The following is a 115,343-nucleotide window of genomic DNA, read 5'->3' as shown; positions in this document are numbered from 1 at the left end:
TCCTCGCCGCGAAGTCCAAAGACATTGCACTGCAGGGCAAAACCGTCGCCGAACTCGCCGACCACGTACTGCCCGCCCTCACCGACGCCATGAACCTGCTCACCACCCAAGACCCCACCGAAGCCGACAACTTCCGCAGCACGGTCCTGCTCGCCATCGACGCCTCCCGGTCCCATCGCAGCACGCCCGACCCCGTCGTGGCCGCCATGGCCGACAAGATCACCTCAGCCCTCGACGCCGCGTGACAGCACGAGAATCCGGCCGGAACCCTCGGCCGGATTTCCCGTGCGCAATCGCGTCCCGCGTTCGGTCGCCACGTTCGACGCCGGATTCGACATGCCGGTTGCCCGGTGCGGGTCGAATCGGTATGTCAGCCCACGTCTTCGGTGGTGACAGGTTCGGAGGCCAGGGGGAACAGGATCGGGCTGAGCAGGTATGGCCGGCGGTCCGTGGTCGCCGACTGGGCTACGCGGGGTGCGATCACGGCGCGGAGGTCGGTGATGAACGCGGCGAGTTCGTCGCGGTCGAGCCAGATCGCGTGCTGGCGATAGCCGACCAGATCATCGGCCGGATCGGCCTTGTCACTGTCGAGGTAGGTCTGGAATTCGGCGAGCAGGGTCGCCATCGCCACGGCGAAGATACGACGATGATCGTCGACGGACGCGGCGGCGTCGATCACCGCGCGTTCGCGGCGCAGCCGATAGCTGCGTTCCACCGCACCGCGGACACGGTGTTCGCCGGCGAGATCGAGGATGTCGTGCTCGACGAGCAGGTCGACGTGGCGGTACACGGTGGCCTTCGAAACATCGGGCATCCGCCCGCACAGTTGCGAGGTGGTCATGACACTGCCCCCGGACAGGGCGTGCACGATTCGCAGCCGAACCGGGTGCGCGAGCAACTCCATAGGGTTCACATCCCAATATTCTCAATTCTGCTACTGTTTGCAAAGTTGAGAACGTTAGCGGGCCGACACCCCCCCGATCGGGAATGACGCAGTCGGCGGGTTCGAGGAGGTTCCGTTCGGATGACGATGACGACTGCGGAAGAGACAGGGATCGAGGTCGTCGAACTGTTGCGGGCCAATGGTTTTACGCATGTGCACGAGAAGTTCGCAGCACATCTGCGGGCTTTGGTCTCGGCTGAGAATCTGCGCGACGCATGGGACTCGGTTCAGCGACGGCACGGACGGGTCACCGAGGTCGGTGAAGCTGTCGGTGAAGCGGGCCCCGCGGATGTGACGACGGTGCGAATCCCCATCGATCTCGAGCGCGGGAAGCTGCTGATCGAGCTGGTCATCGATGATTCGGGCCGGTTGACCGGGCTCCAGCTGACACCGCCCACCGAACCATGGCGGCCGCCCGACCATGTCGACGAGACGGCGTTCGACGAACAGGACGTGACACTCGGCACCGATCCGTACACGGTGTCCGGCACCCTCACTACGCCAAGACAATCGACCGGATGCCCAGCCGTGGTCCTGTTGGCCGGGGGCGGCCCGTTCGACCGTGACGGAACCGCCGGCTCGAACAAGCCACTGAAGGATCTCGCCTGGGGCTTGGCCGGCCGTGGCATCGCGGTGCTGCGGTTCGACAAGATCACCCACACCCACCGCAACGCGGTTTCCCATGTGGACGGGTTCACGATGACCGACGAATACGTCCCCCAGACGGTGGCGGCCGTGGGCGTATTGCGCGCACACCCGGCGGTGGATGCCGAGCGGGTGTTCCTACTCGGGCACAGCATGGGTGGAAAGGTCGCACCCCGCGTCGCCGCGGCTGAACCCGCAATCGCCGGGATGATCCTGATGGCCGCCGACGCCGAGCCGATGCACCGGGCGGCGGTTCGCGTCACCCGCTACCTGGCCGCCCTGAGCCCCGGTGGCGAGGCAGCTGCCCGGAGCGCGATCGAAACCCTCACTCGTCAGGCCGAATTGGTCGATGCACCCGAGTTGTCACCGGCAACACCGGCCGGTGACCTGCCGCTCGGACTGTCCGCCGCGTACTGGCTGGATTTGCGGGACTACGACCCGGTGGCGACGGCCGCGGCCGTCGGGAAGCCGATGTTGATCCTGCAGGGCGGTCGTGACTACCAGGTCACCGTGGACGATGACCTGGCCCGCTGGCGGGCCGGGCTGGAGGGTTGTCGCGGGGTGACCATCCGCGTCTACGACGCCGACAACCACCTGTTCTTCCCCGGCACCGGTCCGTCCACTCCGGCCGAATACGCTGCACCCCAGCATGTCGACCCGCAGGTCGTCACCGACATCGCCACGTGGCTCACCACCAATTCACCGGGCCGCCCGACGCGCACATGTTCCGACGCAGATCTCCTCGCGCGATCAGGCGGACCCGGCAGCACTGCGCTCGACCCGACAGCGGAGCGGCCCGAGGCATGACCGGTCCACCACCGGCCCGTCGTGGTACCACAACCTCCGCGCCCACCCGGCTACGAGCGCGCGAAGTGCACGGCGAGAACCGATGGTGGGCGGTCGCCGACGCCGCGTGGCCGCACTTCGCGCAGTTCCGCGCCGATGCGGGCGACCGCGAAATCCCCGTCAGCGCGCTGGATCCCGTCCACTGAACTCGACGACCGACGATCAACGCTCGTTGTGCGTGGCCACTGCGCGCTGCTCGCGGAGCTCGTCGGAGATCGCCTGTACCGTCCGGGGGCCGCTGTAGTGGTAGCCCTGCGCCAGCGAGAAGCCGAGATCGGCGAGCGCTGCCGCTTGGTGCGCGTCCTCCACCCCTTCGGCGACGACCTCCATGTCGAGCGCCTTGCTGAGCGCCTTGAACACTCCGAGCAACGGCGGCGCGGGTGAGTCCGCGGTGATCGTCGCGACGAAGGACCGGTCCACCTTGAGGATGTCCGATGGAATCGCCGCCAGCCTGCTCAACGACGAGTAGCCGGTGCCGAAATCGTCGATGGCGATGCGAATGCCGGTGCTGCGCAAGGCGTTCAGGTTGTCGATCGCGTTCTTCGACTCGGCCTCCAGCTGTGTCTCGGTGACCTCGAGTACGAGTTGGCGGGCGGGCCAGCCGGTCGCGCACAGCGTGCTCCGTACCCGATCGGCGTAGTCGCTGTCGGCCAGTTCCAGACCGCTGACATTGACGTTCAGGGTGAAGTCGTCGTCGCCGACAGTTCCCCGCAACCCGACCGCGTCCTCGCAGGCCCGGCGTAGTACCACCCGGCCCAGGTCGGCGATCAAGTTGTACTCCTCGGCGGTGCGGATCACCCCGATCGCGCCGAGGCCGGGCTCGGTGGCCGAGGACCAGCGCAACAGCGCCTCGACGCCGACGACCTTGCCACCCGAGGACAGGTTGACGATCGGCTGGTACCGGACTTCCAGGTCGTCTGCCGCGATGGCCCGCCGCAGTTCCTCGGCCAGGGCGCAACGCTGCCCGGATTCCAGCATGGTCAGGCTGCGGCCTGCCTGCTTGGCCCGATAACGGCCCACATCGGCCCGGCTGACCAGGATCGACGCCGGTTCGCCCGGTCGCCATGACGTGACGCCCGCGGAGCAGCCGGAGGGTGTCGCCGCGCGCATCCGGTCGGTGAGCCCGACCGCGGCCTTTTCGGTCGTATCCGGGAGCAGCACCGCGAAGAGGTCGCCACCCAGCCGGGTCAGCGTCTGTTCCGGCGTCAGCAGATTGCTCCAGGTATCGGCGACCCGCTGCAGTACGGCATCGCCCGTGGGCTGGTCGTGGTGGTCGTCGAGCATCTGGACGCGGTCCAGGTCGGCCAGCACCAGCGCGGGACGTTGGCCGAGCCGGCCGGCCTTGGCGATCTCGGCGTTCAGCAAGCGATCGAAGCCACGCCGGTTGAGCAGTCCGGTGAGCACATCGATATCGGCTTCCGCGGCCCTGCGGGCCAGGATCATGACCACGACGCCGACGACGACGGCCACCCCGGCCGGGACCACACCGATCCACCAGGGCATTTGCGCGCGAGTACCCAGCACCACCATGCAGCACACCACGACGAACGCGATCTCCAGGCCGGTGACGCGCGTGCTGAAGAAGAACGCGGCGTCGCAGGCGACGAAGACGTAGATCGACGACAGCGTGACCGCGGCGGTATTGCCGGGGAGCCAATGAATGGCGACGGTGATCAGCACGGTCCCGAGCAGGACCAGGATCGGGTGCAGGCGTACCGGCATCCGCTCGCCCAGCAGATTCACCACGATGCCGGTCACGACCGCGACCAGGGCCACCCCGAACACGATGGCGCGGCTGCCCGACCCGTCGCCCGTCAGTGCGCTCACCACGGCAGCGAGCAGTCCGCCGACAAAAAAGAAAGCCCCTGTGGTCCAGGACATGAGGCTCGCTGTTGCGACCGCCGATGCTGCCCGCGCCCGAGGGCGGGAACCACCGCGGGTTCCGACTCCTCGCATCTCTCCAGATTAGCCACCCTGCCCGGATCGGATTACCCAGTTCGGCGCCCCAGCGCGGAGTCGGCGGGGCAGTGGGGCGCAGGTGTTCGGACATTGCACAGTTACGGACTCCCCACCCGGGAGATTATGGCGTGGATCACAGCGGTTCGACTAGTTTCGACATGGGTGGCCGGACCCGTAGGTCCCGGTCCGGTGTGCGGAGGACCGCCGATGACGGTGTCGCCGCCGAGCCACACCGGATCGAGATGCGGGAGCTGTCCATCGACTCGATCGGGCGCGGCCGGAAAGGGACGGTCAGGGATGGGTATCGGTGACATCGACGGCCGCCTGATCGTCCGGCCCGAGATCGCGCTGTCCTGGAAGCGGTCCGCACTGAGCGGAGTCGACCCGGATGCCGGTTTCGACGCATCCCCCGATACGAATCTGGACCTGTCCAGCCGGTTGTTGCGGGCCGCGCGTCCGATCCTGGACGAGATCGCGCGGCAGATCACGGGGACCGGGATCTGTGTGCTGCTCGCCGACCGGGATTGCCGCATCGTGGCCCGGGTGTTCGACGACCACGTGATCGAGCGGAAGATGGAGCGGCTCGGCGTGGTGCTCGGGTCCCACTTCGGCGAGGACACCGCCGGGACGAACGCGCTGGGCACGCCGCTGGAGGTGCGCCGGGGAATCGTGATCAACGGCGAGGAACACTTCCTCGAACAGTTCAAGGGACTGAGCTGTTACGGACACCCGATCATCCATCCCGTCACCCATCGGGTGGAGGGCATTCTGGATATGACCCGCGCTGCGCCGCAGGCGAGTTCGCTGTTCGGACCTTTCCTGCAGCGGGCTGCCGCCGATATCGAGCGGCACCTGCTGGAGGGATCGAAGGTATCGGAGCAGCGCCTCATCGATGCCTTCCACCGGGTCTCACCGCAGCAGCATCTCGCCGTGGCGGCGATCGGCGAGGACATCCTGCTCAGCAACCGGACCGCCGTCGACCTGCTCGACGTGGCAGATCACGCGATGCTGCGCGGTCTGGCCGCGGACCTGCTCCCGGACCAGTCCCGCACGGTCCGCATCGAGTTGGCCTCCGGCGAGCCTGCCACCGTCCAGGCCGATCGGATCGCCGGAACCAACGGCGGCACACTGTTTCTGGTGCGACCGGCACACCGGAGGTCGGCACCGATCCCGCGAAACGCGACCGCTGACAGGTCGGGCGCGCAGCGAACCCGACGCGAACTCGAGCGGGTGCGCCGCAATCGGGACGCCGTCGCGGTCATCGGTGAGCCGGGCTCGGGCCGCACCACGGCGGCGCGCGACCTCGCCGGAACCGAGGCCGGGCACTGGATGGACGCCACCCGGATCCCGCTCGTCGGCCTCGATCGCTGGCTGCGCACCCTCGCCGAGCATGCGGCGACATCGGATGGTGTGCTGGTCGTCGAGCACGCGCAACTGCTGCCGCTCGCCGCACTACCCCTGGTGACCGAGCTCGCCACAGCGGACGGGTACCCACGAATCATAGTGACCTGCAGTCCATTCGATGATCTGCCCGCAGCCGTCGCCGCGCTCGTGGCCCGCTGTCCGCAGCGGATCGTGATGCCGCCGCTGCGGCAGCGCGGCGCCGAACTGCCCGAGATCGCGCAGGCGATTCTCGACGAGGTGGCGCCCGGCGCGAGTCTGACCGCTGCCGCACTCGAGGCACTGGCATCAGGGGAATGGCCGGGCAATCTCGGGGAGCTGCGAGTCGTGCTGACCAACTCGGCGGCCGCGGCACGCAGTAGCAGGATCGGACTTCCGGACCTGCCGGAGTCCTACCGGACGAGTGCGAAAGTCTCCCGTCTCGCCGGACGCGAACGGGCCGAGCGGCAGGCGATCATCGATGCGCTGCAGCAGTGCGGCGGCAACAAGGTGCACGCGTCGGAGCGACTCGGAATCAGCCGCAGCACACTGTATTCGCGGATTCGGGCGCTGGACATCTCCGTCTAGGCACTGTCCGAACCTTGCACAGTTAGCGATGTCGAATCCCACGCAGTATGGCCTACGTCACATTCGAACGATGACGTTCAGCACCGCAGGAGGATCCGATGACGGCGATCGCCGAATTCCCGCTGATGACCGAGGTTCAGACCTTTCTGGCCGGCGGGCCGAAAAAACTGCTGATCGGTGGCGAGTGGGTACCGGCGGCGTCCGGCCGCACCTTCGCGACCCACGACCCGGCGACCGGCGCCGTGATCGCCGAGGTCGCTCACGGGCAGGCCGAGGACGTCGACCGCGCGGTGCGCGCGGCACGCAAGGCCTTCGACGAGGGGCCGTGGGTGGCGATGAAGCCGAACGAGCGCGAGCGACTGCTCTGGCGGATCGGCGACATCCTGTCCGAGCGCGCCGAGCAGTTCGGCCAGCTGGAGGCGCTCGACAACGGCAAGTCGGCCGGGATCGCCACCGCGGTCGACGTCGCCTGGGCCGCGGACGTTTTCCGCTACTACGCGGGCTGGGCGACGAAGATCGAGGGCAGCACGGTCAACGTCTCGATGCCGTTCGCGCCGGGCGCGCAGTTCCACGCGTACACGCTGCGCGAGCCGGTCGGGGTGTGCGGGCTGATCGTGCCGTGGAACTTCCCGCTGCTGATGGCCGCCTGGAAGCTCGCCCCGGCGCTGGCCGCGGGCAACACCGTGATCCTCAAGCCGGCCGAACAGACTCCGCTCACCGCGCTGCTGCTCGGAGAGGTGTTCCAGGAAGCCGGTTTTCCGCCCGGGGTGGTCAACATCGTCAGCGGGTTCGGTGACGCGGGCGCAGCGCTGTCCGGGCACGACGACGTCGACAAGGTCGCGTTCACCGGCTCCACCGAGGTGGGCAAGAAGATCGTCGACGCCGCGAAGGGCAACCTGAAGAAGGTCTCGCTCGAGCTGGGCGGCAAGAGTCCGAACATCGTCTTCGCCGACGCGGATTTCGATGCCGCCGTGGAGGGGTCGCTCAATGCCTGGCTGTTCAATCATGGTCAGTGCTGCGTGGCCGGCACCCGGCTGTTCGTCGAGGACCGGATCTTCGACGAGTTCACCCAGGCCGTGGCGCACGCCGCGAGTCAGGTCACGATCGGACCCGGCCTCGACCCCGCGACGCAACTGGGACCGCTGATCTCGCAGGAGCAGTTCGACAAGGTCACCGGCTACCTGCGCGAGGGTCTCGCCGACGGTGCCCGTGCGCTGACCGGCGGCAAACGCTGGGGCGAGATCGGATTCTTCGTCGAGCCGACCGTCTTCGTCGACGTCGACCCGGAGTTCAGCATCGTCCGTGACGAGATCTTCGGCCCGGTCGTGGCCGCGCTGCCGTTCAACGCCGACCAGGGTGTCGCCGCGGCGGCCAACGACTCGATCTACGGTCTCGCAGCGGGCATCTGGACCCGGGACATCTCCAAGGCGCACCGTACCGCGCGCCAGATCAAGGCCGGCTCGGTGTGGATCAACCAGTACAACGGCTTCGACACGGCCATGCCGTTCGGCGGCTACAAGCAGTCCGGCTGGGGCCGCGAGCTGGGTGCGGCGGGTCTCGACGCGTACACCATCACCAAGTCCGTCAACATCGCACTCTGAACGCCCGTTCCGAAGAGGAGAATCACGTGAAGACCACCGCCGCAGTCCTTCTCGAGGCCGGTAAGCCGTTCGAACTCATGGAACTCGAGCTCGACGGCCCGGGACCGGGCGAAGTCCTGATCAAGTACACCGCCGCGGGGCTGTGTCATTCGGATCTGCACCTGACCGACGGGGACCTGCCGCCCCGCTATCCCATCGTCGGCGGTCACGAGGGGGCCGGGATCATCGAGGAGGTCGGCCCCGGCGTGACCAAGGTCGCGCCCGGCGACCATGTCGTCTGCAGTTTCATCCCGAACTGCGGCGCCTGCCGCTACTGCTCGACCGGGCGGCAGAGCCTGTGCGACATGGGCGCCACGATCCTCGAGGGATCGATGCCCGACGGCAGCTTCCGCTTCCACGGCAAGGGCCTGGACTTCGGGGCCATGTGCATGCTCGGCACGTTCGCCGAGCGGGCCACGATCTCACAGCAGTCGGTGGTCAAGGTCGACGACTGGCTCCCGCTCGAGACCGCGGTCCTGGTCGGCTGCGGTGTGCCGTCCGGCTGGGGCACCGCCGTGAACGCCGGCAACCTGCGGGCCGGCGACACCGCCGTCATCTACGGCATCGGCGGGCTCGGTATCAACGCCGTGCAGGGCGCGGTGAGCGCCGGCTGCAAGTACGTGGTCGTGGTCGACCCGATCCCGATGAAGCGGGAGCAGGCACTGAAATTCGGTGCCACACATGCCTTTTCCGATGCGGCCACCGCCGCGGAAAAGGTCGACGAACTGACCTGGGGACAGGGCGCGGACGCGGCGCTGATCCTGGTCGGCACCGTCGACGAGGAAGTGGTCTCGGCCGCCACCGCGGTGATCGGCAAGGGCGGAACCGTGGTGATCACCGGACTCGCCGATCCGGAGAAACTGACCGTGCACGTCTCGGGTGCCGACCTGACACTGAACCAGAAGACCATCAAGGGCTCGCTGTTCGGGTCGATGAACCCGCAGTACGACATCGTGCGGCTGTTGCGGCTCTACGATGCCGGCCGGCTGCAGCTCGACGAGCTGATCACCAACCGGTACAGCCTCGAGGACGTCAATCAGGGCTATCAGGACCTGCGGGACGGCAAGAACATTCGAGGGGTGATCGTGCACCGATAGGGCGCGTACTCGTGGTGCCCGCTTTCCCGTGGTGGAGGGCGGGCACCGAGCCGAATATCTCGAAAGGCGTGCCCGATCGGGTATCGACCGAGTTTGATGGTGTGGTGGATGGCACCACGATGCCGAATCCGGTGAACCTGGTGGTCGGAGCGGCCGCGAGGGCCGGTGGAACCGCTGGGCGCATGCTGGGGTTCGGCCTCGGCATCGCCCGGCGCGTGCCCGGCGTCCAGCCGGCGCTCACGGAACTCCGACAGCGCGGCGCCGAGACACTGGGTGCCGTCGACGCCCTCACCGAGCAGATGTTGCATGCGGGGATTCGCCGGGTGGTACGGACCGCGCTCGACGCTGTCGACCTCACCGCGATCGTCGTCGACAACGTCGATCTCGACGCGGTGGCCGAACGGATCGACGTCGACAAGATCATCGGGCGGGTCGACCTGGTCGTGCTGGCCGACACCGTGATCGAGGGCGTCGACCTGCCGCGAATCATCCGGGAGTCCACCGACTCGATGTCCGCGGAGGCAGTTCTGGGCATCCGGAGCCAGGGGATGCACGCGGACGACGCCGTCGCGGGTTTCGTCGGGAGGCTGATCCGGCGCGCACCTCCCGAATCGGGCGCGAAGTGAGGACCCCTGCCCACCGTCCGGCCGGCATCGTGACCCGCTCGATCGCATCAGGGGTCGATGTCGCCGTCGTCCTGATGATCATGGCCGCGATCTACGTGAGCCTCGCGTTCGCCCGGCTGATGTTCTCGCCACAGGATTTCACCTGGCCCGACGCCGGTGCGGTCATGTCGACCAGCATATTTCTGGTGGTGTCGGTGCTGTACCTGACCGCGTGCTGGGCGGTCAGTGGTCGCACCGTCGGCGCCGTGATGATGGGACTGCGCTTGGTGACCCGCGACGGCGAACTCGTCGGATGGCCGCGCGCCCTGCTGCGAGCGGTGCTCTGCGTGATGTTCGCGGTCGGATTGTTCTGGGTGGTGATCGACGCCAACCGGTACTCGCTGCAAGACATCGTCCTGCGCACCACGGTCGTCTACGACTGGCAGCCGGAGCCCCATCCACAGCCGTAGGGCGGGCCCGTCGGCCATCGCGACCGCGACGGCACATCAGTCGCAGAAAGAACAGCTCGCGATCTCCGACCAGCCGAAGCACAGCGGCCCAGTCCGCCATCCGCCCGATATGTACACGCCACGAATGCGGTCGCCGTCCGCCGACCCGCCGCCGTCAAGGCTGCTGTTCGTTCGCGTGCCGGCTCGGCGGCTCGTCGGCGCTGTATTCGTCGACCTGGGTCCAATATCCGGGTGCGTAGAACCGGGTGACACCGGCGGCGCTGACCGCGAGGACTCCACTCGGGCCGAAGGTGTAGCTGTAGCCGACTCCGTACTCCACGACGGTCGAATCGGCGAGATATACCACGAAGGCCATGGATCAAGGCTATCGCCGATGGGTTGCCGGGCGGGACCGCGCGCGATACCGGATCGCGCGCGGTCCGCACCGATTGCGATCCGCCGGTCTGCGGACGTGCGCTCATCTCGCGGCCGTCACCTTCGGCGAAGCGGTCGGTGGATGCGCGATCGACGGGGTCGACGGGCGGGCCGCCGCGGTCGGTAGCGCCGTCGGACGGGTCGATCTCGCCGGTAGCGGGAGCTCGGTCGCTCTCGGTGCCGCGGTCGTCGTGGACCGTGTCGATGTGGTCGTCGGTGATGCGGGGCTCGTGGCCACCTCCGAGGATGGGGATGCCGTGGCCGAACCGGCCGGCGTCGTGCTCGCGGGCACCGTGGTGGTACGGGTCGGCACCGGTGTCGTGGTGGTCGGCACCGTGGTGGTCACCGTGTCGGAGGTGACGGTGACGCTCGACGGATCAGCCGAGACCGTCACCGTGCTCGGATCGGCCGGCACCGTGACCGGCGGCGGTTCCACAGGTGTCGTGGTGACGGTCACCGTGGGCAGCGAGGTCGGGGCGGCCGCGCCCGGTTCCGGTACTCCCAGGGTGGCCTGGATCGAAAAGCTCGCCGTCATGGAGAAACTCGCGCTCATCGACGCAGCCGTCGAGGCATCGGTCGTCGGGACGGTCGTCGATTCCGGCGCAGTGGGCGTGGCGGGGTCGGTGGAATCGGCAGGCGGCGGGGCGGTTCCGGTATCGGCAGTGGCATCGGTGCCGGTGTCGGTTTCGGTGCCGGTGTCGGTGTCGGTTTCGGTGCCGGTGTCGGTGCCGGCTACCGGTCCGGAAACCTCGCTCGGTGCGTCCGCGGTCGCGCTCGACATGACAGCCTGGCTTCGGACGGCGTCGGCCTCGAAGGCCCGCACAGTGGGTCCGGCCGTGAACGCCGCCGCATTGCCCGCCCGAACCAGCGGGATCGAGTCCGCCCGCACCATGAGCGTGATCCCGATCGCCGTGGTCGCCACCGCGGCGATCGCCCCCGCACGCGATATCCGCCGCCGGAAGGTCTCGGCAGATGTCGCGGCGGCCGGTCGGCGCCATCGCGGTATCGGCGGCGGCGGCGGTGCCGCATCGATATCGGGCTCGGCCACTGGGTCTTCGCTGTGATCGTCGGCAGGCATTCGAGTACTTCTTTCTCCCAGCACCGCGGCACCTCACCGAACAACTCCAGGAGGTATCCGCGATTGATATTTTCACCGAGAGTGCACAGCAAATTCTGGGCGCCGGAAATCGAAGCGCCGAGAATTTATCTCAACTCATGCCAGGCTTCGTGATCGAACGTTTCACGGCCTGGAGTAGGGAGTGACATCACGCAGCCGTTGTCGGTGAATTCGTTGTAGTTCACCCGCGCGGGTGAGAAAGTCGGCGATTGTTTCGAGTTCGGCGGAGTCGTACCAACTCAATAACATCTTGTAGCTCTCGACGATCATGGGCACGACGATTTCCTGAACGCGATGGGCCGCGAGTTCGGTAGCCATGACGATCACGCGACGACGATCGGTCGGGTGCAGCGAGCGGGCGATGTAGCCCTGCTTCTCCAGCCGGTTGAGCATGATCGTGACACCGGCGGCGGTGAGGCCGAGCCGTTCGGCCAGCAGTCCCGGAGTCGTCGACTTCTCATCGTGGAGCAGCACGATCTCCAGCGCGCGCCGATCGGTCTCGTTCACACCCAGCACTCTGATCAATTCGCGGACCAGATCCTCGGCGGTTCCGTGGTAGAACTCCAGGGCCCGTTTGAGCTCGTCCGAGATCCGGTCGGGTTCGGTTGCTCTCGGGCACACAGGCTTTCCCCTCGATCACTTGAAACATGAAACCGCTCAGCAGAAGTCACCGATCAAGACATGCTCGGATTCCGAGCACCCGAGTCCGTCGGGAGGTCAGGGAGATCGGTGGATTCGCCGGATACCGCCGACCGCGGTAATGCTGCGCGGATCGAGGGCGGCACGGCAATCACAGCTGTGCGCAATCGTTTTCCCCGCGTGCGGCAGGGATCGCCGCCGGGCGTCGGAAGCGAGCATGTGGGCTCCTGTCAATCGATTGGCCGACAGCCCGGACCGCGGCTGACAGGCATCACGAAAGCGGGCACCGCTCGGTCGTCGAAGCGACCGTGGATGTGCCGAAATGCACTGTACGACACAGCGGCCGATGCGATACTGTGCATCGCATTATTCGGTCGAAGTGGCTGTCGTTACATCAAACCCGAAGCGGGGCAACCACTGTCGAGGGAAGCGGTCACCCGGTTCGATTCGGGCGGGACTGGACCGGGCTGCTGGCACAACCCGGTCCAGACATGATCACCACAGGCTGCCGCCGCGGACACCGGTCATCACGCCTCGGCACCTGTCCGCGCACTCAGCTGACGGTCGTGGTGGTGAGGGTCGGAGACGGGTTCGGGTAGCACGAGGTCGCGACATTGCCGACCAGTGCGACGTTCGTCGTCATGGTCATGCCGGGACTGGCGTAACTGGTCCCCGCGTATTTACTGGTGATCGACGTTCCGGCGGCACCGGCGGTGACGTTGATGGTCACCGCCGGCGGAGTGAAGCTGGTGCCGCCCGCGATCGGACCCGGCACGGTCAGAACGACATTCCCACCCGATGTGGCGACGGTGCCGGCCACGGTACCCCCGGAGGCGGTAGCCGAGACCAAAGTCGAATTCGCCGGAGTGGGAAAGGTCATCTTCAGGTTGCTGATGTTGTTCACCGTGAAGCCGGACGCCGAACTGGGAACCGACGAGGCGCCCGGCGTGAGAGTGATGGCCACCGCGGAGCCCGACGCCGCCGAACCCGGCGCCGTGCCGGTGACCGAGGTGGACATGCTCGAGGTTTGACCGATACCGAGGATCGTGCCCTGACAACTCCAGTTCACGCTGACCGGGGCGGCATTCGCCGGTGCCGCCAAACAAAAGACGGCAGCGGCGGCCGTCGGAACGAGAACACCGGCACGAAGTACGGACGAGATGGATCGCATGACTATCTCCAGAAAATGCTGAGCAAAAGTGGGCGTTTAAAATATAACCTCTTCTCATCTTTTCGTGGTTGAAATCGACAATTTCAAACGACCGAAAGAATCATTATCGACTATTAATAGTTAGCTCCGGAAAGTTAATTCCCAGCAAGATTATTTCCCCTGGTCCGAGTTTATTCATGTCACATATCCGCGGGTCCATCAGGGGTGGGCAAGGACGTAATTCACCGAATACCGGACCGAGTCTCCGAGCCGGGCGCCGGCACCGTCATGCGATCTGCCTATTGAACAGACGCTCCGGCAGGACTTCACTGGATGTGAGCCTGACATGCCCTGACCTGGTGTTCGGCCTGGCCTCGACCATCCACGAACACCGCCGACGAAGGTAAGGAATCATGGATGAAACTGCCCGAGACCAGCGATTGCCCCGTCGAATCGACCATCTGTACACGACCGACCCGCAGTTCCGGGCCGCGGCACCACTGCCGGAAGTGATCGACGCCGCGCAGCGGCCCGGATTGCGGCTGTGGGAAGTGGTGGCGGAGTACCTGAACGGCTACGCCGACCGTCCGGCGCTGGCACAGCGTGCGCGTGAGGTCACGCGGGACGAGACCACGGGACGACGGACGACGACGTTGCTGCCGAGCTTCGACACGATCACCTACGGCCAGTTGCACGACCGGGTCACCGAGTTGGCCGGCGCATGGTGGTCGAGCGGCTTTCGGGCCGGTGACGTCGTCGCCGTCCTGGGCTTCACCAGTATCGATTACGCACTGATCGACCTGGCGTGTATCCGCCTGGGCGCCGTGTTCGTACCGTTGCAGACCAGCTCCACGGTTTCCCGGCTGGCGCCCATCGTCGCCGAGACCGAGCCGCGGATCTTCGCCAGCAGCATCGAATCGGTGGATGTCGCGGTCGACGTCGTACTCGGTGCTCCCTCGGTCGAGCGGTTGGTGGTCTTCGACTACCGCAGCGACGATGACGAGCAGCACGAGCGGTTCCAGTCGGCGACCATGCGGTTGGCCGAAGCCGGCCGCTCCGTGGATGCGATTCCGCTGCGACAGGAGTTGGATGTCGGGCGCGGCCGGCCCCGGGCACCGGCGTTCGTCCCACCGGCGGGCCAGGACCCACTGTCCACTCTGATCTACACCTCCGGCAGCACCGGCACGCCCAAGGGGGCGATGTACACCACCGACCTGGTGGCGCGACTGTGGCTGCGTCCGCACGGCCTGATGCCCGACAGCGGTGTGCGGATCCCGGCGATCCATCTGCAGTACATGCCGCTGAGCCACATATACGGGCTGGCCTGGCTGATCGGCACGCTGTCGGCCGGCGGTATCGGATATTTTGCCGCCAAGAGTGACATGTCCACTCTGTTCGAGGATATCGAGCTGGTTCGGCCCACCGCGCTGAATCTCGTTCCGCGCGTGTGCGACACCATCTTTCGACGCTACCGCCGAGAGCTGGATCAGGTGGCGGGCGATTCGCAGCACCCCGACGTCCTGGACGACATGGTGAAATCCACACTGCGCCAAGACTTTCTCGGTGGTCGCGTGGTGTCGGCCATGTGCGGCAGCGCGCCGTTGTCGGCGCAGATGCGCGCTTTCATGGAGTCGCTGCTCGACTGCCCCGTCGACGACGGCTACGGCTCGACCGAGAACGGTGGCGGAATCCTGCGCAACGGGCAGATCATGCGCCCGCCGGTCACCGACTACAAACTCGTCGACGTTCCCGAACTCGGGTACTTCACCACCGACCGGCCGTATCCGCGCGGCGAGCTCTGCCTGAAGACGACCAGCCTGATTCCCGGCTATTACCGGAACCCCGAGCTGACGGCCGAGATATTCGACGAGGACGGCTTCTACAAGACCGGCGACATCATGGCCGAGACCGCGCCCGATCACCTGGTCTATCTCGACCGCAGCAACAACGTCATCAAGCTGTCACAGGGTGAGTTCGTCGCGGTCTCCCAGCTCGAGGCCGATTATGCCGCGAGCCCGTACATCCGGCAGATTTTCGTCTACGGCAACAGCGAACAATCGTTCCTGCTGGCGGTGATCGTGCCGAACCGCGATGCGATCGGCGACGGGGACGCCCGCGTCGTCATCTCGGAGTCGTTGCAGCAGAAGGCAACCGAGAATCGGCTCAACGGCTACGAGATCCCGCGCGCCTTCCTGTTGGAGCCCGAACCGTTCACCCTCGAGAACGGTCTGCTGTCGGGGATCGGCAAACTGCTGCGCCCGGCGCTGAAGGCCCGATACGGCGAGCGACTGGATGCGATGTACGCCGAAATCGCAGCGGGACAGGAGAATCGGATCGATCGGATGCGTGCCGATGCCCGGGATCTCCCCACGATCGACACCGTTCGACGGGCCGCCGCGGCGACCCTCGGTTCGGAGGCCGACGGATCGGGTCTGCCGGCCGACGCCGCATTCATCGACCTGGGCGGCGATTCGCTCTCGGCGTTCTCCTTCGGCTCGCTGCTGGAGCAGATCTATCACATCGATGTTCCGGTGCAGACGATCATCGGTCCGACAGCGACCCTGGCCACCATCGCCGATCACGTCGACGGCGAACGTACCTCGACCTCGACACGCCCCACCTTCGCCTCGGTGCACGGCCGTGATGCCACCGTCGTGCACGCGTCCGACCTGACGCTGGACAAATTCATCGACGCGCAGACGCTGGCTGCCGCACCCACGCTCGTGGCGCCGAGCGGGACGGTGCGCACCGTCCTGCTCACCGGCGCCAACGGATATCTCGGCCGATTCCTCTGCCTGGAGTGGCTGGAACGGCTGGCGAAGGTCGACGGCACACTGATCTGCCTGGCCCGCGGCGCCGACCCGATCGCGGCGCGCCAACGCATCGAGGCCGCGATCGACAGCGGTGACGCCGAGTTGTCCGCCCGCTTCCGCGCCTTGGCGGACGAACATCTCGAGGTACTCGTCGGTGACGTCGGTGCGGCCGAACTCGGCGTCGACACCCCTACCTGGCACCGTCTCGCGCAGTCGGTGGATCTGATCGTGCACGCGGCCGCGATGGTCAATCATGTACTGCCCTACAGCCAGCTGTTCGGCCCGAACGTGGTGGGTACCGCCGAGATCGTCGAGTTGGCGATCACCGGGCGGCTCAAGCCGATCGACTACATCTCGACCGTGGCGGTGACCGCACTACCCGACGGCAGTTTCATCGGCGAGGACGTGGACGTGCGCGGCGCCAGTCCGTCCCGTTCCCTGGACACGTCCTATGCCAGTGGCTATGCGACGAGCAAGTGGGCCGGCGAGGTGCTGCTACGCCGGGCACACGATCTGTGCGGGCTGCCGGTGGCGGTGTTCAGGTCGGACATGATCCTGGCGCACAGCCGCTACGCCGGCCAGGTCAACGTGACCGACATGTTCACCCGCCTGGTGCTGAGTCTGGTGACGACCCACATCGCGCCCCGATCCTTCTATCAGCTCGACCCCGCGGGCAACCCGCAACGCGCCCATTACGACGGTCTTCCAGCGGATTTCACCGCCGCGGCGATCACCTCCCTCGGCGACGACAGCACCGGCGACTACCGCACGTACAACGTGCTCAACACCTACGACGACGGTATTTCCCTGGACACATTCGTCGATTGGCTCAGTGCGGCCGGAAACAGAATCGACCGGATCGACAACTACGACGAATGGCTGAGCCGGTTCGAGGCGGCGCTGCGGGCGCTGCCCGAGAACCAGCGGAAGAACTCCGTACTGCCGCTGCTGAGCGCGTATGCCCGGCCGGCGGCACCGATGCCGGTGACCCCGATGCCCGCGGAGAATTTCCGTTCGGCGGTGAAATCCGTTGCGATCGACCACACCCGGGATGTACCGCACCTGACCGAACCGCTGATCGACAAATACGTCACCGATCTACGGCAGTTGGGCCTGCTCGAGCCGGTATGACCCAACTGGTCTGACCACTTGACCTCTGACCACTGGGTGCCTACTGTTCGACTGTGGCATTGCGACGGATCGATCGAAGGACCGCGCCGGATTCGGTGTACGACCAGCTCGTGGGCGAGGTGCTCGACGGCGAGCTCCAACCCGGGGCCGCACTGCCGGCCGAGCGGCAACTGGCCGAGGTGCTGGGCGTGTCGCGGCCGACGGTGCGGGAGGCCATGCAGCGGCTGGCACACAGCGGCCTGGTGGAGGTGCGCCAGGGCGGCGCGACCATCGTGCGCGACTTCCGCCGCGCCGCGGGACTCGACCTGCTGCCCCGCCTGATCCTGCGGGCGGGCCACCTCGATCACGATGTGCTGCGCAGCATCCTGGACGCACGGCTGACCATGGGCCGCGAGGTCGCCGGGCTGGCCGCCGAACGCGGCGCCCCCGATCTGGCCGAGATGCTCGGCGATGCCGTGGAATCGCTTGCCGCGCAATCCGACCCGCTCGCACAGCAGTTGGAGGCCCTCGGCTTCTGGGACCACGTGGTCGATGCCGCGGATTCGATCGTGTACCGGCTGCTGTTCAACGATCTGCGGGCGGTCTACGAACCCGCCATGGTGGCCCTGGCACAGGTGATGTCGGCCGAGGTCGGCCAGATCGACCGGTACCGCGCCCTGGCCGAAGCGATCGGTGCCGGTGACGCGGCGGCCGCCCGGCAGGCGGCCGAGCGGCTGTTGACCACGGCGACAACGGAGTTCGACACGCTGATGCGGCACCTCGAGGAGAACACACCATGAACGTCACCGCGCGAATCCACAACGCGAAGACCGAAACCCACAGCCGCCGAAGAGATCTCACCCTGAGCGCGGCCGCGCGCGAATTCGTGCGTCATCCGTCACCGTGGATCATCGCGGGACTGCTGGCCGCCGCCGCGACGGCCCGCATCGTCGTCGGCGACTGGCAGTACACCGACGCGGTCGTACCCGCCGTCATGCTCGCACTGTTCCCGTTCACCGAGTGGGTGATCCACGTGTGCGTGCTGCACTGGCGGCCACGCCGGATCGGCAGACTCACCGTGGATTCGCTGCTGGCCCGCAAACACCGTGCGCACCACGCCGATCCGCGCGACGTGGATCTGATCTTCATTCCGTGGCAGACCTTTCTGTGGTTGCTGCCCGCGCTGCTCACCATCGCCCTGCTGGCCTTTCCGCGGCCGGGTCTGGGCCTGATCTACCTGACCACGCTCGGGGTGCTCGGCGTGAACTACGAGTGGACCCACTACCTGATCCACACCGACTATCAGCCGCGAACCCGAATGTTCAAGGCGGTCAGGAAGAATCACCGCCTGCACCATTTCAGGAACGAGCACTACTGGTTCACCGTCACCACCTCGGGCACCGCCGACCGCGCGCTGGGCACCCACCCCGATCCCACGGCGGTCCCCAACTCCCCCACCGCGAAATCCCTGCACGCGCAGCACGCCGGTTGAGAGCCGGGCCGGGGCCTACCGGCCACATCGGCCGTGCGCCCGTACCGTGCCGAGCGATTCGCGGTCAGGCCGCCGCGTCGAGGCGAGTGCGGAGGAGGTCGCGGCCGGTTCCGATCAGCGCCACCACCTCGTCGGCGTCGTAGTAACCGGCGAAGCGGTGATCCGCGGCCGCGAGCTCGGCGAGCAACAGCAGACCGATCAGCGTCCGAGACAACCGATGACAGGCCCGTTTCACCGAGGACTCGGCCGCCGCGGCGGCCATCTTCGCCGGCGCGCTCACCACCTGGTCGCTGATGAAATCCGGATTGTCGGCCAAGCCCGGATCATCGGATATCCGGGCGGAGGGGACCCGGGCCGCGACGTCACCACGAGCGCGCAACAACCAGGCCTCGAGCGCATCGGCGGCCACCACCGGACACCACACGTTGTAGTCGACCGTGCCGTCCCGGGTGCGGGGCGGCTCGGTGATCACACCTGTCACCGAACGCAGGATCGCGAGTGCCTCATCGTCACGGTCCATCGCCCACAGGTGGACCGACAGGTCGACGATCTCGTACAACTCCTTCATGCGGGTGTGGGACCAGCGTTCGACCAGCGACGATTTGAACTTCCGGAGGTACCGATTCACCTCGTCATCGGGATTCGCGGCGGCCGGCGGGGCTACGTTCGCGGCGGTCCGGGGCATCGAGCGATCCTATCGATCGCGGGTGAGACTCTGCGCAGAGATCGTCGCACGCCAGGACCGACGGCAACCTCGTCACCGGGAAGAACCCCTGGATCGGCGCGGCGGCTCTACGCCACGCTTCCGCCGAGAACACCGCTCACGTACCGCAGGTCGCCCAGACGCATGGTGTCGTCCTGCAACGACTGAAGTCCTCTGGCAGTGAACAGGTCTCGAATGGTGGCGCCGTCCAGTTCCCAGCCCAGCCGCCTCAGGTAGGGCCCCGCCTCGTTGCGCTCGCCGAAGTGACGCAGCTTCTCCATGTCGGTGTCGAACCCCTGAGTGCGCCAGCGGTCGGAGATGCGGCGCAGGCCTTGTCTCGTCTCGGCTTCGTCGCCGGGCCGTGGGTTGGGCCGGCTTTCGGTGGCCACTCGGCTGCCGGGTGCGCTGAGTGCGGTGACAGTGTCCAGGAGGTGATCCTGTGCCTCGGGCGGGAGGTAGCTCAGTAGACCTTCGGCCGACCACGCGGTCGGGCGGGCGGGGTCGAATCCCGCGATTCGCAGGGCGGCGGGCCAATCGTCGCGGAGGTCGGCCCCGGCTGTTCGGCGATCGGCAGTGGGGGTGGCACCCAGCTCGACCAGGGTTCGGGTCTTGAATCCGATCACCTGGGGCTGGTCCACCTCGTAGACGACGGTGCCGGGCGGCCAAGGCAGTCGGTAGGCGCGGGAATCCAGGCCGGCGGCCAGGATCACGGCCTGCGTGATGCCCGCACTCGTCGAGTCGAGGAAGAATCCGTCGTAGAAGTCGGCCCGCACCTCGGCCATGTCGATCCAGATGCGGTCGACCGAATCATCGTGGGACACTTCGCCGGTCGCCAATCGGGTCAGGTGGTCGATGCCGACCGCGCGGACGAGCGGTTCAGCGAACGGGTCGTCGATGAGATCGGCCCGGGTCGCTATCGCACGGACGGCCGCGGACATGGTGGCGGTCGCGCCGACACCCGAGGCCGCATCCCAGGAATCTCCGCCATATTCACCGAAAGTCATGTGCTGCCTGTCTTTTCGCGTCGATCGCCACTGCGGCCGCACTCGGCCTGGTGGTTCGGGACCTTCGTCACCACCCGAGGAATGCTGCCAGGTCGGCGTTCTCGTCGTCGGCGTCACCATAGGTGAAGGCGGCGGTCGCGAAGCCCGGACCGAACGACGCCGAAGCGACTTCCGAGACATGGTCGTCCGCCCAGCCCCATTTGCTCCCGATCACGGCCGGTATGCGCGCGGTTCCCCAATTCTGCACCGTGCCGTCGGCGGCGATCGGGCTCGCGCCGGCCATCCAGGCGAGCAGCGGCGAGAAAGGCGTGCCGCGTTCCACGGCGGCGAGGAAGTCTGCGACATCGCTTGCGCTGGTGACGGACTCGCCCCAGAAGGCACCGCGCCGGGTGTCGGTGAGCCCGAACTCGGCCGCGATGGCGGCGATGGCGGCGGGGTACTTGTCGTCCAGGGTGGTCGCGGCATCGTTGTCGGACAATCGGATCGCACGCTGCGCCAGTTCACGATCCGCTACGGACCCGTCGCCGTGGCGCAGGACGTAGTCGGCCAGAAACAGCTTGGCCATCGACAACGCGGGACGCGGTTCGCTCGAATTGCTTGTGCCGGTGCTCATTCCGGGGATCAGCGACACGATCACGAACGATGTGCGCGGATTCGGCACCGCCGGGTCGCCGGTCGGACTCGCCGTCGCGCCGGCGGTACCCGTCATCAGCAATGCCACGACGGACGCCACAAGAATTGTTCGCACGAGCGTTCTCCCTCTTCCACTCCGCGGCATCCCACCGGGTGCGGGATGTCTGCGCCGGTGTTCGTCGAGCAAGATCACGTTCGGGACGAGCTGGATCGCTTGTGCATCGATTCCACTACAGCGATCGACACGCCACGCGACACGCCACGCCGAACACCGGGCGACGATTCGGGAACGAGACCTGATCACCCCTGCCCAGGCGGCGGCGCGACCGGAAACACCTCGAGCTCGGCCGGTGGCAATCCCGGCGCCACGAGCCCTGTCCGTCGCCGGGCACGCGCAAGCCCGGTCAGCGCGCGCGAACCACCGCACTGCTCCGATCTACTCGAACTGCGGAGCGGGGTCTTCGGTCACTTCACCGACCGGACCGGCCGCCTGATCCAGCGTCTCCAAGCCGGCGAATACCGCAGGGCCGACGACGATCGGATCCGACGTCCGGGCCCGGCACGGCGACCGGCGCGCCTGCGGTGAATCTCCACGCTCGCACCGCAGAATCCCTGCGCATGGCAATGGGACGCAGATCCGCACTCGCCTTGCTGGCGGGGCTACCGCTGCTCGCGGCGGGGACCGCGGGTGCGCAGCCGGTGGGAGGCGCGCCGCGAATTCCCGGGCGGTACACGATGACCGCTTTCCGGGCCGACAGTGACACCACATTGGCGGTGTACGAATCGGCGGATGGCACACGGTTCACACCGGTGGCCACCCACGCCTACACACCGCCGACGGGGTTGGTCCGCGATCCGAGCGTGCTGCTGCACACCGACGGCTGGTACTACCTCGCCTACACCATGGCCGCCGACGCGACCTCGATCGGCTTGGCGCGCAGCCGGGACCGGATCAGCTGGACGCCGATGGCACCGATACCCATGCTGGTGCTCGGGCGGCTGGAGGGGACATGGGCACCGGAATGGTTCGTCGATGCGACCGGACGCGTCGGGATCATCGTGTCGCTGACCTGGGGGCACGGCTTCTCAGCACACCTGGTGACACCACTCGGGCCGCAGTTCTCCGCGTGGACGCCGCCGATCCCGCTCCTCGGCCTGTGCCCCGGCCGCCCGGGCTCGCTGGGCTACATCGATACCGAGCTGGTGCGGTTCGACGGACGGGTGTACGCGTTCGTGAAGAACGAGGACACGAAACTGATCGAGCTGGCGGTCGCCGACCACCCGCTGGGCCCGTACAGCTTCGTGGCCGTGGGGGATTGGGCCGGCTGGGGCGGTCCGCGCGAAGGCCCCTCGGTGGTACCACTGCCGGGCGGCGGGCATCGCATCTATCTCGACGCCTATACCGAAGGCCGCTATCTCTACAGCGACAGCTTCGACGGTTTCCGGACCTGGTCGGCGCCGGCCGAGTTGCCCGGACTCTCCGGCATCGTCCGGCACGGCACGGTCCTCGCCGAATTCGGTCCGACGGCGGCATCGTGACGGCGAGGCCCTCGCCGGGGCCGTGAAACGCTGCAGCGGCAAACATGCCGAACCCTGCGGCGGGCCATCTCGTACTCAGAACAGACATCCCGAAATTTCGATCCGAGCCGAGGTCGCCATGACCGAGTTGTCACCGTTCTACGCGGACGTCCAGGCGCACTACGACCTGTCCGACGAATTCTTCGCACTGTTCCTCGACCCCACCCGCACCTACAGCTGTGCCTATTTCCGCGAACCGGACCTCACCCTCGAACAAGCTCAACTCGCCAAGATCGATCTGTCACTCGGAAAATGCGATCTGCGTTCCGGCATGACCCTGCTCGACATCGGCTGCGGCTGGGGCTCGACCATGCTGCGCGCCATCGAGAAATACGACGTGCGGGTCATCGGCCTGACGCTGAGCCGAAACCAGTACGAGCACGTGCGCACGCTGCTGGCCGCCCTGCCCCGGCACGCCGGTGAGGTGCGACTGTGCGGCTGGGAGGAATTCGACCGGCCGGTGGACCGGATCGTCTCGATCGGTGCCTTCGAGCATTTCCGGCGCGAACGTTACGACGCGTTCTTCGACAGCTGTCATCGGCTGCTACCACCGGACGGCCGGATGATGCTGCACTCGATCATCGGATTCCACCGTCACCAACTCCGCGATCTGGGTATCCCCGTCACCCACGAATACCTGGCCTTCTGCAAATTCCTCATCGACGAGATCTTCCCGGGCGGCCAGTTGCCGCAACCGCAGTGGATTCCCGAATACGCCGAGCACGCGGGTTTCACCGTGCAGGACGTCCAATCCCTGCGGCCGCACTACGCTCGCACCCTCGACCTGTGGGCCCAGGGGCTGCGCGAGCACCGCGCCGAGGCGATCGACCGCACATCGGTGGCCGTCTACGACCGCTACCTGCGCTACCTCATCGGCTGTGCCGATCTGTTCCGCGACGGCTACATCGACGTCCGCCAGCACGTCCTGCTCAACTGACCCACGCCCGGCCGGACTCCGGCGGGCGGCCCCATCGTGTCTTCACATGCTCACTTCGTGCCGGTGAGCCGTTCGATTCGTGCCAGAGTGCGGGTGCCGCCGTCCACTTCGAGCTGCACCCGCACCGCGTTCGAGTCTCGCCAGGCACGGATGGACACCTCGTCGCCGCCCAGCACCGGCCCGGCATGCTCCAGAATCACCCGGTACGGGGACGCGGCCGCCTCGGGGAACCACGCGATCGCCTCCTCGACGGCCTCCCAGTGCACCGCGTTGTTCACATGCCCGTAGCGGTCGACATCGGTGACGCGCAGCGGGAAGGGCCGCAACTCGGCATCGGCGGCGGTGTGCTCGCGCAGTGCCGGCCGCCACCGCAGCCGGTGCTCGGTGGTCGCGGCGAGCATCGGCGCCATGAAGCGCTCGCTCATCCGAGCGGGACGCCCGGCCTCGATGTCGACGTGAATGAGGAACATCTCGGCCTCGATCAGCCCGCCGAGTTCACTGCGCACCTGGATGCGCATATTGCACCACCGGTTCGACAGCGCCGACGGCCAGCGCCGCAGGTGCACCTGATCACCGAACTCGATGGGCCGCAGCACATCGATCACGGTGCGGCGCACGATCCAGCCCTGATGCAGATCCCCCTCGTCGACGACCCCGAGATGGTCGTAGCCGATGTCCTGCAGATACCGGGCCACCGCATCCAGGCGTAGCCGCTCGCGACGGTCGGTGTCCCCGAGCCGCACCGGCCACTGCTCATGGAATGCCCGGCTCTCATCGGGGCAGGGTGTCAGCGGAAATGCGATGTCGGCCAACCGATCGACAGCGGCTGTGCTCATGAAACACGCTCCTTCCCCAGGTCCCGAGCCAGCGTAGCGGTCGTGCGTGCCACCGGGGGCCGACCTTCTCACCCGATTCGGATGAAGCGGTACCCGCCGGCGCATCGGAACAATTCCGCACATGGTCGCCGACAATCTGGGCCCCGTGGAACTGGCGGTGCTGTCCTTTCCCACACTACGAGTCCCCTATGCGGTGGTGCAGGGTCTGCGCGAGGTGGTGGATCAACGATTCGTCACCATCGTCGACCTGGTGTACCTGGCGAAGAACGCCGAGGGCGAGATGATCCAGGTCGAAGTCGACCAACCGCTGGGCGACATCGGGCTGGACGAACTGACGGTGGAACCGAGCGGACTGGTCAGCGACGAGGACCTCGACATCGTCCGGGATCTGCTCGAACCGGGCAGCTCGGCCGTGGTCGTCGTCTACGAGGAGACCTGGGCACGCAAGCTCGCCGGGACCGTTCACGACAGCGGCGGCGAGCTCGCATTGCAGGTGCAAGTCCCCCGCGACGCCGTCGAGTCGGCGCTCGCCGCATCCCAGGAGGTCCGGTAATGGTGTTTCGAGCAGGGCGGATCGGCCGGCCGGGGCTGCTGGGCACGGTGGCACGCACCGCGGTCGTCGCCGGCACCGCGAGCGCCACCGCCAATGCGGTCAATCGTCGCGCCGTACGCCGCGAGCAGGAGCAGCAGGCCTACACCGATCAACAGGCCTACGCACCGCAGCAGGCCTACGCACCGCAACAAGCGCAATACACTCCGCCGCCGGCGCCCGCGCCCGAGGCAGGCGATGATCTGGTCGCCAAACTGCAGCAACTGGGCGAACTGCATCGCTCGGGTGTGCTCTCGGATCAGGAGTTCGCCGCGGCCAAGGCACAGCTATTGGCTTGATCGCACCCGAGTCCGGCTGCGCGGCAATCTCTCTGGCGTGACGTCTGCGCCCCGCAACCGGCCATCGCCGTGCGCAGCGAATCCGGATCGGAGATGTCACCGACGACGTGGTCGAGATCGAGGTCTTCCAGCGCCCGGCGCGAACTCGTCGGCCGCACCAGTACCGGACCCGCTCGCCCCGATCACCGCCGTGGAGATGCTCACCGCAAAAGATGGACACGTGTTCAAGCACGCGTCGATATTCGAGTAGGCGAGGTCGGCGGTTACAGCCGCAACCGGGCGGCCGCGACACCCCAGAAGACACGACGGTCGAGGAAGTCGAAATCCCAGCTCTCGGCGATCCGATACAGGGTCGCCACGATCGCCGAGACGTCGAAGTCCTCACTTCGCGCGGCGCCGGTCGATTCCAGTTCTGTCACAACGTATTTGGTAGCGGTCTCCGATGTAAACACCAATTCCCCTTCCGTCCGTGCGCACACACTCGGCTGTGGAACTGCTGCCGGCCCCGATGCACCCCGTCCACCGCATCGGCCTCTTCCGGCCACCGACCTCCGAGTCGGCTACAGCCGCGATATCAGAGGACTTATTTCATATCTGTATATAGCACAAAACCGGCAGAATCGCGCAGCGAAGAGCCGGTCGCCGGAGGGTTGCGAAACAGCCCGACAGAGTTCGATACCTGGGATGACGGCATGTGCGCGGCGGCCGGTTCGAACCGATACTCCTCGGCGAGCCCCCGCGGCCCGCACCCGGCGGACGCCACCACGTGTCCAGTGGCATTGACGAGCACGCGGGAGGCCGCGGCATCCGGTCCGCTCAGCGTGTTCGGACCCGCTCGGCTTCGGGCTGTGCGGCCGATTCGAGTACCCAGCGTCCCGGCCACCAGATCCGCCGGCCGATCAAGGCGAACAGGGCCGGAATGACCACCGTGCGCACCACGAAGGTGTCGAGCAGAATTCCGATGCCAACCACGATGCCGAGCTGGGTCAGGGTGATCAGCGGCAGCACACCGAGTACCGCGAAGACCGCGGCCAGAACGATCCCCGCGCTGGTGATGACACCACCGGTGGATGCCACCGCACGCACGATCCCGTCGGTGACGCCATGCCCCGGCGTCTCTTCGCGGGCACGGGTGACCAGGAAGATCGTGTAGTCGACACCCAGCGCGACCAGGAAGAGGAAGGCGAACAGCGGGACGTTGGTGTCCAGGGCCGGGAAACCGAAAAGGTGCGCGCTGACCAGACTCCCGATCCCCAGCGCGGCCAGTGCGCTCAGGACCGTCACACCCACCAGCAACAGGGCCGCCGGAACCGCGCGCAACAGCACCAGCAGGACCACCAGGACCACGGCCAGAATGAGCGGAATGATCAGGAGTTGATCGCGGCGGGCCGCATCGCGGGTGTCCAGTGCGGCCGCGTCGGACCCGCCCACCAATGCCTGGGCCCCCGGCTCGGCGGCCAGTCCCGTGCGCAGACGCTCCACCGCGGCGAAGGCCGCATCCGATGCGGGCGGCGCGTCCAGCACCACCGACCAGCGCGTGAGTCCGTTCCCGGAGACGCCGGCCGGGGTGGCGCGGACGACGCCGGGCGTCTGCTCCAGCACGGCCGTGACCGCGGCGGCGGCATCGGTTCTCGCGAGCACGATCGCGGGATCGCTCGAGCCGGAGGAGAAATGGGCGCTCAGGGTGTCCAGGCCGTCGATCGACTCGGCTCGCACACGGAACTGTTCGGACTGCGCGAGGCCGATATGGGCGAACGGCAACGCGCACGCACAGGCCGCCAGGGCGATCAGGGATACCGCCGCCACGACCACCGGCCGCCGGACGACTTTCTCCGCGACGGCGTGCCAGGCGCCGGATCGGGTCGTGTCGCGCCCGTCGTCACGAGGAATGAAGGGCCAGAACACCTTTCGACCGCACAGCGCCAGAGCCGGTGGCAGCGCGGTGAGTACGAAGACCATCGCGACGAGCAGCCCCACCGCCCCGAAGGCGCCGAGGGCCCGGGTGTTCGGCAGCAGGCCGAGCAGCAGTGTGAGCAGAGCGAGCACCACGGTCAGATTGCTGGCGAGCACCGCGGGTCCGGCCCGGCGCACCGCGATCCGCAGGGCCGCACGATGATCGGCCGTGCGGTGCAATTCGTCGCGATACCGGGAGACCAGCAGGAGCGCGTAATTCGTACCGGCGCCGAATACCAGCACGCTGGTGATACCCGAGGTCGATCCGTCGAAGGTGAGGCCGGTCGCCTGCGCCAGAAAGGTTCCCATCGCCGCGGCGACCCGATCGGCGAGCCCCACCACCGTCAACGGCAGCAACCACAGCACCGGAGACCGGTAGGTGCCGATGAGCAGCACCATCACGACGAGGGCCGTCACCGAGAGCAGCAGCGCGTTCGCGCCGGAGAAGGAGTTGGCGATATCGGCTCCGAAGGCCGGGCCGCCGGTGACCTGCAGCCGCAGCCCCGGCGAAGCACCGTCGCGGGCGGCCGCGCGCAACTCGTCGACGCGATCGGTGAGGGCGAATCCGTTCAGCTCCGACGAGACCGGCACCTGCCCGAGGACGGCACGATGATCGGGCGCCTCGACGATTCCGGAACCCGTTGCACCGCCGCGCATTCGAGCCAGAGCGGCCTCGGCCTGCGCACGATCCGCGACGGTCAGCTCGGCACCGTCGGCACGAGTGACGATCAGCACCGCGGCGGCCGTGTCACCGCCGGGAAATTCGGGGAGCAATTGCTGCACCCGTGCGGCTTCGGCGTTGTCCGGCAGAGATTTCGGCGCCGACCCACTCGATTCGTTCCCGCCCGCGAGCCCCAGCACCGCGATGGCGGCCACCACTACGGCCAGAAGTATCCGCCAACCTTTGCGATCGGCCACGACGCGCGCGTATCGGCTCCACAGGTCCACGCGCCGACTATTTCAGATACTTAAATAATATGCAAAGGCGGGTGCGCACGCCGACTACGCTGGACACACGCGATCAACCGCGACCGCACGGCGTCGCGAAGGCACCGGAGAAGGGAGGCGGTCGTGACCGAGCGCCCGAACGACACGGCGGAGTCCCGTCGCGAGCGCGGGGAGCTCGAAACGACGATCGCTCGCGACATCCGGGCGCTGAGTGCCGTATCGGACCAGATCTCACATCTGTTCGCACACGCGAACAGTCTGCGCCCCAATGATTTCCGGGCGCTGACCCATATCGCCACCGCCGATGCGGAGGGGAGACCGCTCACCGCCGGGCGGCTGCGGACCCTGCTCGGGGTCTCGCCAGCGGCCATCACCTATCTCGTGGAACGCATGATCGAATCGGGCCACATCGTCCGCGAGGCCGACGAGACCGACAAGCGCCGGGTCCTGCTGCGCTACAGCGACCACGGCATGGCGGTGGCGGCGGGTTTCTTCCTGCCGGTCAGCGATCGGACCCGGGACGCGCTGGCCGACATCCCCGATGCCGATCTCGCGGCCACACACCGCGTTTTGACCGCCATCGTGAGCGCACTGCGCGAACACAGCACGTCGATCACGCCACCGGATCGGTCCTGACCGGCGCTAGCGGATGCCGGCGGCGGACGCGGCGGCGGTCAGCTCGTCGAGGCCGAAGGCCTCGACCGGACCGAGTGCGCCGGTGGCACGCACCCCACCGGCCAGTGCGGTCCGCGCACCCCAGGCCAGAATGGCCGCGGTGAATTCGTAGGGATCGACACCGCTGAGAGTGGCCGAGGACCGTACGCGCCCGGCATCGTCGCGAGCCTCGGCGACCGCCCAGGTCCGGGTGTGGGCCCGGGTCGCGGCGTCGGGGCCACCGGTCGATCCCTTCACGACGCCGCCGATCGCCTCCTCGGCCAGCCGCCGCACCGGCGCCACCCGGGCGGCGGCATCGAAGACCAGTGAGGTGAGCTGCAGTCCACGAGCGGCCGGTGACGGCAGGCCCAGGAAGACACCGGTCTCCCGCAGTCCCGGATGAGCACGGTGCAGGATCAGATGTTCCGATCCCGGAATCGACACTCCGGTGCGCGAACGACCGGCCACATCGAACCCACGAATCCGCGCGCCACTGCGTTCGGGCACGATCTGCCCACCGCGCAGCGCGAAGCCGCGCTCGAACAACATGCCCGCCATCGACGCTCGCGTCCCGCCGCTGGTCCCGGGACTGGCGATGAAGTACCCGATATCGACGCCGGTGGCCCGCGGTGCCTCGCGCAAGGCGATGGCGGCCGCCAGATTGCCCGGCACATAATCGAATCCGAAGGCACTCAGCAACGCCACCCCGGCCCGGCGCGCCTGTTCGTCCCGCTCGAAGACGTCGCGGATGAACGGGCCCTCACCGGTCGAGTCGAAGTAGTGCGCACCCGCGTCCAACGCCGCGGCCAGCGCGGGGCCGCCGTATCGCAGAAATGGCCCCACCGTCGTGATCAGTACGTCACCGCGGCCGAGCAGCGCCCGGACCGAATCCGGATCGGCGACATCGGCCACCGCGGTGTCGGCCCCACCGAGCTCGCCGGCCAGTGCACCGAGCGCGGCGGCATTGCGCCCGGCGAGCACCGGCGCGGCACCCGCCGCGGTCAGGGCTGCGGCGGTCAGACGCCCGGTATACCCGGTCGCACCGAACAATACGATTTTCGCCAACACCATCACCCGCATTCGCTCGACTGCACTCCGCACCGTATCCGACCGTTCAGCACCGTCGCATCCGGTCACCGCCAGGCTCGAATGTCCACCAATTCTTTACCCTGGGGGACACCCGGCCGAGCAGTTCGAGACATCGAGGGAGCAGCTATGAAGCCCCTGGCGAGATACGCGGCACTGAACGACTATGTCGATCTCGCGCAGTCTCTCGGCCTCGAACCTGCTCGGCTGGTTCGCGAGGCCGGACTCGATCCCGCCGGCCTGAGCATGCAGGACCGCTGGGTGCCCGCCTCGGCCGTGACGGAACTGCTGGAGCGCTCGGCCGCCGAATCAGGCCGGGAGGATTTCGGGCTACTGCTGGCGGAACGCCGGCGGCTGTCCAATCTCGGCCCGCTCGGTCTCGTGATGCGCGAGGAACCGGATGTGCGCAGCGCACTCGTGCTGATGGTGCGCCACCAGCACGCCTACAACGAATCACTGCACATCCGGCTCACCGAGCGCAATGGAATCGCCAGTATGCGACTGCACCTGGACACCGGTGAGCGGGGCGGCACCCGCCAGGCCACCGAACTGGCGCTGGGGGCGGTGCAGGGAATTCTGCACGGCTTCCTGGGCCCTCACTGGCAACCGGCCGAAACCACCTTCACCCATCCCGCACCCCACGATCGCGCCACTCATCTACGACTGTTCGGACCGCAGCTGAAATTCGATCACGAATTCACCGGGATGACCTTGTACACAACGGATCTCGACACCCCGAATCCGATGTCGGATCCCCTGCTGCGGCCCTACACCCAGCAGTTGCTCGACTCCGTGGACACCATGCACGAGACGTCGATACGGGATCGGGTACAGGAACTGGTGGAATTGCTGCTGCCGACCGGGCGCTGCTCGGCCGATCAGGTCGCCCGCAGCCTGGGCGTCGACCGCCGCACGGTGCACCGGCGCCTGGCTGACGAAGGGCACACCTATTCGGAGATTCTCGACTCCACCCGGGTGGATCTGGCCCGCCGCGTGGTGGGGAATCGGGGTCGATCGCTCACCGAGATCGCCGGCATGCTGGGCTTCTCCAGCCCGGCCGGCTTCACCCGGTGGTTCCGCAGCCATCATGGCTGCAGCCCGAGCCAATGGCGTCGGGCCGAAGCGGCGGACCAGGACCGGCGTCGCGGCGGGACTCCGCGCTCGGGAACACGTTCGGGCAGCGGCGAGACGAATCCTCCAGCGGCGCCCGCCGGAGAACCGCAACGCCGACTCAGGCGTGGTGGGTGAAGCCGACCTGGCCGGGCGTGCGGGTGGGGGCGTAACCGAGCTTGGCGAGGGTTTCCTCGGCACCGGTATAGCTGGTGCCGATCTTGTAGATATCGCGAGCTTCCTTACCGGTGGCGACCGCGCGGCCCAGCTCACCCGCGATCCGGACCAGCTGCCGGATCTGCCGCACCGACGTCATCTTCTCGCCCTTGCGACCCCAGATGGTGTCCTCGTTACCGCAGCGGGTGTGCAGGCCCATCGCGATGGCCATCGTGTTCACCGGCAGCACCGAGCGCATCAGGGTTTCCAGAGTCAGGCACGCGCCGTCGGGAACCCGATTGATGAACTGCATGATGTTGTACGGATTGGGCCCGTCGAATCCACCACCGATCCCGACCCAGGTCAGATTCAGCGGACCGGCGTACACGCCGCGCCGGATCAGCCGCTCGACCGTTTCGAGCTGCGGAATCGACGAGAGCTGGAAATGTGGCTGAATCCCGGCGGCCCGCAGGCGGCGCAGGTGTTCGGCCACCCACGCCGGCCCCGCCGGCACCGTCATCTCACGGTAGGCCTCGGCCAGCTCCGGGCGCTGCATCGAGGTGGCGGCGATATCGTCGGCGGTCATCAATTCCATGATGTTCATCTGGCTGGTGTTGATCGCGATGGTCACCTGATCCGGTTTCGGATCCAGCTCGGCGAGCATGTGCCGGGTGTCGTCGGACAGCCACTTCGCCTCGGCCCCTTCACCTTCGGGCGCGAACGAGATCGAACCGCCGACCTGGAGAATCATCTCGGGAACGGCCTCGCGCAGCCCGGCGAGCAGCTCGTCGAACTTCGACAGCCGCTTGGAACCCTTGCCGTCGAGTTCGCGCACGTGGATGTGCAGGACCGTCGCGCCGGCCTCGTAGCAGTCCACTGCCTGCTGGACGTGTTCGTCCACGGTCAGCGGCAGATCGTCGCGGAAGTCGCCGGGCTCCCATTCCGGACCGTAGGGGGCGCAGGTGATGACCAGCTTGTCCTGGTTCTCGGGAAACAGCGCGTCGTCGTGAAAGAACATGGTGATACTCCGATCGAACTCTCTTGTGGTGAAGGAAGTTTCAGAACGGCTTGTCGCCGATGATGCCCGCCCGCTCCATCTTGCGGACGTCGGGGAAATAGTCCTGGACCGCATAGTGCTGGGTACAGCGGTTGTCCCAGATGGCGAAGCTGTTCTCGGTCCAACGCCAGCGGACCTGATATTCGGGCACACTCGCCTGCCGGACCAGGTAGTTCAGCAGTTCCGAGGCACCCGGCGCGTAATCGCTACCGAACCGCACATTCTCCGGAGTGTGGTAGTTGACGAAGTGCGTGGTGAAGGCATTGACGAACAGCACCTTCTCACCGGTTTCGGGATGAGTTCGCACCACCGGATGTTCGGCGTCGGGGAACTGCTCGTGCAGGCGCCGTCGTTCGGCATCCGGGCGCATCGCACCGAAACTCGCCTCGATCGAATGGCGTGCCCGCAATCCGTCGATCCGGATCCGCACCGGCTCCGGCAGGCGGCGATACGCCTGCGCCATATTCACCCAGATGGTGTCACCCCCGACCGCCGGTGTTCGCACGCAGCGCAGCACACATCCCATCGGCGGCGCTTCCCGCCAGGTCGCATCGCAGTGAAAAGCGTTCTCGTAGTGCTCGGGCGCGCTGTCGAGATCCTTGTAGATCCGCACCAGACCGGGGTGGCCGGGATCACTGCCGAGTACCGGATGATCCTCCAGCGGGCCGAAACGTCGTGCGAGAGCGACATGTTCGTCCCGGCTGATGTTCTGGTCGCGGAAGAACAGCACCTTGTACTCGAGCAGCATGTCCTTCAGCGCCGCGAACAGGGTGTCGCTACGGGACACCTCGCCCAGATCCACATCCACCAGTTCGGCGCCGATCGTGCAGGTCAGCGGTCGCACACCGAAGATTCCGGAGCTGGTCGAGATGTCGGTGGGTGCAATGCTCGTCATGACCGATCCTTTCTTTCGAAGCGCGGCCCGACGGTGAGAACCGATGAGCCGACACTGATGCCCTTCTCCAAATCACGATGTGCGGCAACCGCATCCGCGAGTTCGTAGCGCTGATTGACGACGATCCGGATACGCCCGGCGCCGACATGGGAGAACAACTCCCCCGCCAGCTCGGCTCGCTCGGCCGGATCGGCGATGTAATCGGCCAGCGCGGGACGCGTGACGAACACCGAACCCTTGATCGCCAATTGCATGGCGTCGATCGGCGGCACCGGCCCGGACGCCGTGCCGAAGCACACCAGCAATCCGCGCCGCGCCAGCGAATCCAGCGAGGACTGGAAGGTCGTCTTGCCGATGCTGTCGTAGACGACCCGCACCCCGGCGCCTTCGGTGAGCTCACGAACGCGCTCGGCGACCGGCTCGCGGGTGTAGACGATGGTGTGATCGCAGCCGTGTGCCCGGGCGATCTCGGCCTTCGCATCGGTGGAGACGGTGCCGATCACGGTGATCCCCAGGAGCTTCGCCCACTGGGTGAAGATCAGGCCGACACCACCGGCCGCCGCGTGCAGCAGCACCGTGTCACCGGGGTGCAGCGGGTGGATGCGGCGCAGCAGATAGGCCGCCGTCAGGCCGCGCATCGTCATCGCCGCCGCGGTGTCGAACGGAATCCCACCGGGCAACCGAATCAGGTGTTGGGCCGGCATGACCCGCTCCGTGCTGTAGGCACCCAGCGGGCTGCCGGTATAGGTGACCCGATCACCGGCGGCGAAGCCGGTCACACCGGGCCCGGCCGACTCGATCACCCCGGCCGCCTCCACACCCATCCCCGCGGGCAGCCCAGCGGGGTACAGGCCGGTCCGGAAGTAGGTGTCGGCGAAGTTCAGGCCCACCGCCTCGTGGCGGATCCGCACCTCCCCCGGACCCGGATCGCCGACCTCGACCTCCTCCCAGCGCAGCACTTCGGGTGCACCGGTCTCGTAGAATCGAAAGGCATGTGGCACAGCGCATCTCCTCCTGTGGCGGGGTCGTCACCGGCCCGGCAACGGCCGGTGGGCACAGTGCGTGACCGCTTCGGTCATCGGATGCGGCGGTGCAACGCCGGGCGCCTGCCGCTGCACTGTGTATTGCCATCAACGGTAGGCAGCAGACCAAGGTCTTGCTTACCCATAGGGGACGGCATTTTTGGCATTCTGGGACACATAACAGGCGGCGGTGCGGATCGAGCGCGCACGGAAGCGACGGACGACAGCGAACGCACGCACGGTGACCGGCACCAGCCACGGCCGCGAGTCGCAACACCCGAAACGGCCCCTGGAATCACCCGATGATCCGACTTCCGAAATCCCTCGCGCACAGCAAGATTGCGGCAAGCGGGGTCACCGGCCGGGAATGGATCGCCGGGCTACCCGAACTGCTCGACGGACTGGTCCGGCAATGGTCCTGCGTACCGGATGGGCCGGTCGCGCACGGGCAGGTCGGCATCGTCGTTCCGGTGCGCCGCCGGTCACGGGCAGCGGTGATCAAGGTGTCGTTTCCGCGGTGGGCGGATATGTGCGAGGCAGATGCGTACGAGGTGTGGGACGGCGCCGGTGCGGTGCGCTTGTACGAACGGGCCGACGACCGGTTCGCGATGATGCTGGAACGTGGCGGCGGCGCCCTGGCCAGCGCCGGGGATGAGGAAGCTCTCACGATCCAGGGGCGGCTCACTCGCAGACTGGCTGTGGACGCACCCGCCCACCTGCCGCAACTGTCCCACCAGATGAGTCGCTGGGAGCGCGAAATCCGCACGGCTACCGAGACTCTCGATCATCACCTGCCGCGTGCGGCAATCGACGCCGCTCTCACCACATTGCGCGAATGGGGCCCGCACCAGCCGAACACTCTGGTGCACGGCGATCTGCACGATGCGAACATCCTGGCTTCGGGGCGCGAACCATGGCTCGCGATCGATCCCCGGGGTCAGGTCGGAGATCCGGCGTACGACGCCTTCAACGTGATCCGAAGCCCCCGGTTCGCACCGCTGCTCGCCACCGCCGATCCCCGGCCGGGTGTGCTGCGCCTACTCGATATCTATTGCGCCGCAGCCGATATCGATGTCGAGTGGGCCCGCCGCTGGACCCAGGCGGGCGCGGTCCACGAGGCACTGTGGGGCCGGGCGCACGGCGATCCCGGCTGGCTGGTTCACGCCACCGACCGGCTCGCACTGGCACTGACCTGACAGTTGCGCACCGGAGCGCGTGGATCGGTGGCGCCGATGCTCCGGGCGGCGAGCCGTCACCGGCTCGCCGCCGCGATATCAGAGCTGCGCCCAGACCGATTTGGTCTGCATGTACGCCTCGACGCCCTCCCGGCCGAACTCGTGTCCCCAGCCGGACTGCTTGTAACCGCCGAACGGAACGCCGTGGTCGAAGACCAGCTGGCAGTTCAGCGTGACCGTGCCCGCCTGCAATCGCTTCGCGAGACGGTGCGCGCGACCGAGATTGGTGGTCCAGACCGTGGCCGCCAGACCGTAGGTGGTGTCGTTGGCCAGCGCCACCGCCTCGTCGTCGTCATCGAACGGCAGGATCGGCACCACCGGGCCGAAGATCTCCTCCTGATAGAGGCGCAGATTCCTATCGACATCGGTCAGCACCGTCGGGTGTACGAAGTAGCCCTTCCGGTCCAGGCGATGCCCGCCGGTGACGACCTCGACCCCGGCCTTCTTACCCTCATCGATGTAGCCCAGCACGCGGGTGAGCTGCTTCTGGCTGATCAGCGGCCCACTCCCGGCGCCCTCGGAAGGCCCGCCCAGTTTGAACGAATTGGCAATCGCGGCAATACCTTCCACGACCTGCTCGTATACGCTTCGCTGCACGAAGATGCGGGAGCCACAGACACACCCCTGCCCGGAATGGACGAAGATGCCCATCGCGGCCATCATGATCGCCATGTTCAGATCGGCGTCGTCGTAGATCAGCACCGGCGATTTGCCACCGAGTTCGAGCATGACCTTCTTGAGATTGCCCGACGACGCCTCGACGATCTTCTTGCCGACCTCGGTCGACCCGGTGAAGGCGATCTTCTCCACATCCGGATGTGCCGTCAGTTGCGCACCCGCGGTGTGACCGTAGCCGGTGATCAGGTTGACCACGCCCTCGGGCACACCGGCCTCGGCGATCAGGCGATCCAGCAGCAGCGCCGACAGCGGCGTCTCCTCAGCGGGTTTGACGATACTGCTGCAACCCGCGGCCAGCGCCGGAGCGACCTTGGCACACGCGTTGAAGATCGGCCCGTTCCACGGGAAGATCAGTCCCACAACGCCGTACGGCTCCTTGAGCGTGTAGGCGTGCATCTCGGCGAATGAGCCGGAGACACCGCCTTCCATCTGCACCTCGTGCGCGGTGCCGTTGATCTTGGTACACCAGCCCGCGTAGTAGCGGAAGAATTCGGCGCAGGTGGGGACGATCATCCGGGCCTGCTCGATGGGCATACCGGTGTTCAGCGAGTCGAGCTGCGCGAACTCCTCGGCGTGCTCGTCCATCAGATCGGCGATGCGCCACATGACCTTGGCCCGCTGCCGATCCGGCAGACCGTGCCAGACCCCCGCATCGAACGAGGTCCGCGCCCGGGCCACCGCATCGTTGACGGCATCCTCGCCGGCATCGGTGAATTCGGTGATCTGTTCCTCGGTCACGGGATCGATGACCGGGATCACGTCGCCCTTACCGGGCCGCTGACGTAGTTCGTCCAGTACCGACTGCAATGCCATCGCGGATCCTTCCTTCCGGCCGGGTGGGCATCCGAGCCCGTCCGGCCGCGCGGCACCACCGTCGGCGGCGGCGCCGATGAAATTTAGCTCTGCAAATTTGAGTGAGTCATTCTCTAGCGCGAGAATATCATTTCCACAGAGGCGGCGGCAGGGCACGGTACGTTCGTTTCCGCGCGGGCGACGCCCGTGGATCGACCCGGTTTGCCGCGACCTCGGCACAGGCGAGCTCTCGGCATACGGCTGAACTCGATGGATCAACCGATCGGAGCCGGATCAATGTTCATTCGTCATATCGCGGCCGGTGCCGCGCTCATCGCCGCCGCACTCTGCGCGGTGCCCACCGTGGCCTCCGCCGACGACCCCGAATTCCCCCGCAACGGAGTGATTCCGGGCGGCACCTACCACATCACCCGGCACCCGGCCAATGTGCTGGGATCGCCGCTGGAGAACTGCGATCTGCAGGTCTTCGTCGACGGCGTGGTCGTGGTTCTGGTGTGCCCGACCTGGTCGAGGACAGGACGGCAGATCCCGGTCGGGCCGGACGAAGTGTATGTGGCATACGATCCGCAGCCCTTCCCCACGCCCTTCGGGATGGACCTGCGCGATATCGATCCACGCCAAGGGCATTGGATCGGCACACTGAACATCGCCCGCACCCCCACGAGCGCGCCTTATCCGATCGCGGGCATCACGTTGCAGCGCCGCTGAGTCCGGTCGGGCGCCGGGATGTCACATTCCGGCGCCCAGCGTCGTCACCCTGATGAGCACCCACAGGGTGAACGAAAGGACCACGCCATGGATATCGCGTCCCACATCGTCGGCGCCGCCGCCGCGATCGGCCTGATCCTGCACTTCCTCGGCGCGGTCGCCACCACCCTCCGGGCCCACTCGTACTCGACCACGATCTACCCGGCCCTGTACCGGATCCCGGCCGCGGCCACCCTGGGACCGCAACCGGCCCGCTGACAAGTCGAGCGCCGGTCGGCGCCTGATCGGGAAAGGGTGGACCGGGCTCGTAACCTGGACTCATGGTTCAACTCACGACCGCACCGGCCGGCACCGTGCCGGAGCGCGCGGTCGAGGTCCTTGCCGATCGGCGGATCGTGGTGCTGACCGGGGCCGGAGTATCCACCGACAGCGGTATCCCCGACTACCGGGGCCCGGATTCCCCGCCTCGCACGCCGATGACCTATCAGCAGTTCGTGGGTGATCCGGTCTTCCGGCAGCGCTATTGGGCGCGCAATCACGTCGGCTGGCGGCGGATGGATGCGGCTCGGCCGAATCCGGGACACCGGATGCTGGCGCGGCTGGAACGTGGCGGTGTGGTCAGCGGACTGATCACCCAGAACGTCGACCTGCTGCACACCAAGGCCGGCCATCGCGCGGTCATCGATCTGCACGGGAGTTATGCGCAGGTGCGATGCCTGTCCTGTCAGGGCCTGATCTCACGGATGACGCTCGCCGAGCGACTCGAGGACGCCAATCCCGGATTCGCCGAACTGGTGACCGCGACCGGAATCGAGGTGGCGCCCGATGCCGACGCGGTGGTCGCCGATACCGCCGGGTTCCGGATGGTCGACTGCGACGGGTGCGGCGGGATGCTGAAACCCGATATCGTCTACTTCGGCGAGAACGTCCCGAAAGATCGTGTGGGCGAGGCATTCTCGATGATCGACGCGGCCGACGCGGTGCTGGTCGCGGGTTCCTCGCTGACGGTGATGTCGGGCCTGCGCTTCGTGCGACGGGCGGCGAAGTCCGGTAAGCCGATCGTGATCGTCAACCGCGGGCGGACCCGTGGGGACGAGTTGGCGACCGTACGGGTCGATGCGGGCTGTTCGCCGACTCTCGCCGCGCTGGCCGACGCACTGGTCCCGGAAACCGTTCGAGGGTGAACGAATGAGGTGCCGATGGACCGTGGTCCATCGGCACCTCGGTGAAAGATGCTCAGTTCCAGCCGGGTTGCGCTTGGCGTTTGATCGGCGGGGACGAGTTGGCGAGAATCTCCAGGTCCTCGAGGAACCGTTCGATGCTCTCCGATTTCGCCTCGGGGGTGTCGACCTGGTCGCGCACCTTCTCCTCGGTGATCGACAGCATCGCCGCCGCCAGATCCGTTTCCAGATCGCGCACCATCTGGCGACGCAGCTGTGCGACTTGATCGCGTCCCTGTCGCCGCACCCGCTCGACCTCCGCCGCGGCCGCCTCGCGCATCTGCGCCACGATGAAATCGGCATCGGCACGCGCATCGGCGCGGATCTGCTCGAGTTCGGCATGCGCCTCGGTCAGGGCGTTGGCATAGGACTGCTTGGCCTGCTCCAGCTGTGTGGCGGCGTGGTCGCTGTCCTCGAGCTGTTTGGCGATCGCGCCCTGGCTCTTGGCCATGAGCCGCTTCACCGGCGGCACAATCCATTTCACGGTCACGAAGATGATGACCGCGAAGCCGAACAGCTGACTGAAGAAGACCGGCCAATCGAAGGTGATCTCGTATCCGCCGGCGGCAAGAACACCGCCGTTGGTGTGAATCATTACGACTCCCGTCCCCTCCTGCGACCGGCGGTACCGGCGTGCCGACTGTCCCCGACCACCTGGTCGGCGAGCGATTGTGCCAGCGGCTCGACCTCGAGTCGCAGTTCGGCTTTCACACGGTCGGCCTCCGCCCGCAGATGGCCGGCGGATTCGGCGACGATACCGTCGACCTCCGCCTGCGCCTGCGTGCGCAGATCGTCCATGATCTCCCGGCCCTGCGCCCGTGCCTCGTTGCGGATATCCGCCGCCTCGGTACGGGCCTGTTCCAGGGCCGTCTGATATTTCGCCTCGGCCTCGGCGAACACCTGTTTCGCCTCTTTGGCGTCGGCGGTGGTCGCCTCGACCCGCTCCTCGCGTTCGGTCAGCACCTTGCGGATCGGCGGAACAACGAAGAACCAGATGACTCCGAGCACGATCAAGAAGATGATCAGCTCGACGAAGAAGGTGCCGTTGGGAATGAGGAAGTTCCCGTCGGCCACCACATCGGTTCGCGCGGACATCTCGCCGATTACTTACCGGGAGTGGCGAATACGAACAGGGCCATGAATGCCAGGTTGATGAAGTACGCCGCCTCGACCAGACCCACGGTCAGGAAGAAGTTACCGCGCAACCGGCCTTCGGCCTCGGGCTGGCGAGTGACACCGTTGATCAGTGCCGAACCGGCGAGACCGTCGCCGATACCCGCGCCGATGGCGCCACCGGCCATGATGAGACCGCCGCCGATGAGGGCGCCCTGGACGATTGCTGGATCTGCTGCCATTGTTCTCTTCCTGTTCTCCAACGTTGACCGATCGACGAGACCGATCGGGACTGCCGTTCAGTGGTTTTCGTGCTCCAGCGTCATGGACTGACTGAAGTAGAGGACGGTCAAAAGCGAGAAGATGAACGCCTGGATGGCGCCGACGAACAAGTCGAACATCTTCCAGATGGCGTTCGGCCCCCAGGCGATCCAGTACGGGAACAACGCGATCACCGCGACCATAACGCCGCCGGCGAACATATTGCCGAACAATCGCAGCGACAACGACAGCGGTTTCGCGATCTCTTCGATGATGTTGATGAGCACCATCGGTCCCCAGCCCGTATGTCCCTTGAGCAACTGCTTCACGTGGGTCAGCGGACCACGCCGCTTGATACCCGCCGCGTGATAGAAGACGAAGACGAACAGCGCCAGGGCGTAGACGAAATTGACATCGGAAGCCGGCGGGAAGATGAATTCACCGCGTCCGTACTGCATCGGCAGAACCGATATCCAGTTCGACAGCAGAATGAACGTGAAAAGCGTTACCGCCAGCGGCAATACGAACGGCGCGATCCGCATTCCGATCGCGGATTCCACCTGCCCTCGCATCTGCACGGTGACGGTCTCGAAGAACAACTGCACGCCGTTCGGAACGCCGGAGGTGATCTTCATACGGAGGAATATCGCCAGGGCGAGAACGATCACGGCGGCGACCGCGGTCGAGATGATGGTGTCGACGTTGAACGTCAATCCCCACAACTCGGCGGTGGCGTGGTGACCCACTTCGATCTTCGGCTCTTCTTCGGCCAGGATCATCGTCGCGATAGTGCTGCTCATGACTGCTGACGGAGCCCTCTCCACTCGGGCACAACGGTATGCAAGACGAGGATGACCTGGAACAACGCCAAGCCGAAGAAGATGCCGACGCCATCGGGACGGGTCAGGAACGCGACGATGATCGCCAGCACGGTGAGAACGATCAGCCGACTGGCCGTCGTCAGTGCCAGCAGTTGCTTATTCGGCGCTTCCGAACGAGTAATTCTCGTGACCGACCGGAGGGTCAGCTGCGCATTGAGCCATCCCAAACCCAGTCCGATACAAATGAATACACCGAGCAGCAACCGATCCAGTGGACCCGTTACCACCAAAGCCAGAACGCCGAATGCGGCTACCATAATGCCCGCACGACGTAACCGCAGTTTGTCGATACTCACTGCGACACCACCATCGCCGCCATCCCACCTCGTAGTAGGTCGTGATCGAGGTCAGCTTACACATACCAACCTCCTTGCGTAGCAACATTTTTGATCTTCGTATACTTGATCTTGAATTTTGCGCAGGACACACCGGGAGAATCGTTCCAGTGACCGCGAGGCTACCCATTCGGACACTTTCCGACCTGCAGCAAACTCTCTAATTACGGACATTTCGGACCGCTCTCGCAAGAGCGCGGCAATGGTAAATTCGCGGTCAAATTGCCATACAGTGCGAGTAATATCTGAGCGGGAACCCTGAACGAAAGCCCTATTTGCCCGAATTGTCCATCTTAATGACAATTCTCGATAGTCCGCGCCGACGCCTTATATATAGGCGTCATATCCGGCCGCCGTCGCGAGCCGGACGGGCCCGTCCGGTCAGCTGCCGGACCGGACCATCCCCGCCGCCCCCGGCAATCCGCCCACGACACCCTGTCTCGATTGCACAAATTTTGCCTTCTACCAGGCATACCCGGACATTTTACTGGCGAAGGGTTACCGTGTCTGCTGCTGGGTAACACACCCAGCGGGGCCCTCCCGGCCCTCCGATGAGGGGAACCGAAGTTCCCGAGAGAGGCCTTCGATCTCCGGTCGCTCTCCATGCTTGGTCGCAGCTTCACACGTTGAGGAGGCAGTACCATGAGCAGTAACCCGTCAGGCTCGGATTCCTCGGGCCCGTCCGGCTCCAGTCCCAGCGAGTACCCCGGATCCCTGCACGCAGACGCCCTGCGAGCACCGGAATCGGAGTACTCGGTCACCCTGGACGATGCCGCACTGAACCCGGAATCCTTGATCTACAACCTCCACGGATCCGGTGCACCATTACATATCGTGATGGTCGCGCCACCGTATTTCGAAGTTCCGCCCGCGGGTTACGGCGGAGTCGAAGCCGTGGTGGCTCAACTGGCGGACGCATTGGTCGCACGCGGGCACCGGGTCACTCTGCTCGGCGCCGGCCGCCCCGGGACCACTGCACGGTTCATCCCCGTCTGGGACGACATCCTCGCCGAACGCCTCGGCGATCCGTTCCCGGAGGTTCTCAATGCGCTCAAGGTCCGGCGCATCATCACCGAACTGGCACGCACCGAACGCATCGATGTCGTGCACGATCACACCTTCGCGGGGCCGTTGAACGCTCCGATGTATTCGGCCCTGGGCATTCCGACCGTGGTCACCGTGCACGGCCCGGTCGACGGCGAGGCTCAGGAGTACTACAGCTCACTCACCGATACCGCCCAATTCGTCGCCATCAGCGATCGGCAACGGTCGCTGGCGGAGAATCTCAACTGGGTGGGGCGGGTCTACAACACCGTGCGGCCGGCGGAATGGCCGTTCCAGACACGCAAACAGGACTTCGCCCTCTTCCTCGGGCGCTATGCCCCGTACAAGGGTCCCGACCTGGCACTGCACGCGGCGCACGAGTCGGGGATCCCACTGGTGCTGGCGGCGAAGATGAACGAGCCGCCGGAAAAGGCCTACTTCGAGTCCGCGGTGCGGCCACTGCTGCGGGACACCGATTTCGTCTTCGGTGAGGCCGATCAGATCGCGAAGCGGCTGCTGCTGGCATCCGCGCGCTGTCTGCTGTTCCCGATTCGCTGGGAGGAACCGTTCGGCATCGTCATGATCGAGGCGATGGCCTGCGGCACGCCCGTGGTGGCGCTGCGCGGTGGTGCGGTAGAGGAAGTGGTCGACCACGGTGTCACCGGCATCATCTGCGACGATCCCGCCGAACTGCCGGCGGCCATCGCCGCGGCCGACGACATCGATCCCGCCGCCTGCCGGCGCCGGGTGGTGGAGCGGTTCTCGGTCGACCAGTTGGGCGCCGGTTACGAGGCGGCCTATTACACCGCGATCGGCAAGACCGCCGCGGGGCGGATCACGGCAGAGGGTGTTCCGCTGAGCCTGCCGCTGTCGGCCATCGGAAACGGCTGATTCGCAGATCCACGAACCCGTATCCGGTCGCGCTCTCCGCGCGGCCGGATACGGCTCTTCAGCGGGGTAGCCCGCCGAAGCGCCCCTCCCAGCGCACCAGCACCTCGGCCAGGATCCGGGCCAGCTCGGCCCGGTCGTCGTCCGGTAGTCCGGACAGCAGCCCGGCCTCGTAGGCCAATTGACGCGGCATCAGCCGATCGATCACGGCCCGCCCCTCGGCACTGAGCGCGATATGTGAGACCCGGCGATCCCGGGTATCCGCCCGGCGCCCCACCAGACCCCGCTGTTCGAGTCCACGCAATCGTTTGGTGACCGCCGCCGGGGAGGCGAAGGTCTCGCGAGCCAAGCGGCCCGGTGTCAGCTCACCGCCGACCCGGCGCAGGGCGAGCAGCAGATCGAACTCCGGTCGCGTCAGTTCCTCGTCACCCAGCGGAGCATCGCTGACCTGCTGCAACAGCGCCGAGCATCGGTTGATGCGGCCGATCACCGCGATCGGGCTCAGATCCAGATCGGGTACGGCCCGGGCCCACTGCCGCATGACCTCGGCAACGGCGTCATCGGCTCCGGCCTCGGTGGCCCTGTCGGCGCTCATGCGGCCACCGTAGCCAGCGATCGGACCGGAAGCCGATCCAGCAGCTGATGCCCGGTCCGCTCCGCGGCGATGATGCGCTCGTCGGGAAGCGGCGCGCTCCACCATTCCCCCGCCGCGGCGTCTGCACTGGTGCGAACCTCGATCAGCGCGGCGGCCAGGCGAGCCCGGTCCGAACCGTGGCCACTGCCGGATTCGACGGCACGGCGAGCGCCCCCGATGGCGGTGTCCAGATCACGCAGCGCCTTGACCACCCGATCGGCGACCCGGCGGTTCGGAATCACGAAACAGATCACCACCGCGATCACCGCACCGACGCAGGTATCGAGCCAGCGGTCCAGTCCGAGTTCGGCGGCCGGGCGCGGATTCACGAACTCGACCATCGCCAATGCCATCGGCGTGATGAAAACCGAAGCGACCCAGTAGTTCCGGGAGACGGTCGCCTCGACGATCACCTGACAGGTCAGCGCCAGCGCGACGAGGGTCACGGGGCTGTGCATCCACGGCGCGACCGCGGCGAACAGACCGACCCCGACCAGATTGCCGAGGACACGTTGCACGGTCCGTTGCCATGACAGCGCGGTGTTCGCGACGATCAGCACCGCGGCGGTCATCACCGCCCAGTAAGGCTTGTCGACGCCCAGCGCCAGCGAAATCCAGCCCGCCGCAGCCGATCCGATGGTGACACGGGCCGCCAGCGGCAGTCCGGAAGCGCCCGGCCGGAAGGACCGCAGGACGCGGCGCACAGCGGTGCCGCGCGGCATACTCGGCCGCCCGAGCGCGATACCGCGGATTTCGGATTGCTCGGCCGCGGCGCATTCGATACGCGGGACGGGGTGCCCACGCCGCAACGCCCGGCCGTACTCCGCCAAGGTTTCGGCTCCGGCCGATGCAGCCGCCGGATCCGGTGCCACGGCGCGATCCGCCACGGTCCCGTCCGCGATGGTGCCCGGCTGCGCGTCCGAGGGGTAGAGCCGGTAACCGGGACCGCTGGGTCGCGTTGCGGCAGCGAGGGTTTCGGCCCGGGCCAGCAGTCCCGCCAGTGCGGTGAGCTGCGGTACGGTCCGGGCGGTCGAGGGGACCCGGGCCAGCGCGTTCCATCCGGCCTGCACCGCCACCGCGGCATCGTGACGGGCCCGCGGGAATCCGGGATCGCCGAAGGGCATCCGCAGCAGTCGTGCCGTCGCCTCGACGCCGCGCGCCACCGCCATCCGCTGCGGGCCGTGCGGGCGTACCAGCGCCGGAGCCATGCACACACACCACGCCAGCGCCCCGCCCAGCAGGATCAGGCCGATGTGCCCGGGAAGTTGCCCGGCACTCTGCGGCACGAAGGCCGCGCTGGACACCACGAAGGTGAAGATGATGTTGCCCGGCGGTCCCATCCGGGAGGCGTCGCAGATGAGTTTGTAGAGCCCGGCGAGGACCGCGATCACGGCGACGCGGACGGCCGCGGACTCGATCAGCGCCGATGCGGTCAAGGCGACGGCGGTGCCGGCGACCATGCCGAAAACGACCCAGGCCAGGGTCCGGGCGCGGGCGGCATAGGGCATACCGTGCGCGTACACCGCGCACAGCCCTCCGGCGCTGGTGTAGAAGGCCAGCTCGACCCGGCCGGTGGCCAGCAGCACGATCTCCGGCACACCGATGGCGATCACCGCGCACAGTGCCGACTGGTACCAGGTGTCGGCGACCGGGCGCATCCGGAAGACCCCGCGCAACGACAGCATCCGCAACGTGTGACGAATACCTGCGATGGACGAGGGCGAGGTCGGATGCGGCATCCGTAAACCTTAACAGGTATTTTACTAGGAAACTATACGAGTGACCAATGCCACCGTCGGCTCCTCGGAGCGCCCGAATACCGGTGTGCAATTCATCGGCATTCGATCGCCATATTGCGAACGCAGAATATGTCCACTGCAGTTCTCGCGCGACAATCCGAAAATGCCATGACGCACATTGTCTCCGGCATCGGGAAGACAACGGAAATCACGCTTTCGGTGAAATCCCGAAAGCGTCCTGGAGCACCATCCGCTATCGCTCGCGGCTCTGCGACTGCCGGTATGCCCGCGGTGACATACCCATCCACCGACTGAAGGCATGTGTGAAATTCGCCGTCTCCGCATAGCCCAGCCGCCGGGCCACGTCCTCGACCGTCGAACCCGCCCGCAGCAGCTCCGCCGCGGTGTTCTCCCGCACCGTGTTGAGCAGGCCGCGGAAGCTGGCCCCTTCCGCGGTCAGCTGGCGGCGCAGGGTTCGCACATTGATGTGCAGTTCGGCGGCGACCTCGGCCATCGACGGCACCGTCCCCGGGTCACGCAGCAGACGCTCACGGACCAGCGTCGACAGCTTCCATCCCCCCTCGAGCAGCACCGCCAGCGCCTCGCGGCACTGCCGTTCGATCAGGCTGGCGGTATGTGAATCCGCGTGCGGCATGGTCAGTTCCAGGAATGAACGGGGCAGGACCAGGGCCGTGCGCGGGCTGCCCGGCACGATGCGCTCGACCGTCGCGACCTCGGCCAGGGCAGCGGCGTAATCGGCATCCAGTTCCAGTTCCAGCCGGAGCCCAGGGATCTCGACATCCAGTGCGCGACCGGCCACGAAAATCAGTGCCACCTCCCGTTCCAGGAAGTATGCGCGCAGGTCGTCGGGTATCACCGAACCGTCGGCGACCAGGGCGACCTCATCGCCACCGTCGTCCACCAGGTCGTAGCGTGCCGCCACCGACACCAGATCCTGGTAGCGGATCGCGATCGCGAGGACATCGGCCATTGTCGCGCTGGCCAGGGCCGCCAGGCCGACCAGCCCGGCCTTGCCCAGAGTGGCCTGCGCGGCGGTCTCCACACCGAGGCCGGGCCGGTCGCCGAGGGCACGAAGAAGATTGCGCGCGACCGCGAATTCCTGCTCCGGCCAAATTCGCAGGTCTTCATCCGACAGATCACCGGGGGCGATTCCCGTGTCCGCCAATAACAGTGAATCGTCCAATCCGTGCGCCGAACCCACTGCGACCATCATGCGCACACTGACGCTGCCGTGCGGTAACACATCCGACGGCGTACCGAACCCAAGCACAAGTCCGAAATTACCAATATTCGGTCCGTTCGGCACATTCCGTCTCCCAAAACTGGGGGCATAGCCTCGACAGACCGTCATCGGCAAGGGATGGCCGAGCGGGCAGGCAGGGATCTAGGAGGGCGAGCGGACGTGGATATGTTCAGTACGTGTTGGATGGAGCCGCTGGATCTCACGGCCCACAAAGCCCATCAGATCATGCAGATGCACCGCAGCTGCCGCACCGACGAATGCCCGCGCCGACGGGCAGCACTCCGGGTTCTGGTCGAGGCAGGCCGGCTGATACCGGATTCGTCGCGGGTGCACTGAGCAGGACACGGGCGGTGGTCGGGCCGCGTCACTCACGGCCCGATCGAGAACGATCGAACCGCTCATCCACGACCCGAGGGACACCCCGCGCGGTAACACCGCGCTGCCGTCTGCGCCTCAGGGCCCATCAGTCCGTCCAGCGATCGGTCCACGCGTGCGCGATTCGGCGGGCGCGGGCGGACGGCATCCGATCGGGTTCGGTGAGTACCGAGATGGTCAGGCCGTCGAGCAATCCCAGTAGTTCCGCCCCGGCATCGTCGGATTCGTCCGTGCGTGCCGGATTCGCCGCAGCCAGGACCCGCGCAATCAATCCCTCCATCTGCTCCCATTGCCGGCGGTGCAGCCGCGCGATCTCCTCGTCGTGCGCCGCACGGGCCGCGAGTGCGAGCCACACCCGCGCCAGCCGATCGTCCGGACCTGGCGCCACCAGCAGATCGACCAGGCGCGACAGCAGCTGCCGCGGCGGCATCCGCGTCATCGCCTCGGGATCGAATCGCCGCTGGACCTCGTCGCTGACGTATTCCCAAACCCGCTGCAGCAGATCGCTCTTCGTCGCGAAATAGTACTGGACGGTTCCGATGGACACCCCGGCTCGGCTGGCCAGCGTGCGAATGCTGACTCCCTCGATACCGTCCTCGGCGATCACATCGGCCAGCCGGTCCAGGAGTTGACGACGGCGGTCCGAGACACCCGCTCCAGCCGCGGGTGCCCCGCCACCGTTCACCTCAGCGCTCATCGGCCTCAGCGCCCAATGCCCCGGCTCCTCTCCCGCTGATCACGGGCCCGATAGTAGCGCCAGGCCTGATCACCCACCTGCCGCGCCAATGCCATCGGCTCCCGGCGACCGTCGCCACGCCCGGCACGATCGACCACCGCCGCGAAGAAGAGCAACAGCACGCCGAGCCCGCCGAGCCCGAAATAGAGATTGTCACCGGTGAGATCGACGAGCAGGCGAGCGGTTTCGTTGTCCGGTCCGGCCAGTGCGGGACGAATGACCTCGAGCTGGAGCAGTCGCACACCCTCGGCGACCAGCCACACCACCCCCGCACCCGCCAGCGACAACCCGGCCAGGCGACGTTCGCGGGCCAGGCGCAGCCCGATCACCAGCGAAACCGCCGCCAGCGCGATCACCGCCGCCTCACCAGCGCCGAACACCAGCTGCGCGCCGCTCATCGCGCCTGCGCCCTCCGTGCGGGCCGGCGCACGATCACCAGCAACAACAGCGCCCACGCGAGGACCAGCAGCAGATTGCGTATCCCGGCGCCGAGTTCCATGCGGTGCGTGATGCCCTCGGCGCCGCCGGACCCGAACCACATCACCTTGCCGGTGACCACGCCGACGATCGATGCGATCGACGCGATGACCGCGGCCACGAGAGCGATACCGAAGGCACCGCCCAACCTGCGCCGGTAGTACACCGCGATCGCCGCGCCGACCAGCGGCGCGCACAGACCCAGCAGTTCGACGATACGAAACATGTGCGAACACCCCTCTCATACGTTCGTATGGATGACCATACGGATGTATGAGAGGATCGTCAATACGATCGTATGAACCTCATCGGTCCGTGGTGAAGCTCCATTCGTCGCCGTCGGGCCAGATGACGCGGGTCCCGTCGGTGCGGCGCAGAGTTCCGGCGGAATCGGAGGTCCATTCCGCCGGATCGAAGCGCTCTCGCTCCCGATCGGGATAGATCGCGGCGGTGCGATCGGCGCGGACGTAGGCGCCGTCCTCGCGAGGCGTCCAGGCGGCCGGATCGAAGGTCTGCAACAGATCGTCCGGGGTGAGCACCGCCATCGGGCCGTAGCGGTGCAGGCGGGTGCCGTCGGGCCGCGAAATCCAGGCAGCACCGGTGGTCGGTTCGGGTTCGGTGGCGCCCGCCCAGACGATCTCGGCGGTATCGGGTGCGTACAGATCACCGCGCTCGCCGTGCCGCCACCCGCCCGGCGCGCGCCGCAGCCACGGCTTGTCGTCCAAGAGCTCGCGCACGCCGTCCAGATCGGCGGGCTCACCGAAATGCGCTGTGCGGATGCCTTTTTCCGCGCGGCGCAACATGGCGGTCAGGCGCGCACCGGGCCCCACCTCGATGGCATATCGCACGCCCCGGGCGGACAGCCCGGCCATCACCGCATCCCACCGCACCGGTGCGCAGATCTGCGCCGACAACGATCGGGCTGGATCGGCGGCCGTGCGGGACCACTCGCCGGAAGCACCGTCCACCACCGGAATCCGCGGCGCAGCGAACTCGACGGCGGCCAATTCGGCGCGCAAGCCGCTGGCGGCCGGTTTCATCAGGGGGCAGTGGAAGGGCGCGCTGACCTCGAGCTCGCGGACGATCGCGCCGCGTTCGCACGCCAGTTCCCGAGCGCGAGCAACCGCTCCGCGATGTCCGGAGATGACCACCTGACCGGCGCCGTTGTAGTTGGCCACCGCGACGATCTCCGAATGTGCTGCCGCATCGCAGATCTGTTCGACCACCTCGGCGTCGAGACCGAGGACCGCGAGCATCGCCCCCGCCCCGGGTCCGGCCGCCTCCTGCATGAGCGCACCGCGCCGGCGCACCAGCCGCACGGCGGTGGCGAAGTCGAGGGTGCCCGCGCAGACGTGTGCGGTGAATTCGCCCAGGCTGTGCCCGGCGACGACGAGGGGATGGCATCCGGTCTCGGCCACCAGAACTCGATGGGCAGCCACACTGGTGGCCAGGATGGCGGGCTGGGCGAATTCGGTCCGGGCCAGCTCCGCGGCCGTACCGCCGAAGCACAACTCACTCAGGCCGAATTCCATTGCGGCATCGGCGGCCTCGAAGGTCGCGCGCGCGATCGGCCAGGCGTCGGCCAGCGCCTTGCCCATACCGGGGAACTGCGCGCCCTGACCGGGGAATACGAATGCGAGCATGTCAGCCGATCCTCAGCAGTGCGACACCCCAGGTTCCGAACCCGTGGCTGATGGTCATGACGATCTCGCCCGGCGCGACGCCGTCGTCGAGGTAGGTCCGCAGATTGATCAGATTGTCGGCGGAGTGCACATGGGCGTAGTCGGCGATGTTGTCCAGGTAGGACAGTTCATGGTCGAGCCCCGCCGATTCGGCCATGAACCGCACCGCATCGTCGTTGACGTTGTTGGCGATGATCCGGCGCACATCGCAACGGTCGAGTCCGGCGCGGTCGAGCATGTCCGCGACCGCGCGCGAGAGTCCGCGTCTGGTCAGGCCCGCCAGGGCGGGCATGGTGGCGATCCGGATCAGCTGGTTGGTGCCCTGATTGGCGCCCAGCACCTCGACCCGCGACGGTTCGGCGGAGGTGATCAGGCAGCTGGCGGCGCCATCGCTGAGCACCGACAGGGCATCGCGCAGAATGCGGGCTCGCGGATCGGGACAGGTATCGGCCGTGACCACCAGGACGTTGCGCGCCGAGCCCGCCGCGACCAGGCTGTGCGCGATGCGCAGTGCGCTACCGAAATTCGCGCATTCGGCGAGGCTCACCCCGATCGGGGTGGCTCGGGTCAGACCGAAACGCTCACAGAAACGCAGGAATTCACCACCCGCCAGTGTTCCGGTCTCCGGACTCGACGAGGCGTAGACGAGCAGATCGATCTCGGTGGCGTCCACCGGGACACTGCCGAGGGTCGCCGAGACCACCTCGCCGGCCAGCTCCAGCGGTGATCGATCGGTCCGGCAGTAGTGGTGCAGGCCGAGGCCGGTCATGTTGTCCAGCAACATCGCATCCGCGCGCAGTGGTTCCAGGGTCGCGATCGGCGCGCGCTCGCCGACGGTGTAGGCGATCCCGTGCAGGTAGACTCTCATCGGGACACCTCTTCCCGCAGGCGGACGGCCAGATAGGTGTGCATCGCACGCACGGTCGGATGCTCCCAGTGCACCGCGGCGGGCAGATCGATGCCGAGTGCCGCGGCCAGGCCGTTCTTGTATTCGAGCAGCGCCAGCGAACTCATACCGAGGTCGGGAAACGGTGTACCCGGGTCTATTTCGTCGATGTCGAGGCGAAGTACCGCGGCCGTGCGCGCCAGCAGCAGATCCCACAGCGCGCGATCGCGGTCCTGATCCGGCAGTGCCCGCAACTCCCCCGCCGGTGCCGCCGGCCGGGATCGGCTGCCGCGCAGCGACTCGTACAGCGGCACCGAGTCCGTGAACGGATGCGCGCCGAGCCAGACGTCGGGATCGAGATCGATGACGGCGGCGCGTGGCCGGCCGTCGTCGAGCAGGTTCTCCAGCAAGGTGTGCGCGGCAGCCGGTGCCAGCGCGCGAATTCCGCGGCCCGCCAGATATTCCTCGGTGGCATCGCCGCGAGCGGCCAGTCCGGCGTCCCGGAACGGTCCCCAGGACACCGCGGTCGCGGCCAGGCCCTGGCTGCGGCGGTAGTGCGCCAGACCGTCGAGAAAGGCATTGGCGGCGGCGTAGTTCAGCTGACCACCCGAGGGCAGCACGGTGGCGGTCGAGGAGTACATCACGAAGTACTCGACCGGATCGCCCGCGACCGCGCGGTGAACATTCCAGGCGCCCAGGGCCTTCGGCCGCAACACCGGATCGAATGTCGCCCAGGTCTGGTCGGTCAGCAACGCGTCGCGCAGCACCGCGGCAAGGTGGAAGACTCCGCGCACCGGACCGCTCCGGTCGCGCACCCGCGCGACCGCGCCTCGAACCTGTTCGAGGTCGCCGACATCGGCCCGCTCCACCGAGACCCGGGGCCCGGCCGCGTTGAGTTCGTCGAGCACGGCCTGCTCGGCGGGGTTCGGTTCGCGGCGGGCCAGCAGGGCGACCCGTGCGACGCCGCCCGCGGTCAGGGCGCGAGCCAGCTCCAACCCGAGCCCACCCAGACCGCCGGTGACGATGTGGCAGCCTGGTTCGCCCAGTCCCTGGGCCGCCCCGCGGACGATGTCCGCCCCCGCGGCCTCGTCGGTCACGAGCACCACTTTGCCGAGGTGCGCGCCGGTACTCATGGTCCGGAAGACCTCTGCCGCCCGCGCGATCGGATGGCACTGCACCGGAGGCGGTTTCAGCTCCCCGGCGATGATCCGGTCGAGGGTGCGGTGGAACAGTTCGGCGAAGATCTCCGGCCGTTCGCGGTGCAGTCCGGCCATATCCACGGCGGTATAGGTGAGCCGCCGGGTGAAGTACTCCAGTGGCAACCGGCCGGAGCCGTGGATATCGCGTTTGCCCAGTTCCAGGAGGATGCCGTCGGCCGCCAAGGTGCGCATGCTCGCTTCCGCGGCCGCACCGGCGAGTGAGTTGAGCACGATGTCCACGCCCGCGCCCCCGGTCACCTCGCGCACCCGATGCTCGAATTCGGTACTGCGCGAATCGAAGACGTGCTCGATGCCCAGCTCGCGCAGATACCGGCGCTTGTCCTCGGTACCCGCGGTGGCGATGATCTCGAGGTTGTGCCGGCGCGCCACCTCGATGGCCGCCGATCCGGTTCCACCGGAAGCGGAATGGATCAGCACCCGCATTCCGGGACGCACCCGCGCGAGCTGTTCGAGGGCATAGCAGGCGGTGGTGTAGGCGGTCGGGAGTGCGGCGGCCACGGTCAGATCGAAGTCGTCCGGTAACCGGTACACCAGCGCGGCATCGGCGACGGCGTGGGTGGCCAGACAGTTCAACGCCACCGCGACGACGCGGTCACCGGCCCGCACCGCATCCACCCCGGCGCCCACGGCCACCACCGTGCCCGCACATTCCGAACCCGATGCCACCCGCGCGTCCGGGGCGGTGAAGAAGCCCATCGCACCCATGACATCGGCGAAATTCATCCCGGCGGCGGCGACCGCGATCACGACCTGCCCGGGTTCCGGAACCGGCTGGGCCCGTGCGCGCAGGGTGACCGAATCCAGCTGTCCCGGGTCGTCGACATCGACGCCGAATCCGCGCGCTCCGGCCGCGACGATCGTCGGTCCGGATTCCAGCCGCACCCGATCCAGCCGGGCCACGTACCGGATGCCCGAGCGCACGGCGATATGCCGCTCGGCACCGTCGGCGAGTTCGGCGACGAGTGCGGCCGCATCGTCGTCCTCGACTCCGGCATCCGCGGCCAGATCGATGAGTGTGGTGCGCAATTCGGGATGTTCGGCGGTGAGCGCGGTGCCGAAACCCCACAGCGTGGCCTGCCAGGGATCCACACATTCACCCGACACGGCCTGGCCGCCGCGGGTGACCACCCACAGTCGCGGGGCCGGCGCGCAACGCACCAGCGCACCGGTGAGGGTCAGCAGTGCGGACAGATCATCGAAGGTGGTTGTGCCGCCGTCGGTTCCGGCCAGGTACACGATGTGCCCGGGTAACTCACCGCCCGCGGCCGCGATGAGCGTGTCCGGGTCGGCCGCACCGGGCGCCAGGACGGCCGCGACACCACCCACCGCGGCGATCTGCCCCGCCACCCGGTTCACCGAGATCGAGGATCCGGGCTCCTCGATGGCGCCGGTGACCAGCCACCGCCCCGGCACCGGTGGACCGGTCGGCGCCGGACGCTGCTGCCAGTCGATCGCCAGAATCGCCGCACCCGAGTCTGATTCACTCTCGTCGACGCGGGTGGCGGTCAATGTGCGCACGGTGGCGACGAGCGTGCCGTCCGGCGCGTAGACATCGATGTCGGCGTATTGCCGGCGCCCCACGCGGGCACAGTCACGCACATGGGCGTACACCCGGGGCGGAATACGGTCGGTGATGTGGATGGCGCCGATCGCGGACGGCAGGAACAGTTCATCCCCGGCCAGCGCGCCGACGACCTGAAAACAGCCGTCGAGTACCGCCGCGGCCACCACGCCGTCCTCCGGATCACGGGCGCCGGACGCCGCGTCCACCAGACCCAGTGCCTGGCCGTCGCCGGTGAAGAGCTCCGTCACGGAGCGGAACGCCGGACCGTAATGGGTTCCGGTGCGCGCGTAGTGCGCATACAGCTCGCCCGGATCCGAGGGCGTCGAGCAGACCGCCCGCGCCGCCGCGAGTCCTGGTGCGGTGAGCGGTGATTCGGCGGCGACGATCCGGCCGCGCGCGTACTCGGTCCACACCGTCGCCACCTCGCCCGAGGGCGCGCACAGACGGAATTCGTCCTCACGCAATACGACCTGCACCTCGCGCGGACTCTCGGCGGACAGATACAGCGCCTTGACGAACTCGACATCCGCGAAATGGCAACCCGGCCCGAAACCGTGGCGCAGCCGGGCGGCCGCCGCGAGATTCACCGACCAGGCCCCGGCCGCGACCGGGTGGCCCGCGACCGCGTGATCGGCCAGCCAGGGGGTGCGGGCGAGGTCGACCGTGCGCCGCAGGATCCGCTCACCGGAATAGGGAGATTCCACGGCCGCCGACATCGTGGCAGCGCCACCGGTCCGGTCCCAGTCCGAGCGGGCCCAGAAGCGCCGGTGCTGCCAGGGGTAGGACGGCAGTTCGGCGATCTGCCCGGTGATGCCGGCATCGGCCCACCGCACGGGCATCCCGTGCACGTACAGCCGCGCGATCAACTCGACGATGTCGCGGCGCGCGTAGCCGTTGCGCTCGAGCGATCCGACCACCCGGCCCGGTGTCGCGGACATGTCGATTCGAGTGCGAACGGCGTCGACCAGCACCGGGTGCGGGCCGATCTCGACGAGAACGGCGGGCCCGTCGGCGAGGACCCGCCGCACGGTGGCATCGAGCTGGACGGTCTCGCGCAGATTGCGTACCCAGTAGCCGGCATCGAGTTCCGCACTCGGCAGATGATCGGCCGTCACGGTCGACAGGAACGCGGCCCGGGCCTCGGCCACCGGCCGCACTCCCTCGATACGCTCGGCGAACTCCGCGAGGTGCGGATCGAGCTGGCGACTGTGCGCGGCGGCATCGATCTTCATTCGGCGCGGATCGTATCCCGCTGCGGCCAGCGCCTTTTCGAGGCGATCCAGATCCACGACGGGACCGGAGACCACCACCTGGGCCGGGCCGTTCACCGCGGCCAGATCGAATTCGCCCTCGACCTGTTCGAGCCACGACGCGAGTTCGTCGGTGCCGATCGGGACCGACAGCATCCCTCCGCCGCCCTCGACGGCGCGCAGCACCCGATTGCGGTGGTGGATGATCGCCGCCGCATCGCCCAGGGTCAGCGCGCCGGCCACGTGGGCGGCGGCGATCTCACCCACGCTGTGACCGAGTACCGCGTCGGGCCGCACTCCCTGCTGCGCCAGCAGTTCCGACAGACCCACCTGCACCGCGAACGACATCGGCTGAGCGAGATCGATACGGCCGCCGTCGGATTCGCCCATGGCCAGCAGTTCGGCCACGTCCGCGTCCAGATACGGCTCGAACGCGGCCGCACAGCGGCGCACCGCGGCGGCGAAGACCGGACTGTCGGCCATGAGCTGCGCGCCCATCCCCGCCCAGTGCCCGCCGAATCCGGCGAAGACGAACACCAGTGCGCCCGGATCACCCTCGCGGCGGCCCCGGATCACCGCGGCGCGATCGCGGTCCTCCGCGATGGCGGTGAGGCCACGGTGCAGTGCGGCGGGGGCCTCCCCGATCACCACGGCACGATGGTCCAGCGCGGCACGCCGCGAGGCTGTGAAACACAGGTCCCGGCATCGGCTCGCGGCGCTGTCGGCCACCCGGTCCCGCCAGCTCAGCGCGGTATCGCGCAGGGCCTGTCCGGTGGCGGCCGACAACGGCAGGACCAGCAGTTCCCGGCCCTGTCCGGGCTCGTCCGCGGTGACCGGATCGGACACCGGCGGGCCGGTGACGACGACATGGGCATTGGTCCCGCTGAACCCGAATGCGCTGACCCCCGCGTACACCGGCCCCGCTCCGGGCAGTTCGCAGATCTCGACCGGCACGGTGATCGCCATCCGATCCCAGTCGACCAGCGGATTGGGCGCGTCGAAATGCAGTGTGGGCGGCACGATGCGATCACGGACCACCGTGATCGCCTTGAGCAGGCCCGCGATTCCCGCGGCCGGTTCCAGATGCCCCAGATTGCCCTTGGCCGACCCCACCAGCAGGGGCCGCTTTCTTCCGGTGCCGAATACGGCTCCCAGAGCGCGTAATTCGATCGGATCGCCCAGCGGTGTTCCGGTCCCGTGCGCCTCCACGTAGTCGATGGCGTCGGCGTCGAGCCGGGCCGCATGCAGCGCCTCGCGCAGGACCTGTTCCTGCGCACGGCCGTTCGGTGCGGTCAGGCCGTTGCTGCGACCGTCCTGATCGACCGCGGTGCCCACGATCGATGCCAGGATCCGGTCCCGCGCCGCCCGCGCGGCCGACTCCCGCTTCAACACGACCACACCGCAGCCCTCGCCGCGGACCAGGCCGTCGGCGGCAGCGGCGAAGGGAGCACAGCGATTGCTCGGCGACGGCGCCCGCAACTTCGACATCGAGATCATCGACTGCGGTGAGACGATCAGATTCACCCCCGCCACCAGCGCCAGATCACATTCCCCCGCACGCAGACTCGCCACGGCGAGATGCAGGGCCACCAGCGCCGAGGAGCATGCGGTGTCGACCACCAGGGCGGGCCCCCGCAGTCCGAGGTGATAGGCGAGACGCCCGGCCGCCACCGAGGGGGCCGACCCGGTCGCCGAGTAGATGTCGACCACCGCGGGATCGGTGGCCGCGGCGCCGTAGTCGTTGGGGCACATGCCGACGAATACGCCGGTTCGGCTCTCCCGCAATCCTTCCGGCGGGACAGCCGCGTGCTCGAGCGCCTCCCACGCGACCTCGAGCAGCAGCCGCTGCTGCGGATCCATGGCCTCGGCCTCACGAGGCGAGATGCCGAAGAAGGCCGCGTCGAAATCGGCGATATCGGTGAGGGCGCCCATCTTCGCGATGTAGGAGCGGCCGGGTGCGTCGGGGTCGGGATCGAAGTAGCGCTCGACATCCCAGCGATCCGCGGGCACCTCGACCACACCGTCGCCGCCGGAGCGCAGGAACTCGGCGAAACCGTCGAGCGAGTCGACACCGCCCGGCAACCGGGCACCGGCACCGATCACGGCCACCGGTTCGCTGCGCTGGGCCAGGGCCGCACGGGCGGTGCGCAATGCGGTGATCGCTCCGCGCAGCGCCGCGCCGCTCTCGCCGGATTCGATCGGGGGTGTCGGGGTCAAGGCAGTACCTCTTCCAGGGCGGCCACCTCGGCGCGCGCCAGCGCGATGAGGTCGGCTTCGCTCAAACCGTCCAGCGGCGTATCGGGATCGGCGGCGGCCGCGACATCGGGACGCACCGGCACGACCGGTTCGGCGGCGGCCGGTTTTTCGGCGGCCGACAGGCGCGCGGTGATCTCCGCGATCTGCGCGGTCACCGTGGGGAATTCGAAGGCAAACGCCGCCTCCACCGGTAGCGCCAGCGCGCGGCTCAAGACATTGCGCAGTTCGACGGCCATCAATGAGTCGAAGCCGAGTTCCTGCAGCGGGATACCCGGTTCGAGCTGATCGGCGTCGGTCAGCTGGAAGACCTGGCGGACGCTCTCGGTCACCACGGCGCTCACCCGGCGGCGCAACAGGAACAGATCCGCCTCCGACACCGCGGGCGGTTCCGGAGGGTGTGTGTCCGTGTCCGGACCGCCGGTCGTGCTATCCGATGCCGCCGTGGCGGTCGAGCTCGCCTCGAGCCAGAACCTCCGGCGTTGAAAGGGATAGGTGGGCAGCGTGATTCGGGTGTAGCGCTCGTCGTGCAGATCCCGCAGATCCTCGATCGCGCCGGCGGCGAACAGTCCGGCCACGCCGCGTATCTGCTCACTGCGCGCCGTCCCGGTACTCAGCAGCCGCCGCTGCTCGGCACCGGGACGAGACCGGGCCAGATCCAGTACGGCGGCGCCGGCGACCTCGACGAGTACCGTGCACCCCAGTTCCGTGACGGTGTCGAGGGCTCGGTCCACGGCGACGGGCCACAGCGGGCGCTCCGACCAATAGTCGGCGCTCGTCGCCCCGAGCCGCGTTCCGGTATGCGGGGACAGGACGGTGAGCTCGGGCTCCGCGGCCGGTACCGGCACACCGCTGCCGACCCGATCACGCAGTTCGGCGTGGGTGGTCGCCGCGATCCCGGCGGCCCGCAGGTGTTCGGACAGCGCCTCGCCACCGGCCGGACCGGCCGCGAGCAGGTACCGATCGCCGAACCGGCCGCGGAATCGGGCACCGATATCGGTCACGAGGGCCTCGAGCAGTTCCGGAGCATCGGTGCGGGCGACCACCCGCTCGTCGTGCAGCGCCGCCGGAGAGACCGAGGCGCGCAGTGCCGCAGCGGGTTCGAGAATTCCGGCGATCGCGGCGGCCACATATTCGCCCACCCCGACCCCGAGCACGGCGGCCGGTCGCAATCCGAGCGACTGCAATTGCCGCACCATGGCGTAGCGGTGCACGAAGGCCAGTGCATCGGCCAGTCCGGGCACCCGTTGCGCCTGATTCGGGGCCAGTCCGGCGAACAGTGCGGCCCGGAAACCGTCCCGGGATTCGGTCGCGGCCAGACATTCGTCCACCGCGGCCCGCAGCGCCGCCGAACCCGTATAACTCGCCCGATCCAGCGGTTCCACCCCTGGCCCGCGATGGCCGATCAGCAGTGCGGTGCATACGGTGGCGCCACGTGGCACCCGCCCGATCGTCACGGTCGCGGGCGGCGTACCCGCCACCTGCGCGTCCAGCCCCGCCGCGAGGGCGGTCGTGGTTCCCGCCACCACAGCCAGCCGATGCTCGAACAGCTCGCGACCGAGATTCGCAGTGGCGCAGATGGATTCGATGTCACGGGGTTCGGCGGTGCGCAGCGCCACCGCGAACCGCCGGGCCTGGGCACGCAGTGCCTCCGGCGTCCGTGCGGACAGCGTCAGCACGCCGGCCGGGGCGGGTGTGCTCACCGCGTCCGGTACCGGGGGCTGTTCGAGTACGAGGTGGGCATTGGTCCCGCTGAACCCGAACGAGCTCACACCCGCGATCCGGGCACCCACCGGCCACGGGGTGGTCGCGGTCGCCACCCGCGCCGCGCCGGCTGCCCAATCGATGCGTGGATTCGGCTCCCGCACATGCAGTGTCGCCGGAATGGCGGCGCGTTGGACGGCCAGCGCCGCCTTGATCAGGCCGGCGATTCCCGCCGCGGTTTCCGCGTGCCCGAAATTCGACTTGATCGATCCGACCCACACCGGCGCGCGCCCCGACCCGAACACACTGTTCAGCGCGCCGATCTCGATCGGATCGCCGAGTGCGGTACCGGTGCCGTGCGCCTCGACGTAATGCACCTGTGCCGGTTCGACATTCGCCACGCTCAGCGCCGCGCGCACCACCGCCTCCTGGGCGTGTGCGCTGGGCACGGTCAGGCCGCCGGTGCGGCCGTCGTGGTTGACCGCGGAGCCGCGGATCACCGCGTAGACACGGTCGCCGTCGCGCTGTGCCTGCGACAGCCGTTTCAGGACCACCAGGCCGCAGCCCTCGGCCCGGCCGTATCCGTCGGCGGAGGCGTCGAAGGTCTTGCACCGCCCGTCCGGCGACAGCGCGCGGATCCGGCAGCAGAACATCGTCGACAGCGGCGAGAGGATCAGGTTCACCCCACCGGCCAACGCCGTCGAGCAATCACCGTTGCGCAGACTCTGCACGGCCTGATGCACCGCGACCAGCGACGACGAACACGCGGTGTCCACCAGCGCGACCGGTCCGTGCAGATCCAGCGCGTAGGCCACCCGCCCGACGGCGATACTGGGCGTATTGCCCAGGCCCGCATAGGCGCTCATCGCCTCGGGCCGGTTCGCCACCGCGATGCGGTCGTAGTCGCGCCAGCTGAATCCGACGAACAGGCCGGTGTCGGACCCGCGCAGTCGCCGCGGTGCGATCCCGGCGTTCTCCAGTGCCTCCCAGGCGATCTCGAGCAGCAGGCGTTGTTGCGGATCCATCGCGTGCGCCTCGCGCGGCGAGATGCCGAAGAATTCGGCGTCGAAGGTGTCCACGGAATCCAGGAATCCGCCCCGGGTGGTGTAGATCGTGCCCGGCTTGTCCGGGTCCGGATCGTAGTACCGGTCGATGTCCCAGCGGTCCCCCGGCTGGTCGCCGGTGGCGTCGACACCACCGCGGACCAGCTCCCACAGACTGTCCGGCCCGGTGACACCTCCCGGAAATCGGCAGCCGATCCCGACGATCGCGATCGGCTCCGCGGGCCGGGGTTCGTTCAGCCGTTCCCGGGCCGCGCGCAGAGCGGCCGCGATGCGCTGCTGTTGTTCGGAATTCGCTGCCGACATGTCGCTCACCACTGTGCGTCGCTGTGTAATGCCGCCTCGAGCAGGGCGAGTTCGGCGGCGATGGGATCTTCCGGTGCGTCCGCGGCATCCGCCGCAACGGGCTCCAGCGCCGGGCCGGGTGCCACGGCGGCCGGTGCGGGTTCAGGTGCCGATTCCTCGGATTCGATGGCGGTGAGCAGGAATTCGGCAGCCGCGTCGATATTCGGGTAGTCGAATCCGAATGTCGCCGGGAGACCGAGACCGAATCCGTCCTGCAGCCGGGAGCGCAGTTCGACCACGGCCAGTGAGTCCATTCCGAGTTCGGTGAACCCCCGGCCCGGATCGAGCAGGTGGGCGCCGTCGAGTCCCAGCACCGCCTTCACCTCCGCGGCCGTGATCTCGCGCACCAGCGCGATGCGATCGATGCGCGCACCCGCCCGCACCCGCTCCCGCATCGACGCGCTCGTCACCGCGGGAGCCGGCGCACCGGCCGCGAGGTTCCCGTACCAGGGATCACCGGCCGCCGCCGCGGCGAGTTTCGTCCACTCGACGTCGGCGGCGACCACGGTCGCACCGGCCGCGCGCAGATTGTTCAGCAGCAACCGCAGCCCCTGGGCCGGGGCCAGCGGACGGTAGCCGCGCAGTCGTGCGCGCTCGCGTTCGGCCGGGTCCAGGCGGGCCGCCATGCCGATCTCGTCCCAGGGCCCCCACGCGATCGCGGTGGCCGCCACCCCCCGGGCCCGCAATATCGAGGCGTAGCCGTCCAGATACGCGTTGGCCGCCGCGTAGTTGCCCTGTCCCCCGGCCCCGACCGTTGCCGTGAGCGAGGAGAACAGCACCACGAATTCGGTGTCGGCGCCGAGGATTCCGAGTAGATTGCGCAGGCCGCCGGCTTTGGGCGCGAGCACGCGCTCGAACCGCTCGGCAGTCGATCCGGCGAGCGTCACGTCGTCCAGGACACCCGCGGCGTGCACGATGCCACCCAGCGGCCACGGCGCGTCGGCGACCGCGTCGGCGAGCGATCCGGTCGCGACATCGGCCACCCGCACGGTCACCGGACACCCCGCACCGCGAATATCGGCCAGCAACCGTTCGACCTCGGCATCGGGCGCATTACGTCCGACCAGGACGAGATGACCCGCCCCCTGCCCGGCCAGCGCCTGCGCCACCCGGGGGCCGATTCCCCGCAGACCGCCGGTGATCAGATAGCTCCGATCGGACCGGATATCGATTCCGGTGCCCGGTCGCGCGCGCCGCAGCCGCGCGACGTACCGGCGCCCGGCGCGATGTGCGATCCGCAGTTCCGCCGATCCGTGCCGGATCTCGGTCACCAACCGGCGCAGCGCCTCGTCGCCGTCGTCCTCGAGATCCACTGTGCTGCATCGCACTTCGGGGAGCTCCCGCCGAACGACGGTCGCGACGCCCCAGCGGGCGGTGGCGGCGGGATCACCGACATCGCCGTCGCCGGTCACCGCCTGTGCGCGCCGGGTGGGCCACCAGATCCGCACCCGCTGCGATGCCAGTGCGGACAGCGGCCGCACCGCCGCCGCACAGCGTTGCGCGAGCGTCCGCACGTAATCGGTGCGGTCGTCGTCCACCGGCGACAATCCACGCAGATCGACGAAGCCGCGCGCCTGGGCAGGCAGGAGTTCCGCAGGCCACACACCCCGTTCGGCGGGGGTGGCACCGTCGGCGAGAACGGTCACCGCCTCGATTCCGTACTCCTGCGCGATCGCGCCGAAACGCCGCAGCCGATCGGCGCGATCGTCCACCACCAGCAGCGACACCGGTTGCGCGGCCGCCGTGTCCGTGGCGGCGCCGGTGCGGACCCACTGCTGCTCGTGGGTGACGTCGGCGCTCTTGTGCGCCAGCGCGCGTTCGACCTGTGCCCGGCCGATGCGCCGCGATTCGAATCCGTCCACGGCCACCACCAATTCCCCACTGGTGCTGTACATCCGGATCTGGGCGGTGAAGGCGTCGTCGCCCGCCTCGTGCCCGCCGATCAGCCGGGCGTGAATCCACAGCGGGCCCTCGGTCCGGCCGCCGCCGAAGTAGTAGCGATCGATACTGAACGGAACGTAGATGTTCTCCTGCGCCCGCAGCGCGTCGTTGTCGTACTTCCAGCAGCTGTTGAGCACCTGGAACGCCGCCTCGACCAGACCCGGATGCACGGGTTCCGGCCCGGTCACCACATCGTCGGGGCGCACGGTCCGGCACAGGGCTTCGTTGTCCCCGCGCCAGATGGTGTCGATCCAGTGGAAGGAGTTACCGGTATCCAGGCCCGGGACCCAGACATCGCGATAGAACTCGTGCCCGGACAACTCCTCGGGACAGCGGTCCCGCACCTCGCGGCGCACGACGTCGATCAGTATCGAATTCGGTTCGGGTACCGCACTTTCCAGCGTCGTACGGAACAGCGCCGGCCACGCCGCGCCGGGCCGGCCGGTGGCGCTGACCTCTCGCGCGCAGAGGGTCACCTCCCAGCCCCCGCCGCCGGGCCGCAGCACCAGTTGCGCCGTCCGGCTGCCGCCGTCGGGCACCGCGAACGGGTGGAGGAACAGGGTGTCGCGCAGCACGCAGGGGCCGTCGATGTGCTCGGCCGCCGCCGCGAGCACCATCGCGATGTGCGAGGCACCGGGGACCACTGCCGTACCGAACAGCCGATGGTCGGCCACGTATGCCGGTGCGTCGCAGGAGAAATCGCGTTCGTAGCGGATCTCCTCCGACAGCGGCAAGGCCATCCGGTGGCCGGGCAGGAGGCTCGCGTCCTCGGCGGTCTCCGTCCGCCGCCGCGCGCGCCGCGCGTCGACCCAATATCTGTCGCGTCGGAATGGATAGGTGGGCAGCGGGATCCGCCGGCCGGAGGCGAACGGTCCCCACGGTGTGAGACAGACATCGGACCCGCCGACGTACAGTTTCGCCGCCGCGATCAGCAGGGCCCGGGGGAATTCGTGTGGCCCGTCGGCGGCCAGGACGATCCGCGCACCGTGCCGATCGGCGGCCAGTCGCAGCCGGGCCCGATCATCGCCGCGCGCGCTCAGCACGAGTAACCGGCCACGCCCGGCCGCCACCGCGGCGGCCACCACGGCATCGAGGGAATCCGCGTCCCGCATCGCCGAGGCGAGCCACAGGTCGCCGTCCGGTGGGGAGGTAACCGTCGGCACAGCGGTGGATTCGGCGACCTCGACCGCTCGCAGGGCACTGCCGAGGTCGAGTGCACCGGCCGCGACGGCAGCGGCGTATTCACCCGCTCCGTATCCGATCACCGCGTCCGACGGCAGGCCGCAGGCTCGCCAGATCTGGGTGAGAACGTAGTGCCGCGCCAGCTCACCGGCCGGATCCCCACCGGCCGCCGTGACCTCTTCGTAGGCCCGGCGCACCACCGGATCACCGGCGTATTCCGCCAGGAACTCGTTGACTCCCTGCTGCGGCACACCACCGAGTACGAGACACACACCGTGTTCGGCAACGGGATTCGCCTCGGTGAAGAGCGCGGCCGCGGGCACATCGTCGAGATGGGCCGCCAGCGCGGAGCGCAGTTCCGGCACCGAGGAGGTCACCACCGCCAGGCGATGTTCATGGTGGGCCCGGCCGAAACCCGTGGTGAAACAGAGGTCCTGAATCGAAGCGCCGGGATCTGCGTCCAGGCGGTCCAGATGGCGCCGGACCAAGGCGCGCAACGCCTCCGGAGTCCGCGCCGACAGCCGGAACAGACCGGTCCAGCCGTCGGCCACCGGAGTGTCCGCACGCGGCGGCGCAGCCTCGAGGACCGCGTGGGCGTTGGTGCCGCCGATACCGAAGGCCGAGACGGTGGCGATCCGCGGCCGCCCCGGGGGCCACGGCCGCGACACCGGCGACACCCGGAACGGCGTATCCGCCCAGGGAATCCGGCTGCTCGGCCGTTCCAGATTCGCCAGCCCCGGCAGCACCCCGTGATCGAGGGCCAGCACCGCCTTGATGAATCCCGCGATGCCGGCGGCGGTGTCGAGGTGGCCGATATTGGCCTTCACCGACCCCACCTCACAGCGATGCTCCCCCGGGGCGCCGAATGCCTCGGTGAGGGCGGCGATTTCCATCGGATCGCCGAGCGCCGTGCCGGTTCCGTGCGCCTCCGCGTAACCGATCTCCTGCGCGCGGACCCCGGCTGCCCGGTGTGCGCGGCGCACGACCTCGACCTGGCCGTCGACACCGGGCGCGGTGAAACCGACCTTCGCCGATCCGTCGTTGTTGATCGCACTGCCGCGCACCACCGCGAAGACCCGATCGCCGTCCCGTACCGCGTCCGCGAGGCGCTTGAGTACCACCGCCCCCGCACCGTTACCGAATATCGTGCCCGCGGCGCGCTCGTCGAAGGCCCGGCAATACCCGTCCGGCGAGGCGACCATGCCCTCCTGATGCAGATGACCGACCCGATCGGGCACCCGGACCGCCACCCCGCCGGCCAGCGCGATCTCACATTCCCCGCGGGCGATCGACTGGCAGGCCAGATGCACCGCGACCAGCGAGGTCGAACACGCTGTCTGCACCGTGACCGCCGGACCGCGCAGATCGAGCCGGTATGCGATGGACGTCGGCAGGAAATCGGGCTCGTTGCCCACCTTGATCTGATAGTGCTGGGTGGCGGGCAGGTGGGTGAAATCGTCGGCGAAGTACCGGTGGAAGTAGCTGCTGGGCAGCCCGCCCACGAACACCCCGGTGCGCGGACGCTGCGGTGCGCCTCCGTAACCCGCGTGTTCGAGTGCCGCCACGGCGGTCTCGAGCAGCAGCCGATGCTGCGGATCGGTGACCTGCGCCTCGCGCGCGGTGAAGCCGAAATATCCGGCGTCGAATCCGGCGATGTCGTCGAGGACCGCGGCGGTACGCACATAGTTCGGCGCGGCGATCCGTTCGGCGGACTCACCGGCCGCCAGCAGTTCCTCGTCGCCGAGTTCGGTCATCGTGGTGCGGACTCCGGCGATCACATCCCAGAACTCGTCCGGATCGGCGGCGCCCGGCACCCGGACCGCCATGCCGATCACCGCGAACGGTCCACTGCGGTCGACGTTTTCGGCATCCACACCGTCCTCGTGGGCCGCCACCGCGCCGGCGAGTGCCGCCGTCAGCGCCGCCACCGTGGGATACCGGAACAGATCCGTGCGTGCGATCGGCAGTCCCAGCGCCTGTTCCAGGCCCGCGTGCACCCGGGCCACGAGCAGTGAATTACCGCCCAGATCGAAGAAATTCGCGGTAGCGGGCACGGTGTCGTGGCCGAGTACCTCGGCCCAGACCGCGGCGATCGTGGCCGACAGCGCGGAGGAGGTGGCGGGCGGCGATCCGGCGGGCGTGGAATCGGCCGGTGCGGGCAGTCGCGATCGATCGATCTTGCCGGCCGTGGTGCGCGGAACCTCCTCCAGCACAACATATCGCGCGGGGACCATGTAGCTGGGAAGCAGGGCTCGCAGCCCCGCCCTGAGCTCGTCGGCGTCGAGTATCGCGCCGGGCACGCCGACGAGATGGCCGACCAGTTCACGTCGCTGCGGATCGTCACCGTGCACGGTGACCACCGCCTCCCGCACCCCCGCGACCGCCCGCAGCGCCGCCTCCACCTCCCCCGCCTCGATCCGCAGGCCACGCAACTTCAACTGGTGGTCGGTGCGGCCGAGATAGTCCAGACGGCCGTCGGCGGTGCGGCGGACCCGGTCACCGGTGGCGTACAGCCGCTCCCCGCTGCAACGGTCGACGACGAAGCGCCCGATCTCGTCGTCGGGATCGACATATCCGCGGGCCAGGCAGACACCGGCCAGATACAGCTGGCCCGGAACCCCCACCGGCACAACCTGTCCCGCACCGTCCAGGACGAGCGTTCCGACATTCTCGAGCGGCCGGCCCAGGGTGATCGCCGCCCCCGGCAGCACCCGCTCACCGGTGACGTCGACCGCGGCCTCGGTCGGGCCGTAATAGTTGTGGAGCGCCGTATCCGGCAGCAGCCGGTGGAACTCCGCCGCCACATCCGCGGGCAGCGCCTCACCACTGGTGGTCACGTAGCGAAGCGATGTGCACTCTCCGGCGCCGGGTTCGGCCAGCCAGGCCCGCAACATGGACGGCACGAAGTGCGCCACGGTGATCGACTGCGCCCGGACGATGTCCACCAGATACCGCGAATCCCGGTGACCTTCGGGTTCGGCGAGTACCGACAGCGCGCCGTGCACCAGCGGATAGAACATGTCCCATACCGAGACGTCGAAGGTCAGCGGGGTCTTCTGCAGCACCCGGTCGGCATCGCCGATGCGAATCTCGTCGTGCAGCAGCCGGTTACAGATCGCGGCATGTTCGATCAGTACTCCCTTGGGCCGGCCGGTGGAGCCCGAGGTGTACAGCACGTAGGCCAGATCCGTCGGCGCCCCGGCCCGCGGCGCGGCGGGCTCCGCGGCCTCGATCTCGGTCCACACCGCCGTCAGATCGATCGCGGTGACGCCCGCGGTGACCGCGAGGCGGCCCGCGATCTCGGCGTCGTCGCACAGCACCACCGATACCCCGGAATCGCCGAGGACGGCCGACAGCCGGGCATCGGGATCCGCGGGATCCAGCGGCAGATAGGCCGCACCCGCCTTCATGATCCCCAGGGCCAGCACCGGCACCCGCCACGACCGGCGCACACAGAGGGCGACGATGCCGCGCGGCCGCACCCCGAGCGTGGCCAGATATCCCGCCACCCGGTCGGCCCGCTCGTCGAGTTCGGCATAGGTCAGCGTGGTGTCCCCGGCCACCACGGCGATCCGCTCGGGCCGGGACGCAGCACCGTCGGCGATCAGCGCGTGCAGCGTGGTCGCCGGACGCTCGGCCCGGGGACCGGAGACCCGGCCGGCGGCGAGTTCGGAGGCCGGCAGCATCGGCAGTTCGGTGAGGACCCGTTGCCCGTGCGCGGCCATGGCGTCGATGAGGACCGACCACTGCGCCACGAGCCGGCTCACGGTCTCCGGTTCGAACAGCTCGGTGTCGAATTCGCAGCGCAGGGTTCCGGTGCCACGGTCGGCGACGAACACCAGATCACATCCGACCACGGCATCGCAGGCATCCTCGGCGGCAGCGGGATCGACGGTATCGGGCTCCCCCGCGGCGAGTTCGCAGAAGGCGACCTGGAACAGCGGATGCCGGTCGAATACCTGCGCCGCGCCCAGTCCGACGATCAGCTCGTCGAGGTCGAAACCCTCCCGCACCGCGATCAGATCCGCGCGGGCACGATCGGTCCGCGCGATCAGTTGCGCGGCGGTGAGCTCGGGCCCGGCCGCCACCCGCAGCGGAATGGCGGTCACGGAATCGCCTTGCGGCACAACCATCCCGACGACCACGTCGGCGTGTTCACCATGGCGGTGCAGCAACGCGATCAGCGCCGCGAGCGACGACTCGACCGCACCGGCCGCGACGGTGTGTTCGCATCGGTCGCGCAGATAGCGCTGCACGGGACCGCGCGGCAGATCCGGCGCGATCGCGATGACTCCGGGCTCGAAATCGACCGGGACGCAGGTGTTCCCGGAAGGACAGTCCGCTTGCACAGTAACTCGATCCACTTATCCGGCGGTGACCGGTTCGACCAGGTGATCGCCGATGGCCAGGACATCCAGGCCCGCGGTGACGAATGTCTGCAGCGCTTCGGCGGGCGTGCGCACGATCGGCTGGCCCTTCACATTGAAGGAGGTGTTCAGCAGTATCGGCATCCCGGTCTGCTGCCGGAATGCCTCGATCACCGTCCAGAACCGGGCATTTCCCGACCGCGATACGGTCTGCACCCGCGCCGAACCGTCGACATGGGTCACCGCGGGCAACTGCTCCCGGAACTCCGGTCGCACCGCGGTGATGAACAGCATCCAGGCGTAGGTGTCGACCTCGTGGTCCTTGATGTCGAAATAGGTGGTCGCGTACTCGTCGAGCACCGCCGGCGCGAACGGCCGGAACGCCTCGCGCTTCTTGACTTTCGCGTTGATGATGTCGCGCATCCGCGGATGCCGCGGATCACCGAGAATGCTGCGATTTCCCAGTGCGCGCGGCCCGTATTCCAGCCGTCCCTGGAACAGCGCCCCGATCTGCCCGGCGGCCAGCCGGCGTCCGAGTTCGGCCGCCAGTTCCCCGAAGTCGCCGAACCGGGTGGCGCGGCAATCGGTCCGGGCGGCCAGCGCGTCGGCGATGTCGTCGTTGTCGAATTCCGGCCCGCTCAGCGGGGTTTCGAGCTCCGCGATCGGCTCGGAATCATCGTGATGGTGGACGTACAGGGCGGCGCCCAGTGCGGTGCCGTCGTCACCGGCCGCGGACTGGATGTACATCCGCTTGAACTGCCGGCTGCGCAGGATGACGCCGTTCGCGGTGCAGTTGAGCGCGACCCCGCCCGCCATGCACAGGTTCGTCGCGCCGGTCTGTTTCCGGAAGTGCCGCAGGGTGTGCAGCAGCGTCGCCTCCAGCGCCGCCTGCAGCGCCGCCGCGATGTCGCGGTGATGGTCGGTCAGCTCGTCCTCGGGAGCCCGTGCCGGACCGAAGATCTCGGCGAGCGCCTTCAGCGTGCCGCGATAAGTTTCTCGGTCCCAATCGGTTTCGTTGCGGTACAGGGCGGGAATGGTAAAGGTGCCGTCCGGTCGCAGATGGATCAGATCCATCATCGCCGCGAAGTGTTTGCGGTGGTCTCCGTAGGGCGCCAAGCCCATGATCTTGTATTCGTCCAGACCGAAGGCGAAGCCCAGATAGTAGGTGAAGACACCATAGAGAATTCCGAGCGAATTCAGTTCCGATACCGTCGCGATCGGCTCGATACCGGCGTCCGAGCCCAGTGCCACGGTCGCACTGTGCTGTTCGCCCATACCGTCGGCGATCAGGATCAGAGCCGAATCGAATCCGCTCGGATAGAACGTGCTGGCCGCATGCGCCAGATGATGCGGTACCTGTACCAGCCGGTCGTCCCACGCACCACCGAAGGTCTCGGTGAGCCGGTCCAGCAGCACCTGCCGGGCGAAGACCTCGCGGAATCGGGCGCGGGCGAGATCGCTGTGCTCGAAATCCGCGCGCAGGGGTTCGTAGGAGAACCCGTGTGCCAGTACATCGACCGCGTCGATGCCGATACCGGCTCGCTCGAGGGCCCACCCGATGGCGTGTTCGGGAAACGCGCCGGTCGCCTTCTCACCGATGAACCGCTCCTCGGCCACCGCGCCGACCAGGCGCCGGTCGTGCAGCAGTGCGGCGGCCGAATCGAACCCCTGGGTGATGCGGTGGTCGCGCCGGTCCAGACCCGGAAAGCGGGCCTGTTTGAACGGCACACTGTTGTGCAGACCGCTGATCCCCATGATCGTCTTCGGCTGCGCGGCAGGCATTCTCACCATGGCGGATGCTCACAATCTTCGTGCCCGCGGACGCTTGCGGGCGAAATACTGGCTGGTCTCGTACAGTTCGACCGCGATGTCGGTGTCGGGGACGACGCGCCGCAGGAAGGCACGATGCGCGTCGATGTCCGCCGGATCGGCGCCGGCGAGTTCCAGGTACGCCGGAACGCACTGCTCGAACCCCAAGGCGTGCAGCATCTTCGCCTCGGGCATCGCCGATACGGGCTGGAACCGATCCCGGCGGGCGACGATGAACCCGGCCTCGGCAAGCAGTCGTGGCGTGCTGCGGTAGCTGTCGTGCGCGGCGCCGCGTGCCCGGCCCAGGGCGAACCACCACTCCCGCCACAGATCCGCGGCGGGATCGTCACCCGGTACGAAGCGCAGCGCACCCACATCCGACATCTCCAGCAGCAGGGCGCCGTCGTCGGCGAGCATGCGTTCCATGGTGGCGAGGGCGGCCACCGGATCGGCGACGTGCATGAGCAGGAACCGGCTGTAGACCCAGTCCACCGACCCGGCCGCCAGCGGCGCGTCCTCGATACTCGCGTGCACATAACGCACCTGCGGCAGATCACCGATCAGCCGCCGGGCGATCTCGAGTTGTTCGACCGAGGAATCGATCGCGTACACCAGCCCGTCGGGCCCCACCCGATCGGCCAGCCACGCCGTCATCGTGCCGTGCCCGCAGCCGATATCGGCCACCGTCGCCCCCGGCGCCAGGCCCACCGATTCGACGAAGGCACGGGAACTGGGGTTGTAGTGCTGATCGAGCAGGGCCAGGCGCGCCGCATCGCGATCGCCGACGGCCATGCTGTAGGTCATCGCTGCAGCCATTACGGCCCTCCTATGAATGCCGGGCCGGCTCGTGGTCGAGAGTGGAGACCCAGTGCAGACTGTGGTCGCGCTCCGGATCGGGCAGCAGGTAGCAGCCGTGCTGGCGCGGCCGGCGTGACGGCGTCACCTGCGCCACCGGCGGGCCCGCGCCGAAGTCCAGCCAGGAGGCGGGAATTCGCGACACATCGCTGACCAGGAACCCCGAGTCCGGCGGATAACCCCACACTCGATCGAGCCCCGCCACACCGTGCACCTGCAGGAAGACCTCCAGTTCGGCCACCGCCTCGTCGATTCGCCCGGGTACCATGGCGATCTCGTCGCGCACCCGGGCCGCGATCTCGGAGACCGTGGATGCGCGCACCCACCCGGTCTCGACCTCGAGCAGCATCTGCAGAAAACCGTTGCCGAAATAGGTCGGCCCGAGTTCGGGAACATGGCGGCGGATGTCGACCGGGCAGGCCAGGGTGATGCGCTCGGCCTCCGCGATCGCGGCGTAGTCACGAAAAAGGCTCGCCGCCAATAAATTCGAGACCGTCAGCTCCGAATCGCGCGCCTGCTCCTCGAAGGCGGCGAGGTCCATGACGCCGGTGCGCACCCCGAGTTCGGGCAGTACCGCACCGGCGGCGACGGTCACGAATCCCGCCCGGCGCAGCGCATCCGGATCGACCCGGTCGCGTTCGCGGGCCTGCGGGCGGGTCAGCACCGTCCGATCGCAACGCGGAGACAGGAAGCGCGCGCCGCGCGCCCGCGCGGCCCAGGCCGCGAGGAAGAAGAACAGGCCGTATCCATCGGCCAGGCCGTGCGACATCGACAGTCCGACCGCGGTCCGATCACCGCGGCTCACCACCCGGCCGCGGGCCGCGACATTGCCGACGCCGATCTGCACCGGATCGACACATTCACTCAGCGGGGCACCGGGATCGCCTGTGGTGGACCGGATCTCGGGACGCGGATCATCGACGTCCAAGGCCAGGGTGTGCTCGTCGAGTTGTACGAGGGCCGCATCCGCGCCCGCGAATTCACGCGCGGTCTCGATATAGGCGGCGACCAGCCGTCCGGGCTCGAGTACGGCATCGAACTCCACCACGAACTGCAGCGGACCGGCCATGTTCGCCGTCCACATGTGATCGACGGCCGACAGCGGTAGCGGCGCCATCCTCAACTCCTCTCCAGGGCGTCGAATTCGCCCTGCAGCAACTGGTTCCACATCACCCGCCGCCGCGGCTTGCCGCTGGTGGTGCGCGCGATGAGTCCCCGATCACCGACGAACAGGCGCAGCGAGATCTCGGTACCGAGTGCGCCGGACAGCACCTGCCGCAGCCGGACGGCCTCCACCGGCCGATCCTCGACCAGTACCGCGACCCGGGCGGCGCCCAGGGCGTTACCGGCCAGGGCCACAACCCGATTCGCGGGCACCCCGAACGCCTCCACCACGGCTGCCTCGATGTCCTCGGCGTAGACGGTCCGCCCGCGGACCTTCACCGCATCGCCCACCCGGCCGATCGGATACACCTGCCCGTCCACCAGCAGTCCCGCATCACCGCTGGCCAGCGCCCCGTCGGCAGCACGCGACAGGTCCCGGATACCGTCGGCGGCCTGGTACCCCTGGGCCACGCTGGGCCCGCCGACGATCAATTCACCCGGCGCACCGCGATATTCGGCGGTGTCGGCGACCCGCACCGTGGTGGTGTCCAGCGGCGCACCGCAGCCGACCAGCCAGCGACGCCCGTCCGTGAGCGGCGCCGACATCAGTTCGAACGGGCCCTCCACCGCACCGGTCGCCGGCGTCACCGCGGCGACCGGGACGGATTCGTCCGGTCGTACTCCCGACACCGCGAGGGTGCTCTCGGCCAGTCCGTAGGCCGGACACGGTGTGCGCGAACCGAATCCGTACGGCGCCAGTCGCTCGGCGAATCCACGCAGCACGACCGGATCGACGCGTTCGGCTCCGACGATCATCACCCGCCACGGCTCGAAATCCATACCGGCCAATGCCTCGTCGGTGAGCTTGCGCAGCAGATAGCCCAGGGCGAAGTTCGGAGTCGCGGTGATCGTCGCACCATCGCGGCCGAAACACGACAACCACGACACCGGATCGCGCAGGAAATCGATCGGTGTCATGGCGGTGATGTCGAGGTTCAGGATGGTCGGGGTGATGATGCAGCCGATCAGCCCCATATCGTGATACGGCGGGAGCCAGGTGGCGATCCGATCGGCCGACCGGAACTCGAGCCACCGATCGATCGCGGCGCAATTGGCTTCCAGATTCGCCACCGACACCTGGACCGCTTTCGGGGATCCACTGCTGCCGGAGGTGAATTGCAGCAAGCCGATTCGATCGGGAACACAGCCTGGAAGTTCGGCGAGATCCGGCACCGCGGAGGATGTGCCGACAATCGTCGCCCCGCCCCGTGATTCGAGCACCGGTCCGACGAGGGGGATCAGTTCATCCGCGACGATGAGCGCCGACGGATCGGCGACGGCGAGCAGCGCCGAGAGTTGCTGCCGATACGCCGACTCGTTCTGCAGCGGGAGCGGCGGCGCCAGTGGATTCGGTGTCGCACCGGCCGCCAGCACACCGAAGAAGTCGGCCATGAATCGATCCGGCGCCGATTCCACGATCGAGACGACCGCACCCGGACGGACACCGGATTCGATGCAGGCGGCGGCCACCCGCCGCACCCGCGCACTCAGCACCGGATAGGGAATACGCCGCTGGTCGCCGTTGTCGGCGATGGTCCAGCCGCGTTCGTCACCGTCGTGAGCCAGCCAGTCCAGCAGGCCCGTCATGGCTGTTTCGCCCGCAGCGCGTCGCACACCATCTGCTCGACGTCACCGACGGTCACCACATTCGTCGCACCCGAATCGCCGCCGGCATCGATTCCGAATCGGACCTGCAGGCCCAGCGCGAGTTCGATCAGCGCCAGCGAGTCATATCCCAGTTGTTCGGCCAGCACGTCGTCGGCGGCCGGTTCCGCCGCGGGCTGGGGTGCGTGCCGACGGACCAGTTCACGCACCTGGCCGCGCACTTCATTCTCGTCCACGAAATGCTCCCGAATATCTGACCCGATCACCGTTCGAGAAATGTGATCGGATGTGCCTCACCGTGTATTGATTCGTATTCCGACGCGGCTGCGGAACAGCCTGTGCGCCACATTTCCGAGAGATCGCCGATGATATCGTCGGAAATTCCTGTAGATGCCATTCTGCGGGCCAGTGAATTGGCCGCGAATTCCCATTGGTCGTCCAATATCTCGGCACGTCTCCGCAAAACCGGAACCAAACGTGGAAAGGGATCACGAGTTTCCGGATCCACGAGCGTCCGCGCCGCCGCCGGAATATGCCTGCGAATAGCGTCGATAATGTGTTCGCGATATCCACTGCGCACCCCGGTACGCAGTGCCAGTACACCGAACGAGATATGACGGGATTCGTCGCGGGCGACATTGGTGATACCCGCACGCAGCACATCGAACTTCGGCAGCGCCCGCACGGTCCCGAGCACCGTATGCAAACCGGTCATCGCGACGGCCCCCTCGACGAGCAGGTGGTACACCACCACGCCCTCATACCAGGCGGGCAGATCCCGTGGGTCCGCGCGCACCCGCTCCACCGCGTCGACCAACGCCTTCTCGAACAGATCCCCGACCCTGTCCACGCCGCTGACCTGGGCCAACTCCTCGTTGCCCAGAAGGTCCGAGAGGAAGGCGAGATAGCGGCGGAAGAAGACCGTATGCCGCGCCTCGTCGGCCAGCTGCGTGGCCAGATACATCTTGTAGTCGACCTCGGGGGCGGCGTAGGCCAGCGGCGCCAAGGTCTCGGTGACCGTCGTCTCGCCGACCAGGAAGCGCGCCAGCGTGGCCAGCAGGGGCAGTCGCGCGAACGCCGGCAACCCGGTCCAGCCCTCGCCATCGCGGTCGCATTCCAGGCTCTGGGCCTGCCATTGCTGCAATTCCCAACGACGATAGAGATCGAGGGCGGTGACCCGTTCGGCGAGATCGCTCTCGAGCTCGTCCACTACTGTCGAATTGTTCACGGCGATTTCTCGATCTGTCAGGGCAACAGTTCATTGGAAATCGATAGCAGAGTGCTTTCATTCACGTCGATCAGCCCTTCCAACCGCCCAGCTACCCCACGCACAGCGTTCCGTCTGCTGCGGCGCGTCAAAACCAGTGACTACGCATCCGTACCGGAAGGGTTAAATCCTTCGATCCTGTGGACAGCGATTCTGCACGGTGCCCGAGCTTACTCCGGAAATAGTCCGCGAGCCACTCGTAACGGCCAGATCACAACGGCAAAAGGTTACCTATGAATTAGCCGTCCGTTCAACCATCCCAGTGAGTGGACACGCATGTTTCACATTCTGGCTGACAGCTCACCACCCCCACCCCGCCACATCGATAGCCAGTGGTTGGCTACCACGCCGTCCCGAAGCCAGATTTCCGGCAAATCAGCCACCACACACCGCAGCGGCCGCCACCGCGCAGCCCCTGGCTACGCTGTGGCGGCCGCTGCGGCGGTCCCTATTCGCCTGCGGCGCGGCGGATTTCACCACCCGAGGCCCGGTTCCTGGTGGCGCGCGCCGCGGCGGCGTCGAAATGCTCCAGATGGTCGAACAGCGGGTCCTCGTCGTCGACGTCGAGGACCACCGCCCGCCGGCGCAGCGCACGCGCGGCATCGCGATCCATCCCCGGCCGCCGCTCCGTCCGCACACCCTCCTGGGCGTCCAGCGGTTCGTCGGCCTCCTCCGCACGCTGTCGCGTACCGGAGAGCCGCCCCGCGCGCCGACGGCGGATGTCCTTCTCGAACCGCACCTGACGCCGCAAATAGCCCAGATACGCGCCGAGCGCCACCAGCGACAGGCCACCGGCCCACCACAGGATCGGGTCGACCGCGAGCGCGAAGACACCGAAAAGCAGTGCGCTCGCGATCAATCCGAGTGCGGCACGCTGGCGGAAGCGGTACCGGGCCACTCGCGCGATCGCATCCGCCTCGGGATCGAAACCGCCGCGCCCGCGGCGGGACGGCACGAAATCGCGGCCGTCGGACTCGTCATCGTCGAAATCGTCGTCGAAATCGCGATCGCTCAGGCGAGCCGGAACCGCCGCGGTGGGCGCCGGAGGGATCCGCGCCATCGTCGCCCGGGATCGGCCCGCGCCACCGCCGTCGCCCGCCCGGTCACCGTCGAGATCGGCGTCGGGAGCATCGCCGGAATCGTGTTCGGCGGCTTCGGGTTCCATGTCGTCCGGATCGGTGGTCTCGAGATCGGCCGCATCGTCGCGGAGTTCGGTGTCGTCGCCCGCGGCGTACTCGGTCGCGGCGTCGACATCGTCGTCCAGTCCGTCGCGCGACCGCGATGTCGCATCGTCGCCGGCGCGCCGCGACGCCGCCGAATCGGTGTCCCCGGGTGCGTTCGGTTCGTCCTCGGTGACGGGCTCATCGGCCGTGTTCGTCATCCGGTCCTCCGCATCATCGCCGTGAGAAAGCCTTTTCTGCCGAGGGGCAGGCACCCAGTCCGGATCGGTCTCATGTCCGGTGGCCGGCCCTTTCTTCGCACGTCGTCTCGTTCCACCTCGATACAACACCCGGGTCGCCAGGGCGGCATCGGTCGTGCGGCGGATCCGCGGATGCCGATCGGCGAGCATCGGGAACAGCACGAAGACCCAGAGCACGACCAGAGCGATCCACAAGATCGAATTCGGCATCGCGCGCTCACCTCCGTCCCCGCCTGACCGCTGTCCCTTCGACAGTTTTTCGGGTTCTCGCCATTTGTTTCGTCCTGGCACCGGACGCACCACCGACGTCCGTAGGTTAATCCGGCGTCACAGGAATTTCCCGAAGGCGCGCCGTCCACATCTGTCCCACCCGTCACAAGCCGGTCATCCTCCGGCACCCCGCGGCGCTCACCGAAACCGGTGTGCCACAAGCTCGATCACGGCGGAGTGGCGCGGCCGGACCGGATCAATCGGTCCACCACGGTCCCCGAGACCTCCTCCACCGTCATTCCCACCAGCAAATGATCCCGCCAGGCGCCGTCCACGTCCAGATAGCGGCGCAACACACCTTCTTCGCGGAAGCCCACATTGCGCAGCACCGCCTGACTCGCCAGATTCTCCGGACGCACCGTCGCCTCGACACGATGCAGTCCCACCGCGCCGAAACAATGATCCAGCCCCAGCGCGAGCGCCGCGGTGGCAACACCCTGACCACCGACATCTTTGGCCACCCAGTAGCCGATCCACGCCGAACGCAGCGCACCACGCACGATATTGCCGATGGTGAGCTGCCCACTGAAGGCACCGTCCACCTCGATCACCATCGGCACCATCGCACCGCGGCGCGCCTCGGCCTTCAGGCTCGACCACAGCGACGGCCAGTTCGAGGCGTGGTTGCGCGCCTCCCAGGTACCGCGGCCGGTCGGCTCCCACGGCTCCAGATGCTCGCGATCACGCAGCCGGATCCGCGACCACGCGGCCGCATCGCGCAATCGGATGGGGCGCAGGGTCACCCGGCCGCCCGGTACCCGCACGGGACCGAGATGAGCGGGCCAGCCCGGATGCGCGGCAGCCCGGAAGATATTCATGTCCACATCTCACCCGCGCTGCGCGAGAAATGCGACCTGGACCTCGTCACCGGTGCGAACCTCGGTGACCTCCGGGTCGATGACGATCAGACTGTTGGCCTCGGCCAGTGTCGACAGCAGGTGCGCGGAACCGTTGACGCCGAGCGGCTGCACCAGATAGTCGCCGGTCTGCTCGTCGCGCATCAACTGGGCACGCAGGTACCCGCGGCGGCCGTCCATCGAGGTGATCGGCATGATCGTGCGGGCCCGGACCACGCGGCGCATCGGATGGCGGCGGCCCAGCGCGATCCGGATCAGCGGTCGCACCATGATCTCGAAAACCACCAGCGCGCCAACGGGATTGGACGGCAGCAGGAAGGTCGGCACCTCGTCGCGGCCCAGCCGGCCGAAGCCCTGGACCGATCCCGGATGCATCGCGACCCGATCGATCGACAGCTCGCCCAGACCTTCCAGTGCCTCGCGGATCTGGTCCGAGGCCCAGCCACCGACCGCGCCCGCGATCACCACGACCTCCGAGCGAACCAGCTGCCCCTCCACCACATCGCGCAGCCGATTCGGATCGGCGCTGACGATGCCGACCCGGTTCACGTCCGCACCGGCGTCACGAGCCGCGGCGGCCAGGGCATAGGAGTTGACGTCGTAGACCTGTCCCGGCCCGGGGGTGCGATCGATATCGACCAGTTCACCGCCGATCGAGATCACCGACAGCCGCGGACGCGGGTGTACCAGCACCTTGTCCCGCCCGACCGCGGCCAGCAAGCCGACCTGGGCCGCACCGATGATCGTTCCGGCCCGCACCGCGATATCGCCGGGCTGCACATCGTCGCCGATGCGCCGCACATAGTCGCCCGACCGGACCGGCTCGTAGATCTTGATCCGGGCCCGGCCACCGTCGGTGAAGTCCAGGGGCAGAACCGCATCGGCCAGAGTCGGCAGCGGCGCACCGGTATCGATGCGCACCGACTGCCGCGGCTGCAATCGGATGGGCTGGCGGGATCCGGCGGCGACCTCACCCACGACGGGCAGCGTCAGATCGACGAGATTGCCGTCCTCGGTGCGCACCTCGGCACCCGCACCCTGCACATCGACGCTGCGCACGGCATAACCATCGATCGCGGCCTGGTCGAAACCGGGTAGTGGACGTTCGGTCACGACGTCCTCGGCACACAGCAGACCCTGAGCCTCGGAGATCGCGACCCGGACCGGCCGTGGGGCAACGGCCGCCGCGGTCACCTTGATCTGCTGGTCCTCAACCGAGCGCATGCCGCCCTTCCCCTTTACTCCGACTGATCACCTCGTCATTGCGACGAGGTGAGCTGCGGGTTCCAATCCGGAGCGAGCCGACGCTGCAACCACTCGCGCAAGGCGGGGCCGTATTCGTCTCGCTCCAAAGCGAAATCGACCGCAGCTCGAAGATAACCGCCAGGGTTGCCCAGGTCGTGGCGCGACCCACGGTGGACCACCACATGAACTGGATGACCTTCCGCGATGAGCAACGAAATGGCATCGGTGAGCTGCAATTCACCGCCGGCACCCGGCTCGATGCGGCGCAGTGCGTCGAAGATCGCGCGATCGAGCAGATACCGGCCCGCGGCGGCGAAGGTCGAGGGCGCATCGGCGAACGCGGGCTTCTCCACCATGCCGACCACCCGCAGCACATCGGGATTGGTGGCGTCGGGAACCGGGACGACATCGAAGACGCCGTACGCGCTGACCGCCTCCTTGGGGACGTCGATCGCGCACAGCACCGACCCGCCGCGCTTGCGGCGTACCCGGGTCATGACATCGAGCACACCGCACGGCAGCACCAGATCGTCGGGCAGCAGCACCGCGATGGCGTCCTCGTCGTCATCGAGTACCTGTTCGGCCTGGCTCACGGCGTGACCGAGTCCCAGCGGTTCCTCCTGAACCACCGAGGACACATCGAGCAGGCCGGGTGCCTTGCGCACCTTCTCCAGCAGATGGAATTTGCCGCGTTCGGCGAGCGTGCTCTCGAGGACGAGATCCTCGACGAAATGGGCGACCACACCGTCCTTGCCCGGTGAGGTCACGATCACCAGGCGCTGTGCCCCCGATTCGGCGGCCTCGGCGGCCACCAGTTCGATTCCGGGTGTGTCGACGACCGGCAGCAGCTCCTTCGGCACGGTCTTGGTCGCGGGCAGGAACCGGGTCCCGAGTCCGGCCGCGGGAACCACCGCGGTGCGGAAACAGGACGTCGCGGCGGTCACGGCCTGCGTCGCGTCCGATCCGGCGTCAGCTGTCATAAGTGCACACCCTATCCATCGATCTCGTCGTCGGACCGGCTCACCACCGGCCCGGCATCTGGGAAGCCTAAGCGGCCGCGGCGGTACCGTCGCACCGAAGCGGTTCGGCGGCAACCGCGCCGAGACCGTCTCCGGATGTGACGAACAAGTGCCGCGAGTGCGGCCGGAACCGTTGGTTCGCGGTGTCACCAGCAGCTACGCGCCACCGCATGCGCACAGCGATTCCCCGTCACGGCGGCCGGGAAACACGACGGCGAGCAAACTCACTGTTCACCCGCTTAGGGTGAGGTCGTGGACAGCGCCGGTCAGCGGGACAAACAACAGTGGCGGACGGAATTGCTGGCGCGCCGCAAGGCCCGCACACCGCAGGTGCGGGCGGCCGAGGCCGCCGCCCTGGCGGATTCGGTCACCGCCGTGTTCGACACGTTCCCGGAGGCGGCCGGCGACTGGGTCGCCGCCTACATCCCGGTGGGCGGTGAACCCGGCTCACCGGCCTTCCCGGACGCACTGCGATCGGCGGGCGCCCGCGTCCTGGTACCCGTGACCGGCCCGCCCGGTCCGCTGGATTGGGCCGAGTACACGGGCGAGTCGTCCCTGCGCGAGGCGCGCTACGGATTATTGGAACCGGACGGCCCGCGGCTGGGCCCGGATGCGATCGGGTGGCCGCGGGTCGTGCTCATCCCGGCACTCGCGGTGGATCGGCGAGGGGTGCGGCTCGGCCGGGGAGCCGGGTATTACGACCGCAGCCTGCCCGCGGCCCGGCCCGACGCTCGTCTGGTGGCGGTGGTCCGCGACGAGGAAGTGGTGGACGTGCTGCCCGAACAGCCGCACGACCGGCGCATGGGCTGGGCACTGCGGCCGATCGGCGGTCTGCGCGCACTGGGCGGTGGCGCGGCGGAGTCCCGCCGCGGCGAGTGATCGGGAATCAGCGCCGGATTGGCACTGTTGGCACTGTCGACTGTAGAGTGCTAAAAGACGGAAACCGTGGAGGTTCGCAGGTGCCTACTTACTCGTATCAGTGCACGCAGTGTGGTGACAAGTTCGACATCGTGCAGTCGTTCTCCGATGACACCCTGACCACCTGCGAGAAGTGCAACGGGAAACTGCGCAAGCTGTTCAACTCCGTCGGCATCGTCTTCAAGGGCAGCGGCTTCTACCGCACCGACAGTCGCAACGGTTCGTCCACGGCCACCGAGCCCGCCTCGAAGCCCAGCGAATCCAAGTCCAGCGATTCGTCCAGCTCGTCGTCGAGCAGCTCGAGTTCGTCGTCGAATTCCTCGAGCTCCTCCAGCTCTTCGACCACCGGTACCGCGGTCGCCTGATCGGGATTTCCCGCTCCTGAGTTGTCCACAACCGCACGGTTGTCCACAGACCGGTTCCGACCTGCGTCTTCATCGAATATCGGAATTGCGCCGGTCCTACTGTGGCCGCCATGTGGCAGCTGCGATTCGATCATCCGCGCTCCGGTCCCGATGCCGATCTGGGCCGGTCCCGCATCACCGAGCTTCTGGCCCGGTTCCGTCCTTCCTGGCTCGACCTCACCCTCGCCCGCCGGCTGTCGGCGGTAGCCCTCGCCGCCTTGGCGGCCGTCCTCGCACTGCGGGGTGACCCCGCCGCCCATCGCCGTTCCGTCGTGATCGCGGCGCGTGAGCTCACACCCGGGCGAATTCTCGCGGCCGAAGATCTGCGCCGTACCGAGTTACCGGCGGCAGTCGTACCCGCGGGCGCCGTCACCGATCCGGCACAGTTGCTGGGCGCCACCTCGACCGGCGCGGTGCACACCGGAGAAATCCTCACCGACCTGCGCATCGTCAGCCCGCGGCTGGCGGTCGCGGCCACCGGCGCCGCGGAGGCCCGCATCGTGCCGATGCGCTTGGCCGACAATGCCGTGACCGCCATCCTGCGGCCCGGCGATCGAGTGGACGTCGTCGCGGCCGACGATCCGCCCGCGGATTCCGGGCCACACGCACAGCGCCGCGCGCCCACCGCGCGCACCCTGGCCGCGAATGCCGCCGTCGTGCTGGTCTCCGGCACCGGCGCCACCGGCGCAACCGCCCGGGCGGCCACCGAGCACATCGTGCTGCTGGCACTCGATCCCGAACCCGCCGCCACGGTGGCCGCGGCGTCGCTGCACACCGCCTTGACCGTGGTCTTCCACTAACTTCGGCTGTGTTCGCCAAGCATTTGCCACAACCGTCCGTTAGCATCCGGAATAGCTCATCCGATAGCGGATCGCAATCGCCTCGGATACCACGACCAGACCATTCGGCGCGGCCGCGGGCACGCCAGATGAGACAGGAGCCGCAATGCTGAAGGGTTTCAAGGACTTCCTGCTCCGTGGGAATGTGATCGATCTGGCGGTCGCGGTGGTGTTGGGTACCGCGTTCACCGCGGTCATCACCGCCATCGTCGAAGGGTTGGTCAATCCGATCCTGGATCTGTTCGGTGGTGCCAACGAGCACGGCTGGGGTTTCTATCTGGATTCCAGCAAACCGTCCACCTTCGTCGCACTGGGCCCGATCGTCACCGCGGCGATCAATTTCATTCTCATCGCGGCGATTCTGTACTTCATCCTGGTCCTGCCCGCCTCACGGCTGATGAAGAAGCGCAAGTCGGCCGAGGAGCTGGAGGCTTCGGAGGTGGAGCTACTCACCGAGATCCGGGATCTTCTCCGCGAGGGCAGCAAGAGTTCCGGTGGCCGCCACGAATTCTGATCCGCCACTGACGAATCGACCGCGGGCCGGTGCATCGGCACCGGCCCGCGGTCGTGTCTCCGACTACTGAGCGGCGGTCAGCCCAGGCCGAACGGCTCACCCCACAACGTCACCCAGGAAATGACGTTGTCGGTCTCCACCTCGACACTGACGAATGCCCGTGCCTGCGCGTAACCCAGACATCCGGTGAGGCCGATGGGCTCATTCGACCAGGCCTTCGATCCCTCGGCACCCTCGAACTTGTTGCGGGGCTTGTGCGCGGCAGCATCGACGTCATCGGACGCCTGGGGATCGAGCACGTAGAACGATCGTGCCTGGCCCGGCGCCAGGGTGAGATTGCCACCGACACTGCCACCGGCATCGGGCCTGGCGTTCTCGCCGTCACTCCAGTCCATACTCGCGGTCGGACCGCCATCGGCACCGCCGCCGGAGATGTCGACCTGACATCCGACGGTGTAGCCGGGATAGATGCTGCCGCCGACCACGGTCGTGCCACCGGACAACTCGACGTGCGCGTCACCGGAGACCCAGGCATTGCGGCGCAAACGCATGGCACCGGCGGACGAATCGGTATGCACCGACTCACCGTCGAGCCGGACATGGACCACGGTGCCGTCGGACAAGGTCTTGGACAGATCGCCACCCGGCAGTGGGACGAAGATGTCGGCATCGGCCGTACCGGTGGACAGCAGGCCGATGATGGTGGTCGCCACCGCAGCGGCACAGGTCAGACGGGCCGCGGCTGCGCTGATTGTCATAACAGATATTCCTCGGGCATGAATCGCGTTGTGCGCGAGGACATCTTACGGGTCCGACGGCAGTCGGCACGAACGGCTCGGCACAACGTCCGGAGCGAGAAAACGCCCGATACGGCATTGCCGTATCGGGCGCGGGGTGACCGTTGTCAGCCGTGGTGGGGCGGCACCTGCGAGCGCAGCCAATCGTCCGAGGAGCTCGGCAACTCACCGTCGGGCGAGCGCTCGTCACTGGTGGTTCGCGGCAATGTCTCGCCGAAAACGCGGGCCAGCCGGGCGGCTTCGGCGGCCGAGCGGGCGCCACCGCGCCCGGGACGATCCGCCGCCGGCGCATCGTCGTCGGGGCGCTGCTCGTCCGCCGGCCGCTCGGTCATTCCGCCAGACCGGACAACTCGTCGACGACCCGGCTGACCAGCGGGCCGAGAGTGGCCATTCCGTCGCGGATGGCATCACGGGCGCCCGGCAGATTCACCACCAGGGTGCTGCCCGAGACACCGGCCAGACCGCGTGAGAGCCCGGCGTCGAGCGAACCCGCGGCGAGCCCCGAGGAACGCAGTGCCTCACTGATACCGGGCAATTCGCGATCGAGGACCTCGAGGGTGGCCTCGGGGGTGACATCGCGCGGCGACATACCGGTACCGCCCACGGAGATCACCAGGTCGACACCGCCGATGACGGCCGTGTTGAGCGCGTTGCGGATCTCGATCTCGTCGGCGGCCACCGGAATCGTCGCATCCACCAGGAAGCCGATCTCGGTGAGCAGTTCGGTGACCAACGGTCCCACCGAATCGACCCCGCCATGCGCGGTTCGATCATCCACGACCACAACTAGGGCACGGCCCGCCACAGGAGCATCGATTTCCATATCGCTCACCGTAGCGTCTGTGGGCGACAACCATTCCGGTCCCCCGGCCTCGCCGTCGTCCGGTGGCGGGAGCACGGTCAACGGGCGCGGTTCACGGATCATCTGGCACCCTCCGCTTGTGCGGCGCCGAGGGTGACCTCGACGGTTTTCGGATTCTGTCCCTGCGGATCGGTGTAGGTCACCTTGACCTTGTCACCGGGCTGATGTGACCGTACCGCAGCAATCAGCGAGTTGCCCGAGTCGATGACCTGATTGTCCACCTTGGTCACGATCGAATTCGCCGGAATCCCCGCCTTCGCCGCCGGGCCGTCCGGGGTGACATCCAGGACCCGGGCGCCGTTGGCGTCGTCCTGGGCGCGGACCGAGATACCGATCTGCGCATAGGTCGCGTGACCGGTCTTGATCAGCTCGTCGGCGATGCGGCGAGCCTGATCCACCGGAATCGCGAAGCCCAGGCCGATCGAGCCGCTCTGCGACCCCTGCCCCTCGGAGGCGCTCAGGGTCGCGATCGCGGTGTTGATACCAATCAGCTTGCCGTTCATATCGACCAGCGCACCCCCGGAGTTGCCCGGGTTGATCGCCGCATCGGTCTGGATCGCGGACAGCACACTGCCCTGCGAACCGGTCTCCCCGCTGGTCGAGACCGGCCGGCTCAGCGCGGAGACGATGCCGGTGGTGACGGTGCCCGCCAGGCCGAGTGGTGACCCGATGGCGACCACCGGCTGGCCGACCATGAGATTGTTCGAGGTCCCGAGGTCGATCGGGGTCAGATCGGACTTGCCCGCCACCTTGATCACCGCCAGGTCCGATACCGGATCGGCCCCGACGATGGTGGCGGTCGCGGTGGTGCCGTCCTGGAAGGCGACCTCGATCTTGGCGTTGGGCCCCGCGCCGCTGGCGACATGGTTGTTGGTCAGGATCAGCCCGTTCGAGGACAGCACCACGCCCGAACCCTCGCCGCCACCGTCGCCCCGCGCGTTGGCGACCCGGATCATCACCACACTGGGAACGACCTTCTGCGCCACCGCCGGTACCGAGCCGGGCGGTGCGGTGGCGGAGGCCGGCGCCACCGGCGCCGGGGCGTTCAGGGCGTTGTTCACCGGCCCGCTGTTGTCGTTCGAGCGGGTGGCCAGCGAGCCCACCGCACCGCCGATTCCGCCGGCGACCAGTGCCAGCACCACCGCGCCGACGAGCAGGCCCGCACGGCCGCGAGAGCGTGGCGCCGGACCGGCCGCGGGTGGCTCGCCCGGACCGGGGTAGGGCGCACCGGGCTGGAAGCCGCCCTGCGGCTGGGGCGGGGGCTGGTCGGCGCCCGCGTACGGGTTGTACGGCGGCATCGGCGCGGTGTGCCCGGCTCCCGCGTATCCGGGATGACCTCCCGCGGCCGCCGGGCCCTGATCGCCCGGATAGTTCGGTCCGCCCGGATGTCCGGGCGGGTCCGCGGGGGCGTTCGCGGAGAACTGCGCGGTCCGCTCCCCCTCGGAGGTCGGCGACGGTCCGGTCCCGGGTGGGATCGCGGATCCACTCGACGGTGTGGCGCCCATCGGCGATGTCGCGTCGGGCGCACCCGACTGCTCGTGTCCCGATTGCGGAGCGGCCCCACCCGACTGCGGAGTCGAACCGGTGGGCTCGTCGCCCCGGTCCTTCGAATCCTCGGTCATTTCTCTCGTTTCTCCTCGAGTCTGTCGCCCAGCCTGATGACAACGACTGAGAGCGGACTGAGACCGTGCTTTCAGTTCTCCATGATGTGTACCGCGATCGGACGGTACCCGGGACGCATTTTAAGGCCCGGAAGGGTTTCGGCCCGCGCTCATTCCGATCGATCGTCGCCGGTCGGCACGGTCGGCGCCTCACCCGGCAACACGATTCGAACCAGCGTGCCACCGCGATCGGAGGTGTCGATGGTGATCGTGCCACCGTGTTTGGACACCACCTGTTTGACGATCGCCAGACCCAGTCCGGAACCGGGCATCGACCGCGAGGCCGTGGTGCGGTAGAAGCGTTCGAACACCAGCTCCCGCTCATCCGGTGGGATACCGGGACCGGCATCGTCGATGGCGATCTCCATCAGGCCCGGACCGGTTTCGCGCATGCTCAGCACGACCTGCGCCCCCGGCGGACTCCACTTCGCGGCGTTGTCGAGCACATTGAGGATCGCACGTTCGAGGCCGGCGTCGTGGCCGTAGACGAACCACGACCGGGTCTCGGAGGCGAACTCCACATCGACGCGCCGGCGCCGCACCCGCTCCAGCGCCCGCTCGGCGACCTCACCGAGATCGACCCGCTCGTATACGGTTTCGGGGGCGTCCTCGCGGGCGAGATCGACCAGATCGCCGACCAGCGTCGACAGCTCCTCGATCTGCGCGATCACATCCGCGCGCAGCCCGGCCATGTCCTCCTCCGGAATCGGCGGCGCGTCGGGCCGCGACGAGGCGATGAGCAGCTCCATATTGGTGCGCAACGAGGTCAGCGGCGTACGCAGTTCGTGCCCGGCGTCGGCCACCAGCCGCCGCTGCCGGTCTCGCGATTCCGCGAGCGCCCGCAGCATCAGATTGAAACTCTCGGTCAGCCGGGCCAATTCGTCGTCGCCGGTGACCGGGATCGGGGTCAGATCGTCGGTGCGCGCCACTCGCTCGGTGGCGGCGGTCAGCCGCGCGATGGGCCGCAGACCGGTACGTCCCACCGTCGCCCCGGCCGCCCCGGCCACCAGAACACCGCAACCACCGATGGTGAACAGCAGCCAGGCGAGCCGGTCGAGCACCTCCCGGGTCGGCTCCAGCGACCGCGAGATCACCAGGGTGGCGCCGGATGTGGTGCGGCGGGCCAGCACCCGCTGATTGCCGACGGTGTGCAGCGAGGCATCGGCCTGGCCGTGGGCGACCGCCATCTCGGCCTGCCCGATGGGTGGGTACATCAGCTGCGGTGGCGTGTACGGGATGTCGACGTCCGGGTAGAGCAGCGCGATCCCGATGTCGTTGGAGTACAGGCTGCTGAACATCAGAATCGCCTGGAAGCCCTGCAGATCGATGTTGTTCTTGACCATCACGTCCGAGCGGCTGCGCAGCTGACTGTCCACATCGGCGTAGAGCGCCCGCGCCACCAGCGCATAAGCGGCGATGGAGGTCACCGCCACGGCGATGGCCACCACCGAGGCCGCCAGCAGGGTGACCCGCCAGCGCAGCGACACCGATCGGGTCAGTGGCATGGGCGGGCGCATTTCGTGCGGATCGAGACGTGGGCCCAATCGCGCCACCCGATCGGGCCGGCCACCGCCACCCGGATGTGATCTCACCACGACCCCGGCCTACGGAGGGGTCTCGCGCAGCACATATCCGACACCTCGAACGGTGTGGATCAACCGCGGCTCCCCCTCCGCCTCGGTTTTGCGGCGCAAATAGCCGATATAGACCTCGAGCGCATTTCCTGAGGTCGGGAAGTCGTAACCCCAGACCTCTTCGAGAATGCGGCTGCGGGTCAACACCCGGCGTGGATTGGCCATCAACATTTCCATCAGCGAGAATTCCGTGCGGGTCAGGCTGATGGCGCGCTCACCGCGCGCGACCTCCCGCGTCACCGGGTCCAGCGACAGATCGGCGAAGGTCATCCGTTCCGAGGAATCGGCGGCGGTATCGACGGTGGTCCGGCGCAGCAATGCCCGCAGCCGGGCCAGTAATTCTTCGAGTGCGAATGGTTTGGGCAGGTAGTCGTCGGCGCCGGCATCCAGGCCGGCGACCCGCTCGGAGACCGAATCCCGCGCGGTCAGCACGAGAATCGGCAGATCGTCACCGGTACTGCGCAGGCGGCGGCAGACCTCGAGACCGTCCAGCCGCGGCATCATGACATCGAGTACCAGGGCATCGGGCCGGGACGCGGTCACCTTCTCGAGCGCGTCGAGCCCGTCGACCGCCAGCTCGACGGAATATCCGTTGAAGGTGAGCGACCGGCGCAGCGACTCGCGCACCGCGCGATCATCGTCGACTACCAGAATTCGCATGGCTTCCAGTTTGACCGGATCGACTGAGAGCCGACTGAGAACGGATCATTCGACACGCCGCACATCCACAAGTGGTGACCTGCGAATTCAGCAAGAATCTCGCCGAAAGTTGCTGGGGTGAGCGAAAGTTGTTGAGCCCAGCGGAATTAGGCTCCGTGTAGTAGAGACCTCCGGATTGCCGCAGACCGTTTCTCACGGTATGTTGCCTGCGGTAAAAGTAAACCTCTAGTTGGTTCTCAACCCGTTGGACGCGAACGGCCAGACGCGGGCGGCGGCCGGAACCCGGGGCACGTGCGCGAGCGGAGGCGACGGAAGCGGGATGGTCACTGCACCGCGTCCATGGCAGAAGAGTCTGTCGAACCTGTCCGTGACCAGCAAGGTCGGCATCGTGCTGTTGCTGCCTGTGGTGCTGGCTTCGGCGTTCGCCGTCCTTCGGATCAAGGACGAACTCGGCACCATCTCACAGCTGGACACCGCCTCCGAGCAGGCGCGGATCATCCGGCCCACCCTCGACTTCGGTTCGGCGGCCAATAATCTCGCGGTCACTGTCGGCAATACCGGTGGGCCGCAATCGGCGCTCGACCAATCGGCGGCGCGATTCGATCAGGCCGCCGCAAATCTGCAGACCGCGCTGCAGAATTCACCGACCGACAAGCGCGTCGCCACCGAACTCACCGAGGCACTGGCGGCCGGCCGGACCCTGCGCAACAGCCTGCACGGCGGTGCGCCGCAGGAGGTCGTGAAGCAGGCCGGCGAGGTCAACAGCCACGTCAGCAATGCCGTGTCGTCGCTGGCGACGCCCAAGGAAACCGCCATCGAGCGCTATTACGTGCAGATGGGTGTCATCGCCATCGCCCGGCAGATGTTCACCCAGCAGCAACTGGCGCTGGAGAGCGGCGAGATCGGCAACAACCCGGCGGTGCTGGCCCAGGTGCTGACCGCCACCGGCGCCGAAATGACGATGATCAATCAATACGCGGTCGTGCAGCCGGAATCGGCGCTGAAACCGGACGTACTGCTGGGCGCCCTGCAGACCCGGGTCGCGGCGCTGAGCCAGAACGCCGTCGAGCCGATCCGGGTGCCCGGTGTCGCGGAATCGATGCAGACCAGCACCGATACCTACACCGAGGCCACCGACCACCTGGTCGACCTGATCACCAACGGCCTGTCCGATCGATCGATCGACGCCCGGGGCACGGTGCTACGTGATGTGTCCCTGGTGGTCGTGACACTGCTCGCGGGTCTGGCCCTGGCGCTGGCGGTCGCGCGCTCGCTGGTCGTGCCGATTCGCCGTCTGCGCCGCGATTCGCTCCAGGTCGCCCATACCGATCTGCCCGCCGAGCTCTCGGTCGTGCGCGCCGGTGGCGCCACCCCGGAGATCGTCCCGGTCGATGTGCAGACCACCGAGGAGATCGGCCAGCTGGCCCGCGCCGTCGACGATATGCACCGGCAGGCGTTGTACCTCGCCGCCGAGCAGGCTCGCCTGCGACTGCAGATCAGCAATATGTTCGAAACCCTGTCGCGCCGCAGCCAATCGCTGGTGGAACAGCAGCTGTCGCTGATCGAGGATCTGGAACGCGACGAGGACGATTCCGGTCGCCTGCAGAGCCTGTTCCGCCTCGATCACCTCGCCACCCGCATGCGCCGCAACGGTGACAACCTGCTGGTGCTCGCCGGTACCGCGCTGCGTCGCGGTCATCTGCCGCCGGTGCCGCTGTCGGACATGCTGTGGAGTGCGGTCTCGCAGGTGGAGGACTACCAGCGGGTCGAGATCGGTTCGGTGCCCGACGGTATCGTCGCCGGTGAGCCCGCGGTCGACATCGAACATCTGCTGGCCGAGCTGATCGACAACTCGCTGCGCTACTCGCCGCCGAATACGCCGGTGGCGGTCTCGGTCTCACGTGCGGTGGACGGCGGCTATCTGATCGAGATCACCGACCGCGGTCTGGGTATGTCCGCGGAGGACATGCGCTCGACCAACGAGCGGCTCGCCTCCGGTGGTGAGGTCACCATCGAAACCGCACGCCGAATGGGTCTTTTCGTCGTGGGCCGGCTCGCCAGCCGGCACACCATCACCGTCGGCCTGCGCCGCACCTCGAGCATGGCACAGCAGCCGGGTATCACCGCGAGCGTGCATCTGCCGGGCGCGCTGGTCTCTCCGGCCGAGGCCGCCGCACCGCCGCCGATCACCTCGACCTTCACCGCACCGGTACCGGATTTCTCATCGCCGGTCACCGAATTCCCGGCCCCCGGCCGCACCCTCACCGCGGTGCCGAATCCACCGGAGCGGTTCGGCGACAGCTCCGCCGACGAGAACCCGGACCTACCCCGATTCACCAGTTCGGGGCTGCCGCAACGCCGCCCGGGCGCCGCCCAGTCCGAGACCTCTTCCTCGGTTTCCCGGCTGACCCCGCTGCCGGACGCCGACGCGGCCGCGCCGGCGGACGACGGCGTTCTGCGCGGTATCGACCTGTTCCGCGAGGACAGCGACAGCACCGACGAACCGGCCTCCGACGACCGGCCGGATTTCGGTACCGGCACGCTCCTCGGCGTCAGGAAGTTCGGTGCCGCCCCGGACCCCCTCGATGCCGAGGGCTACGGCGCCGACGACGACCACGATGCCGACGCCGAATTCCGCACCGAGACGAATCTGCGCGCGCAGCCGCACTTCGGCACCGATACCGAGTCCTGGGACGAGCCCGCCGAATCGGACGAGCCGGCCCGGCGCGAGGATGTCTTCGATCCGGTGTCGAGTTCGTGGGAATCGGTGTCCGACCGCGATATCGCCCCGCCGGAACCGCCCGCCCGCCGTCCCGCCCCGGCCGATCCTCGCCCGCAACCACAGCCGACGTCCATCGATATCTGGGCGGAGACCGCGATCATGGCCCCGGCGCAGCGATCGCCGGACCACGAGCCCGCACCGCTGTCTCGGCACGGCGCGACTCTCGCACCGCCGCGGCCGGATTCCGACAGCCCGGAAAAACCCGAAACGCCGACGCCGATCTATCAGCGGATGGTGTCGGAATGGCTGGTCGAACCGTCGTCCACCACGTCCGGCGGCACCTGGTCCTCACCGGCCGATGCCGGCTGGGCCGCCGCCGCCGATGCCAGCGCCCCGACCGCGACCTCCCGCACCACGGGTGGTCTGCCCATTCGGCAGCCCGGTGCGCAACTGGTCCCCGGCGGTGTGACACAGGACGATGTCACCGAGGCACGCGATCCGGAGGAGATCCGCAACAGCTTGTCCAGGCATCTGAGCGGCGTCCGCAGCGGACGAGTGAGCCTCCAGCAGAACCCTTCCCAGGAATCCGCGACCGATCCGGACACCGCCCGGTACGAGGTGCCCCGCTACGACGACGCGGCCCAGCGGAACGACGCTCAGCAGAACGACGGAGGCTTTGCATGACCGACACTGCGCAGAAATCCACCGACGAGAATTTGAACTGGCTCGTCACCCGGTTCACCAGAGAGGTGCCCGGGGTCTCGCACGCGGTGCTCGTCTCCGCCGACGGGCTGCTCCAGGCGACCAGCCCGAACCTGCCGTCGGATCGCTCCGAGCAGCTGTCCGCGGTGACCGCCGGACTGGCCAGCCTGTCCGCGGGTGCGGCGCAATTGTTCAACGGCGGCAAGGTGATGCAGTCGATCGTCGATATGCAGCGTGGCTACCTGCTGGTGATGAGTGTCGGCGACGGCGGCTCGCATCTGGCGGTGCTGGCCAACAAGCAGCACGACATCGGCCGCATCGGCTACGAGATGGCCCTGCTGGCCGACCGTGTCGGATCCGTCGTGCAAGCCACGGCCCGTTCGGCGGTTTGACGATCGAGATGACCAGCTCCTTCGGAGCCGGGTCCGGCCGGCCAACCACACGCGTCCGTCCCTACGCCCTGACCGCGGGGCGTACCGAGCCCGCGGTCGAGCTTCCGCTCGAAGCGGTCGTGGAGACATTGCCCTACGCCAATCAATTCGATTGGCCCGCAGGAGATGTCCGGACAGATATCCTGCGATTGGGCGCGGGGCGGCTCTCGGTCGCCGAAATCGCCGCGCACCTGCAACGTCCACTGGGAATGATCCGGGTCGTCATCGGCGACCTGGTGGTGGCGGGCACCCTGCGGGTGCACACCACACTCAGCGAGGACGCCACCTTCGACGAGCGCCGAAATCTGATGGAGAGGACCCTGCGTGGACTCCGTGCCCTCTGATACGACGGCACCCTCCGCTACCACCGTGCTCGAGCCCGACGAGCGCTATCCCCCCGCGTACCGATCGAATTCCCCGAGCTCGTCCCCCCAACCGCCGCCCCCGGACCAGAATTCCTCCATGCATCCTGAGAATCCGACGGCTCAGACGCCGCCACCCCCGGAGCCCGACGTCCGCACCGCCTCGACCAAGATCGTGGTCGCGGGTGGTTTCGGCGCCGGCAAGACCACCTTCGTCGGCGCGGTCTCGGAGATCGTGCCGCTGCGCACCGAAGCCATGGTGACCGGCGTTTCCGACGGTATCGACGATCTGTCGGCCACCCCGGGCAAGGAAACCACCACGGTGGCCATGGATTTCGGCCGCATCATCCTGCCCGGCAACCTCACGCTGTACCTGTTCGGTACCCCGGGGCAGCGCCGATTCTGGTTCATGTGGGACGACCTGATCCGCGGTGCGATCGGTGCCGTCGTGCTGGTCGACACGCGCCGGATCGAGGACAGCTTCGCCGCGGTCGACTTCTTCGAGGCACGCGGGCTGCCGTTCCTCGTGGCGGTCAACAGGTTTCCGAGCGCACCCCGCTTCCCGATCGAGGAACTACGCGAGGCGCTGTCGATTCGCGAGGGCGTGCCGGTGGTCGATATCGACGCCCGCAATGCCGACGAGGTGCGCCGTGCCCTGGCCGCGGTGACCGAGTACGCGATTCAACGTCTGACCGCCACCCACGCGACCGTGGGACAGGGCTGACACCACTGCCGTGGTTTCGCGAGTCGAGGGATTGCAATGAACTACTTCACCATGGGCTACTGGGTGCTCGGCCTGGCGATCGGCATCGCCGCGGTCGGCGCCCTCGTGGGCTTGGCCTGTATCCGCCAATCGACGATGTCGGTCACGGCGAAGTTCCGGATGGTGTGGCTCACCGCGGCGTCGGTATCGATCGGCGGGGTGAGTACCTGGCTGGCGGTGTACGTGACGCTGCTCGGTGTCGGAGTGTCCACCGGTGAGATCCGCTACGACCTCACCCGCATGGTCGTGAGCGCGGTGATCACCGTGGTGGCGGTGCTGGCGGGGCTGCTGATCGCGGGACAGGCGGGTTCGCTGCCCCGGATCATCGGTGGTGGTGTGGTGATGGGTCTCGGTATCGGTGTCATGCACATGCTGGCGATGGGTGCCGTCCGAGTGCAGGGATCGGCCGAGGTCAACGTCTGGCTCTCCGTCTCCGCCGGTGCCCTCGCGATCCTGACGTCCATCGGATTGCTCTGGGCCACTACACATATCCGGGCCATACTCATCCTGGCAGGCGTCGCGGTGCTCTACGCACTGGCGATCACCGGCGTGCACTATCTCGGCCAGGCCGGATTGCACGTGCGTCCGGACGCCGCCGCGGGCATGCCGGACGGCGATGATCTGTTCGCTCTGTTCGTGCCCGTATTCGTGACGGGCACGCTGTCGCTGGCCGTGCCGATCACCGCGGTGCTGGTGGCCCCGGACCGCACCGGGACCACGCGGTCGCGGCAGGCCGCGAAGGCCGCGAAGGGCACCGGCCCCAAATCCGCCCCGGCGCGTCCCTCGGGCCGGACACCGCAGCCGGTGGGCTGAGCCGCTGCCGGGCGGAATCGCGCTGTGCGGACGTGATCGGGGCGGGCCGCTGCTGCGGCCCGCCCCGATCGTCTTGCGCTACCCGCGAATCAGCCCTCGGCAGGGGCGTTGATCCGGTTGAAGTACTCGACCGCGACCAGGACGCCGGACAGCCCGCCGACGCCGACCAGACCGGCAGCGGCACCCAGCGGAGCGCCCAGCGCGGCACCGGTCAGGCAGCCACCGATCCACCCCGGGATGACCAGGAACGCGGTACCGAGCGCGGCGCCGAGGACACAGCCACCGACCAGGCCTATCGCGGTACCGATCAGGGTGCCGATGCTGGTGGCGATGCCGAGTTCGTTGATCGCGCTCTGGTTGGCCGCGTCGAGGTCCGAACGACTGGCGGTGTCGTGCAGCATCGGAGCGGGGTGCGCGGCAGCCGCATCCGTGCTCGGGACCAGGGTGGCCTCATTACCCGCGATCTGCACGGCGATCGGGTATTCCATACCGTCGCGCTGGTAGCTCATCGGGAAGCCCGCGACGACCGCACCGGCGTTGTCCCGCACCTGGAACTGGTTGTTCTCGGTGGTCAGCGAGCCGGCATCGGTCTTCACCACAACGGTCTTGCCGACGACGTCGGCCGTGTAGTGGATAGCGGGGTCGGCGGCCGGTGCCGGGGCCGCGAAGCTGGTGCCGGTTGAGATTCCCAGGGCGGCGATGACCAGAGCCGACGTGGCGGCGAACTTCCGAAGCTTCATACCCTCATCACTTTCTCATCAGTTGCGGCACCTATTACCTGGCGCCTCGGTCCGAAATCGAACCCTTAGACAGGCTGCGCCGCGACCATTACGGCTGTGTAACAAAGGCCGTTAATAAGCCGCCAAGAAAATGCCAGGAATGTTAATAACCTGAAAATTCGGACATTCAGCGGTGGAACGCGAGCGCTTCGGCAATCCCGCAGCCGCCGCGCGAAGCCCTCGAAAACAGGGGGTGAGCTGGCCGTCTTGCGCCCAGACCCGAGACCGGATGCGCCCAGCTCACCATCGTCGGGTCGCAGCGACACCGAAACCGTGATCACCGGCGCCATCCCGTACGGAAACGATCCCTATTGCTACGGCGGCCACCATCACGAATTCATTCGCTGCCCGGATGCACCATTGCCGGAACACCACATATGGCCCCGGGCAATTTCCGGTGAACACTGTTCCAGGTATCCCGCGGCAACCGCATCCCAATTGTTTCACCACGATGACACCGGATGTTCGGTGACGACGGCACCGCTCGTCTCCCACGGGCGTCGGCATGCGAATTACAGTGGTAACCATGGGTTTCGGCCCGGGGCGGATCCACGCGCGGTGATCGCGGGCGAACCACCGGCACGGCAGATGAGAGGCAGGCGGATGTGACTCCGGAGCAGGAAGCGATATTGCGTGATGTACAGGTCCAGTTGCGCGGTCCGCGACTGAGCGGCTGGCCGGAACTGAGCTCGGTCGGCGTCCCGGGCGATCGGACGGTGGTCGAGGCATTGGCCGCCGCATTGCGGCAGATCGACGAGTTGCGCACGGAAATAGGCGATCTCGAGACGACGGTGGCCGAACTGACCCGCAGAATCCAGCCACCGGATCAGCTGCCGTGGCCGTTGTCGCTGGTGGCCGCGCTGCTGCAGGATCCGGCCGCGGTGATCGGCGAGCAGATCGCACGCTGGGAGTCACTGATCGACACCCTGCTGGGCACACCGGACGACGATGCCGCGCAACCGACGACGCCGACCCTGGAGGCAGCACCGGCGCAGATGACCGAACAGAGGTGAGAGCGCCCGAAAGTGGCGATGAGCGGGTTCTCCGTTATCGGGAGAACCCGCCCTCAGCCACGAGGGTACCGGTATCGGCCCGGGAATTCAGCGTTTCCGCAGGACTTTTTCGGGCGCCAAAAATGTACCAGCAGTTGGCGATTCGACAGCCAGCTATCGGTTCGCTAGTCACTCTATCCCAACACCCCAGCCCACGAGGACTCATTCGATAACCGAATGATCGCTGCATTCCGGCAAATTGCACAGAGTCGACATCGTCACCAGTCGTCCATCGAATGAACAGTGCCGAAACCGGCTCAGCGGCAGCACACTGCAAGCTATCGTCACCGCGGAGCAAGGCGACGAGGCCGGAGTCGCGCTGTTCCAGCGCTACCGGCGAGCCGGGTCGATCAGCCCGCGCCGGACCGCGTTGACCAGGCGGCGAGGCACATGATGGACCTCGCCACCGATGTCGACGGGCACCAGATCGGGTGGCGTCGCCTTCCAGTTCGAACGCCGGCTTCGGGTGTTCGCGCGCGACATTCGCCGCTTCGGCACCGCCATGTCAGCCCTCCCCTCCGGCAGCACCGGAACGCGGCACGCGCCGGCCGTATTTGCGTTCGAACTTCTCCACCCGGCCCGCGGTGTCGAGGACGCGGTGCGCGCCGGTCCAGAACGGGTGGGAGTCGGCGGTGACATCGACGGTGATCAGCGGGTAGCTGTTGCCGTCGGTCCATTCGACGGTCCGGGTCCCGGTCGCCGTCGAGCGGGTGAGGAAGCGTTTGCCGGTGCTCACGTCCTCGAAGACCACCGGGTGGTACTCGGGATGAATCCCTGATTTCACGGTTCTACCTTTCCTTCGGCCGGGACTCCACACCGTGATCGGCGGTGGTGTCGGACTCTGTTGCCTCGCAGGGGTCTTCGTGGAATTCCCCGAAGGGGTCGTCCCAGTGCGAAACCAATTCGGGAGCGTTGCGCAGCAGGATCATCTCCGCCTCGTCGACCAGGGCCCAGTGCAGTGCGGTGCGGATCTCGTCCGGATCGGCACCACAGGTGAGGATGGTCAGCGAGATGTCGCGGTCACCGAAGTCCTCGTCCCAGCGCAGCGCGGCCAGCGCCCGCCGATCGGGATCGGCGGCCGCGAATTCGGCGGGAGTCATTGCCGCCAGCCAGGTTCCGGCGTCACCGACCCGCAATCCGCCGCCCGCCGACTCCAGCCACACCACCCGGTCGGGCTGGGTGGCCAGCCAGATCCGGCCGCGCGCGGTGATCACCCCCTCGAACAACACATCCAGCGCCTGATGCAATCGAGTGGGATGGAACGGTCGTCCGGTGGCGAATTCGACCAGACCGACACCGTTTTCGTCCAGCAGCGGCGGCCGGCCACGCAGCAGCGGCGCATGCGCGTCGAAGATCCGGCCACGGCGAGAGTCGGCGGGAATCCGATCCAGCAGCATCTCGATCCGCCCGCGAGTGACCTCGCGGCCGTGTTCGATCCAGACCGCCGGAGCACCGGGAATCAGCCGATCCAGAATCGACCGCACCACCTCGCGCTCGTCGGCACCCACCTGGTCGGCGGCGAAAATCACCGTGGCATCGGCGAATCCGACCTGCCCGACCGCGAGCTGAGCGACCGTACGCTCATCGTCGGAGGAGGCGCCGTCCCGCTCGTCGATCGTCTCGTCACTCAACGCCTCGGCGGGCCAGGTACGCGCATCGAGTCCGGTCACCACCGCGGCGATACGCACATCGCGCCCGGCCGGACCGTCCACCCGGCCCACCGTCCCGACCACGGGCACGTACTCGATGGCGTGACAGACCGCTTCCGCCTCGAACGCCGGATCCAGCGCGATCACGATGCGGTGCACCGAATCTCGGGCCGCCAGCCGGCACAGCAGCGGTAGCAGATCGGCCCGCAGCGTGCAGGAGACACAGCCGTGCGCGAGCTCGTGCACACTCGCCGTCTCGCGCCCGTCCAGCAGTACGCGGCGGCGAACCACACCCTCGCGCAATGAGCTCAGGTCGTGCCGTACGACCGCGGTACCGGGCTCGTCGCCCAGCCGCCGCGCGATGTGGTCCATACCGTCCGCGACCGGTCCCGGAAAGCCCGCCAGCAAGACGACGGGCGTGCGGCGGTCGGGATGTGACACCACCGAAACCCCTTTCGACAATGATTTTCATTTCCTAGAAGCACACGGTACAGTCTGCGACGGTCATTGTCGAAAATGATTTTCAGAAAGGCGGCCCCATGTCGGCCCACTGCCAGGTCACCGGCCGCAAGCCGGGCTTCGGTAAATCCGTTTCGCACTCCCACGTCCGGACCAACCGGCGCTGGGATCCGAACATCCAGCGCAAGACGTACTTCCTGCCCAGCGAGGGCCGCCGCATCACGCTGCGACTCTCGGCCACGGGCATCAAGACCATCGATCGCGACGGAATCGAGGCCGTGGTGGCCCGCTTGCGCGCCCGGGGCGAGAAGATCTGATGGCGCGCAGCAACGAGATCCGCCCCATCGTCAAACTGCGGTCGACCGGTGGCACCGGCTACACCTACGTCACCCGCAAGAACCGCCGTAACGACCCCGACCGCCTGGTGTTGCGCAAATACGATCCGATCCTGCGCCGCCACATCGACTTCCGCGAGGACCGGTAATGGCCAAGAAATCCAAGATCGCCCGCAACGAACAGCGCCGTGCGGTCGTGGCCCGCTACGCCGAGCGCCGGGCCGAGCTCAAGGAACTGATCCGTAATCCAGCCACCCCCGACGAGCAGCGCGGCGCCGCCCAGCTCGCCCTGCAGCGACTGCCGCGCGATGCGAGTCCGGTACGCTTGCGCAATCGGGACGCCGCCGATGGCCGCCCCCGCGGACACCTCCGCAAGTTCGGATTGTCCCGGGTACGTATGCGCGAGATGGCCCACCGGGGGGAGCTGCCCGGAGTGCACAAATCGAGTTGGTAGACCCACCGCAGATCTCGTCAGGAGGAATCCCTCATATGGCAGTCAAGCGAGCACCATCGAAAAGGATCCGTGCCGAGCAGGCTCGCCGGCCGAAGAAGAATCCACTCATCGCCGCCGGGGTCGAAATCGTCGACTACAAGGATGTGAACCTGCTGCGCACCTTCATCTCCGACCGCGGCAAGATCCGCAGCCGCCGGGTCACCGGCCTCACCCCGCAGCAGCAGCGGCAGGTGGCGATCGCGGTGAAGAACGCGCGCGAGATGGCGCTGCTGCCCTTCACCAGTCGGTGACTCGTCCGCTCATGGAGGCCGTGACGCAGCCGCGTCACGGCCTCCATTTTTCGCGGCTACCTCTCATCACCCATCAGGGGATCGTCAGCAGCTGCCCCGCATCGATGGCGTCCGGGTTCTCGATACCACTGGCGCCGGCGATCTCCAGGTAGCGGTTGCCGTCACCGTAGAAGCGCTCGGCGATGGTCCACAGGGTGTCACCGGGCTCGACGGTGTAGGTGCGCACCTGGGGAGCGGGCGGCGGGGACATCTCCGCGGCCGGTGCGGCGAGCGGCTCCTCACCGACGACCGGCTCCGCCACCACGATCGGATTGTCGGTATTGGTGCCCGATGCCCACAGCGAGGCACCGTTACGGCCGTAGAGCACGATGTTGCGGTCCGGTTGCACAACCAGGTGATCGGCCTCGCCACCGTTGGTGTCGGTGGCCCATACCGGACCGGCGGCGGAGTAGAGCACGAAGTTGCCGTCGTCCTGCAGCACGGCGCGCTCGACGCCCTGCTCGTGCGTCATGGTCGCCCACACCACAGTGCCCTCCGGCTCGGAAAGCACCAAGTTGCCATCATTTTGGAGAGTCAGCGTGTACGCGCCGCCCTCGAGAGCCTGACCCAGGCCGAGTTCCCCACCTACCTGCAACGTGTCACCCACGCGGTGAATCCTTTCGATGAGACAGTGAAAACAGTCATGCCGATTGCTGATTCGATGGCGTCGAAACGTATTCGCTCATCGTTTGCGCACATTACTTCCCGACGCCGCGATCACGCCGGAGTCACGCGCGGTGGTTCGCGGAAAGTTCACTGCGACGTCGAACACATCCCGCCCGCGGCGCCTACTAGGGTGTGGCACATGGATTCGATCCCGGCACGGCGCCGCCTCGGCGCGGCAGCCATCGCAGTACTGGCACTACCCGCTCTGCTGGTCACTGCCTGCGGGAGCTCCGACAGCGGTGGGACACAGGCGAATACCTCGACCTCGGCGATCGCCACTCCCATCGAGCAGAATCCGCCGCAGCCCGGCCGCATGTTCACCGCCGACCCCACGATCACCAGCCCGCACCCCATGTCCTTCGACAGCTGGAGCCGGGTGGCGGACGACCGGATAGCGGTGAACTTCCAGACCGGATCGCCCGAATGTTACGGCGTCGACGCCACCACCGACGAGACCGATTCATCGGTGACCGTCCACCTCCGGGCCGGAACCCTCCCCCAGGCCGTGGGGCGGATGTGCACAATGATCGCGGTCTTCGGCACGCTGGAGATCCCGCTGAAGAAGCCGCTGGGCGATCGAAAGGTATTGAGCGCGACCTGATCCGAGCCTCCCGGAGCACAACGACGAACGTCCCCTTCCGCGAAAGTCGCGGAAGGGGACGTTCGTTCGATCCGGAGACCGCGCTCAGTGCGCGAAGTGCCGTGCCCCGGTGAGATACATGGTGACCCCCGCCTCCCGGCAGGCATCGATGGTGAGCTGATCACGCACCGAACCACCGGGTTGCACAATGGCTTTCACCCCCGCGGCGATCAACTGCTGGGGGCCGTCGGGGAACGGGAAGTAGGCATCGGAGGCCGCCACCGACCCCTCGGCGCGATCGCCCGCGCGCAGCACCGCCAGATGGACGGCATCGACGCGGTTGACCTGTCCCATACCCACGCCGACCGAAGCGCCGTCGTGCGCCAGCAGGATCGCGTTGGATTTCACGGCTCGGCAAGCACGCCAGGCGAATTCGAGATCCGCCAGGGTGGCCGCATCGGCCGCCTCGCCGGTGGCGAGGGTCCAGTTGGCGGGATCGTCACCCTCGGCGTCGACGACATCGGTCTGCTGCAGCAGGGCGCCGCCGCTGATCGGCCGCAACTCGACACCACCGCGACTCGGCTGGTCGGCGATCAGAATGCGCACGTTCTTCTTGCGCTGCAACACTTCCACCGCACCGTCGGCATAGCCGGGGGCCACGATGACCTCGGTGAAGATCTCGGCCACCTGTTCGGCCATCTCCACGGTCACCTCGCGGTTGGCCGCGATGACACCACCGAAGGCGCTCACCGGATCACAGGCGTGCGCCTTGCGATGCGCCTCGGCGATATCGGCACCCACCGCGATCCCGCACGGGTTGGCATGCTTGATGATGGCCACCGCGGGCTCGACGTGGTCCCAGGCGGCGCGCCAGGCGGCATCGGCGTCGGTGTAGTTGTTGTACGACATCTCCTTGCCGTGCAACTGTTTCGCTTGGGCCAGCCCCGCCGGACCGGATTCGTTGCGGTACAGCGCCGCGGCCTGATGTGGATTCTCGCCGTAGCGCAGCACCGCTTCACGCGTCCAGGCGCCGCCCATCCAGGCCGGGAACTGTTCCGCCGCAGTCGAATCCGCGGACGGCTCGCCGGTCAGCACCGTCGTCATCCAGCTCGCCACCGCCACGTCGTAGCTTGCGGTGTGCTGGAAAGCCTTGGCCGCCAGTGCGGTTCGATCAGGCAGCGTGAAGCCGCCGCCCTGGACCGCGGTGAGCACGTCGTCGTAGTCACCGGTGTCGACCACCACGGCCACCGAGGGATGATTCTTGGCGGCCGCGCGGACCATCGACGGACCGCCGATATCGATCTGCTCGACGCATTCGTCGGGCGAGGCGCCACTGGCGACGGTCTCGGTGAACGGGTACAGATTCACCACCACCAGCTGGAAGGCCTCCACCTCGAGTTCGACCAGCTGATCGAGATGTTCCTGTTTGCGGGTGTCGGCGAGGATGCCGGCGTGCACCCGCGGGTGCAGCGTCTTCACCCGGCCGTCCAGGGTTTCGGGGAACCCGGTGAGGTCCTCCACCTTGGTCACCGGAATACCCGCGTCGGCGATACGCGCCGCGGTCGAACCGGTCGACACCAGCTCGACACCGGCGGCGTCGAGCCCGGTGGCGAGCTCGATCAGACCCGTTTTGTCGTAGACGCTCACCAGCGCCCGGCGAACCGCTCGACGCTCACTCATCAGGGATTTCTGCCTTTCGTCCGTTGCAGACAATGCCTCGGGTCGCGACGGCGGCCACGGTCTCCGCCAGCAGCCGTCGCTCCACGACTTTGATTCGTTCGTGCAGGCTCGCCTCGTCGTCTCCCGGCAGCACGGCCACCGGCTCCTGCGCGAGAATCGGCCCGGTGTCCACACCCGCGTCGACCAGATGCACGGTCGACCCGGTCACCCGCACGCCGTAGGCCAGTGCGTCGCGCACGCCGTGCGCGCCCGGGAAGGACGGCAGCAGTGCGGGGTGGGTATTGATGATGCGGCCCTCGAACCGCTCCAGAAAACGCGGGCCCAGCAGGCGCATGAAGCCCGCGGACACCACCAGATCGGGATGGTGCGCCGCGACCGCCTCGGTCAACGCGAGGTCCCACGCGGCACGGTCGGAGAAGTCGCCGGGAGCCACCCGGAAGTCGGGGATACCGGCGCGCGCCGCGTGGTCGGTGGCCGGGCAGATCCGGTCCACCCCCACGGCGGCGACCCGCGCCGGATAATCCGGCTGCTCGGTGGCCGCGATCAGCGATTGCAGCAGTGATCCCGTACCCGAGGCGAGGACGACGAGGGTCGCAGGCACGGTCGGCGGGACCGGCTGGGCGGGCGGGGTGGTCAGCGCTCTACTCCCTGTGCGTCGGGGCTGCCGGAGGGCGGCGGTCACGATGTCCGCCGGGTTAGAGCCTAACGACCGCCCCTTCCGGGCCCCTCCGGCAGGTCACCCTCTACCACTTCCGCATCCAGGATGTCGGCATTTTCGGCATCGAAGTCGTAGTCCGGATCGGGGTCGGCACGCACCGGGTCGAGATCGTCGTCGTCGAGCAGTTCGCCGTCCACCTCGACGACCGCGATGTCGTCGCCGCGGTCCCGGGACGGCTCCGGGTAGCCGTCGCCCACCGGCTCGTCATCGGCGTATTCGTCATCCGCGAACTCGTATTCGACATAGCGGGGATCGTCGTACAACTGGTCGGCATAGCGCGGCCGCGGGACATACCGATCCTCGTCCTCCGGGTCGTCGTATCGGCCCGTGTCGTACCCCTCGTCGGCATGACCGTCGTCGTAGTCGTCGTACTCGCCGGCGACGAACCGGCCGGCCGGCGCACCGAAACCGCTGTCGGTGTACCTGGGCGGGATGCCGAGAAACCTACGGCCGCAGACCAATCCGACATAACCGGCGACAGTGAGCCAGCCGAAGGTGAGGCCGGCGGTCAGCAGCACACCCGGTCCGATGTCACCGAACGAGCCGACCCGCCCACCGGCACACAGGCACAACAGCGACAACACCACCGCGGCCGCCGCCGCACCGAACAACGTCGCCCACGGCCGGCGCGGTTCGTCGTCGGTTTCGCGGGCGCAGTCCAGCCCACCGCGCACGCCGATCGCGGCGGGCACCAGCAGCAGCACCGACCACCAGGCCGCCGCGGGCCCGGTCGGCACGGCCGCCAGCACCGGCAGCGCGGGCACCGGCGCACCGGTCACCGAGAACAGGCTCAGCCCACCGTCCCCGATGTGTACATCCGCGCCCACCAGCACGCTCGTGGCCGCGATCACGACATTCGGCACATAGGCCAGCGACAGGGCACTCAGACCGAGCACACCGGCGAAATTGCCCGCGGTCGCGTAGGTGTCCCCGATGACCGACCAGTGCAGGACGAACGACACCAGCGCGAGCACCGCGCCGTTGATCAGCAGCCGCCACAGCGCCCGAGCCGCCATCCGCGCTCCGGTGAAGACCCACTCCGGCAGGTACGCGCCGATCCGGTCGCGCACGGAATTCGGCTGCGAGACGATACCGACGACCGCGGCGAGCAGATGCAGCCCGCCGACACAGGAGAAGGCGGTGAGGTTGTCGGGAGCCTGCAGCGGTACGGCCGCGGCGGCGTCCTCTGCCACGGCCAGACAGACGGCGGTGACAAGTAACGGGCCCGCGAGCGCGGCACCGACGATCCAGCCCAGATCGGCACGTGAGGAGCGCGGCGAGACCGCGTGCGCGCAGTCGTGCATGGTCAGCCAGAGCACCAGCCCGGTCGGCACCAGCGGAAGCAGGCCGAGCGAGGTCTTTCCCACCAGAACCGGGACCTGGTGGACGGCGAGCCAGCCGGACGCGATCGCCCCCGAGGCGCCGGTGAGGCCGCTGCCCGCGGTGATCAGGGTGAGCAGCACGATCGCGACGATGGCGACCACGGTGAAACTCGACGCCCGGGCAGCGATGACGAGCAGTACCTTGGCCCGTTCCGGACTCAGCGAGAGAAAGACCGGATCCTCGGGGTCGCCGGGCGGATCGGGCGGCGCCGGTCTCGTGCCTGCCCGCTGTTCGCGAAGGTCGGTCCAACGGACCAGTGCGGACTTCATAGAACTACCTCACGGATCCTGTCGGCTCGTCGACGCGGACACGACCACCCACGAAATCAGAGTGGCAGCCGGAAACGGATCGGCGAGTCAGGCGCGCCGTGTGCGACGCCTGACTCGCCGATCGAAATCCGTATCCGAATCGGGGATACGGAACTACTTCTTGTCGTCCTCGGGACGGAACGCCTTGGTCGCGTCCGCGGCCGGGTTGCCGGTCTGCTCACCGCCGAACGGCTGCGCACCCTGGCCCTGCTGTCCCTGCTGGCCGAAGTTCAGCGAACCGAACTGCTGACCGGCCTGGCCCGGCTGGCCACCGGCCTGCTGGGAAGAAGTGGCGCTACCGAAGTGCTGCGTCGCGGCCTCGTCCCCGCCCGAGGTCTGCGGCCGCTGCGCGTACGGCGACTGGGCACCCTGCGCGGGCGAGGCGCCGTAGGGCTGCTGAGCGGGCTGTCCGTAGGCCGACGGCTGCTGACCGTACTGGCCCTGGCCGTACTGCTGGCCGTACTGGCCGTAGGCGGCCTGCTGTCCCTGCGCGGCCTGCGGCTGCGCCGCCTGTCCCTGCTGCGCCTGGCCGTACTGCTGGCCGTATTGCTGCCCGTACTGTGCCTGCTGCGCCTGCTGTGCCTGGCCGTACTGCGCCTGCTGGCTCTGCTGTTGCGCCTGGCCGTAGGCGGCCTGCTGGCCGTAGCCGGAACTCGCGGCAGCGGGCTTGGCCTCGGGAGCCGACAGGATGCCGACCTCGAACAGCAGCGCGACGACGGCGACGGCGGTCTGCACCAGCGCCAGGAACAGCACCAGCCAGCCACCCCACGCCAGCGAGGTGCTGTCGCCGACGTTGAACGATTGGAACAGCAGCGCGATGAAGCCGGCCGCCGACGCGGCCGCGGCCGGACCGGTCCAGGACTGGTTGATCTTCGGCACCAGGGCCAGACCCGCCAGCAGTCCGCCCAGCAGGAGCAGGGCCAGCAGTGGGGAGACACCCTTGGCCTCGAAGAAGCTCGCGCTCTCGGATGCGACCGTCATACCCGGCCCCAGATCGCGAGCATCGCTCTTCACGTAGGCGGTGAAGCCCAGCAGGAAGTTGATCACGCCGAGCGCGGCGGTCCCAACGGTCAGGTAGAACGTCAGCCCCTTGGCACTCAACGCCGAACTCCCCGAACCGCCGCTGGCACTACCGGCCGGCTGCTGGCCGAAGCTGGGCGCGGACGAGGGTGTGGGCGAGGGCTGCGGCGTGGGCGCGTTGTACCCGGAGCCCCCGGTCGGGTAGGACATGTGGTCGTCTCCTTACGAGTCCTTCATCGGCTTTCAGGCTGAATACCCTTGACGCTACTGCACTCGCGGGCCCCGGTCACGGCCACGACACCACACGTGGCAACCACGAGCGCGCCCAGTGAACCCGATACCCGTCTCGATCGTGTTCTCGGCGCCGACGATCGGAGGTATCGCATGGACATTTCGGAAATGTTCTGCATGGTGGTCCGGGCTCTGGGGCTCTGCCATCTGTTCCCAGCACCCTAGCCATCCGTTCCGGCCCCGGCCACGCGTCCCGGCCGTCCGGCGGCAGATGTCCCTGCCCACAGCACCGCTGCTGTCTGCCCGCAGCAGCATGTCACCGGCCCCGGGATGAATGACGAAGGCCGCCTTGCCATTTCGGCAAGGCGGCCTTCGCCGGTGCGAACGATCAAGCGGTGATCGACGCCTTCTCCAGAATTTCGCGCGCCAGAGCGGCGGTCTCGGACGGGGTCTTGCCGACCTTCACGCCCGCGGCCTCGAGGGCCTCCTTCTTCGCCGCGGCGGTGCCCGAGGAGCCGGACACGATGGCGCCGGCGTGGCCCATGGTCTTGCCCTCCGGGGCGGTGAAGCCCGCGACGTAGCCGACGACCGGCTTGGTGACGTTGGCCTGGATGTACGCGGCCGCCCGCTCCTCGGCGTCGCCGCCGATCTCGCCGATCATGACGATGAGCTTGGTCTCGGGGTCCTTCTCGAACGCCTCGATGGCGTCGATGTGGGTGGTGCCGATGACCGGGTCGCCACCGATACCGATGGAGGTCGAGAAGCCGAAGTCACGCAGCTCGTACATCATCTGGTAGGTCAGGGTGCCCGACTTCGACACCAGGCCGATCGGGCCCTTGCCGGTGATGTTGGCCGGGGTGATGCCCACCAGCGACTCACCCGGGGTGATGATGCCGGGGCAGTTGGGGCCGATGATCCGGGTCTTGCTGCCCTTCTCCACGTTGTAGGCCCACGCGTAGGCGGTGTCCTGCACCGGGATGCCCTCGGTGATGACCACGAGCAGCGGGATCTCCGCGTCGATGGCCTCGATGATGGCGTCCTTGGCGAACTTCGGCGGCACGAAGGCGATCGACACGTCGGCGCCGGTCTCCTTCATGGCCTCGGCGACGCCGCCGAACACCGGCAGCTCGACGGCCGAGCCGTCCTTGGCGGTGTGCGAGACGGTGGTGCCGGCCTTGCGGGCGTTGACGCCACCGACGACCTGGGTGCCGGCCTTCAGCATCAGCGCGGTGTGCTTGGTGCCCTCACCGCCGGTGATGCCCTGGACGATGACCTTGGAGTCCTTGTTCAGGAAGATAGACATTGCTTCTTGTCCTTACTTGGCCGCAGCCAGTTCGGCGGCCTTGTCGGCGCCTTCGTCCATGGTCTGGGCGAGGGTGACCAGCGGGTGGTTGGCGTCGACGAGGATCTTGCGACCCTCCTCGACCTTGTTGCCATCGAGGCGGACCACCAGCGGCTTGTTCGCCTCCGACCCCAGGATCTCCAGGGCCTTCACGATGCCGTTGGCTACCGCGTCACACGCGGTGATGCCGCCGAACACGTTCACGAACACGCTCTTGACCTGCGCGTCGTTGAGAATGACATCGAGACCGTTGGCCATCACCTCGGCCGAGGCGCCACCACCGATGTCGAGGAAGTTGGCCGGCTTCACGCCGTTGTGGTTCTCACCGGCGTAGGCGACGACGTCCAGGGTCGACATGACCAGGCCGGCACCGTTGCCGATGATGCCGACCTCACCGTCGAGCTTGACGTAGTTGAGGTCGTTCTCCTTGGCCTTGAGCTCGAGCGGATCGGTGGCGTCGCGGTCCGCGAACTCGGCGTGATCGGGGTGCCGGAAATCGGCGTTCTCGTCCAGGGTGACCTTGCCGTCCAGCGCCAGGATCTCATTCTCCGGCGTACGGACCAGCGGGTTCACCTCGACCAGGGTCGCGTCCTCGTTGACGAAGACCTCCCACAGCTTCTGGATGGTCACCGCGGCGGCGTCCAGGACGTCGGCGGGCAGGTGGCCCTGCTCGGCGATGGAGCGCGCGAAGGCCAGATCGACACCCTTGACCGCGTCGACGGCGACCTTGGCCAGACGGTCGGGCTTGGTGGCGGCGACCTCTTCGATCTCCATACCGCCCTCGACCGAGCACATGGCCAGGTAGGTGCGGTTGGCGCGATCGAGCAGGAAGGAGATGTAGTACTCCTCCGCGATGTCCTTGGCCTCGGCGACCAGGATCTTCTTGGTGACGTGACCCTTGATGTCCAGGCCCAGGATGTTGTTCGCGTGCGTGAAGGCGTCATCCGGGGTGGCTGCGTACTTCACACCGCCGGCCTTACCACGGCCACCGACCTTGACCTGCGACTTGATCATCACAGGCTTGCCGATTTCGGTCGCGATGGCACGGGCGTCCTCGGCCGAGTCCGTGACGCGGCCCTCCGACGAAGGCACTCCGTGCTTCACGAAGAGTTCCTTCGCCTGATATTCGAAGAGATCCATGTACTCACCGTCTCGTCTGCGTTGTGGTGACAACGACTTTGACTATGTTGCCGCCCGTGGTCGGCCCGTAGCGACTGCTTGCAGGTCGCTCGAAAGGGTCAGCGGGTCGAGTCGGACTCTAATCAGTTCGATGTCGCCGAAATCAGCCGCATACAGCCTAAGTGGCGCAGGTCACGGGACCACATCCGCCCGAGCAAAACCGCTGGCCAAGGCTACTGGCGAGTAGCTTTTTCGGGCGAGGCAGGTCGGGCGGAGGATGGTCCGATTTGCCGATCTGGCTACTACATTGTGTAGTTGCAAGTTTTCGCTCGCGCGCCCGATATGTGGTGTGTTATTCCGGCAACAAACGTGATCAATCTCACAAGTGCAGCCGTTACGGGGCTAGCGCTTGCCGACCTGCAATCGTTTCGTTACCGTCGATGCGGTCGATGTCACAAGCTGATCACAGGACCAGCGGGAATACGCTGTACAAGCGCTCCCACATCGGCCGCGCAACTCGGATGAGGTCCGCGTATACGGCACCCGACCAGGAGGACGGCAGGCTTGTTGCAGCACAGTGCTCCGCAGGCGATGAGCCCTTCGACCGGCGGAGTCCACCGATGAGCCACGGCCGTCTACAACCAGGGCATCGCGCTCGATCCGCTCGCCGTTACCGCGGCGAGGAGGAATCTCTCGACCAGCATCCGTACTTCGGCAACGGGCAGTCCCTCGGCGGCTACGCCGGCGACCAGGCCGGCGGTGTCGCTCCGCAGCAGGTGCGCGATATGCCCGGCCGCGCGGACAGCTGGTCACAGGCGGCCGGCGCGAGCGCCACCGTCGCCGCGGGTTCCTGGGCCACATCGGGACCGGACTCCGGCGAATGGCAGCAGCCCTGGGCGGCGCAGCACGGTGACGACGGCAACTGGACCGCCGAACCGCAATGGCCCAGCACCGACGAATGGGCGGCCGCCGATCCCGCCGGCCTGAACCACGAACACGGCGAATACGACGCCGCCGAGGACTACGACGCTGCCGACGGCAATCAGCCGTTCGATCTCGCCCGGCTGGTTCCCGGTCGCAAGCGCGCGTCGGGCACGGCAGGCGACGAGGAGGAGCCCCGTAAGTTCGGCGGCGCCCACCGGGTACCCGCCCCACCGGCCGCGCTCAAGGGCCGTGCCGCCGTCGTCGCCGTGGCCGCGGGCGCCGTGGTCGCCGCCGGGCAGGCGGGAATGCAGTCCGGTGGACAGCACCACGCGACCACCGCCGATGTCGATGCCGCCGGGCAGGTGCACGAGATCGCCGCACAGGCGGCCGTCACCACCCAGGCGCAGGCCGGAAATCCGCAGTCGCCCCAGGTGCTCAATGTGGCGCCGGTGGCAGATGTCAGCCAGTTCCAGGACATCCTGCAGCACGGCCAGGAATTCGCCGCCACTCTCGCGGCGCAGGAATCGGCGAAGTTGCGCCCGCTGTTCTCGAAATTCGCCAATGGCACCTTCACCTCCGGATTCGGCGGTCGCTGGGGCGTACAGCATCTCGGCGTCGATGTGGCAGCACCGATCGGTACCCCGATCTACGCCGTCGAAGACGGTGAAGTGATCAGCGCGGGTCCCGCGTCCGGATTCGGTATGTGGGTGCGCCTGAAGCATGCCGACGGCACCATCACCGTCTACGGTCACGTCGACACCGTCACCGTGTCCGAGGGACAGCAGGTGATGGCCGGCGACCAGATTGCCACCGTCGGTAACCGTGGCTTCTCCACCGGACCGCACTGCCACTTCGAGGTGTGGCTGAACGGATCGAACAAGGTCGACCCGCTCCCCTGGCTCGCCTCGCGCGGTATCTCCCTCGGCCCCGAACGCGACTAGCTCGCCCATCTCTCCGAGTATTTTGCGGACGAGTGGGTGCCGCGAGATGTTCGTTGCGGGGCGGCGGTGGTGGGGTGTTGGGAGTACCCGATGAGTTACTCGTGTTCTCCTGAGATCAGTTGTCGCCCTTAAGGTCTGGTGTGGGTATCAGTTGGTCTCGGTGAGCCGGTGCCGGATCGCGAGCTCGGCGTCACCGCCGTGGATACTCGCGTGGAGCGCGTCATGGTCAGGACCATCGCCCGGCAGGACGCACCGGCGGGCGGCTGAGAGCCCGGCGACCAAGCGCGCAGCCCGGTCGCCGGGAGCGCTGTCAGAGCTTCACCAAGGTCCGGCTGTATTGCGGGATCAGGCGGATCTTGCCGGCGGTACCGAAATCGATGGTCACCGTGGCCAGGGAGCCGAAGCCTTCGGCGGCCACCACTCGGCCCAGACCGTATTTGTCATCGCTGACCCGGTCACCCACGGCCAGCACCAGACCCGAGTTGTTGAGTTTGGCGCCGGGACGGGCGGGGGCGCGATCACGCAGACCGGGGCGCTGCTGAGACCAGCCGTCGCCACGGGTCCAATCCCGTCCGCCACCGTCGTCCTCGCCCCGCCTGCGGAAACCGCGGCCGCCCGACGGCGGTGTCGGCTCCAGGCGTTGCCATTCCAGCAGATGTTGCGGGATCTCTTGCAGGAAGCGGGATTCCGGATTCGAGACCGCCTGCCCCCAGCCGGAACGGACCACCGCGCGCGACAGGAACAGGCGTTTGCGGGCACGAGTGATACCGACATAGGCGAGCCGACGTTCCTCGGCCAGTTCGGCGGGATCACCGAGGGCGCGCATATGCGGGAACTGGCCATCCTCCCAGCCGGTCACGAACACCACCGGGAACTCCAAGCCCTTGGCGGTGTGCAGGGTCATCAGGGTGACCACACCGGAACCCTCGTCGGGAATCTGATCGGTGTCGGCGACCAGGGACACCCGCTCCAGGAACGCCGCCAGCGATCCCGGATCCGGCTCCCCCTCGGCGGCCTCGGGCACCAGCCCCTCCTCGCGCGCCGCCTCGACGTTGTTCCGCGCCTCGGAACTGAATTCCGTTGCGACGCTCACCAATTCGTTGAGGTTGTCGAGGCGGGCACCGTCCTGGGGATCGTCGGAGGCCTCCAGCTCACCGCGGTAGCCGGTCTTGTCGAGCACGGCCTCCACGACCTTGCCCACATCCGGATACTCCGACTCCGGGGTGGCGCCGGCGGCGCGGATCTCGTCGAGCAGATCCAGGAAACCGGCGATGGCCCGCTGCGCCCGGGTGTTCAGCAGCGCCACCTTGCCGTCGGCCGCGTCCCGCAGCGCGGCGGCGAAACCGATATCGCGCTGTTCGGCATGGACGGCCACGCACGCCTCGGCGCGGTCACCGATACCGCGACGCGGGGTGTTGAGGATGCGGCGCAGGCTCACCGCGTCGTTCGGATTCTCCAGCACGCGCAGGTAGGCCACCACATCGCGGACCTCTTTGCGCTCGTAGAACCGCACCCCGCCCACCACCTTGTAGGGCAGGCCCATGCGGATGAAGATCTCCTCCAGCGCACGCGAATTGTTGTTGGTGCGGTAGAACACCGCGACGTCGGCGTAGTTGTAATCGCCCTGATCGACCAGGCGATCGATTTCCCGGGCCACGAACGACGCCTCGTCGTGTTCGTTGTCGGCGACGTACCCCACGATCAGATCGCCGTCGCCGGAATCGGTCCACAGCTTCTTGTCGCGGCGATTCTCGTTGCGCGAGATGAGCGCATTCGCGGCCGACAGAATGTGCTGGGTGGAGCGGTAGTTCTGTTCCAGCAGAATGGTTTCCGCATCGGGAAAATCGCGCTCGAATTCCTCGATATTGCGGATGGTCGCACCACGGAACGCGTAGATCGACTGATCGGCGTCGCCGACCACACACAATTCACTGGGCGGCACGGTCTCGGCCCGGCGGGCCGGCACGAACTCCGGATCGGCGGCGTTGCCGTCTGCGGCTGGCGCCGCGGGTTCTCGGCCCTGATGGCTCGAGCCGTGGCCGACCAGCTCGCGGATCAGCACGTACTGGGCATGGTTGGTGTCCTGGTACTCGTCGACCAGGACATGCCGGAACCGGCGTCGGTAGTACTCGGCGACCTGCGGATGCTGCTGCAGCAGTGCCACCGTCTCACCGATCAGATCGTCGAAATCGAAGGCATTGGCCGCGCGCAGCCGCCGCTGATATTCGGTATAGACCCGCGCGACGATGCCGGGCAGTTCGGACTCGTCGGATTCCGCGTCCGCCGTGGCGGTTTCGGGATCGATGAGCTCGTTTTTGAGATTGGAGATGGCGGTCGACAGCAGGCGCGGCGAGTACTTCTTCGGATCCAGATTCTGATCGCGGATGATCATCGCCAGCAGCCGCCGGGAATCGTCGGCGTCGTAGATGGAGAAATTGGAGTTCAGCGAACCGGGCAGCAGGTTGGCCTGCATCCGCAGAATGCGCACACAGGAGGAATGGAAGGTCGAGACCCACATGGAAGCCGCACGCGGGCCGACCAGATCGATCACCCGCTCGCGCATCTCGGCCGCGGCCTTGTTGGTGAAGGTGATGGCCAGGATCTGTCCGGGCGTGACGTCGCGCTCGGCCAGTAGATAGGCGATGCGACGGGTGAGAACCGCGGTCTTACCGGACCCGGCGCCGGCGACGATCAGCAGCGGGGACCCGGCGTGCACGACCGCCGCGCGCTGCTGGGGATTGAGCCCCGCCAACAGCCGCTGCACCCGATCGTCGGCCTCCGCGTCCGTAACCCCGCGACCCGTAGCTTGCCGCTTCGCCGCCTCGTTTTTCAGCTGGGTTGCTGCCACCGTCGTCTCCATCGTCCATCCACGCTACCGGCGGGCACCGACATCCTGTAGTCCGGCGTGATTTCCTGGGCATTCTCATCGGAGAGAACGCTGTGCACTTTGCCTCCCCTGTCACCCGTGGCAGACTGGCCACATGACCAGCGCGCTCACCACCTCTGCTGTTCGGGCGAACGATGGCATTCGTGGTCACCGATTTCGCACGTGAGCGCACACCAAGACGGGGACAATACAAAGGCCGAGCAGGTCTGTTTCACGGTGGAAGATTCCGATCGGTAACGGGGCGGAGCCGCATGCCGATCGAGTTTCTGACACGAGGAGAGAAAGTATGAGCACCTCTACCGAGCCGATCGACCAGTCCGCGGCCGGGTCCGAGCCCGCGCCGCCGAGTAGTGAGGCGGAGATCGAGAAGCTTCGTAAGGAGATCGACCGGCTCGACGCCGAGATCCTCGCCGCCATCAAGCGCCGCACCGAGGTCTCCAGAATCATCGGCCGGACCCGGATGGCCAATGGTGGGCCGCGCCTGGTGCACTCTCGCGAGATGAAAGTCCTGGAGCGCTTCAGCGAACTGGGCCAGGAAGGCCACACCCTGGCCATGCTGCTCCTGCGCCTGGGCCGTGGCCGACTCGGCCACTGACACCGCGCCGACCCACCTGAACCACGCGGCACATCGTCTCGACGAGCTCCGCGATCCCAGGCCGCCCCGGGTGTTCATTCCCCCGGGGCGGCCGCTTCTTCCCAGCCTGTCACCGAGCCGCGCTCACTGCAGGGCGATGTACTTCGTCGACAGGTACTCCTCGATGCCCTCGAAGCCGCCCTCGCGGCCGAATCCGGATGCCTTGACGCCGCCGAAGGGGGCGGCCGGATCCGAGATGACCCCGCGGTTGACTCCGACCATGCCGCTCTCCAGCCCCTCGGCGATCCGCAGGGCGCGATCCAGGTCACGGGTGTAAACGTAAGCCACCAAACCGAATTGGGTCTCGTTCGCGGCGGCCAGACCCTGTTCCTCGGTATCGAAGCCGATGATCGGGGCGACCGGGCCGAACACCTCCTCGCTCAGGATCCGGGCGCCGGCGGGGACCTCGCTGAGCAGTGTGGCCGGATAGTAGTAACCCGGTCCACCGGGTGCCTTGCCGCCGGTGCGGACCTCGGCGCCGCGGGACACGGCGTCGTCCACCAGTTCGCTGACCGTGTCGAGCTGATCCTGGTTGATCAGCGGTCCGAGGGTGGTCGACGGGTCGTCGCCGGGGCCGAGCTTCACCTCCCGCATCGCGGCCGCGAACTTGTCGGTGAATTCCGCGCGCACCGAGTTGTGCACATGGAACCGGTTGGCCGCGGTGCATGCCTCGCCGCCGTTGCGCAGCTTCGCCAGCATGGCGCCCTGCACCGCGGCATCGATGTCGGCGTCGTCGAAGACCACGAACGGCGCGTTTCCACCCAGTTCCATCGAGGTGCGCAGCAGGCCGTGGGCGGACTTCTCGACGAGGGTCCGGCCGACCTCGGTAGAGCCGGTGAACGTGAGTTTGCGCAGCCGCGGATCGTTGATCAGCGGTTCGGTCACCGCACCGGAGCGGCGCGAGGTGATCACCGACAGGACGCCGTCGGGCAGGCCCGCGTCACTGCACAACTTGGCCAGCAGCAGCATCGTGAGCGGGGTGGCCGAGGCCGGTTTCACGATCATCGTGCATCCCGCGGCCAGGGCCGGCCCGATCTTGCGGGTTCCCATGGCGAGCGGGAAGTTCCAGGGCGTGATGGCCAGGCACGGTCCGACGGGCTGTTTGTGGACGATGATGCGGCCGGCGCCGGTGGGCGCGGTCTGGTAGCGGCCGTGTATCCGGACCGCTTCCTCGCTGAACCAGCGGAAGAATTCGGCGCCGTAGCGGACCTCGTTACGGCTCTCCTGCAATGCCTTACCCATTTCCAGGGTCATCAGCAGGGCGAAGTCCTCGGTGTGCGCGACGATCCGCTCGTAGACCGCGCGCAGGATCTCACCGCGTTCGCGGGCGGGGGTCGCGGCCCAACCGGCCTGAGCCGCCGATGCGGCGTCCAGCGCCCGCATCGCGTCCTCGGGCGAGGCGTCGGCGACATGGGCGACGGGTTCACCGGTGGCCGGATTCTCGACCGGGAATGTGGCACCGCCGGTGGCATCCACCGGCCCGCCGATCCAGAGCTGAGTGGGGACGGATTCCAGTAGTTCGGTTTGCGACACCATGTGCTCAGCGTAGGCCGGACACCCCGGGGCCAGGGAGATCTTCCGATGTTGTGATCGCCCCCACGGGACAAGCCCCCGACCAGCGACATCACCCCATCGGACCGGTCCTCGCGCGTCCCCGCGGTACCTGCGAATCCCGGTACCGGCCCGCGGCCTCGGGCAACAGCCGCGACCGGCACCATCCGACCATTACCTGTGAGTCCCGGTACCAGACAAAGTCGGCGACACCGCTTCATCACGCGGGTCACCTGCGCGTTCTGGGCGCGGTCTGTAATCTCGGCCAACAGCACAGCCAGCGACACCACCGCCCGAACGACACCGCTTCATCACGCGGGTCACCTGCGCGTACTGGGCACGGTCTGTCACCTCGGCCAACAGCACAGCCAGCGACACCACCGCCCGAACGACACCGCTTCATCACGCGGGTCACCTGCGCGTTCTGGGCGCGGTCTGTAATCTCGGCCAACAGCACAGCCAGCGACACCACCGCCCGAACGACA

At 67.7% G+C, this 115,343-nt stretch carries 102 protein-coding genes (1 of these 102 cut by a window edge); 41 read left to right on the top strand and 61 right to left on the bottom strand.

What is annotated here, in order from left to right; genetic code table 11:
* Positions 1–245: the 3' portion of a hypothetical protein gene (locus AB0L57_RS23955; protein WP_364966141.1), read on the top strand. 160 nt of this gene lie to the left of the window's left edge; the window shows 245 of its 405 coding nt (coding positions 161–405); its start codon lies beyond the left edge, outside the window; the stop codon is at positions 243–245.
* Positions 246–370: 125 nt separating this feature from the next.
* Here AB0L57_RS23955 and AB0L57_RS23950 read toward each other — a convergent pair whose 3' ends face one another.
* Positions 371–904 carry a helix-turn-helix domain-containing protein gene (locus tag AB0L57_RS23950; RefSeq protein ID WP_364966512.1) on the bottom strand — a complete coding sequence of 178 codons (534 nt, stop codon included), beginning with the start codon at positions 902–904 and terminating at the stop codon, positions 371–373.
* 120 nt (positions 905–1,024) lie between these two features.
* Here AB0L57_RS23950 and AB0L57_RS23945 point away from each other — a divergent pair, with 120 nt between their 5' ends.
* Both AB0L57_RS23945 and AB0L57_RS23940 read left to right on the top strand, forming a co-directional pair.
* Positions 1,025–2,395, top strand: coding sequence for an alpha/beta fold hydrolase (locus tag AB0L57_RS23945; RefSeq protein WP_364966138.1), 1,371 nt, complete (start codon positions 1,025–1,027; stop codon positions 2,393–2,395).
* Positions 2,392–2,580 (top strand): hypothetical protein, encoded by a 189-nt coding sequence (locus AB0L57_RS23940; protein ID WP_364966136.1) that lies wholly within the window; start codon positions 2,392–2,394, stop codon positions 2,578–2,580. Before AB0L57_RS23945 ends, AB0L57_RS23940 begins: the two co-directional genes overlap by 4 nt.
* A 16-nt stretch (positions 2,581–2,596) precedes the next feature.
* Here the strand turns inward: AB0L57_RS23940 and AB0L57_RS23935 are convergent, their stop codons facing one another.
* Positions 2,597–4,261, bottom strand: a complete 1,665-nt coding sequence (locus tag AB0L57_RS23935; RefSeq protein ID WP_364966134.1) for a bifunctional diguanylate cyclase/phosphodiesterase — start codon at positions 4,259–4,261, stop codon at positions 2,597–2,599.
* 429 nt (positions 4,262–4,690) lie between these two features.
* Between AB0L57_RS23935 and AB0L57_RS23930 the strand changes: the two genes are divergently transcribed.
* The 5 genes from AB0L57_RS23930 to AB0L57_RS23910 all read left to right on the top strand — a co-directional run bounded on the left by AB0L57_RS23930 (position 4,691) and on the right by AB0L57_RS23910 (position 10,173).
* The gene (locus AB0L57_RS23930) at positions 4,691–6,361 is read left to right on the top strand and encodes a helix-turn-helix domain-containing protein (protein ID WP_364966131.1); all 1,671 of its coding nucleotides are present in this window, start codon (positions 4,691–4,693) and stop codon (positions 6,359–6,361) included.
* 98 nt (positions 6,362–6,459) lie between these two features.
* Positions 6,460–7,962 (top strand): aldehyde dehydrogenase family protein, encoded by a 1,503-nt coding sequence (locus AB0L57_RS23925; protein WP_364966129.1) that lies wholly within the window; start codon positions 6,460–6,462, stop codon positions 7,960–7,962.
* A gap of 26 nt (positions 7,963–7,988) precedes the next feature.
* Complete coding sequence (locus AB0L57_RS23920) at positions 7,989–9,098, top strand: NDMA-dependent alcohol dehydrogenase (RefSeq protein WP_364966126.1); 1,110 nt, start codon at positions 7,989–7,991, stop codon at positions 9,096–9,098.
* 104 nt (positions 9,099–9,202) lie between these two features.
* Positions 9,203–9,724 carry a hypothetical protein gene (locus AB0L57_RS23915; protein ID WP_364966123.1) on the top strand — a complete coding sequence of 174 codons (522 nt, stop codon included), beginning with the start codon at positions 9,203–9,205 and terminating at the stop codon, positions 9,722–9,724.
* Positions 9,721–10,173: an RDD family protein gene (locus AB0L57_RS23910; protein WP_364966121.1), complete on the top strand. Its 453-nt coding sequence runs from the start codon at positions 9,721–9,723 to the stop codon at positions 10,171–10,173. The genes AB0L57_RS23915 and AB0L57_RS23910 overlap by 4 nt, the downstream gene beginning before the upstream one ends.
* 154 nt (positions 10,174–10,327) lie before the next feature.
* Here the strand turns inward: AB0L57_RS23910 and AB0L57_RS23905 are convergent, their stop codons facing one another.
* Positions 10,328–10,528, bottom strand: coding sequence for a hypothetical protein (locus AB0L57_RS23905; RefSeq protein ID WP_364966119.1), 201 nt, complete (start codon positions 10,526–10,528; stop codon positions 10,328–10,330).
* Between AB0L57_RS23905 and AB0L57_RS23900 the strand changes: the two genes are divergently transcribed.
* Entirely contained in the window at positions 10,527–11,651 is a 1,125-nt protein-coding gene (locus tag AB0L57_RS23900; RefSeq protein ID WP_364966116.1) for a hypothetical protein, read from the top strand. The genes AB0L57_RS23905 and AB0L57_RS23900 overlap by 2 nt on opposite strands.
* Before the next feature lie 176 nt (positions 11,652–11,827).
* Here AB0L57_RS23900 and AB0L57_RS23895 read toward each other — a convergent pair whose 3' ends face one another.
* Positions 11,828–12,325 (bottom strand): MarR family transcriptional regulator, encoded by a 498-nt coding sequence (locus AB0L57_RS23895; protein ID WP_364966114.1) that lies wholly within the window; start codon positions 12,323–12,325, stop codon positions 11,828–11,830.
* 571 nt (positions 12,326–12,896) lie between these two features.
* A complete protein-coding gene (locus AB0L57_RS23890; RefSeq protein ID WP_364966111.1) occupies positions 12,897–13,118 on the bottom strand; it encodes a hypothetical protein in 222 nt (73 codons plus the stop codon).
* A gap of 34 nt (positions 13,119–13,152) precedes the next feature.
* Between AB0L57_RS23890 and AB0L57_RS23885 the strand changes: the two genes are divergently transcribed.
* From AB0L57_RS23885 to AB0L57_RS23870, 4 genes are all read left to right on the top strand, one after another.
* Positions 13,153–13,374, top strand: coding sequence for a hypothetical protein (locus AB0L57_RS23885; protein ID WP_364966109.1), 222 nt, complete (start codon positions 13,153–13,155; stop codon positions 13,372–13,374).
* Between the two features lie 532 nt (positions 13,375–13,906).
* Positions 13,907–17,437, top strand: coding sequence for a carboxylic acid reductase (gene car, locus AB0L57_RS23880; protein ID WP_364966106.1), 3,531 nt, complete (start codon positions 13,907–13,909; stop codon positions 17,435–17,437).
* Positions 17,438–17,490: 53 nt separating this feature from the next.
* The gene (locus AB0L57_RS23875; RefSeq protein WP_364966103.1) at positions 17,491–18,216 is read left to right on the top strand and encodes a GntR family transcriptional regulator; all 726 of its coding nucleotides are present in this window, start codon (positions 17,491–17,493) and stop codon (positions 18,214–18,216) included.
* Positions 18,213–18,908, top strand: a complete 696-nt coding sequence (locus tag AB0L57_RS23870; protein WP_364966101.1) for a sterol desaturase family protein — start codon at positions 18,213–18,215, stop codon at positions 18,906–18,908. The genes AB0L57_RS23875 and AB0L57_RS23870 overlap by 4 nt, the downstream gene beginning before the upstream one ends.
* A 64-nt stretch (positions 18,909–18,972) precedes the next feature.
* Here the strand turns inward: AB0L57_RS23870 and AB0L57_RS23865 are convergent, their stop codons facing one another.
* The 3 genes from AB0L57_RS23865 to AB0L57_RS23855 form a co-directional block, all read right to left on the bottom strand.
* Positions 18,973–19,593 carry a hypothetical protein gene (locus tag AB0L57_RS23865; protein ID WP_364966098.1) on the bottom strand — a complete coding sequence of 207 codons (621 nt, stop codon included), beginning with the start codon at positions 19,591–19,593 and terminating at the stop codon, positions 18,973–18,975.
* A gap of 107 nt (positions 19,594–19,700) precedes the next feature.
* On the bottom strand, positions 19,701–20,615 hold the full coding sequence (locus AB0L57_RS23860) for a class I SAM-dependent methyltransferase (protein ID WP_364966095.1): 915 nt from the start codon (positions 20,613–20,615) through the stop codon (positions 19,701–19,703).
* Positions 20,616–20,682: 67 nt separating this feature from the next.
* Positions 20,683–21,363, bottom strand: coding sequence for a hypothetical protein (locus AB0L57_RS23855; RefSeq protein WP_364966093.1), 681 nt, complete (start codon positions 21,361–21,363; stop codon positions 20,683–20,685).
* 503 nt (positions 21,364–21,866) lie between these two features.
* On the opposite strand from AB0L57_RS23855, the gene AB0L57_RS23850 reads away from it, so the two are divergent.
* Entirely contained in the window at positions 21,867–22,787 is a 921-nt protein-coding gene (locus AB0L57_RS23850; RefSeq protein WP_364966090.1) for a hypothetical protein, read from the top strand.
* 118 nt (positions 22,788–22,905) lie between these two features.
* The gene (locus tag AB0L57_RS23845) at positions 22,906–23,763 is read left to right on the top strand and encodes a cyclopropane mycolic acid synthase family methyltransferase (protein WP_364966088.1); all 858 of its coding nucleotides are present in this window, start codon (positions 22,906–22,908) and stop codon (positions 23,761–23,763) included.
* Positions 23,764–23,813: 50 nt separating this feature from the next.
* Here AB0L57_RS23845 and AB0L57_RS23840 read toward each other — a convergent pair whose 3' ends face one another.
* On the bottom strand, positions 23,814–24,599 hold the full coding sequence (locus AB0L57_RS23840; RefSeq protein WP_364966085.1) for an acyl-ACP thioesterase domain-containing protein: 786 nt from the start codon (positions 24,597–24,599) through the stop codon (positions 23,814–23,816).
* Between the two features lie 121 nt (positions 24,600–24,720).
* On the opposite strand from AB0L57_RS23840, the gene AB0L57_RS23835 reads away from it, so the two are divergent.
* Both AB0L57_RS23835 and AB0L57_RS23830 read left to right on the top strand, forming a co-directional pair.
* Positions 24,721–25,152, top strand: coding sequence for a DUF6325 family protein (locus tag AB0L57_RS23835; protein ID WP_364966082.1), 432 nt, complete (start codon positions 24,721–24,723; stop codon positions 25,150–25,152).
* A complete protein-coding gene (locus AB0L57_RS23830) occupies positions 25,152–25,487 on the top strand; it encodes an SHOCT domain-containing protein (protein ID WP_364966079.1) in 336 nt (111 codons plus the stop codon). The genes AB0L57_RS23835 and AB0L57_RS23830 overlap by 1 nt, the downstream gene beginning before the upstream one ends.
* Before the next feature lie 263 nt (positions 25,488–25,750).
* Here AB0L57_RS23830 and AB0L57_RS23825 read toward each other — a convergent pair whose 3' ends face one another.
* Complete coding sequence (locus AB0L57_RS23825; RefSeq protein ID WP_364966077.1) at positions 25,751–25,906, bottom strand: hypothetical protein; 156 nt, start codon at positions 25,904–25,906, stop codon at positions 25,751–25,753.
* Positions 25,907–26,303: 397 nt separating this feature from the next.
* Positions 26,304–28,358: an MMPL family transporter gene (locus tag AB0L57_RS23820; protein ID WP_364966509.1), complete on the bottom strand. Its 2,055-nt coding sequence runs from the start codon at positions 28,356–28,358 to the stop codon at positions 26,304–26,306.
* Positions 28,359–28,511: 153 nt separating this feature from the next.
* Between AB0L57_RS23820 and AB0L57_RS23815 the strand changes: the two genes are divergently transcribed.
* Positions 28,512–29,024 (top strand): MarR family winged helix-turn-helix transcriptional regulator, encoded by a 513-nt coding sequence (locus AB0L57_RS23815; RefSeq protein WP_364966074.1) that lies wholly within the window; start codon positions 28,512–28,514, stop codon positions 29,022–29,024.
* Positions 29,025–29,030: 6 nt separating this feature from the next.
* Here AB0L57_RS23815 and AB0L57_RS23810 read toward each other — a convergent pair whose 3' ends face one another.
* Complete coding sequence (locus tag AB0L57_RS23810) at positions 29,031–30,107, bottom strand: saccharopine dehydrogenase NADP-binding domain-containing protein (protein WP_364966070.1); 1,077 nt, start codon at positions 30,105–30,107, stop codon at positions 29,031–29,033.
* Between the two features lie 150 nt (positions 30,108–30,257).
* Here AB0L57_RS23810 and AB0L57_RS23805 point away from each other — a divergent pair, with 150 nt between their 5' ends.
* Positions 30,258–31,376, top strand: a complete 1,119-nt coding sequence (locus tag AB0L57_RS23805; protein WP_364966067.1) for an AraC family transcriptional regulator — start codon at positions 30,258–30,260, stop codon at positions 31,374–31,376.
* On the opposite strand, the gene AB0L57_RS23800 is transcribed toward AB0L57_RS23805, so the two are convergent.
* From AB0L57_RS23800 to AB0L57_RS23790, 3 genes are read right to left on the bottom strand one after another with little or no spacing between them, the layout of a single operon-like run.
* Positions 31,360–32,412 carry a 3-keto-5-aminohexanoate cleavage protein gene (locus AB0L57_RS23800; protein ID WP_364966064.1) on the bottom strand — a complete coding sequence of 351 codons (1,053 nt, stop codon included), beginning with the start codon at positions 32,410–32,412 and terminating at the stop codon, positions 31,360–31,362. The genes AB0L57_RS23805 and AB0L57_RS23800 overlap by 17 nt on opposite strands.
* Before the next feature lie 40 nt (positions 32,413–32,452).
* Positions 32,453–33,346, bottom strand: coding sequence for a TauD/TfdA family dioxygenase (locus AB0L57_RS23795; protein ID WP_364966062.1), 894 nt, complete (start codon positions 33,344–33,346; stop codon positions 32,453–32,455).
* The gene (locus AB0L57_RS23790) at positions 33,343–34,347 is read right to left on the bottom strand and encodes a quinone oxidoreductase (protein ID WP_364966059.1); all 1,005 of its coding nucleotides are present in this window, start codon (positions 34,345–34,347) and stop codon (positions 33,343–33,345) included. Before AB0L57_RS23790 ends, AB0L57_RS23795 begins: the two co-directional genes overlap by 4 nt.
* Before the next feature lie 323 nt (positions 34,348–34,670).
* Here AB0L57_RS23790 and AB0L57_RS23785 point away from each other — a divergent pair, with 323 nt between their 5' ends.
* Positions 34,671–35,564, top strand: a complete 894-nt coding sequence (locus AB0L57_RS23785) for an aminoglycoside phosphotransferase family protein (protein WP_364966056.1) — start codon at positions 34,671–34,673, stop codon at positions 35,562–35,564.
* A 78-nt stretch (positions 35,565–35,642) separates the two neighbouring features.
* Here AB0L57_RS23785 and AB0L57_RS23780 read toward each other — a convergent pair whose 3' ends face one another.
* Positions 35,643–37,094 (bottom strand): aldehyde dehydrogenase family protein, encoded by a 1,452-nt coding sequence (locus tag AB0L57_RS23780; RefSeq protein WP_364966054.1) that lies wholly within the window; start codon positions 37,092–37,094, stop codon positions 35,643–35,645.
* Between the two features lie 276 nt (positions 37,095–37,370).
* Between AB0L57_RS23780 and AB0L57_RS23775 the strand changes: the two genes are divergently transcribed.
* The 3 genes from AB0L57_RS23775 to AB0L57_RS23765 all read left to right on the top strand — a co-directional run bounded on the left by AB0L57_RS23775 (position 37,371) and on the right by AB0L57_RS23765 (position 38,986).
* Positions 37,371–37,802, top strand: a complete 432-nt coding sequence (locus tag AB0L57_RS23775) for a hypothetical protein (protein ID WP_364966051.1) — start codon at positions 37,371–37,373, stop codon at positions 37,800–37,802.
* 87 nt (positions 37,803–37,889) lie between these two features.
* Positions 37,890–38,060: a hypothetical protein gene (locus AB0L57_RS23770; protein ID WP_364966049.1), complete on the top strand. Its 171-nt coding sequence runs from the start codon at positions 37,890–37,892 to the stop codon at positions 38,058–38,060.
* Between the two features lie 62 nt (positions 38,061–38,122).
* Positions 38,123–38,986 carry an NAD-dependent protein deacetylase gene (locus AB0L57_RS23765; protein WP_364966047.1) on the top strand — a complete coding sequence of 288 codons (864 nt, stop codon included), beginning with the start codon at positions 38,123–38,125 and terminating at the stop codon, positions 38,984–38,986.
* Positions 38,987–39,038: 52 nt separating this feature from the next.
* Here AB0L57_RS23765 and AB0L57_RS23760 read toward each other — a convergent pair whose 3' ends face one another.
* The 5 genes from AB0L57_RS23760 to AB0L57_RS23740 are packed head-to-tail and all read right to left on the bottom strand — an operon-like array spanning position 39,039 to position 41,573.
* Positions 39,039–39,617 carry a hypothetical protein gene (locus AB0L57_RS23760; RefSeq protein WP_364966045.1) on the bottom strand — a complete coding sequence of 193 codons (579 nt, stop codon included), beginning with the start codon at positions 39,615–39,617 and terminating at the stop codon, positions 39,039–39,041.
* Entirely contained in the window at positions 39,617–40,117 is a 501-nt protein-coding gene (locus AB0L57_RS23755) for a F0F1 ATP synthase subunit B (RefSeq protein ID WP_364966042.1), read from the bottom strand. Before AB0L57_RS23755 ends, AB0L57_RS23760 begins: the two co-directional genes overlap by 1 nt.
* Positions 40,118–40,125: 8 nt before the next feature.
* The gene (locus AB0L57_RS23750) at positions 40,126–40,377 is read right to left on the bottom strand and encodes a F0F1 ATP synthase subunit C (RefSeq protein WP_025352811.1); all 252 of its coding nucleotides are present in this window, start codon (positions 40,375–40,377) and stop codon (positions 40,126–40,128) included.
* A gap of 57 nt (positions 40,378–40,434) precedes the next feature.
* The gene (gene atpB / locus AB0L57_RS23745) at positions 40,435–41,196 is read right to left on the bottom strand and encodes a F0F1 ATP synthase subunit A (protein WP_364966038.1); all 762 of its coding nucleotides are present in this window, start codon (positions 41,194–41,196) and stop codon (positions 40,435–40,437) included.
* Positions 41,193–41,573, bottom strand: a complete 381-nt coding sequence (locus AB0L57_RS23740; RefSeq protein ID WP_364966036.1) for a hypothetical protein — start codon at positions 41,571–41,573, stop codon at positions 41,193–41,195. Before AB0L57_RS23740 ends, atpB begins: the two co-directional genes overlap by 4 nt.
* A gap of 876 nt (positions 41,574–42,449) precedes the next feature.
* Here AB0L57_RS23740 and AB0L57_RS23735 point away from each other — a divergent pair.
* Entirely contained in the window at positions 42,450–43,547 is a 1,098-nt protein-coding gene (locus AB0L57_RS23735) for a glycosyltransferase family 4 protein (RefSeq protein WP_364966506.1), read from the top strand.
* A gap of 58 nt (positions 43,548–43,605) precedes the next feature.
* On the opposite strand, the gene AB0L57_RS23730 is transcribed toward AB0L57_RS23735, so the two are convergent.
* From AB0L57_RS23730 to AB0L57_RS23630, 21 genes are all read right to left on the bottom strand, one after another.
* Positions 43,606–44,139 (bottom strand): MarR family transcriptional regulator, encoded by a 534-nt coding sequence (locus AB0L57_RS23730; protein WP_364966033.1) that lies wholly within the window; start codon positions 44,137–44,139, stop codon positions 43,606–43,608.
* Entirely contained in the window at positions 44,136–45,917 is a 1,782-nt protein-coding gene (locus AB0L57_RS23725) for an FUSC family protein (RefSeq protein WP_364966030.1), read from the bottom strand. Before AB0L57_RS23725 ends, AB0L57_RS23730 begins: the two co-directional genes overlap by 4 nt.
* Before the next feature lie 253 nt (positions 45,918–46,170).
* Positions 46,171–47,151, bottom strand: a complete 981-nt coding sequence (locus tag AB0L57_RS23720; protein WP_364966027.1) for an AraC family transcriptional regulator ligand-binding domain-containing protein — start codon at positions 47,149–47,151, stop codon at positions 46,171–46,173.
* Positions 47,152–47,644: 493 nt separating this feature from the next.
* Positions 47,645–48,253: a TetR/AcrR family transcriptional regulator gene (locus AB0L57_RS23715; protein ID WP_364966024.1), complete on the bottom strand. Its 609-nt coding sequence runs from the start codon at positions 48,251–48,253 to the stop codon at positions 47,645–47,647.
* A 5-nt stretch (positions 48,254–48,258) separates the two neighbouring features.
* Positions 48,259–48,690: a hypothetical protein gene (locus AB0L57_RS23710; protein WP_364966021.1), complete on the bottom strand. Its 432-nt coding sequence runs from the start codon at positions 48,688–48,690 to the stop codon at positions 48,259–48,261.
* A complete protein-coding gene (locus AB0L57_RS23705; RefSeq protein WP_364966019.1) occupies positions 48,687–48,995 on the bottom strand; it encodes a hypothetical protein in 309 nt (102 codons plus the stop codon). The genes AB0L57_RS23710 and AB0L57_RS23705 overlap by 4 nt, the downstream gene beginning before the upstream one ends.
* Positions 48,996–49,074: 79 nt before the next feature.
* Positions 49,075–50,412 (bottom strand): ACP S-malonyltransferase, encoded by a 1,338-nt coding sequence (gene fabD / locus AB0L57_RS23700; protein WP_364966017.1) that lies wholly within the window; start codon positions 50,410–50,412, stop codon positions 49,075–49,077.
* A 1-nt stretch (position 50,413) separates the two neighbouring features.
* Positions 50,414–51,319 (bottom strand): 3-oxoacyl-[acyl-carrier-protein] synthase III C-terminal domain-containing protein, encoded by a 906-nt coding sequence (locus AB0L57_RS23695; protein WP_364966014.1) that lies wholly within the window; start codon positions 51,317–51,319, stop codon positions 50,414–50,416.
* The gene (locus AB0L57_RS23690) at positions 51,316–57,588 is read right to left on the bottom strand and encodes a type I polyketide synthase (protein ID WP_364966012.1); all 6,273 of its coding nucleotides are present in this window, start codon (positions 57,586–57,588) and stop codon (positions 51,316–51,318) included. The genes AB0L57_RS23695 and AB0L57_RS23690 overlap by 4 nt, the downstream gene beginning before the upstream one ends.
* Entirely contained in the window at positions 57,585–60,695 is a 3,111-nt protein-coding gene (locus tag AB0L57_RS23685; RefSeq protein ID WP_364966009.1) for a type I polyketide synthase, read from the bottom strand. The genes AB0L57_RS23690 and AB0L57_RS23685 overlap by 4 nt, the downstream gene beginning before the upstream one ends.
* Before the next feature lie 5 nt (positions 60,696–60,700).
* Positions 60,701–68,206, bottom strand: a complete 7,506-nt coding sequence (locus tag AB0L57_RS23680; protein WP_364966006.1) for an amino acid adenylation domain-containing protein — start codon at positions 68,204–68,206, stop codon at positions 60,701–60,703.
* A gap of 15 nt (positions 68,207–68,221) precedes the next feature.
* Positions 68,222–70,015 carry a carbamoyltransferase C-terminal domain-containing protein gene (locus AB0L57_RS23675; RefSeq protein ID WP_364966003.1) on the bottom strand — a complete coding sequence of 598 codons (1,794 nt, stop codon included), beginning with the start codon at positions 70,013–70,015 and terminating at the stop codon, positions 68,222–68,224.
* A 9-nt stretch (positions 70,016–70,024) separates the two neighbouring features.
* Positions 70,025–70,849: a methyltransferase domain-containing protein gene (locus AB0L57_RS23670; protein WP_364966001.1), complete on the bottom strand. Its 825-nt coding sequence runs from the start codon at positions 70,847–70,849 to the stop codon at positions 70,025–70,027.
* A 10-nt stretch (positions 70,850–70,859) separates the two neighbouring features.
* The gene (locus AB0L57_RS23665; RefSeq protein ID WP_364965998.1) at positions 70,860–72,005 is read right to left on the bottom strand and encodes an acyltransferase; all 1,146 of its coding nucleotides are present in this window, start codon (positions 72,003–72,005) and stop codon (positions 70,860–70,862) included.
* A gap of 2 nt (positions 72,006–72,007) precedes the next feature.
* The gene (locus tag AB0L57_RS23660; protein ID WP_364965995.1) at positions 72,008–73,639 is read right to left on the bottom strand and encodes an AMP-binding protein; all 1,632 of its coding nucleotides are present in this window, start codon (positions 73,637–73,639) and stop codon (positions 72,008–72,010) included.
* On the bottom strand, positions 73,636–73,893 hold the full coding sequence (locus AB0L57_RS23655; protein WP_364965993.1) for an acyl carrier protein: 258 nt from the start codon (positions 73,891–73,893) through the stop codon (positions 73,636–73,638). Before AB0L57_RS23655 ends, AB0L57_RS23660 begins: the two co-directional genes overlap by 4 nt.
* Positions 73,894–73,919: 26 nt before the next feature.
* Positions 73,920–74,885: a hypothetical protein gene (locus AB0L57_RS23650; RefSeq protein WP_364965990.1), complete on the bottom strand. Its 966-nt coding sequence runs from the start codon at positions 74,883–74,885 to the stop codon at positions 73,920–73,922.
* Positions 74,886–75,372: 487 nt separating this feature from the next.
* Complete coding sequence (gene glpR / locus AB0L57_RS23645) at positions 75,373–76,554, bottom strand: gephyrin-like molybdotransferase receptor GlpR (protein ID WP_364965989.1); 1,182 nt, start codon at positions 76,552–76,554, stop codon at positions 75,373–75,375.
* A gap of 227 nt (positions 76,555–76,781) precedes the next feature.
* Positions 76,782–77,432, bottom strand: coding sequence for a GNAT family protein (locus tag AB0L57_RS23640; RefSeq protein WP_364965985.1), 651 nt, complete (start codon positions 77,430–77,432; stop codon positions 76,782–76,784).
* A gap of 9 nt (positions 77,433–77,441) precedes the next feature.
* Positions 77,442–78,695, bottom strand: a complete 1,254-nt coding sequence (gene glp, locus AB0L57_RS23635; RefSeq protein WP_364965982.1) for a gephyrin-like molybdotransferase Glp — start codon at positions 78,693–78,695, stop codon at positions 77,442–77,444.
* Positions 78,696–78,730: 35 nt separating this feature from the next.
* Positions 78,731–79,696: a UTP--glucose-1-phosphate uridylyltransferase gene (locus AB0L57_RS23630; protein WP_364965980.1), complete on the bottom strand. Its 966-nt coding sequence runs from the start codon at positions 79,694–79,696 to the stop codon at positions 78,731–78,733.
* A 291-nt stretch (positions 79,697–79,987) separates the two neighbouring features.
* On the opposite strand from AB0L57_RS23630, the gene AB0L57_RS23625 reads away from it, so the two are divergent.
* The 4 genes from AB0L57_RS23625 (at position 79,988) to mscL (ending at position 82,410) form a co-directional block, all read left to right on the top strand.
* On the top strand, positions 79,988–80,614 hold the full coding sequence (locus tag AB0L57_RS23625) for a 5-formyltetrahydrofolate cyclo-ligase (RefSeq protein ID WP_364965977.1): 627 nt from the start codon (positions 79,988–79,990) through the stop codon (positions 80,612–80,614).
* Between the two features lie 80 nt (positions 80,615–80,694).
* Positions 80,695–81,018 (top strand): FmdB family zinc ribbon protein, encoded by a 324-nt coding sequence (locus AB0L57_RS23620; protein ID WP_364965975.1) that lies wholly within the window; start codon positions 80,695–80,697, stop codon positions 81,016–81,018.
* Between the two features lie 110 nt (positions 81,019–81,128).
* Positions 81,129–81,857 carry an RcpC/CpaB family pilus assembly protein gene (locus tag AB0L57_RS23615; protein WP_364965972.1) on the top strand — a complete coding sequence of 243 codons (729 nt, stop codon included), beginning with the start codon at positions 81,129–81,131 and terminating at the stop codon, positions 81,855–81,857.
* Between the two features lie 145 nt (positions 81,858–82,002).
* Positions 82,003–82,410: a large conductance mechanosensitive channel protein MscL gene (gene mscL, locus AB0L57_RS23610; RefSeq protein WP_364965969.1), complete on the top strand. Its 408-nt coding sequence runs from the start codon at positions 82,003–82,005 to the stop codon at positions 82,408–82,410.
* Between the two features lie 77 nt (positions 82,411–82,487).
* Here the strand turns inward: mscL and AB0L57_RS23605 are convergent, their stop codons facing one another.
* The 6 genes from AB0L57_RS23605 to AB0L57_RS23580 all read right to left on the bottom strand — a co-directional run bounded on the left by AB0L57_RS23605 (position 82,488) and on the right by AB0L57_RS23580 (position 88,024).
* Positions 82,488–83,168 (bottom strand): MspA family porin, encoded by a 681-nt coding sequence (locus tag AB0L57_RS23605; protein ID WP_364965966.1) that lies wholly within the window; start codon positions 83,166–83,168, stop codon positions 82,488–82,490.
* A 146-nt stretch (positions 83,169–83,314) separates the two neighbouring features.
* Positions 83,315–83,539: a hypothetical protein gene (locus AB0L57_RS23600; RefSeq protein ID WP_364965964.1), complete on the bottom strand. Its 225-nt coding sequence runs from the start codon at positions 83,537–83,539 to the stop codon at positions 83,315–83,317.
* Positions 83,536–84,030 carry a MogA/MoaB family molybdenum cofactor biosynthesis protein gene (locus tag AB0L57_RS23595; protein ID WP_364965962.1) on the bottom strand — a complete coding sequence of 165 codons (495 nt, stop codon included), beginning with the start codon at positions 84,028–84,030 and terminating at the stop codon, positions 83,536–83,538. The genes AB0L57_RS23600 and AB0L57_RS23595 overlap by 4 nt, the downstream gene beginning before the upstream one ends.
* Positions 84,031–84,128: 98 nt before the next feature.
* On the bottom strand, positions 84,129–85,367 hold the full coding sequence (locus AB0L57_RS23590; RefSeq protein WP_364966504.1) for a trypsin-like peptidase domain-containing protein: 1,239 nt from the start codon (positions 85,365–85,367) through the stop codon (positions 84,129–84,131).
* Positions 85,368–85,840: 473 nt separating this feature from the next.
* Positions 85,841–87,247: a HAMP domain-containing sensor histidine kinase gene (locus AB0L57_RS23585; RefSeq protein ID WP_364966501.1), complete on the bottom strand. Its 1,407-nt coding sequence runs from the start codon at positions 87,245–87,247 to the stop codon at positions 85,841–85,843.
* An 87-nt stretch (positions 87,248–87,334) separates the two neighbouring features.
* Positions 87,335–88,024: a response regulator transcription factor gene (locus tag AB0L57_RS23580; protein ID WP_364965960.1), complete on the bottom strand. Its 690-nt coding sequence runs from the start codon at positions 88,022–88,024 to the stop codon at positions 87,335–87,337.
* 319 nt (positions 88,025–88,343) lie between these two features.
* Between AB0L57_RS23580 and AB0L57_RS23575 the strand changes: the two genes are divergently transcribed.
* The 5 genes from AB0L57_RS23575 (at position 88,344) to AB0L57_RS23555 (ending at position 93,817) form a co-directional block, all read left to right on the top strand.
* Entirely contained in the window at positions 88,344–91,430 is a 3,087-nt protein-coding gene (locus tag AB0L57_RS23575) for an ATP-binding protein (RefSeq protein ID WP_364965957.1), read from the top strand.
* Entirely contained in the window at positions 91,427–91,840 is a 414-nt protein-coding gene (locus tag AB0L57_RS23570; protein ID WP_364965954.1) for a roadblock/LC7 domain-containing protein, read from the top strand. The genes AB0L57_RS23575 and AB0L57_RS23570 overlap by 4 nt, the downstream gene beginning before the upstream one ends.
* 8 nt (positions 91,841–91,848) lie before the next feature.
* The gene (locus tag AB0L57_RS23565; RefSeq protein WP_364965950.1) at positions 91,849–92,223 is read left to right on the top strand and encodes a DUF742 domain-containing protein; all 375 of its coding nucleotides are present in this window, start codon (positions 91,849–91,851) and stop codon (positions 92,221–92,223) included.
* Between the two features lie 118 nt (positions 92,224–92,341).
* Positions 92,342–92,965 carry an ATP/GTP-binding protein gene (locus tag AB0L57_RS23560; protein WP_364965948.1) on the top strand — a complete coding sequence of 208 codons (624 nt, stop codon included), beginning with the start codon at positions 92,342–92,344 and terminating at the stop codon, positions 92,963–92,965.
* 36 nt (positions 92,966–93,001) lie between these two features.
* Positions 93,002–93,817, top strand: a complete 816-nt coding sequence (locus tag AB0L57_RS23555) for a hypothetical protein (RefSeq protein ID WP_364965946.1) — start codon at positions 93,002–93,004, stop codon at positions 93,815–93,817.
* 89 nt (positions 93,818–93,906) lie between these two features.
* On the opposite strand, the gene AB0L57_RS23550 is transcribed toward AB0L57_RS23555, so the two are convergent.
* On the bottom strand, positions 93,907–94,557 hold the full coding sequence (locus tag AB0L57_RS23550; protein ID WP_364965943.1) for a hypothetical protein: 651 nt from the start codon (positions 94,555–94,557) through the stop codon (positions 93,907–93,909).
* A 644-nt stretch (positions 94,558–95,201) separates the two neighbouring features.
* On the opposite strand from AB0L57_RS23550, the gene AB0L57_RS23545 reads away from it, so the two are divergent.
* Entirely contained in the window at positions 95,202–95,609 is a 408-nt protein-coding gene (locus AB0L57_RS23545) for a hypothetical protein (RefSeq protein WP_364965940.1), read from the top strand.
* Between the two features lie 369 nt (positions 95,610–95,978).
* Here the strand turns inward: AB0L57_RS23545 and rpmF are convergent, their stop codons facing one another.
* From rpmF to AB0L57_RS23530, 3 genes are read right to left on the bottom strand one after another with little or no spacing between them, the layout of a single operon-like run.
* Positions 95,979–96,152 (bottom strand): 50S ribosomal protein L32, encoded by a 174-nt coding sequence (gene rpmF / locus AB0L57_RS23540; protein ID WP_364965937.1) that lies wholly within the window; start codon positions 96,150–96,152, stop codon positions 95,979–95,981.
* A 1-nt stretch (position 96,153) separates the two neighbouring features.
* A complete protein-coding gene (locus AB0L57_RS23535; RefSeq protein ID WP_364965934.1) occupies positions 96,154–96,432 on the bottom strand; it encodes a type B 50S ribosomal protein L31 in 279 nt (92 codons plus the stop codon).
* A 4-nt stretch (positions 96,433–96,436) separates the two neighbouring features.
* Positions 96,437–97,741: a GTP-binding protein gene (locus tag AB0L57_RS23530; RefSeq protein ID WP_364965931.1), complete on the bottom strand. Its 1,305-nt coding sequence runs from the start codon at positions 97,739–97,741 to the stop codon at positions 96,437–96,439.
* Between the two features lie 95 nt (positions 97,742–97,836).
* Here AB0L57_RS23530 and rpmB point away from each other — a divergent pair, with 95 nt between their 5' ends.
* The 4 genes from rpmB to rpsR are packed head-to-tail and all read left to right on the top strand — an operon-like array spanning position 97,837 to position 98,835.
* Entirely contained in the window at positions 97,837–98,073 is a 237-nt protein-coding gene (gene rpmB, locus AB0L57_RS23525) for a 50S ribosomal protein L28 (protein WP_364965928.1), read from the top strand.
* Complete coding sequence (rpmG, locus tag AB0L57_RS23520; protein ID WP_025352860.1) at positions 98,073–98,240, top strand: 50S ribosomal protein L33; 168 nt, start codon at positions 98,073–98,075, stop codon at positions 98,238–98,240. The genes rpmB and rpmG overlap by 1 nt, the downstream gene beginning before the upstream one ends.
* Positions 98,240–98,545 carry a 30S ribosomal protein S14 gene (gene rpsN / locus AB0L57_RS23515; RefSeq protein WP_364965925.1) on the top strand — a complete coding sequence of 102 codons (306 nt, stop codon included), beginning with the start codon at positions 98,240–98,242 and terminating at the stop codon, positions 98,543–98,545. The genes rpmG and rpsN overlap by 1 nt, the downstream gene beginning before the upstream one ends.
* 35 nt (positions 98,546–98,580) lie before the next feature.
* Positions 98,581–98,835 carry a 30S ribosomal protein S18 gene (gene rpsR / locus AB0L57_RS23510; RefSeq protein WP_364965922.1) on the top strand — a complete coding sequence of 85 codons (255 nt, stop codon included), beginning with the start codon at positions 98,581–98,583 and terminating at the stop codon, positions 98,833–98,835.
* Positions 98,836–98,908: 73 nt separating this feature from the next.
* Here the strand turns inward: rpsR and AB0L57_RS23505 are convergent, their stop codons facing one another.
* Entirely contained in the window at positions 98,909–99,481 is a 573-nt protein-coding gene (locus AB0L57_RS23505; RefSeq protein ID WP_364965920.1) for a LysM peptidoglycan-binding domain-containing protein, read from the bottom strand.
* 198 nt (positions 99,482–99,679) lie between these two features.
* Between AB0L57_RS23505 and AB0L57_RS23500 the strand changes: the two genes are divergently transcribed.
* Positions 99,680–100,141 carry a hypothetical protein gene (locus tag AB0L57_RS23500; RefSeq protein ID WP_364965917.1) on the top strand — a complete coding sequence of 154 codons (462 nt, stop codon included), beginning with the start codon at positions 99,680–99,682 and terminating at the stop codon, positions 100,139–100,141.
* Positions 100,142–100,225: 84 nt separating this feature from the next.
* Here the strand turns inward: AB0L57_RS23500 and purH are convergent, their stop codons facing one another.
* The 6 genes from purH to sucC form a co-directional block, all read right to left on the bottom strand.
* The gene (gene purH, locus AB0L57_RS23495; RefSeq protein WP_364965915.1) at positions 100,226–101,800 is read right to left on the bottom strand and encodes a bifunctional phosphoribosylaminoimidazolecarboxamide formyltransferase/IMP cyclohydrolase; all 1,575 of its coding nucleotides are present in this window, start codon (positions 101,798–101,800) and stop codon (positions 100,226–100,228) included.
* Positions 101,793–102,401, bottom strand: coding sequence for a phosphoribosylglycinamide formyltransferase (gene purN / locus AB0L57_RS23490; RefSeq protein WP_364966498.1), 609 nt, complete (start codon positions 102,399–102,401; stop codon positions 101,793–101,795). The genes purH and purN overlap by 8 nt, the downstream gene beginning before the upstream one ends.
* A gap of 101 nt (positions 102,402–102,502) precedes the next feature.
* Positions 102,503–104,170, bottom strand: coding sequence for a DUF6350 family protein (locus AB0L57_RS23485; protein ID WP_364965913.1), 1,668 nt, complete (start codon positions 104,168–104,170; stop codon positions 102,503–102,505).
* A gap of 153 nt (positions 104,171–104,323) precedes the next feature.
* Positions 104,324–105,439 carry a DUF5336 domain-containing protein gene (locus tag AB0L57_RS23480; RefSeq protein WP_364965911.1) on the bottom strand — a complete coding sequence of 372 codons (1,116 nt, stop codon included), beginning with the start codon at positions 105,437–105,439 and terminating at the stop codon, positions 104,324–104,326.
* 409 nt (positions 105,440–105,848) lie between these two features.
* Entirely contained in the window at positions 105,849–106,763 is a 915-nt protein-coding gene (sucD, locus tag AB0L57_RS23475) for a succinate--CoA ligase subunit alpha (RefSeq protein WP_364965908.1), read from the bottom strand.
* Positions 106,764–106,775: 12 nt separating this feature from the next.
* Positions 106,776–107,942: an ADP-forming succinate--CoA ligase subunit beta gene (sucC, locus tag AB0L57_RS23470; protein WP_364965905.1), complete on the bottom strand. Its 1,167-nt coding sequence runs from the start codon at positions 107,940–107,942 to the stop codon at positions 106,776–106,778.
* A 599-nt stretch (positions 107,943–108,541) separates the two neighbouring features.
* Between sucC and AB0L57_RS23465 the strand changes: the two genes are divergently transcribed.
* A complete protein-coding gene (locus AB0L57_RS23465; protein WP_364965903.1) occupies positions 108,542–109,786 on the top strand; it encodes a M23 family metallopeptidase in 1,245 nt (414 codons plus the stop codon).
* A 310-nt stretch (positions 109,787–110,096) separates the two neighbouring features.
* On the opposite strand, the gene pcrA is transcribed toward AB0L57_RS23465, so the two are convergent.
* Positions 110,097–112,646, bottom strand: a complete 2,550-nt coding sequence (gene pcrA, locus AB0L57_RS23460; RefSeq protein ID WP_364965900.1) for a DNA helicase PcrA — start codon at positions 112,644–112,646, stop codon at positions 110,097–110,099.
* Positions 112,647–112,959: 313 nt separating this feature from the next.
* Here pcrA and AB0L57_RS23455 point away from each other — a divergent pair, with 313 nt between their 5' ends.
* On the top strand, positions 112,960–113,268 hold the full coding sequence (locus tag AB0L57_RS23455; RefSeq protein WP_364965897.1) for a chorismate mutase: 309 nt from the start codon (positions 112,960–112,962) through the stop codon (positions 113,266–113,268).
* Positions 113,269–113,391: 123 nt separating this feature from the next.
* On the opposite strand, the gene AB0L57_RS23450 is transcribed toward AB0L57_RS23455, so the two are convergent.
* On the bottom strand, positions 113,392–114,843 hold the full coding sequence (locus tag AB0L57_RS23450) for an NAD-dependent succinate-semialdehyde dehydrogenase (protein ID WP_364965894.1): 1,452 nt from the start codon (positions 114,841–114,843) through the stop codon (positions 113,392–113,394).
* Positions 114,844–115,343 lie beyond the last annotated feature (500 nt).

It is taken from the genome of Nocardia sp. NPDC052254 (assembly GCF_040679495.1).
GTDB lineage: Bacteria > Actinomycetota > Actinomycetes > Mycobacteriales > Mycobacteriaceae > Nocardia.
This window is presented reverse-complemented; position numbering and strand designations above follow the sequence as displayed.

What these genes read in the sequence shown, in the direction of transcription:
- AB0L57_RS23450 (WP_364965894.1), bottom strand. Translation starts at nt 114,843, where the DNA reads ATGGTGTCGCAAACCGAACTACTGGAATCCGTCCCCACTCAGCTCTGG.
- AB0L57_RS23555 (WP_364965946.1), top strand. Translation starts at nt 93,002, where the DNA reads ATGAACTACTTCACCATGGGCTACTGGGTGCTCGGCCTGGCGATCGGC.
- AB0L57_RS23500 (WP_364965917.1), top strand. Translation starts at nt 99,680, where the DNA reads ATGGATTCGATCCCGGCACGGCGCCGCCTCGGCGCGGCAGCCATCGCA.
- atpB (WP_364966038.1), bottom strand. Translation starts at nt 41,196, where the DNA reads ATGAGCAGCACTATCGCGACGATGATCCTGGCCGAAGAAGAGCCGAAG.
- AB0L57_RS23925 (WP_364966129.1), top strand. Translation starts at nt 6,460, where the DNA reads ATGACGGCGATCGCCGAATTCCCGCTGATGACCGAGGTTCAGACCTTT.
- rpmG (WP_025352860.1), top strand. Translation starts at nt 98,073, where the DNA reads ATGGCGCGCAGCAACGAGATCCGCCCCATCGTCAAACTGCGGTCGACC.
- AB0L57_RS23795 (WP_364966062.1), bottom strand. Translation starts at nt 33,346, where the DNA reads ATGACGAGCATTGCACCCACCGACATCTCGACCAGCTCCGGAATCTTC.
- AB0L57_RS23900 (WP_364966116.1), top strand. Translation starts at nt 10,527, where the DNA reads ATGGATCAAGGCTATCGCCGATGGGTTGCCGGGCGGGACCGCGCGCGA.
- AB0L57_RS23660 (WP_364965995.1), bottom strand. Translation starts at nt 73,639, where the DNA reads ATGACGGGCCTGCTGGACTGGCTGGCTCACGACGGTGACGAACGCGGC.
- AB0L57_RS23630 (WP_364965980.1), bottom strand. Translation starts at nt 79,696, where the DNA reads ATGACAGCTGACGCCGGATCGGACGCGACGCAGGCCGTGACCGCCGCG.
- AB0L57_RS23860 (WP_364966095.1), bottom strand. Translation starts at nt 20,615, where the DNA reads ATGACTTTCGGTGAATATGGCGGAGATTCCTGGGATGCGGCCTCGGGT.
- glp (WP_364965982.1), bottom strand. Translation starts at nt 78,695, where the DNA reads ATGCGCTCGGTTGAGGACCAGCAGATCAAGGTGACCGCGGCGGCCGTT.
- AB0L57_RS23930 (WP_364966131.1), top strand. Translation starts at nt 4,691, where the DNA reads ATGGGTATCGGTGACATCGACGGCCGCCTGATCGTCCGGCCCGAGATC.
- rpsN (WP_364965925.1), top strand. Translation starts at nt 98,240, where the DNA reads ATGGCCAAGAAATCCAAGATCGCCCGCAACGAACAGCGCCGTGCGGTC.
- AB0L57_RS23760 (WP_364966045.1), bottom strand. Translation starts at nt 39,617, where the DNA reads ATGATTCACACCAACGGCGGTGTTCTTGCCGCCGGCGGATACGAGATC.
- AB0L57_RS23865 (WP_364966098.1), bottom strand. Translation starts at nt 19,593, where the DNA reads ATGCCCCGGACCGCCGCGAACGTAGCCCCGCCGGCCGCCGCGAATCCC.
- car (WP_364966106.1), top strand. Translation starts at nt 13,907, where the DNA reads ATGGATGAAACTGCCCGAGACCAGCGATTGCCCCGTCGAATCGACCAT.
- AB0L57_RS23685 (WP_364966009.1), bottom strand. Translation starts at nt 60,695, where the DNA reads ATGTCGGCAGCGAATTCCGAACAACAGCAGCGCATCGCGGCCGCTCTG.
- glpR (WP_364965989.1), bottom strand. Translation starts at nt 76,554, where the DNA reads ATGCCGAATTCGATCTTGTGGATCGCTCTGGTCGTGCTCTGGGTCTTC.
- sucD (WP_364965908.1), bottom strand. Translation starts at nt 106,763, where the DNA reads ATGTCTATCTTCCTGAACAAGGACTCCAAGGTCATCGTCCAGGGCATC.
- AB0L57_RS23840 (WP_364966085.1), bottom strand. Translation starts at nt 24,599, where the DNA reads ATGAGCACAGCCGCTGTCGATCGGTTGGCCGACATCGCATTTCCGCTG.
- AB0L57_RS23945 (WP_364966138.1), top strand. Translation starts at nt 1,025, where the DNA reads ATGACGATGACGACTGCGGAAGAGACAGGGATCGAGGTCGTCGAACTG.
- AB0L57_RS23710 (WP_364966021.1), bottom strand. Translation starts at nt 48,690, where the DNA reads ATGAGCGGCGCGCAGCTGGTGTTCGGCGCTGGTGAGGCGGCGGTGATC.
- AB0L57_RS23580 (WP_364965960.1), bottom strand. Translation starts at nt 88,024, where the DNA reads ATGCGAATTCTGGTAGTCGACGATGATCGCGCGGTGCGCGAGTCGCTG.
- AB0L57_RS23730 (WP_364966033.1), bottom strand. Translation starts at nt 44,139, where the DNA reads ATGAGCGCCGACAGGGCCACCGAGGCCGGAGCCGATGACGCCGTTGCC.
- AB0L57_RS23905 (WP_364966119.1), bottom strand. Translation starts at nt 10,528, where the DNA reads ATGGCCTTCGTGGTATATCTCGCCGATTCGACCGTCGTGGAGTACGGA.
- rpsR (WP_364965922.1), top strand. Translation starts at nt 98,581, where the DNA reads ATGGCAGTCAAGCGAGCACCATCGAAAAGGATCCGTGCCGAGCAGGCT.
- AB0L57_RS23585 (WP_364966501.1), bottom strand. Translation starts at nt 87,247, where the DNA reads ATGCGCCCGCCCATGCCACTGACCCGATCGGTGTCGCTGCGCTGGCGG.
- AB0L57_RS23670 (WP_364966001.1), bottom strand. Translation starts at nt 70,849, where the DNA reads ATGGCTGCAGCGATGACCTACAGCATGGCCGTCGGCGATCGCGATGCG.
- AB0L57_RS23780 (WP_364966054.1), bottom strand. Translation starts at nt 37,094, where the DNA reads ATGGCATTGCAGTCGGTACTGGACGAACTACGTCAGCGGCCCGGTAAG.
- AB0L57_RS23950 (WP_364966512.1), bottom strand. Translation starts at nt 904, where the DNA reads ATGGAGTTGCTCGCGCACCCGGTTCGGCTGCGAATCGTGCACGCCCTG.
- AB0L57_RS23725 (WP_364966030.1), bottom strand. Translation starts at nt 45,917, where the DNA reads ATGCCGCATCCGACCTCGCCCTCGTCCATCGCAGGTATTCGTCACACG.
- sucC (WP_364965905.1), bottom strand. Translation starts at nt 107,942, where the DNA reads ATGGATCTCTTCGAATATCAGGCGAAGGAACTCTTCGTGAAGCACGGA.
- AB0L57_RS23485 (WP_364965913.1), bottom strand. Translation starts at nt 104,170, where the DNA reads ATGAAGTCCGCACTGGTCCGTTGGACCGACCTTCGCGAACAGCGGGCA.
- AB0L57_RS23595 (WP_364965962.1), bottom strand. Translation starts at nt 84,030, where the DNA reads ATGGAAATCGATGCTCCTGTGGCGGGCCGTGCCCTAGTTGTGGTCGTG.
- AB0L57_RS23785 (WP_364966056.1), top strand. Translation starts at nt 34,671, where the DNA reads ATGATCCGACTTCCGAAATCCCTCGCGCACAGCAAGATTGCGGCAAGC.
- AB0L57_RS23735 (WP_364966506.1), top strand. Translation starts at nt 42,450, where the DNA reads ATGGTCGCGCCACCGTATTTCGAAGTTCCGCCCGCGGGTTACGGCGGA.
- fabD (WP_364966017.1), bottom strand. Translation starts at nt 50,412, where the DNA reads ATGCTCGCATTCGTATTCCCCGGTCAGGGCGCGCAGTTCCCCGGTATG.
- AB0L57_RS23605 (WP_364965966.1), bottom strand. Translation starts at nt 83,168, where the DNA reads ATGACAATCAGCGCAGCCGCGGCCCGTCTGACCTGTGCCGCTGCGGTG.
- rpmF (WP_364965937.1), bottom strand. Translation starts at nt 96,152, where the DNA reads ATGGCGGTGCCGAAGCGGCGAATGTCGCGCGCGAACACCCGAAGCCGG.
- AB0L57_RS23755 (WP_364966042.1), bottom strand. Translation starts at nt 40,117, where the DNA reads ATGTCCGCGCGAACCGATGTGGTGGCCGACGGGAACTTCCTCATTCCC.
- pcrA (WP_364965900.1), bottom strand. Translation starts at nt 112,646, where the DNA reads ATGGAGACGACGGTGGCAGCAACCCAGCTGAAAAACGAGGCGGCGAAG.
- AB0L57_RS23830 (WP_364966079.1), top strand. Translation starts at nt 25,152, where the DNA reads ATGGTGTTTCGAGCAGGGCGGATCGGCCGGCCGGGGCTGCTGGGCACG.
- AB0L57_RS23455 (WP_364965897.1), top strand. Translation starts at nt 112,960, where the DNA reads ATGAGCACCTCTACCGAGCCGATCGACCAGTCCGCGGCCGGGTCCGAG.
- AB0L57_RS23835 (WP_364966082.1), top strand. Translation starts at nt 24,721, where the DNA reads ATGGTCGCCGACAATCTGGGCCCCGTGGAACTGGCGGTGCTGTCCTTT.
- AB0L57_RS23590 (WP_364966504.1), bottom strand. Translation starts at nt 85,367, where the DNA reads ATGCCGCCGTACAACCCGTACGCGGGCGCCGACCAGCCCCCGCCCCAG.
- AB0L57_RS23850 (WP_364966090.1), top strand. Translation starts at nt 21,867, where the DNA reads ATGGCAATGGGACGCAGATCCGCACTCGCCTTGCTGGCGGGGCTACCG.
- AB0L57_RS23800 (WP_364966064.1), bottom strand. Translation starts at nt 32,412, where the DNA reads ATGTTCTTTCACGACGACGCGCTGTTTCCCGAGAACCAGGACAAGCTG.
- rpmB (WP_364965928.1), top strand. Translation starts at nt 97,837, where the DNA reads ATGTCGGCCCACTGCCAGGTCACCGGCCGCAAGCCGGGCTTCGGTAAA.
- AB0L57_RS23940 (WP_364966136.1), top strand. Translation starts at nt 2,392, where the DNA reads ATGACCGGTCCACCACCGGCCCGTCGTGGTACCACAACCTCCGCGCCC.
- AB0L57_RS23695 (WP_364966014.1), bottom strand. Translation starts at nt 51,319, where the DNA reads ATGAGAGTCTACCTGCACGGGATCGCCTACACCGTCGGCGAGCGCGCG.
- AB0L57_RS23565 (WP_364965950.1), top strand. Translation starts at nt 91,849, where the DNA reads ATGACCAGCTCCTTCGGAGCCGGGTCCGGCCGGCCAACCACACGCGTC.
- AB0L57_RS23675 (WP_364966003.1), bottom strand. Translation starts at nt 70,015, where the DNA reads ATGGTGAGAATGCCTGCCGCGCAGCCGAAGACGATCATGGGGATCAGC.
- AB0L57_RS23720 (WP_364966027.1), bottom strand. Translation starts at nt 47,151, where the DNA reads ATGATGGTCGCAGTGGGTTCGGCGCACGGATTGGACGATTCACTGTTA.
- AB0L57_RS23480 (WP_364965911.1), bottom strand. Translation starts at nt 105,439, where the DNA reads ATGTCCTACCCGACCGGGGGCTCCGGGTACAACGCGCCCACGCCGCAG.
- AB0L57_RS23705 (WP_364966019.1), bottom strand. Translation starts at nt 48,995, where the DNA reads ATGTTTCGTATCGTCGAACTGCTGGGTCTGTGCGCGCCGCTGGTCGGC.
- AB0L57_RS23550 (WP_364965943.1), bottom strand. Translation starts at nt 94,557, where the DNA reads ATGAAGCTTCGGAAGTTCGCCGCCACGTCGGCTCTGGTCATCGCCGCC.
- AB0L57_RS23640 (WP_364965985.1), bottom strand. Translation starts at nt 77,432, where the DNA reads ATGAATATCTTCCGGGCTGCCGCGCATCCGGGCTGGCCCGCTCATCTC.
- AB0L57_RS23560 (WP_364965948.1), top strand. Translation starts at nt 92,342, where the DNA reads ATGCATCCTGAGAATCCGACGGCTCAGACGCCGCCACCCCCGGAGCCC.
- AB0L57_RS23775 (WP_364966051.1), top strand. Translation starts at nt 37,371, where the DNA reads ATGTTCATTCGTCATATCGCGGCCGGTGCCGCGCTCATCGCCGCCGCA.
- AB0L57_RS23615 (WP_364965972.1), top strand. Translation starts at nt 81,129, where the DNA reads ATGTGGCAGCTGCGATTCGATCATCCGCGCTCCGGTCCCGATGCCGAT.
- AB0L57_RS23465 (WP_364965903.1), top strand. Translation starts at nt 108,542, where the DNA reads ATGAGCCACGGCCGTCTACAACCAGGGCATCGCGCTCGATCCGCTCGC.
- AB0L57_RS23870 (WP_364966101.1), top strand. Translation starts at nt 18,213, where the DNA reads ATGAACGTCACCGCGCGAATCCACAACGCGAAGACCGAAACCCACAGC.
- AB0L57_RS23845 (WP_364966088.1), top strand. Translation starts at nt 22,906, where the DNA reads ATGACCGAGTTGTCACCGTTCTACGCGGACGTCCAGGCGCACTACGAC.
- mscL (WP_364965969.1), top strand. Translation starts at nt 82,003, where the DNA reads ATGCTGAAGGGTTTCAAGGACTTCCTGCTCCGTGGGAATGTGATCGAT.
- AB0L57_RS23575 (WP_364965957.1), top strand. Translation starts at nt 88,344, where the DNA reads ATGGTCACTGCACCGCGTCCATGGCAGAAGAGTCTGTCGAACCTGTCC.
- AB0L57_RS23715 (WP_364966024.1), bottom strand. Translation starts at nt 48,253, where the DNA reads ATGAGCGCTGAGGTGAACGGTGGCGGGGCACCCGCGGCTGGAGCGGGT.
- AB0L57_RS23805 (WP_364966067.1), top strand. Translation starts at nt 30,258, where the DNA reads ATGAAGCCCCTGGCGAGATACGCGGCACTGAACGACTATGTCGATCTC.
- AB0L57_RS23770 (WP_364966049.1), top strand. Translation starts at nt 37,890, where the DNA reads ATGGATATCGCGTCCCACATCGTCGGCGCCGCCGCCGCGATCGGCCTG.
- AB0L57_RS23665 (WP_364965998.1), bottom strand. Translation starts at nt 72,005, where the DNA reads ATGGCGCCGCTACCGCTGTCGGCCGTCGATCACATGTGGACGGCGAAC.
- AB0L57_RS23765 (WP_364966047.1), top strand. Translation starts at nt 38,123, where the DNA reads ATGGTTCAACTCACGACCGCACCGGCCGGCACCGTGCCGGAGCGCGCG.
- AB0L57_RS23600 (WP_364965964.1), bottom strand. Translation starts at nt 83,539, where the DNA reads ATGACCGAGCGGCCGGCGGACGAGCAGCGCCCCGACGACGATGCGCCG.
- AB0L57_RS23570 (WP_364965954.1), top strand. Translation starts at nt 91,427, where the DNA reads ATGACCGACACTGCGCAGAAATCCACCGACGAGAATTTGAACTGGCTC.
- purH (WP_364965915.1), bottom strand. Translation starts at nt 101,800, where the DNA reads ATGAGTGAGCGTCGAGCGGTTCGCCGGGCGCTGGTGAGCGTCTACGAC.
- AB0L57_RS23750 (WP_025352811.1), bottom strand. Translation starts at nt 40,377, where the DNA reads ATGGCAGCAGATCCAGCAATCGTCCAGGGCGCCCTCATCGGCGGCGGT.